98 protein-coding genes and 7 pseudogenes (1 of these 105 running past the window's edge) are annotated in these 115,343 nt (G+C 68.2%); 25 read left to right on the plus strand and 80 right to left on the minus strand.

The features are described from left to right. Positions 1-574, plus strand: a 574-nt coding sequence (locus NC4_RS35535; RefSeq protein ID WP_067547916.1) for an endonuclease V, incomplete at its 5' end; no start/stop codon positions are given. A gap of 1,015 nt (positions 575-1,589) precedes the next feature. On the opposite strand, the pseudogene NC4_RS44955 reads toward NC4_RS35535, so the two are convergent. From NC4_RS44955 to dxr, 3 genes and pseudogenes are all read right to left on the minus strand, one after another. After that, positions 1,590-2,231: pseudogene (locus tag NC4_RS44955) on the minus strand (TerD family protein); the annotation flags it as partial. A gap of 165 nt (positions 2,232-2,396) precedes the next feature. Next, entirely contained in the window at positions 2,397-3,599 is a 1,203-nt protein-coding gene (locus NC4_RS35545) for a M50 family metallopeptidase (RefSeq protein ID WP_067547918.1), read from the minus strand. Positions 3,600-3,623: 24 nt separating this feature from the next. After that, on the minus strand, positions 3,624-4,760 hold the full coding sequence (gene dxr, locus NC4_RS35550; protein ID WP_067547921.1) for a 1-deoxy-D-xylulose-5-phosphate reductoisomerase: 1,137 nt from the start codon (positions 4,758-4,760) through the stop codon (positions 3,624-3,626). Positions 4,761-4,885: 125 nt separating this feature from the next. Between dxr and NC4_RS35555 the strand changes: the two genes are divergently transcribed. Beyond that, positions 4,886-5,170: a DUF2631 domain-containing protein gene (locus tag NC4_RS35555; RefSeq protein ID WP_067547924.1), complete on the plus strand. Its 285-nt coding sequence runs from the start codon at positions 4,886-4,888 to the stop codon at positions 5,168-5,170. A gap of 61 nt (positions 5,171-5,231) precedes the next feature. On the opposite strand, the gene NC4_RS35560 is transcribed toward NC4_RS35555, so the two are convergent. Continuing rightward, complete coding sequence (locus NC4_RS35560; RefSeq protein ID WP_067547926.1) at positions 5,232-5,948, minus strand: DUF8020 domain-containing protein; 717 nt, start codon at positions 5,946-5,948, stop codon at positions 5,232-5,234. A 256-nt stretch (positions 5,949-6,204) separates the two neighbouring features. Next, positions 6,205-6,888, minus strand: coding sequence for a DUF8020 domain-containing protein (locus tag NC4_RS35565; protein ID WP_067547929.1), 684 nt, complete (start codon positions 6,886-6,888; stop codon positions 6,205-6,207). A 351-nt stretch (positions 6,889-7,239) separates the two neighbouring features. On the opposite strand from NC4_RS35565, the gene NC4_RS35570 reads away from it, so the two are divergent. Together NC4_RS35570 and NC4_RS35575 are read left to right on the plus strand one after the other, a co-directional pair. Next, positions 7,240-8,883, plus strand: a complete 1,644-nt coding sequence (locus tag NC4_RS35570) for a DUF4331 domain-containing protein (RefSeq protein ID WP_067547932.1) — start codon at positions 7,240-7,242, stop codon at positions 8,881-8,883. Between the two features lie 148 nt (positions 8,884-9,031). Beyond that, positions 9,032-10,300 (plus strand): tetratricopeptide repeat protein, encoded by a 1,269-nt coding sequence (locus tag NC4_RS35575; protein WP_169814939.1) that lies wholly within the window; start codon positions 9,032-9,034, stop codon positions 10,298-10,300. Here the strand turns inward: NC4_RS35575 and NC4_RS35580 are convergent. From NC4_RS35580 to NC4_RS44960, 3 genes and pseudogenes are all read right to left on the minus strand, one after another. Beyond that, complete coding sequence (locus tag NC4_RS35580) at positions 10,283-10,798, minus strand: hypothetical protein (RefSeq protein WP_067547935.1); 516 nt, start codon at positions 10,796-10,798, stop codon at positions 10,283-10,285. The two genes, NC4_RS35575 and NC4_RS35580, sit on opposite strands and share 18 nt — an antisense overlap. A 90-nt stretch (positions 10,799-10,888) precedes the next feature. Continuing rightward, positions 10,889-13,582, minus strand: coding sequence for a type 1 periplasmic-binding domain-containing protein (locus NC4_RS43675; RefSeq protein ID WP_245722163.1), 2,694 nt, complete (start codon positions 13,580-13,582; stop codon positions 10,889-10,891). Positions 13,583-13,809: 227 nt separating this feature from the next. After that, positions 13,810-14,409, minus strand: a pseudogene (locus tag NC4_RS44960) (Lrp/AsnC family transcriptional regulator); the annotation flags it as partial. On the opposite strand from NC4_RS44960, the gene NC4_RS35595 reads away from it, so the two are divergent. Beyond that, complete coding sequence (locus NC4_RS35595; protein ID WP_245722150.1) at positions 14,303-14,821, plus strand: LysE family translocator; 519 nt, start codon at positions 14,303-14,305, stop codon at positions 14,819-14,821. The pseudogene NC4_RS44960 and the gene NC4_RS35595 overlap by 107 nt on opposite strands. Here NC4_RS35595 and NC4_RS43685 read toward each other — a convergent pair. Beyond that, the gene (locus NC4_RS43685) at positions 14,800-15,282 is read right to left on the minus strand and encodes a helix-turn-helix domain-containing protein (protein ID WP_067547946.1); all 483 of its coding nucleotides are present in this window, start codon (positions 15,280-15,282) and stop codon (positions 14,800-14,802) included. The genes NC4_RS35595 and NC4_RS43685 overlap by 22 nt on opposite strands. Before the next feature lie 45 nt (positions 15,283-15,327). On the opposite strand from NC4_RS43685, the gene NC4_RS35605 reads away from it, so the two are divergent. Both NC4_RS35605 and NC4_RS44320 read left to right on the plus strand, forming a co-directional pair. Further along, positions 15,328-16,263: an NAD(P)/FAD-dependent oxidoreductase gene (locus NC4_RS35605; protein WP_067548173.1), complete on the plus strand. Its 936-nt coding sequence runs from the start codon at positions 15,328-15,330 to the stop codon at positions 16,261-16,263. Between the two features lie 42 nt (positions 16,264-16,305). Beyond that, a pseudogene (locus tag NC4_RS44320) lies at positions 16,306-17,688 on the plus strand (MDR family MFS transporter). Here the strand turns inward: NC4_RS44320 and NC4_RS35620 are convergent. From NC4_RS35620 to NC4_RS35695, 15 genes and pseudogenes are all read right to left on the minus strand, one after another. Then, entirely contained in the window at positions 17,594-25,135 is a 7,542-nt protein-coding gene (locus tag NC4_RS35620; protein ID WP_067547954.1) for a non-ribosomal peptide synthetase, read from the minus strand. The pseudogene NC4_RS44320 and the gene NC4_RS35620 overlap by 95 nt on opposite strands. After that, positions 25,132-33,147 (minus strand): non-ribosomal peptide synthetase, encoded by an 8,016-nt coding sequence (locus NC4_RS35625; protein WP_067547956.1) that lies wholly within the window; start codon positions 33,145-33,147, stop codon positions 25,132-25,134. Before NC4_RS35625 ends, NC4_RS35620 begins: the two co-directional genes overlap by 4 nt. After that, a pseudogene (locus NC4_RS43690) lies at positions 33,148-34,368 on the minus strand (amino acid adenylation domain-containing protein). A 13-nt stretch (positions 34,369-34,381) separates the two neighbouring features. Next, positions 34,382-35,521, minus strand: a complete 1,140-nt coding sequence (locus NC4_RS44965; RefSeq protein ID WP_369690819.1) for a condensation domain-containing protein — start codon at positions 35,519-35,521, stop codon at positions 34,382-34,384. Then, positions 35,487-36,503 (minus strand): 3-hydroxyacyl-CoA dehydrogenase family protein, encoded by a 1,017-nt coding sequence (locus NC4_RS35645; RefSeq protein ID WP_084530099.1) that lies wholly within the window; start codon positions 36,501-36,503, stop codon positions 35,487-35,489. The genes NC4_RS44965 and NC4_RS35645 overlap by 35 nt, the downstream gene beginning before the upstream one ends. Next, the gene (locus tag NC4_RS39715; protein WP_157555426.1) at positions 36,500-41,077 is read right to left on the minus strand and encodes a condensation domain-containing protein; all 4,578 of its coding nucleotides are present in this window, start codon (positions 41,075-41,077) and stop codon (positions 36,500-36,502) included. The genes NC4_RS35645 and NC4_RS39715 overlap by 4 nt, the downstream gene beginning before the upstream one ends. An 8-nt stretch (positions 41,078-41,085) precedes the next feature. Then, the gene (locus tag NC4_RS35655; RefSeq protein WP_067547969.1) at positions 41,086-43,008 is read right to left on the minus strand and encodes a non-ribosomal peptide synthetase; all 1,923 of its coding nucleotides are present in this window, start codon (positions 43,006-43,008) and stop codon (positions 41,086-41,088) included. After that, positions 43,005-44,030: an HAD-IIIC family phosphatase gene (locus NC4_RS35660; protein ID WP_067547972.1), complete on the minus strand. Its 1,026-nt coding sequence runs from the start codon at positions 44,028-44,030 to the stop codon at positions 43,005-43,007. The genes NC4_RS35655 and NC4_RS35660 overlap by 4 nt, the downstream gene beginning before the upstream one ends. 3 nt (positions 44,031-44,033) lie before the next feature. Then, positions 44,034-45,014: a beta-ketoacyl-[acyl-carrier-protein] synthase family protein gene (locus NC4_RS35665; RefSeq protein ID WP_067547975.1), complete on the minus strand. Its 981-nt coding sequence runs from the start codon at positions 45,012-45,014 to the stop codon at positions 44,034-44,036. After that, the gene (locus NC4_RS35670; protein ID WP_067547977.1) at positions 45,011-46,105 is read right to left on the minus strand and encodes an acyl-CoA dehydrogenase family protein; all 1,095 of its coding nucleotides are present in this window, start codon (positions 46,103-46,105) and stop codon (positions 45,011-45,013) included. The genes NC4_RS35665 and NC4_RS35670 overlap by 4 nt, the downstream gene beginning before the upstream one ends. Then, a complete protein-coding gene (locus NC4_RS35675; RefSeq protein ID WP_067547980.1) occupies positions 46,102-46,377 on the minus strand; it encodes an acyl carrier protein in 276 nt (91 codons plus the stop codon). Before NC4_RS35675 ends, NC4_RS35670 begins: the two co-directional genes overlap by 4 nt. 136 nt (positions 46,378-46,513) lie before the next feature. Further along, positions 46,514-46,873 carry a hypothetical protein gene (locus NC4_RS35680; protein WP_067547983.1) on the minus strand — a complete coding sequence of 120 codons (360 nt, stop codon included), beginning with the start codon at positions 46,871-46,873 and terminating at the stop codon, positions 46,514-46,516. 10 nt (positions 46,874-46,883) lie between these two features. Beyond that, the gene (locus NC4_RS35685) at positions 46,884-47,681 is read right to left on the minus strand and encodes an FHA domain-containing protein (protein WP_067547986.1); all 798 of its coding nucleotides are present in this window, start codon (positions 47,679-47,681) and stop codon (positions 46,884-46,886) included. Between the two features lie 229 nt (positions 47,682-47,910). Further along, positions 47,911-49,506, minus strand: coding sequence for an MFS transporter (locus NC4_RS35690; protein WP_067547990.1), 1,596 nt, complete (start codon positions 49,504-49,506; stop codon positions 47,911-47,913). 168 nt (positions 49,507-49,674) lie between these two features. Next, positions 49,675-50,466 carry a helix-turn-helix domain-containing protein gene (locus NC4_RS35695; RefSeq protein WP_084530102.1) on the minus strand — a complete coding sequence of 264 codons (792 nt, stop codon included), beginning with the start codon at positions 50,464-50,466 and terminating at the stop codon, positions 49,675-49,677. Between the two features lie 109 nt (positions 50,467-50,575). Between NC4_RS35695 and NC4_RS41270 the strand changes: the two genes are divergently transcribed. Then, positions 50,576-50,971 (plus strand): nitroreductase family deazaflavin-dependent oxidoreductase, encoded by a 396-nt coding sequence (locus NC4_RS41270; protein ID WP_067547993.1) that lies wholly within the window; start codon positions 50,576-50,578, stop codon positions 50,969-50,971. 62 nt (positions 50,972-51,033) lie between these two features. Here the strand turns inward: NC4_RS41270 and NC4_RS35705 are convergent, their stop codons facing one another. Then, on the minus strand, positions 51,034-52,395 hold the full coding sequence (locus NC4_RS35705; RefSeq protein ID WP_067547996.1) for a hypothetical protein: 1,362 nt from the start codon (positions 52,393-52,395) through the stop codon (positions 51,034-51,036). A 285-nt stretch (positions 52,396-52,680) separates the two neighbouring features. Between NC4_RS35705 and NC4_RS35710 the strand changes: the two genes are divergently transcribed. Next, a complete protein-coding gene (locus NC4_RS35710) occupies positions 52,681-53,298 on the plus strand; it encodes a hypothetical protein (RefSeq protein ID WP_157555428.1) in 618 nt (205 codons plus the stop codon). Between the two features lie 39 nt (positions 53,299-53,337). Here NC4_RS35710 and rlmN read toward each other — a convergent pair whose 3' ends face one another. Beyond that, positions 53,338-54,450, minus strand: a complete 1,113-nt coding sequence (gene rlmN, locus NC4_RS35715; RefSeq protein WP_067548002.1) for a dual-specificity RNA methyltransferase RlmN — start codon at positions 54,448-54,450, stop codon at positions 53,338-53,340. Between the two features lie 152 nt (positions 54,451-54,602). On the opposite strand from rlmN, the gene NC4_RS35720 reads away from it, so the two are divergent. After that, a complete protein-coding gene (locus NC4_RS35720; RefSeq protein ID WP_067548005.1) occupies positions 54,603-54,917 on the plus strand; it encodes a LapA family protein in 315 nt (104 codons plus the stop codon). Between the two features lie 116 nt (positions 54,918-55,033). Here NC4_RS35720 and NC4_RS35725 read toward each other — a convergent pair whose 3' ends face one another. The 4 genes from NC4_RS35725 to NC4_RS35740 all read right to left on the minus strand — a co-directional run bounded on the left by NC4_RS35725 (position 55,034) and on the right by NC4_RS35740 (position 58,376). Then, positions 55,034-55,945, minus strand: coding sequence for a phosphatidate cytidylyltransferase (locus tag NC4_RS35725; protein ID WP_439957586.1), 912 nt, complete (start codon positions 55,943-55,945; stop codon positions 55,034-55,036). Between the two features lie 75 nt (positions 55,946-56,020). Continuing rightward, positions 56,021-56,578 (minus strand): ribosome recycling factor, encoded by a 558-nt coding sequence (gene frr / locus NC4_RS35730; RefSeq protein ID WP_067548008.1) that lies wholly within the window; start codon positions 56,576-56,578, stop codon positions 56,021-56,023. Positions 56,579-56,614: 36 nt separating this feature from the next. Next, positions 56,615-57,349 carry a UMP kinase gene (gene pyrH, locus NC4_RS35735; protein WP_067548011.1) on the minus strand — a complete coding sequence of 245 codons (735 nt, stop codon included), beginning with the start codon at positions 57,347-57,349 and terminating at the stop codon, positions 56,615-56,617. A gap of 88 nt (positions 57,350-57,437) precedes the next feature. Beyond that, positions 57,438-58,376 (minus strand): helix-turn-helix transcriptional regulator, encoded by a 939-nt coding sequence (locus NC4_RS35740; RefSeq protein ID WP_067548013.1) that lies wholly within the window; start codon positions 58,374-58,376, stop codon positions 57,438-57,440. A gap of 126 nt (positions 58,377-58,502) precedes the next feature. On the opposite strand from NC4_RS35740, the gene NC4_RS35745 reads away from it, so the two are divergent. Beyond that, positions 58,503-59,387, plus strand: coding sequence for an NmrA/HSCARG family protein (locus NC4_RS35745; RefSeq protein ID WP_067548017.1), 885 nt, complete (start codon positions 58,503-58,505; stop codon positions 59,385-59,387). Between the two features lie 58 nt (positions 59,388-59,445). Continuing rightward, entirely contained in the window at positions 59,446-59,817 is a 372-nt protein-coding gene (locus NC4_RS35750) for a cupin domain-containing protein (protein ID WP_218021386.1), read from the plus strand. Between the two features lie 160 nt (positions 59,818-59,977). Here NC4_RS35750 and tsf read toward each other — a convergent pair whose 3' ends face one another. The 4 genes from tsf to NC4_RS35770 form a co-directional block, all read right to left on the minus strand. Then, positions 59,978-60,802, minus strand: coding sequence for a translation elongation factor Ts (tsf, locus tag NC4_RS35755; RefSeq protein WP_067548020.1), 825 nt, complete (start codon positions 60,800-60,802; stop codon positions 59,978-59,980). Positions 60,803-60,902: 100 nt separating this feature from the next. After that, on the minus strand, positions 60,903-61,760 hold the full coding sequence (gene rpsB, locus NC4_RS35760; RefSeq protein ID WP_067548023.1) for a 30S ribosomal protein S2: 858 nt from the start codon (positions 61,758-61,760) through the stop codon (positions 60,903-60,905). Positions 61,761-62,006: 246 nt separating this feature from the next. Further along, positions 62,007-62,336 (minus strand): DUF202 domain-containing protein, encoded by a 330-nt coding sequence (locus tag NC4_RS35765; protein ID WP_067548026.1) that lies wholly within the window; start codon positions 62,334-62,336, stop codon positions 62,007-62,009. Beyond that, positions 62,333-62,692, minus strand: coding sequence for a YidH family protein (locus NC4_RS35770; RefSeq protein ID WP_067548029.1), 360 nt, complete (start codon positions 62,690-62,692; stop codon positions 62,333-62,335). Before NC4_RS35770 ends, NC4_RS35765 begins: the two co-directional genes overlap by 4 nt. A gap of 205 nt (positions 62,693-62,897) precedes the next feature. Between NC4_RS35770 and NC4_RS35775 the strand changes: the two genes are divergently transcribed. The 3 genes from NC4_RS35775 (at position 62,898) to NC4_RS35785 (ending at position 64,361) form a co-directional block, all read left to right on the plus strand. After that, entirely contained in the window at positions 62,898-63,344 is a 447-nt protein-coding gene (locus NC4_RS35775) for a M23 family metallopeptidase (RefSeq protein WP_245722152.1), read from the plus strand. Positions 63,345-63,377: 33 nt separating this feature from the next. Continuing rightward, positions 63,378-63,893: a DUF1990 domain-containing protein gene (locus tag NC4_RS35780; RefSeq protein WP_067548187.1), complete on the plus strand. Its 516-nt coding sequence runs from the start codon at positions 63,378-63,380 to the stop codon at positions 63,891-63,893. Between the two features lie 126 nt (positions 63,894-64,019). Further along, entirely contained in the window at positions 64,020-64,361 is a 342-nt protein-coding gene (locus tag NC4_RS35785) for an NIPSNAP family protein (protein ID WP_067548033.1), read from the plus strand. A 116-nt stretch (positions 64,362-64,477) separates the two neighbouring features. On the opposite strand, the gene NC4_RS35790 is transcribed toward NC4_RS35785, so the two are convergent. The 21 genes and pseudogenes from NC4_RS35790 to NC4_RS35890 form a co-directional block, all read right to left on the minus strand. Next, positions 64,478-64,903 carry a hypothetical protein gene (locus NC4_RS35790; protein ID WP_245722153.1) on the minus strand — a complete coding sequence of 142 codons (426 nt, stop codon included), beginning with the start codon at positions 64,901-64,903 and terminating at the stop codon, positions 64,478-64,480. Between the two features lie 122 nt (positions 64,904-65,025). Further along, positions 65,026-65,790, minus strand: a complete 765-nt coding sequence (locus tag NC4_RS35795) for a siderophore-interacting protein (protein ID WP_067548036.1) — start codon at positions 65,788-65,790, stop codon at positions 65,026-65,028. An 88-nt stretch (positions 65,791-65,878) separates the two neighbouring features. Then, on the minus strand, positions 65,879-66,703 hold the full coding sequence (locus NC4_RS35800) for an N-formylglutamate amidohydrolase (RefSeq protein WP_067548039.1): 825 nt from the start codon (positions 66,701-66,703) through the stop codon (positions 65,879-65,881). Then, complete coding sequence (locus NC4_RS35805; RefSeq protein ID WP_067548042.1) at positions 66,678-67,601, minus strand: tyrosine recombinase XerC; 924 nt, start codon at positions 67,599-67,601, stop codon at positions 66,678-66,680. The genes NC4_RS35800 and NC4_RS35805 overlap by 26 nt, the downstream gene beginning before the upstream one ends. A gap of 157 nt (positions 67,602-67,758) precedes the next feature. Beyond that, positions 67,759-68,913 (minus strand): DNA-processing protein DprA, encoded by a 1,155-nt coding sequence (gene dprA / locus NC4_RS35810; protein ID WP_084530103.1) that lies wholly within the window; start codon positions 68,911-68,913, stop codon positions 67,759-67,761. Then, complete coding sequence (locus NC4_RS41980; RefSeq protein WP_067548045.1) at positions 68,910-69,173, minus strand: hypothetical protein; 264 nt, start codon at positions 69,171-69,173, stop codon at positions 68,910-68,912. The genes dprA and NC4_RS41980 overlap by 4 nt, the downstream gene beginning before the upstream one ends. After that, positions 69,170-70,679 (minus strand): annotated as a pseudogene (locus NC4_RS35820) (YifB family Mg chelatase-like AAA ATPase). The gene NC4_RS41980 and the pseudogene NC4_RS35820 overlap by 4 nt, the downstream one beginning before the upstream one ends. Then, positions 70,680-71,036 (minus strand): YraN family protein, encoded by a 357-nt coding sequence (locus tag NC4_RS35825; protein ID WP_067548196.1) that lies wholly within the window; start codon positions 71,034-71,036, stop codon positions 70,680-70,682. Between the two features lie 87 nt (positions 71,037-71,123). Next, the gene (locus tag NC4_RS35830; RefSeq protein WP_011210678.1) at positions 71,124-71,429 is read right to left on the minus strand and encodes a DUF2469 domain-containing protein; all 306 of its coding nucleotides are present in this window, start codon (positions 71,427-71,429) and stop codon (positions 71,124-71,126) included. 43 nt (positions 71,430-71,472) lie between these two features. Then, positions 71,473-72,207 (minus strand): ribonuclease HII, encoded by a 735-nt coding sequence (locus NC4_RS35835; protein WP_084530104.1) that lies wholly within the window; start codon positions 72,205-72,207, stop codon positions 71,473-71,475. 30 nt (positions 72,208-72,237) lie between these two features. Continuing rightward, positions 72,238-73,047, minus strand: a complete 810-nt coding sequence (lepB, locus tag NC4_RS35840; protein ID WP_439957587.1) for a signal peptidase I — start codon at positions 73,045-73,047, stop codon at positions 72,238-72,240. A gap of 74 nt (positions 73,048-73,121) precedes the next feature. Further along, complete coding sequence (rplS, locus tag NC4_RS35845; protein ID WP_067548205.1) at positions 73,122-73,463, minus strand: 50S ribosomal protein L19; 342 nt, start codon at positions 73,461-73,463, stop codon at positions 73,122-73,124. A gap of 168 nt (positions 73,464-73,631) precedes the next feature. Then, the gene (locus tag NC4_RS35850) at positions 73,632-74,564 is read right to left on the minus strand and encodes a hypothetical protein (protein ID WP_245722154.1); all 933 of its coding nucleotides are present in this window, start codon (positions 74,562-74,564) and stop codon (positions 73,632-73,634) included. A gap of 501 nt (positions 74,565-75,065) precedes the next feature. Beyond that, positions 75,066-77,504, minus strand: coding sequence for a Tex family protein (locus tag NC4_RS35855; protein ID WP_067548048.1), 2,439 nt, complete (start codon positions 77,502-77,504; stop codon positions 75,066-75,068). A gap of 49 nt (positions 77,505-77,553) precedes the next feature. Next, positions 77,554-77,820, minus strand: a complete 267-nt coding sequence (locus NC4_RS35860; protein WP_067548051.1) for a hypothetical protein — start codon at positions 77,818-77,820, stop codon at positions 77,554-77,556. A gap of 129 nt (positions 77,821-77,949) precedes the next feature. Then, a complete protein-coding gene (gene trmD / locus NC4_RS35865; protein ID WP_067548208.1) occupies positions 77,950-78,633 on the minus strand; it encodes a tRNA (guanosine(37)-N1)-methyltransferase TrmD in 684 nt (227 codons plus the stop codon). Between the two features lie 5 nt (positions 78,634-78,638). Continuing rightward, complete coding sequence (gene rimM, locus NC4_RS35870; protein WP_067548054.1) at positions 78,639-79,175, minus strand: ribosome maturation factor RimM; 537 nt, start codon at positions 79,173-79,175, stop codon at positions 78,639-78,641. Continuing rightward, complete coding sequence (locus tag NC4_RS35875) at positions 79,176-79,418, minus strand: RNA-binding protein (RefSeq protein ID WP_067548059.1); 243 nt, start codon at positions 79,416-79,418, stop codon at positions 79,176-79,178. After that, the gene (gene rpsP / locus NC4_RS35880; protein ID WP_067548062.1) at positions 79,418-79,858 is read right to left on the minus strand and encodes a 30S ribosomal protein S16; all 441 of its coding nucleotides are present in this window, start codon (positions 79,856-79,858) and stop codon (positions 79,418-79,420) included. Before rpsP ends, NC4_RS35875 begins: the two co-directional genes overlap by 1 nt. Before the next feature lie 219 nt (positions 79,859-80,077). Beyond that, positions 80,078-81,712 (minus strand): LppU/SCO3897 family protein, encoded by a 1,635-nt coding sequence (locus NC4_RS41385; protein ID WP_174566918.1) that lies wholly within the window; start codon positions 81,710-81,712, stop codon positions 80,078-80,080. 127 nt (positions 81,713-81,839) lie between these two features. Continuing rightward, positions 81,840-82,331 (minus strand): dihydrofolate reductase family protein, encoded by a 492-nt coding sequence (locus NC4_RS35890; protein ID WP_369690818.1) that lies wholly within the window; start codon positions 82,329-82,331, stop codon positions 81,840-81,842. A 119-nt stretch (positions 82,332-82,450) separates the two neighbouring features. On the opposite strand from NC4_RS35890, the gene NC4_RS40790 reads away from it, so the two are divergent. Then, the gene (locus tag NC4_RS40790) at positions 82,451-82,624 is read left to right on the plus strand and encodes a hypothetical protein (RefSeq protein ID WP_157555430.1); all 174 of its coding nucleotides are present in this window, start codon (positions 82,451-82,453) and stop codon (positions 82,622-82,624) included. 16 nt (positions 82,625-82,640) lie between these two features. Here NC4_RS40790 and NC4_RS35895 read toward each other — a convergent pair whose 3' ends face one another. From NC4_RS35895 to NC4_RS44975, 7 genes and pseudogenes are all read right to left on the minus strand, one after another. Further along, positions 82,641-83,735, minus strand: coding sequence for an amidohydrolase family protein (locus tag NC4_RS35895; protein WP_067548068.1), 1,095 nt, complete (start codon positions 83,733-83,735; stop codon positions 82,641-82,643). A gap of 44 nt (positions 83,736-83,779) precedes the next feature. After that, a complete protein-coding gene (locus NC4_RS35900; RefSeq protein ID WP_067548074.1) occupies positions 83,780-84,757 on the minus strand; it encodes a BMP family ABC transporter substrate-binding protein in 978 nt (325 codons plus the stop codon). Positions 84,758-84,813: 56 nt separating this feature from the next. Continuing rightward, a complete protein-coding gene (locus NC4_RS35905) occupies positions 84,814-85,785 on the minus strand; it encodes an ornithine cyclodeaminase family protein (RefSeq protein ID WP_067548081.1) in 972 nt (323 codons plus the stop codon). Further along, the gene (locus tag NC4_RS35910) at positions 85,785-86,705 is read right to left on the minus strand and encodes an ABC transporter permease (RefSeq protein ID WP_067548211.1); all 921 of its coding nucleotides are present in this window, start codon (positions 86,703-86,705) and stop codon (positions 85,785-85,787) included. Before NC4_RS35910 ends, NC4_RS35905 begins: the two co-directional genes overlap by 1 nt. Next, on the minus strand, positions 86,702-87,700 hold the full coding sequence (locus NC4_RS35915; protein ID WP_245722155.1) for an ABC transporter permease: 999 nt from the start codon (positions 87,698-87,700) through the stop codon (positions 86,702-86,704). The genes NC4_RS35910 and NC4_RS35915 overlap by 4 nt, the downstream gene beginning before the upstream one ends. Positions 87,701-87,897: 197 nt before the next feature. Further along, positions 87,898-88,788 (minus strand): ATP-binding cassette domain-containing protein, encoded by an 891-nt coding sequence (locus tag NC4_RS44970; RefSeq protein ID WP_369690821.1) that lies wholly within the window; start codon positions 88,786-88,788, stop codon positions 87,898-87,900. Between the two features lie 258 nt (positions 88,789-89,046). After that, positions 89,047-89,479, minus strand: a pseudogene (locus NC4_RS44975) (ATP-binding cassette domain-containing protein); the annotation flags it as partial. 117 nt (positions 89,480-89,596) lie between these two features. On the opposite strand from NC4_RS44975, the gene NC4_RS35925 reads away from it, so the two are divergent. After that, a complete protein-coding gene (locus NC4_RS35925; protein WP_067548216.1) occupies positions 89,597-90,322 on the plus strand; it encodes a GntR family transcriptional regulator in 726 nt (241 codons plus the stop codon). Between the two features lie 69 nt (positions 90,323-90,391). Here the strand turns inward: NC4_RS35925 and NC4_RS35930 are convergent, their stop codons facing one another. Beyond that, positions 90,392-91,318 (minus strand): LysR family transcriptional regulator, encoded by a 927-nt coding sequence (locus NC4_RS35930; RefSeq protein ID WP_067548087.1) that lies wholly within the window; start codon positions 91,316-91,318, stop codon positions 90,392-90,394. 73 nt (positions 91,319-91,391) lie between these two features. Here NC4_RS35930 and NC4_RS35935 point away from each other — a divergent pair, with 73 nt between their 5' ends. Next, a complete protein-coding gene (locus NC4_RS35935) occupies positions 91,392-91,574 on the plus strand; it encodes a hypothetical protein (RefSeq protein WP_067548090.1) in 183 nt (60 codons plus the stop codon). Between the two features lie 57 nt (positions 91,575-91,631). On the opposite strand, the gene ffh is transcribed toward NC4_RS35935, so the two are convergent. From ffh to ftsY, 6 genes and pseudogenes are all read right to left on the minus strand, one after another. Beyond that, complete coding sequence (gene ffh, locus NC4_RS35940; protein ID WP_067548093.1) at positions 91,632-93,218, minus strand: signal recognition particle protein; 1,587 nt, start codon at positions 93,216-93,218, stop codon at positions 91,632-91,634. Between the two features lie 77 nt (positions 93,219-93,295). Continuing rightward, positions 93,296-93,610: a hypothetical protein gene (locus NC4_RS35945; protein WP_245722157.1), complete on the minus strand. Its 315-nt coding sequence runs from the start codon at positions 93,608-93,610 to the stop codon at positions 93,296-93,298. Between the two features lie 156 nt (positions 93,611-93,766). Beyond that, a pseudogene (locus tag NC4_RS35950) lies at positions 93,767-96,261 on the minus strand ([protein-PII] uridylyltransferase). A gap of 125 nt (positions 96,262-96,386) precedes the next feature. Continuing rightward, positions 96,387-96,725, minus strand: coding sequence for a P-II family nitrogen regulator (locus NC4_RS35955; RefSeq protein WP_067548098.1), 339 nt, complete (start codon positions 96,723-96,725; stop codon positions 96,387-96,389). Between the two features lie 4 nt (positions 96,726-96,729). Continuing rightward, positions 96,730-97,347 carry a hypothetical protein gene (locus NC4_RS35960; protein WP_218021388.1) on the minus strand — a complete coding sequence of 206 codons (618 nt, stop codon included), beginning with the start codon at positions 97,345-97,347 and terminating at the stop codon, positions 96,730-96,732. Positions 97,348-97,577: 230 nt separating this feature from the next. Then, positions 97,578-99,161 (minus strand): signal recognition particle-docking protein FtsY, encoded by a 1,584-nt coding sequence (gene ftsY, locus NC4_RS35965; protein WP_067548102.1) that lies wholly within the window; start codon positions 99,159-99,161, stop codon positions 97,578-97,580. A 216-nt stretch (positions 99,162-99,377) separates the two neighbouring features. On the opposite strand from ftsY, the gene NC4_RS35970 reads away from it, so the two are divergent. Both NC4_RS35970 and NC4_RS35975 read left to right on the plus strand, forming a co-directional pair. After that, positions 99,378-99,767 (plus strand): DUF2237 family protein, encoded by a 390-nt coding sequence (locus tag NC4_RS35970; protein ID WP_067548105.1) that lies wholly within the window; start codon positions 99,378-99,380, stop codon positions 99,765-99,767. Positions 99,768-99,872: 105 nt separating this feature from the next. After that, positions 99,873-100,355 carry a pyridoxamine 5'-phosphate oxidase family protein gene (locus NC4_RS35975; protein WP_067548219.1) on the plus strand — a complete coding sequence of 161 codons (483 nt, stop codon included), beginning with the start codon at positions 99,873-99,875 and terminating at the stop codon, positions 100,353-100,355. 57 nt (positions 100,356-100,412) lie between these two features. Here the strand turns inward: NC4_RS35975 and NC4_RS35980 are convergent, their stop codons facing one another. The 4 genes from NC4_RS35980 to NC4_RS35995 form a co-directional block, all read right to left on the minus strand. Beyond that, positions 100,413-100,823 (minus strand): hypothetical protein, encoded by a 411-nt coding sequence (locus NC4_RS35980; RefSeq protein ID WP_084530107.1) that lies wholly within the window; start codon positions 100,821-100,823, stop codon positions 100,413-100,415. Between the two features lie 105 nt (positions 100,824-100,928). Further along, entirely contained in the window at positions 100,929-102,290 is a 1,362-nt protein-coding gene (locus NC4_RS35985; protein WP_067548108.1) for a hypothetical protein, read from the minus strand. An 86-nt stretch (positions 102,291-102,376) separates the two neighbouring features. Beyond that, entirely contained in the window at positions 102,377-102,772 is a 396-nt protein-coding gene (locus tag NC4_RS35990; RefSeq protein ID WP_067548111.1) for a VOC family protein, read from the minus strand. A 9-nt stretch (positions 102,773-102,781) separates the two neighbouring features. Continuing rightward, positions 102,782-103,603: a TetR/AcrR family transcriptional regulator gene (locus NC4_RS35995; protein ID WP_067548114.1), complete on the minus strand. Its 822-nt coding sequence runs from the start codon at positions 103,601-103,603 to the stop codon at positions 102,782-102,784. A 106-nt stretch (positions 103,604-103,709) separates the two neighbouring features. Here NC4_RS35995 and NC4_RS36000 point away from each other — a divergent pair, with 106 nt between their 5' ends. After that, the gene (locus tag NC4_RS36000) at positions 103,710-104,618 is read left to right on the plus strand and encodes an NmrA family NAD(P)-binding protein (RefSeq protein ID WP_084530109.1); all 909 of its coding nucleotides are present in this window, start codon (positions 103,710-103,712) and stop codon (positions 104,616-104,618) included. A gap of 1 nt (position 104,619) precedes the next feature. Here NC4_RS36000 and NC4_RS36005 read toward each other — a convergent pair whose 3' ends face one another. After that, on the minus strand, positions 104,620-105,282 hold the full coding sequence (locus NC4_RS36005) for an HAD family acid phosphatase (protein WP_067548117.1): 663 nt from the start codon (positions 105,280-105,282) through the stop codon (positions 104,620-104,622). Positions 105,283-105,471: 189 nt separating this feature from the next. Here NC4_RS36005 and NC4_RS36010 point away from each other — a divergent pair, with 189 nt between their 5' ends. Continuing rightward, positions 105,472-106,020, plus strand: coding sequence for a DoxX family protein (locus tag NC4_RS36010; protein WP_067548121.1), 549 nt, complete (start codon positions 105,472-105,474; stop codon positions 106,018-106,020). Positions 106,021-106,067: 47 nt separating this feature from the next. Then, positions 106,068-106,733, plus strand: a complete 666-nt coding sequence (locus NC4_RS36015) for a lysophospholipid acyltransferase family protein (RefSeq protein ID WP_245722158.1) — start codon at positions 106,068-106,070, stop codon at positions 106,731-106,733. Positions 106,734-106,823: 90 nt separating this feature from the next. Here NC4_RS36015 and NC4_RS36020 read toward each other — a convergent pair whose 3' ends face one another. Continuing rightward, positions 106,824-110,786, minus strand: a complete 3,963-nt coding sequence (locus tag NC4_RS36020) for an AAA family ATPase (RefSeq protein WP_067548124.1) — start codon at positions 110,784-110,786, stop codon at positions 106,824-106,826. Positions 110,787-111,071: 285 nt separating this feature from the next. Between NC4_RS36020 and NC4_RS36025 the strand changes: the two genes are divergently transcribed. Further along, entirely contained in the window at positions 111,072-111,275 is a 204-nt protein-coding gene (locus tag NC4_RS36025) for a cold-shock protein (protein WP_067548127.1), read from the plus strand. An 84-nt stretch (positions 111,276-111,359) separates the two neighbouring features. Here the strand turns inward: NC4_RS36025 and NC4_RS36030 are convergent, their stop codons facing one another. From NC4_RS36030 to NC4_RS36050, 5 genes are all read right to left on the minus strand, one after another. Next, positions 111,360-111,869: a GNAT family N-acetyltransferase gene (locus NC4_RS36030; RefSeq protein WP_067548130.1), complete on the minus strand. Its 510-nt coding sequence runs from the start codon at positions 111,867-111,869 to the stop codon at positions 111,360-111,362. Between the two features lie 142 nt (positions 111,870-112,011). Next, a complete protein-coding gene (locus NC4_RS36035; RefSeq protein WP_245722159.1) occupies positions 112,012-112,698 on the minus strand; it encodes a class I SAM-dependent methyltransferase in 687 nt (228 codons plus the stop codon). 181 nt (positions 112,699-112,879) lie between these two features. After that, a complete protein-coding gene (locus tag NC4_RS36040) occupies positions 112,880-113,233 on the minus strand; it encodes a hypothetical protein (protein ID WP_067548133.1) in 354 nt (117 codons plus the stop codon). A 68-nt stretch (positions 113,234-113,301) separates the two neighbouring features. Next, positions 113,302-113,781 carry a hypothetical protein gene (locus NC4_RS36045; RefSeq protein WP_067548136.1) on the minus strand — a complete coding sequence of 160 codons (480 nt, stop codon included), beginning with the start codon at positions 113,779-113,781 and terminating at the stop codon, positions 113,302-113,304. Between the two features lie 5 nt (positions 113,782-113,786). Further along, positions 113,787-114,224, minus strand: coding sequence for a DUF1707 SHOCT-like domain-containing protein (locus tag NC4_RS36050; RefSeq protein ID WP_067548140.1), 438 nt, complete (start codon positions 114,222-114,224; stop codon positions 113,787-113,789). Between the two features lie 163 nt (positions 114,225-114,387). Here NC4_RS36050 and NC4_RS36055 point away from each other — a divergent pair, with 163 nt between their 5' ends. Then, positions 114,388-115,343 carry the 5' portion of an acyl-CoA dehydrogenase family protein gene (locus NC4_RS36055; RefSeq protein ID WP_067548143.1) on the plus strand. 280 nt of this gene lie beyond the right edge of the window, so 956 of the gene's 1,236 nt are visible here — the first part of the coding sequence; the start codon lies at positions 114,388-114,390; its stop codon lies beyond the right edge, outside the window.

Below are 115,343 nucleotides of genomic sequence, written 5' to 3' on the forward strand. Positions count from 1 at the left end.
GCATTTCCGCACGGTAGCGGGCCTTGACTCGGCCTACGACGACCACGGCAATGTGGCCGCCGCCATAGTAGTCCTCGACCTCGACACCCTGGAGACGGTGGAAACCGTCACCGCCCGAAGCGCCACGGACTTCCCCTACGTCCCCGGCCTCCTCGCCTTCCGAGAACTCCCCACCACCCTAACCGCCCTCGAATCCCTAACCGTCACAACGGATCTCTTCATCTGCGACAGTCAGGGCCTAGCCCACCCCCGCCGCTTCGGCTTCGCCTGCCACCTCGGCCTCCTGACGGGCATCCCCACCCTCGGCGTAGCCAAGAACGCCTGGGGCGACCACGAGGACCCCGCCCCCGACCGCGGCTCCTGGACCCCCATCACCATCGACGGCGCCGCGGTGGGCCGCGCCCTCCGCACCCGCACCAACATCAAACCGGTCTTCGTCTCCGTAGGCCACCTCATCGACATCGACACGGCCTGCACCCAGGTCCTCGCCCTGACCCCCGAATTCCGCCAGCCCGAAACCACCCGCCGCGCCGACAAGCTGTGCCGACAGCTTCTGCGTGAGCTATCCGCCTGATCTCGGTCAGATCCGGGCGCCCTTCTCCAGATTGCATTTGCGGCAGAGGATCTGGAGATTGTCGACGCTGGTGGCGCCGCCCTGACTCCAGGGGATGACGTGGTCGAATTCGAGGTATTGCCCGTCGCCGCACTGCACGCATCGACCACGGTCGCGTTGCCAGACCTGAGACTTCACATCCTGGGGAATCGCACTGGCCGGGTGCCAGCACCAAGCGCTTCGCCACTCGCAGGGCGCCTCCCAGGACCGCGGCGACATACTCCGGATCGGGGACGCGGTAGGTTCCGCCGCCGCGAGCCGTGGTCGCCTCGATCACCATGTTCTGGTACTCGTGCCGGATCGAGACGATCTTCATCCAGGGGAGCTCCGTGCCAGCGCCCGAGCCGACGAACCGGACCTTCTTGCTGCTGCCGATCAGCCGTCCACCGGTGAGCTTGGGACCGTTGGACAGGTATCTGACCTGGGTCGCGTTGACGTCGACATACAGCAGTTCACCGATCTCGAGGTGCAGACCGGGCCGCTCGATGCGCGGCAGTTCGCCGACCTTCACCTGGGTCAGCGACCGGCCGCGCAGCATGCGCTGGCGCAGTTGGTCGATGTGCTGCCGAGCCATGGACAGGTCGGTCGACGCTTGCAGAGCTGTGATGGTCCGCTCGAAATCGTCCAGCTCCCTCTGCTCGACCTCGCCATCGGCGAACGCGAAGGCCACTATCCGCTCGAGGTGAGCCACCGCCAGCGGGCGGAGTGCTTCGCGCCCCGTCGCTTCGCTGATCACATGGAAGCGGAGCATGACCCACAGCTCATCCCACCGCGGGCCGGAAGGACCATCGGAACCCAGCACCTGCCAGACCTGCGACCGCCACGTTTCCAGCAGCCCATTGACCTCGTTCTCGCACCAGGTGCACGGCGGAGGGGCGCCGAATCGCGGGATTCGCCGAGGTCGGCCACAGCGCGCGCAGGTAGCCGGATCGTTGGCGGGATGGGCCTGGCGGTAGTCCTCGGTCCATGCCGAGCCGCTCCACCACCGCAGACGCGCCGAGTCGGCGGGGGCCGGATACCACCCGGCGGGCATGTCGGAGACCGGGCCCGGATCGGGGGCCGGAAGAGGCTGGGCCGGAGGCGGCGGCTGGTCGCCGTCGTCCACCTCTACCCCGAATTCCTCGGCCAAACCGCGTAACCCGCTCTCCCAGCCCTGACCGACGGCGCGGAACTTCCACTCGCCATTCCGTCGGTAGAACTCGCCCAACACCATCGCGGTCACCGCTTCGGACCGCCGGACCGGATATCGGAGAAGTTCACCGCCCGCGCCACGAACGGTCAGCGTCAGATCGGAGATGTCCTGGAACGAGCCTTGGTCGACCGATCCCGCGATCACGACCCGCGTCACCGCCGATTCGATGGAATCGAGCACCAGACTCAGCGTTGCGCGCCCGGCTGTGGCGTCCTCCAGAATCACCGCCCCGGAGGGATGTTTCGGTGCGTTGAAGAACACGAAGTCATCGTTCGACCGGATTCTTCCGGTCTCCGCCAGCAGTAAAGCCTGTGGATCGACCTCCCGATCCGAACCCCATTCCAGGACGAGGGTTACCGCCGACGCGGCAACCGGCGCGTTGGCCCCACGCGTCAACTCCACGACGCAAACACCGTTCCTTCTCACGCAGCGAAATCGAGATAGTCACCGCGCCAGGAACTTTGGATACACCAATCCCCCACCCGAATCCCGGCAGCAGCCTGAGGCGATACCTTACCGACCGGCGCCCGGACTGTGCGGCCGATCGGAGGAACTGCGACAAAGGTTGCTACTCAACACAATCCGAAGGAATTACGGGAACAGCTTGATCGGGTTGACGATGTCGGCGGCGAGGGTGAGGAGCATGTAGGCGCCGCCGATGACTACGACGACGTAAGTGGCTGGGAGGAGTTTGAGGTAGTCGACGGGGGCGCCTGGGGGGAGGCCCTTGCGGGAGCGGAAGACGTTGCGGATTTTTTCGTAGATGACCACTGCCATGTGGCCGCCGTCCAGCGGGAGCAAGGGGAGGAGGTTGAAGGCGCCGAGGAAGAAGTTGAGGCTGGCCAGGGTGAGGATGAAGATTTCCCAGAGGCCGCGTTCGGCGGTTTCGCCGCCGATTCGGCTGGCGCCGAGGACGGAGACGGGGGTTTCGGGGTCGCGTTCGCCGCCGGTGACGGCTTCCCAGAGGTCGGCCACTTTGGCGGGCATTTGGGCGAGGGACTGGAAGGTGCGGACCGCTATGTCGCCGGTGAAGGCGGCCGAGGCGGGGAGAGCCGCGAGGGCGTTGTATTGGACGGGCTCGTAGAAGTCTTGGCCTACACCGATTTTGGCGACCGTTTTGGGCTGGCCGTCTTTTTCGGGGTAAACGGTGGCGAGTTGGGGGGTGACCGGGATTTTGAGGGTTTGGCCGTCGCGGTCGATGGTGTAGGTGAAGGTGCCGGTCTGCTTCTGGGTCTGTTCGACGAACTCTTTCCAGGTTTCGACCTTGACGCCGTTGACGGCGGTCACGATGTCGCCGCGTTGCAGGCCCGCCTGCTGGGCGGGGCCTTCGCCGGTGCAGGGCAGGGCCTGCTGGGAGGGGCCCTGGCTCTGGACGCAGCTCATATTGCCGAGCTGAGTGGCGGGGGGCTGGTCGAAGCGGGGCAGGCCCCAGCCGATGGCGAGGATGACGATCAGGATGAAGCCGAGCAGGAAGTTCATCAGGATGCCGCCGGACATGACGAGCAGGCGCTTCCAGGTGGCCTGCCGGTACATGGCGCGGTCGAGATCCTCGGGCTCCAGCTCGTCCATGGCGGTCATGCCTGCGATATCGCAGAAACCGCCCAGGGGCAGCGCCTTCAGGCCGTATTCGGTCTCGCCGCGGCGGAAGGAGAACACCTTCGGGCCGAAGCCGATGAAATAGCGGCGCACCTTCATGCCGGTGGCCTGGGCCGTCCACATGTGACCGCATTCGTGCAACGCGACCGACAGGGTGATGCCGAGGGCGAAGAGGATGAAGCCGATCGCGTAGACCATGCGGTTACGAACCCTCCTGGTGAATCAGCCGCGCACGAGCGTACGTGCGGTTTCTCGCGCCCACGCATCCGCCGCGAGCACCTCGTCCAAGGTACTGGGTTCGGCGGTCCAGGTGGCGGCGGACTCCACCACCTCTGCCACGGTGCGCACGATGGCCGGAAAGCGGATGAGGCCGTCGAGGAAGGCTTGGACGGCGATCTCGTTGGCGGCGTTGTAGACGGCGGTCACACAGCCGCCCGCCCTACCGGCCTGGCGGGCCAGTTCGACGGCGGGGAACACCTCGTTGTCGACCGGTTCGAAGGTCCAGGTGGCGGCGGTCGAGAAATCGCAGGCCGCCGCCGCGCCGGGGACACGATCCGGCCAGCCCAACGCCAGCGCGATGGGCAACTTCATATCCGGCGGGCTGGCCTGGGCCAGCGTGGAGCCGTCCTTGAAGGTGACCATGGAATGCACGATGGACTGCGGGTGCACGGTCACATCGATGTCGTCGTAGTCGACGCCGAAGAGCAGGTGCGTCTCGATGAGTTCGAGGCCCTTGTTGACCAGCGACGCCGAATTGAGGGTGTTCATCAACCCCATCGACCAGGTCGGATGCGCCTTGGCCTCGGCCGGATTCACCGATTCGAGCATCTCCGAGGTCCAGCCCCGGAACGGGCCGCCGGAGGCGGTGAGGACCAGTTTGGCGACCTCGTCGGCGCGGCCGCCGCGCAGGCACTGGGCGAGCGCGGAATGCTCGGAGTCCACCGGCACGATCTGCCCCGGCGCCGCGGCGCGCGTCACCAGCGAGCCGCCCGCCACGAGGGATTCCTTATTGGCCAAGGCCAGTCGCCGACCGGACTCGAGGGTGGCGAGCGTCGGCTCCAGCCCGAGCGAACCGACCAGCGCATTGAGCACCACATCGGCGTCGGTGCGCCGCACCAGTTCCGCGGCCGCCGCCGGACCCGCCAGCGGCACACCGAGTTTCGCCGCCGCCTCGTCCGCGACCGCCACGTTCCGCGTGCCCGTGGCCGCGATCTGTTGCGCCAGCAGTTCGGTATTGCCGCCCCGCGCGGCCAGCCCGACCACCTCGAACCGGTCTGGGTTGGCGGCGATCACCTCCAGGGCTTGGGTGCCAATCGAACCCGTGCTGCCCAGCAGCAGAACCTTCACAACGTCGGACACGCGCTCATTCTCTCCTGACCGGTCCAGCTCATGACATGCCGCCCCGTCGCCCCCTGCTGGCTACGACGGACGGTCGTATGCCACCATATTGGCCAAGATTCGATTCGAGCCTATGAGGAGCGAAAGTGGCCACCACGGAACTGGAACCCGCGCACAGCTCTGCTGTTGTCACCAAGGTCGATACGGCCGAGGTTCCGTCCGCCGCCTGGGGCTGGAGCGGTGAGTCGCGTCGCACGTTCCGCGCCGCCGGATGGGTTGTCGTCGTGATCCTGCTGGCCATGCTGTTGGAGGGCCCGCAGGGCAGCTCCTCGGGCACCGGCAATATCGGCTACATCTTCCTGGTCCTCTTCGCCATCGGTATTGCCGCCGTGCTGATTCGCGACTCGCTGTTGCAGCGCAAGCCGCGCTAGGACTTTCACGCGAGTAGGGCCGGGTCGCCTCCGACGACCCGGCACTATTCGTGTGTTCGCCCTACTGGTCCTCGGGGGCGTTGATGCGCTGCACGAAGCCGATGCCGACGATGATGGCGGCGGGGACGCCGGTCAGCACGAGACCGGAGGCGGCGCCGAGCGGGATGCCGATCGCGGCGCCCGCGAGGCAACCGGCGATACCGGTGGCGCCACCCAGATCCAGGATGGGGAGACCCAGGACCAGGCCGCCCACGGCGCCGATGGCGCAGCCGCCGACACCGCCGACAATGGTGCCGACCAGGGTGCCGATCGAGGTGATGATGCCGAACTGGGTGGCCGCGGCGGAGACGGCGTCATCGAAGGCGTCCTGCTTGACCACGTTGTGGCGGAAGTCGGACACGTGCGCGGCGGCCGGGTTGGTGTTCGGCGTGAGGGTGGCGCGCAGGCCGTCGACGGCGGCGTCGATCGGGTACTCGAGGTCGTTCAGCGTGTAGCTGAGGGGGAACCCGGCGACCACATTGCCCTGCTCGTCGTGCACCTGGAACTGACCGTTGTCGGTGGTCAGCGACCCCTTGTCGGTTTCGACCACGACGGAATCGCCCTCGATGCGGGTGTTCCAGTGAATGGACGGCAGGACCTGGCCGATGCCCTGGTCGACCCCGTCGATGAGGGAAGGCAGTACCGGAGCCGGAGCCGGATCGGCATAGGCCGTACCGGCGGTGATGCCCAGAGCCGCGATGACCAGAGCCGAGGTGGCGGCGAACTTCTTGAACTGCATTACTTCTCGTCGCTTTCGTCAGCGGACGCGCCCCCCCTGCAAGGAGCGGGTCCTCGTCGAGCACCCGAATCAAGGGTCGGAGAGAAGTGTTGCCGTAATGTTGCCAACCTGTAGCTAAATCGGGTCGTCAAGCATGCTTTCGTTAAAATTCATAGCAGAGGGGTCTGATAATCCCCTTAGAAGCAAACCTTTGGTTCACAGCAAGGCCCGCCTCAGCACGTGCTGAGGCGGGCCTTGGACAAGCCGGGGCTCGTGACTACTGGTTCTCTGGCGCGTTGATCCGGTTGTGGAAACCGATGCCGATGATGATCGCGGCGGGCACGCCGGTCAGCACCAGACCGGCGGCGGCGCCGAGGCCGATGCCCGCGGCGGCGCCGGGCAGGCAGCCGACGGCGAGACCCAGCACGCCACCGAAGAGGCAGCCGATGACGCCACCGGCGATGGTGCCGATCAGGGTGCCGATCGCGGTGATGATGCCGAACTGGGTGGCCGCGGCGGAGACGGCGTCGTCGAAGGCGTCCTGACGGACCACATCGTGGCGCAGCGCGTCCATGCTCACGGGGCGGGCCGCGGCCGGATCGGTGTTCGGGGTCAGGGTGGCGCGCAGGCCGTCGACGGCCGCGTCGATCGGGTGCTCGAGATCGTTCAGGGTGTAGGCGAGCGGAATGCCCACGACCACATTGCCCTGCTCGTCGCGCACCTGGAACTGACCGTTGTCGGTGGTCAGGGAACCCTTGTCGGTCTCGACGACGACCGAATTGCCCTCGATGCGAGCATTCCAGCCGATGGACGGGAGCACCTGGCCGACGCCCTGGTTGACCCCGTCGACGACCGAGGGAAGAACAGGAGCCGGGGCGGGGTCGGCGTGAACGGTACCGGCGGTGACGCCGAGGGCCGCGATAACGAGAGCCGACGTTGCGGCGACATTGCTGAACTTCATGGCTGTGGTTGCTTTCTTGGGCGAGTACTACCGGGATCGGAATCTGGGCTTTTCAAGCACCGTTGTCGAGTGTCCAGCAAATCGTTGCCTGAAAGTAACCTGAGATGCCGCTGAGAGCCCAAATCGGACAGTGATCTAGATCAAGCGATCCGAAAACCGCAGTGCGAAAAAGACTTTCGGACTGTTATTCACCCAAGATTCTTTATGTGAGTTCAATCATATTCCACTCGAGGGGTGAATCAGTTCGGGATAGGTCGATCGGCCGATGTGGCAGGGTCGGCCCAGGTCGGAATATGGCTGCACCGTCTCGAATCCGAGGCGTGTCTCGACCCCCGGATCGAAGGAACCTCAATGTCCCGAACCCCACGGCGAGGCGGTCGTCGCCGTGCTGCCGGCGCCCTCGCGGCGGTCGGCGCTCTCGTGCTCGGTGGAACGGTGGGCGGCTTCGCGCTGCCCACCACCGCCGGCGCTTCCAGTCACCGGGAGGCCCCGCTCATCGCGGGGGATCCGGCGGTGGACAACACCGACGTGTACGCGTTCGTCAGCCCCGACAACCCGGACACGGTCACGCTCATCGCCAACTGGTGGGGCGTGCAGGCGGCCTATGGCGGCCCGAATTTCTACCCTTGGGCCACCGACGCCAACTACGACATCAATATCGACAACGACGGGAACGGGAAGCCGGATCTGTCCTATCGCATCAACTTCGCCACCGACGACCGGCGCGGGGGAACGACCTTCCTCTACAACAACGGGCCGGTCACCAGCCTCGATGACGAGAATCTGCTGTTCCGGCAGAACTACACGGTGTCGGTCAGCCACGGCGTGAACGACTGGCGGCCGATCGCGCACGGGCAGGCCGCGCCGTCCTATGTGGGCCAGGCGTCGATGCCCGATTACCAGACCCTGCGCGAGCAGGCGACCGAGCAGCTGCCGAGCGGCGGCAGCGTATACGTCGGCGCGGCCGAGGATCCGTTCTTCCTCGATCTGCGCGTCTTCGACCTGCTCTACGGTGGCGATCTGTCCGAGACCGGGACCGATACGCTGGCCGGGTTCAACGTCAATACCGTTGTGCTGCAGGTGCCCATGCGGGATCTGGCATTGAAGAACGATCCCACCCGCAATCCGGTTATCGGCGTGTGGAGCGACACCGAGCGCAAGACCATGCAGCTCAGCCCGGGCGCGGCCAAGCCGGTGGGCGAGGCCGTGCAGGTCTCGCGACTGGGCAATCCGCTCGTCAACGAGGTGGTCATGCCCGCCGAGTTGAAGGACGCGTTCAACGGGATCTCCCCCGCCACCGACGCGACCATTCCCGCGGTGGTCGAGCGGGTCACCGATCCGGAGCTGGCCAAGCTCATCGAAGCCATCTACAAGATTCCGGCCCCGGCCGGGCCCCGCAATGATCTGGTGGAGATCTTCCTCACCGGAATCGCCAAGAACGCACCGACATTGGACGGCACCAAGCCGCCCATCCAGGCGGATCTGAATTCGCAGATCCTCAATGCCGATGCCAATCCCAAGGCGTTCCAGCCCTCGGAGATGTTGCGGCTCAATATGTCCGTGCCGGTGACGGCCCAGCCGGAGCGGCTCGGCGTGCTCGCCAATGACCTGCAGGGCTTCCCGAACGGGCGGCGGCTGACCGACGATGTCGTGGATATCGCCATTCAGGCCATGGAGGGTGCGGCGGCGACGGGTCAGCTGGTCGACGCGCTCGCGACGGGCGACAAGGTCGATACCAATGACGCCAAGTTCTCCGACACCTTCCCGTATCTCGCATTGCCTTCGCGCGGTATGGAATACACCTCCGGAGCCTTGGCGGACGGCACCGTGACCGCCCCCGCCGCCGCGGTGCAGCCCAGCGATGAAGGGTCGTCGTGGATGATGCCCGCCGTGGCCGGTGGCGTCGGCGCGGCCGCGCTGCTCGGCTTCGGCGGCTGGATGTTGTTGCGCCGCAGGCGCGCGGTGAATCCGCTCGATCCACCGCCGAGCGCCTGATATCGCGCCCGGGGCGGGACCGCCCCCGATCCGGTCCCGCCCCGGGCGCCCCCCCTTTTCAACTCATCGCATGTCCCGAGGCCTCGAAATGTCCGAAACCCATTCCCGCGGTGTCCTTTCCCGCATACGCAGACAGCGCACTCTCATCTTGTTCGCCCTCTTCGGCCTGATGGCCGCGGTGGCGGGGACGGCGATCGCCATGTCCGGCACGTCTTCTCCCGCCAGCGCCCCGACCGCGACCTCCGACCCCCTGCTCACCGCGATCACCGCGCAGCGCGAGCAGCTCGAGCGTTTCCCCGAGAATGCCGCGGGCTGGGCCGCCTTGGGCGCGGCGTATGTCGAATTGGCCCGTATCACCGGTGATCCCGAGAACTACGGAGAGGCACAGCGGGCCCTGGACCGGTCGATCGAGATCCAGCCCGAGGGTAATGCCGAGGCCCTGTTCGGGCTGGGTGTGCTCGCCAACGCGCTGCACAACTTCACCGCCGCGCGCAGCTACGGCGAGCAGGCGCTCGCACTGCGGCCGGACAGCGCCGAGGTGTACGGCGTTCTCGCCGACGCCTACACCCAGCTCGGTGAGGCGGACGCCGCGACGGCCGCGGTCCAGCGCATGCTCGATCTGCGGCCCGGCGTCCCGTCCTTCACGCGCGCCGCCTACGACCTGGAACTGCACGGTCGCGTCGACGATGCCCGGCTGGCCCTGGAGATGGCGCTCGGCGCGGCCGGGAGCGCCGATCAGATCGCCTTCACCCGTTACCATCTCGGCGAGCTGGCCTTCGATTCCGGACGCCTCGACGAGGCCGGGAGCCAGTACGACGCGGGCCTGGTCGCGAGCCCGGAGAACGCGGCGCTGTTGCAGGGTCAGGCCAAGATCGCCGCCGCGCGCGGCGATTCCGCCCGCGCCATCGACCTGTACACCCGGGTCACGGCCATCTCACCGCTGCCCCAGTATCGGATCGAGTTCGGTGAACTGCTCGAATCCGCGGGCCGCCCGGACGCGGCCGCGGACGAGTATCGCGAGGTCACCGATCAGCAGACGGCGCTGGCGACCCAGGGGGTCGTCGAATATCTCGACGCAGCCCTGTTCGCCGCCGACCACGGCGATCCGAACGAGGCGGTCCGCCTGGCCAAGCTGGAGTACGACCGCCGCCAGAGCATCCTCACCGCCGACGCCCTCGCCTGGTCCCTGCACAAGGCCGGACGCAATGACGAGGCCATCGGCTACGCCGAGCAGGCGGCGGCCCTGGGCTGGCGCAGCGCCACCCTGACCTACCACCGCGGCATGATCCTCGCGGCGCTGGGACAGACCGATCGGGCCGTGGACACGCTCACCGACGCCTTGCTGATCAACCCGCACTTCTCCCCGCTGTACGCGCCGCGTGCGCAGCAGACCCTCGATTCACTCGCCGGTCGATAGCCGCCGCATCAGCCGCGCTCGGTAGCACCCGAGCGCGGCTACGGTCGCGAAGACCGCGGTCAGCGCGCAGGCCAGAATGCGGAATCCCTGCCTGATCTGGAATTCCGTTGCGGCCCGCTCGATTTCGTCGAGCGTGTGCTGTGCGCGGTCGTCGAACAGCACCGAGGCCCGCGGCCACAGGTACAGGATCGACAGCAGGAACTGCCCGCTGATCAACGACACCAGCGAGGCGGCCATCCATCCCCGGGCAACCCGGTACCACAGCGCCGCGCCCATGGCGGCCAGCGCGCACAGCGTGAGCCCCGCGCCCAGCGGACGCATGAGATCCCCCACCGCCACGGAGCTCATGAACTCCTCGCTCAACTCCAGCGAGGCCGGGACATCACGAAAGATATTGGGATACAACAGCACCGTCTCGGCGACGGTCGCGGAGAAGACGAATCCGGCCACGGCGGCGTACACGCCGACGAGGACGACCGGAACGGTGACGGACTTCATGACGACCTCCTGGCTCGACCGTAGGCCCGAAGTCCGCCCACCGGATCCGGCATTCACCCCCATTTGCCGCTCAGGGGTAACCCCGAGCGCTCAGCGCGGGGACAGCGACCAGCCTTCGACGGCGTTCCCCCGGGTTCCCGCCGGGCACCCGTCGGGGCCGCGGCCGGTATTCGAGCCCACGGTTCTGCCGTACATCAACAGGCATTGCTGTGCGGCCTCGTTATTGCTCACATCGTCGGTGTACAGGATTCCGATCGTCGTGTCGTTGGCGATCCGGGAGGCGCTGAAGGCCATGATCCCGGTCACGCCCTGATAGTCGATCTCGCGCAGTTTCGTCGCGATGGCGGCCCGCGCCGGGACCGTACCCGCGGGGTTCGCTTCGAAGTGCGCTTGATTGCGGCGGACGGCCTCCAGGAATACTCCGGCGACGTCGTACGCCAGGCCGGTGCGATCGCCGGGCCAGGCTGTCTCGTACAGATCGAGCTGGTCGACAAGGGATTTCAGGCGCCTGCACAAACCCAGGTAGTCCGGATTCGCCTGCTCGGTGCCCACCTTGCCGAGTCCTTCCCGCACGCAGTCGGCGCCGCCGAGCAGCACCGGAACCGCCTTCGCCACATAGCGAATCGGCAGGCCGGGCGGGGCGGCGGCGCGAGCGACCGGGTCGGCGATGAAGCGGGTCACCGCGTCATTGCCGAGAATCGCCAGCGTGTCGAGGGTGGGGCAGCCGCGGGTGAGCGAATCCACGAACGCCCCGAAATCGTGATTGCGCCCGGCGAAGTAGTGCAGCCGCTGCCGATCGGGTTGCGGACTCGCGCAGGGCGCGGGCCAGTCCGCCATCTCCTGCTGTCTATTCCAGGACAACTCGTCGAAAGCTATACCGCGCCTGCGTAATTCGTCCCGTACGCCATTGGCCAGCGTTGTCACGTAGATATCGTCGAGATCGTTCCAGTAGCAGACGGTGATGCCGGTGTAGCGCGGTGCGCCCTCCTGTGCGTCCCCCTCCGGATAGCGTGCCCCCTGGAAGTAGTCGGCCACCAGCCGCGCCTGCGTCAGATTGCCCGGGACCGGTTGGAAGTACAGCGGTGACACATCGGTGAGGCCGTCGGCCGACAAGGTCGTGGGCATGACCGGCACGCCCTGAGCGCCGAGCAAGGCGATGGCCCGGCGCGTCTGGGCCGTGCTGCGGTCCAGGCCGACCACGCCGATCAGGCTGGAATCCGCGCGCACGATCCGGCTCACCAGATGTTCGGCCACCCAGGAGGCGTAGCGCATGGTGGATCCGCCATTGGCGATGATCACGCGGAGCAGCGGTTCGGATTCGCTGCTCTCCTCGATGGCCCGTTGCTGACGTATCGCGAATCCGGCCAGTTCCTCGACCTGTGCGTGCGGGTACTTCACATTGTCGTCGATGTAGGTGAGCCCGGCGAAGTACACGATCGAGACCAGTGCCCGATTCGGATTCCGGCGGTGGATGTCCTCGGCGATTCGATTCTGCCGGAACACCTCTCGCTGCATTTCGCGCAGTTCGGCGTCATCGGTGAAGATGAGGCTGGCGCTGTCGCTGTAGCCCACGCACTCGCTGCCTCGCACCGCGACTCCGATGCCGGATTCCCAGGGCCAGCGCCAGCAGCCCTCCCGCACCCGGGGCTCGACGGACGGGGCCGATGCGGCGACCAGCACCGCGACCAGCGCCAGCGCCGTGGTCACGGGTACTCCGCGGCGAGCGGGCCACGGCGGAGCCGGGGGCCGGGCGAGTTTCGGAAAACCGAGTTCGGCGACTCCCGCCAGGGCATCGGTCGATCGCATTGGCAGATAACAGGATTCGGGCGCCCGTCGACGGCGGCGCTCCTCGATGTGCGCGAGCCAGTATTCCAGCGGATCGTAGTTCGGCCGTTCGCCGTCCGCTTCCTGCAGCGTTTCGGTTTCCAGCCGGTCCAGCTCGCCCACCCGCTGCCCGTGCGGCGGCAGCGACAGGGTCGCGACGACGACCAGCGGGTCGAAAATGCCTGTCTCATTGTGGATCTCGTTGATCCGGCGCAGGAGCTCGGCCGCGGGCCCGGAGGGCGCCCCCACCCCCAGCAATGCCACCGGATACGCGGTGCGACGCCAGCTCGACGGCCGCAGGAAGCGGCGCTGGTAGGCGTCGCGCAGATCCTCCAGGAAGGCGTGTACCAGCAGCTTCGACACCTGTTCGGGATCCTCGCTGCCGCGGCTGGGCAGGGTGAGCCGACCGGCGAAATCCAGGAAGCCATCCGATAGTTCGGGGCTCAGATACCGCTGCCCGAGCATCCACCGCACCTCGCGCGACAGCACGGGCACCCGCCCGCTGACCCGTAGCCACAGCCACAGCACGGGCCACAGGACCAGTACCAGATAGACCGTCAGCGGAACGCGCTCGATGACGCGGTCGGTGGTGCCGGACGCCGGGACCCCGCGTCGCGGACGGCGACGCCCCGCCCGCAGCAGCTGCGGCAATTGCTTGCGCAGTTCCTCCGCGGCGTCGTCGCCCGCGCCGTAACTCTGTGCCAGGACCCAGGACAGCATGTTGTAGCGCGGGAAGGTGAGCGCGCCCATTCCCGTGTTACCCGTCGCGAGCCCGCGCCGCAGCTGTTCGAGAATCCATTGGCAGTCGTCGACCAGCGCTTCGTTCGCATCCGAATGATGGGCGTCGCGCCGCAGGTCCGAGGCGGTGAGGTGCACGCGGGGCGCGGCCCGGCGGCGTGATGCCTCCAGCCATCGGTAGGTCGCCGACAGCACTGTGGCGCGTTCGGTATTCGCGCCCACGAGGCACACCATCGGGGGTGGCCGGAGCGGGCCATACGTACTTGTCGATATCGGACTCGGCCACCGTGCGTGCCCCCTCGATCCCATCGCGGTATGCGAGCCAATATCGTTTCGCGAAACGAATGAAAACACAGTGGATTTGGCGGAATCCACGCCCCGGTCGGGATCGGTCGGTCGGTGACGACCTGTTTCATCACCAGGGTCGAGTTCAGCCGTTGCACGCCGGGGAGGGCGGCGAGGATGTCGTCCTCGAGTTCGGCGTAGGCGGCCAGATCGCGGGTGCGGACCCGGACGAGGTAGTCGGGATCGCCGAAGAGCCGTTGTGCCTGAAGCACATTGGGAATGGCGGCGAGAGCGCGTTCGAAGGCGAGCAGGGTCTCGCGATCCTCCTGTTTCATGGTGACGAATACCAGCGCCTCGAAACGCAGCCCCAGGGCCTCGGGGTCGACCAGGGCCCGATATCCGCGAATCACGCCGCCGCGCTCCAGATCACGCAACCGCCGATGGGTCGGTGAAATGCTCAATCCGACCTTGGACGCCAGATCGGTGATGCTCACCCGCCCATCCCGCTGGAGCTCGGCAAGAATTTTTCGATCAATGGCGTCCATCGCAATGATTCTTCCACTGTCGCAATCATTCGGAGCAAAACTCGGCAACCTCTTCGCCACCTTCGGGAATAGCGTTTCCGGCAAGCCGGATTTCCACGGTAGGGCGATATCCATGAATCCGAATCTGCTGCTTGCCTTCTGGGCCACGGCATTTCTGCTCATTCTCGTACCGGGCCCGGATTGGGCATTCGTACTCGCCTCGAGCACCCGCGACCGCATGGTGGTCCCCGCCGTCTGCGGGCTGATGCTCGGCTACCTCGGACTCACCGTACTCGTGGCCGCCGGACTCGGCGCTCCACTCGCCCGGTCTCCGGTCTTCCTGACCACCCTCACCATTGTCGGCGCGTGCTACCTCATCTATCTCGGCGGCTCGATTCTCCGTCAACCGGCTGCGCCACAGACGGACTCACGTCACACCGCGAACTCCGCACCCGCTCCGCTGCGCCGTCTCCGCGACGGCATCGGCGTCAGCGGCCTCAACCCCAAGGGCCTGCTCATCTTCCTGGCCCTGCTCCCCCAGTTCACCGATGCCGACGGCCCCTGGCCCCTCCCCCTGCAACTCGCCGCACTCGCGTCGCCACCTGCGGGGCCTTCTACACCCTCGTCGGTCTATGCGCCCGCCGGATCCTGACAGCCAAACCCACTCTGTCCAAGGCGATCTCCCGAATCTCCGGCGTGGCCATGATCGTGCTGGGCCTCGCCGGTCTCGGCCACCAGGCGACGGAAGGCCGGGCACTGGGTGAAGTCCTCCGCGTGGCAACTCATGGCGTGATCGATCATCGATTTGGAGGCTTCGAGCTCACGTAGCCGCCGCTCCAATTCGGCATGGTGACGGCGCAGCACGTCGTGGCGCTCGTCCAGGCTCGTGGACCGCAGCACCTCGGCCAGCTGGTCGAGGCTCATACCCGCGGCCTTGCCCCGGACGATCATGGCCACGCGCGCAATGTGGCCGCTGTCGTAGCGGCGGCGGCCGTTCACCCGCGTCGCGGGCACCAACAGGCCCATCGTCTCCCAGTGCCGCAGCACATGCGTGGCCAGCCCGAATCGCGCCGCAAGGTCGCCGATGGCCATCTCCCGCTCACTTGACTTCATGTTGACATTAACTTGCAGAATGGCGGCACTGTCAAGGAGGAAAACATGTTCGACGTGATCATCGTGGGCGGCGGACCCGCCGGAATGGCCGCCGCGCTGACCCTGGGACGGGTGCATCGCACCGTGCTGTTGCTGGATGCGGGCCGGGGGCGCAATCATCCGGTCGAGGCGGTGCACAACTTCATCACCCGCGACGGGACGCCACCGCACGAGCTACGCCGCATCGGGCGGGAGGAGCTGAGGGCCTACCCCTCGGTCGATGTGCGCGAATCCGCGACCACCGATATCCGGGCCACGAGTGGCGGATTCGAGGTGACGACGGCCGAGGGTGATCTGGTTTCGTCGCGGCGACTGCTGCTCGCCACCGGTCTCGCCGACGAGCTTCCCGATATCCCGGGGCTCGCCGAGTTGTGGGGGCGGTGGGGTTTTCATTGCCCGTACTGCCATGGCTTCGAGTGCACGGGCAAAACGGTTGCGGTGCTCGGCTCCAGCCCCCCGCGTGTTCGACTGGCCTTGCAGTTGAGCCGTTTCGCCAAGGAGGTCGTGTTGTGCACCGACGGCGGGGCGGTGGCCGAGGATCTCCGGAATGCGCTGGAGCGCAACGGGATCGCGGCCCGCTGTGAACCCGTCACGCGCCTCGACGGCGAAGGCGGCGCACTAGACCGGATCCTCTTCGACTCCGGTCCCCCGCTGGCGTGTGATGCGGTGTTCGTCGAGAACCTGCCGCGCCAGCACAGCGATCCGGCCGCCCGCCTGGGTTGCGCCTTCCTCGCCGATGGGTGCGTCGAGATCGACGAGTTCGGGCGCACCAGCGTGCCCGGCGTCTATGCGGCGGGCGATATGGCCCATCGCGCCACGTTGCCCATGCCCCTCGCCGCCGTCATCGCCGCGGCGGCCGCCGGGACGGTCGCCGCCGCAGCGGCCGATCAGGACCTGCTGAGCGAGGACTTCGCGCTGCCGAACCCGTTGGCGAGAGGCTGATTCCCGATGACTCGGACAATCACCGCGCCACGCGTGAGCACTGTGCCGCTGGCGACCATCGGCCTGATACTGGGCATGCTGCTCTCGGTGCTGGACCAGACGGTCGTGGCCATTGCCCTGCCGCACATCGTCGCCGATGTGGGCGGCGCGGAGTCGATCGGCTGGATCGTGACGGCCTATCTGCTGGCCACCACGGTCACCGGCGCGCTGTACGGCAGGCTCAGCGACAGGATCGGCAGGCGCACCGTATTCCTCACCGCCGTGGGCGTTTTCATACTCGGCTCCGTGCTCGCCTGACTGGCCCAGACCATGCCGCAGCTGGTGGCGGCCCGCACGGTGCAGGGCATCGGCGGCGGGGCGCTGTTCGTGGTGCCCACGATCGCCGTTTCGGAGCTCTATCCGGTCGAGCGCCGCGGCCGCATGCAAGGCCTGGTGGGCGCGATCTTCGCGGTCGCCAGCGTGGGCGGCCCGCTGATCGGCGGCGCCATTACCGATCTCGCGGGCTGGCGCTGGATCTTCTTCGTCAATGTGCCCTTGGGTCTGCTGTCCATCGCGCTGGTGGCCGTGGCGCTGCGGCTGCCCCGCACCGGCGGGGACACCCGGCTCGGCTATCCGGGTGCGGTGCTGTTGACGGGGATGGTGACAGGCGTGCTGCTGATCATCGAATGGGGCGGGCGCACCCACCCCTGGGGTTCATGGCCGATCCTCGGTCTCGGTGCGGTCGTGTTCGTGTCCCTGGCCGGATTCCTGTGGTAGGAGCCGAGAGCCGGAAACCCGCTCGTGCCGCCCCGTCTGTTCGCTGACCGCACGCTGCGCATCGCCCTGCCAGCATCCTTGCTGCTCGGTGCGCTGCTGGCCGGTTCGGTCATGTACATGCCGACCTACCTGCAAGCCGCCTTCGACCTCAGCGCCACCATGGCCGGACTCGCCGCCCTCCCCTACTTCCTGTCCTTCGTGGCGGTGGCCGCCGTCGCGGGCGGCAAAGCCGGTGCCGCACAACGCTTCAAGCCCTACCTGCTGACCGGGGCCCTCTTGGCGTCGGCCGGTGCCTGGCTGCTCAGCCGCCTGGGCCCGGACACGACCTACCCCGTCCTCGCACTGGTTTTCGTGGTGCCTGGCATCGCTTTCGGCCTGCTGGTGCAGAACCTGGTGGTCGTCACGCAGAACGCGGTCGCTCCGGAGGATCTGGCGGTCACGACCGCGGCCGCGCTCTCCCTGCGCGGCATCGGTATGGCGGCCGGAGTCTCCCTGCTGGGCACCGTCATCAGCCGCGAGCTCGCCGGTCGGCCCTTGACCCCCGACGCTCTCGCCACCACCATCCCCGACGCCCTCATCTGGGGTACGCCCCTGGCCGCTGTTCTGGTGCTGCTGATTCTGCTGCTTCCGGAGCCGCCGGTTCGCCGCACACCGAGTCCAGCACCGTAGTCATGGCGGTGACGATGGCCCCGGCGGTGGCGTGGTCGAAAAGTTCTGCCGCGTAGACCAGTTCGCCGCGGATTCCGGCGCACTCGCCGTCTGGGCCGTATTCCTCGCGCAGGTTGAGCAGCAGTTCCCAGGGGGTGCGGCGGACCGGGACCGGGTGATGGCGGATCTCCACTTCGCCCGGGACCGTGCCGATGTCGACGCCGCGCAGATAGGTCACCATGACCTGGAACAGTGGGTGGTGGGTGCGGGAGCGCGGGGGGTTCAGCAGTTCGACGAGGCGGCCGAAGGGGAACTCCTTGTTCTCGTACGCGCCGAGCACGCGTTCGCGGACCTGGTCGACGAGTTCGCCGAAGGTCTTGTCGTCCGACAGATCGACCCGGACTATCGCGGTGTCGACGACGCAGCCGACCAGGTCTTGGAGGCCCTCCGCGTCCCGGCCGCTCAGGGCGACGCCGATGGGCAGGTCGGTGCCTGCGCCGCGCTCGTGCAGGGCGAGGGCGAGGGCGGTGTGCACGAGCATGTAGATGCTCGCGCGGTGGGTGCGGGCGATGCAGGCGAGCCGCCGGTGGGTGTCGGCGTCGATGTGGACGGGGAGTGCCGCCGCGAGGTTTTCGCGGCGTTCGGTGCGCGGGCGGTCGGCGGGCAGGATGGGCTGATCCGGGATGCCGTCGAGCGTGGCGCGCCAGTAGCGGGCCTGTGGTTCGAGTATCGACTCCGGCGCACCGGGCGGGTTCAGGCGCTGCCGCAGCCAGATCGCGTAGTCAGCGAACTGCGTTGCGGGAACTGGCCATTGCGGTGCGCGCCCGGCCGCTCGCGCCCGGTAGGCGGTGAGCAGGTCGTGTTGCAGGATGCCCGGGGATTCACCGTCGCCCGCAATGTGGTGCAGGACGCCGAGCAGGATATGGCGCCGGTCGCTCAGCCGGTAGAGGCGGATGCGCAGCGGCGGTTGCTTGGTCGGATCGAAACCGTGCAGCAGCTCGGAATCCATTGCCCGGTCCACACTCTCACCGCCAGGCACGTCCACGAGGCGGAAGTCCGGGCGCGCCGCATGGCTGGGCAGGATGCGCTGTACCGGACCGTCGACTCCGTACGGCAGTACCGTGCGCAGGATTTCGTGCCGCTCGACGACATCGGTGACCGCCGCCTCGGCCGCGTCCGGGTCGAGCGGTCCGCGGAACTCGAGGGCGGTGGCGATCAGGTAGTCGGGGCGGTGACCGCTGAGATAGTCCACGGTCCACAGCCGCTGCTGGGCGGGTGCGAGCGGAATCGGTTCCACGCGGATGACATTCGCGATGCCGCGCGGAGGATTCACGGGCCCGCGCCGGTCGAGTGCCTGTTCGAGAGCGGCGACCGTCGGGGACTCGAACAGATCGCGCAACGACACCTCCACCCCGAGGGCCGACCGCAGGGCGGCCACGACGCGGATGGCCGAGAGGGAGTTGCCGCCGTGCGCGAAGAAGTCGTCGGTGATGCCGATTTCCACGCGGCCCAGGGCTTCGGCGAAGGCCGCGGCGATGACCTGCTGCCGTGGTGTGCGCACCGGTACCGGAGCACCGGCGGACGGTTCCGGGAGCGCGCCGACATCGATCTTGCCCATGGGGGTCAGCGGCAGTTCGTCGATCGTCACGATCGCCGACGGCACCAGATAGCCGGGCAGGGTCGCGGCCAGCCGGGTCTGCAGGGCCGCCGTGTCGACGCCGGGTCCGACAATGTGCGCGATGAGCGACTGGCCGGTCGCGGACTGCCGCGCGGTGACGATCACTGCGGTGACAGCGGGCTCGCGCCGGATCGCCGCCTCCACCTCACCGGGTTCGACTCGAAAACCATTGACCTTCAGCTGCCGGTCGGCGCGCCCGAGGAAGTGCAGTACGCCGTCTGCATCCCAGCGCCCGAGATCACCCGTGCGGTACATGCGCGCACCGGGCGGACCGTACGGGTCGGCCACGAAACGCTCGGCGGTGCGAGCGGGCATGCGGTGGTAGCCATTGGCGAGACCGGCGCCGGACAGGTAGATCTCCCCGGTGACCGCGGTGGGCGTCGGCCGCAGGGCCGGGTCGAGCACCGTCACGCGCGTATTGTCGGCCGGGCGTCCGATGGGGACGGGACGCTCCGGCGACGCGTCGGCCGGGATCGGGAAGCCGAGGGCGAAACCGGTCGCCTCGACGGGCCCGTACAGGTTCGTCACCACGGGCGGATGCTCGCCGCGCCGCACGGCCGCGGCGGCGTGCGGTAACAGCACATCCCCGGCCGCGGTCAGCTGCCGCAGCCGGGCGAGTTCCTCGGGCATCTGCTCGGCCAGAAGCCGAAACCGGCCCGCGGGCAACAGCATCGAGGTGACGCGCCCGGCGCGCAGGACCGCGGTGTAGTCGTGGACATCGAGGACGCCGGGCGCGGCGATCACCACCGTGCGACCGGTCAGCAGCGGCTGCCACAGCTCCCACACCACCATGTCCCAGTTGTGCGGCAGGTGCATGAGCATGAGCTCGTGCCCTGCACCGCGGCCGATGCGGTCGCGGGCCCGCGTCACGATATTGCGGTGGGTGACCTCCACACCCTTGGACGCACCGGTCGATCCGGAGGTGAACATGAGCGATGCGACGGCATCGGGTGGGACGGCGACACCTAGATCGCTGTCGTCGTAATCGACTGCCGTGCTGTCGATCTCATCCAGCACCAGTTCGGTGCCGGTGAAGTCGAGCAGCCACCGCACGTGCGCGGGCGGATAGCGGTCGCTCAGCGGTACGCACAAGGCCCCCAGTTTGGCGACGGCGAGGAAGGTGATCACGAGATCGACCGAGCGGGGCAGCGCGATGCCGATCGGCACGCCCGGTCCCGCGCCGCGGGTGCGCAGCCAGCGGGTAATCCGATTGGCTCGGGAATTCAACTCGGCGTATGTGATCTCCGCGCCGTCGCACCAGAGCGCCACGGCCTCGGCGTGTTCCCGCACCACCGCCTCGAAATGCCCAGCGATCCCATCATTCTCGATTTCGGCGTCGATTCCGCGCCCGGCGGCGAGGAGTTCGGCCCGGCGCGCGGTCGGCAGCAGGTCTGTCCGGCCGATCATCGACGGTTCCGGGTTCGCGAGCGCCGCAGCGGCGGCGAGGATGCGCGACCACAGCTCGTCCACGTCGGCGAGGCAGTCGATCCGGTCGAGGTGCGCACCGATGCGGAAGGTCAGCTCGCCATCGCCGGGCACGACCACCACCATCAGCGGAAAATGCGTTCCGCCAAGGACATCCACGTCCGTGACGGCGAACTCCGCCGCCGGATCGTCGAGCAGGCGGGTATCGAGGGGGAAGTTCTCGAAGACGAGTGAGGTATCGAACAGATCGGTCGCGCCCGCCGCCGCCATGATGTCGGGCAGCCCGAGATGGTCGTGCGCCATGAGCGCCACCCGGTCGCGCTGGATGCGGGCGGCCACGTCGAGCGGCGTCGCGTCGGGAGCGGTGCGCACCCGCAGGGGCACGGTATTCATGAGCAGTCCGACCGCGCCGCTCGTCTCGCCGCCGTCGCGGCCGGAGACGGTGATGCCGAACACGACGTCGTCGCTGCCGGTCAGGTTGGCCAGCACCAGCGCCCACAGCGTCTGGACCAGCGTATTGAGCGTCAGCCCGTGCGCGGCCGCCCGGTCGCGCAGCGCGGTGACCAGAGGGCCGGGCAGTGTGTAGACGTGTTCGCCCGGCCGTCGCCAGCGCTGCCGGTCGGCGCGCGCCACCTTGCTCGGTTCGGCGCCGGACAGGGCCTCCTCCCAGGCGCGGCGGGCGGCGTCGCGATCCTGTGCCGCGGCCCATTCGAGGAATGCGGTGAACGGTGCGGCGGGCGGCAGTCCGCGGCCGTGATAGCCGATCAGCAACTCGCGCAACAGGATTACCAGCGACCAGCCGTCGAGGAGGGCGTGGTGGTGGGTCACCAGGAGGAGGGCGGGCCGCGCCTCGGCGCGAATCAGGGTGGCCGCGAGCAGCGGAGCCGCGAGCGGATCCAGGCGGGCGTCCTCGGCGCAAATCCGGTCGACGGCGTCGTCCCGCTCCGCGGGCGACACGGAGTCGAGATCCACCACCCGCCAAGGGTGTTCGATGTCGGTGCGAATCTCGTAGTGCAGTGCGTCGTCCTGGTCGACGACGAATCGACCCAGCAGGTGCGGATGCCGGGCGAGCACCGCGCGCAGGGCATGGCCGAGTCGCTCCACGTCGATCGAGCCGTCCAGTGTGAGCGCGGCCTGCACAAGGTAGGGGTCCTCCCCCTCGCCGCCCTCGTACAGGGAGTGGAACAGGAGCCCGGCCTGCAAGGGTGTCGCTGGCAGCAGGGTGCGCTCACGACCGATCGTGGGCGGTGTCGCCGCCGTGGGCGCGGCCACCGATGGGCGTGTCTCGGCCGTCGCCGCCAGCGCGCGAACGGTCTGCTGTTCGAACACATCCCGCGGCGTGAGGTCGAGCCCTGCCGCACGAGCGCGGTCCGCCAGCCGGATGGCCAGAATGCTGTCCCCACCCGTGGCGAAGAAGCCGTCGCCGACACCGAAGCCGTCGTGTCCGAGCACCTCCGCGAACACGGCGTGCAGCCGTATCTCGGTCGCGGTGCGCGGCGGCTCCTCGGCGGTACGGGTGGCTCCGTGCACGTCGAGAGTTCGCAGTCGCCGTTCGTCGACCTTGCCGTTGGGTGTCGTCGGGATGGCGTCGACAATCGTGATCGTGGACGGAACAGCGTGTGCGGGTAGCAGATGGGCGATTCCGGCGCGCACTCCGTCGAGGTCGATGCGCTCGCCCGTGACGAAGGCGGCGAGCCGTCGATCGCCCCGCTCGGATTCCACGATCAGCACCGCCGCCGCACGCACCGCCGCCTGCGCGCACAGGGCGGCTTCGACCTCGCCCGGCTCGATCCGGAACCCGCGAACCTTCACCTGACGATCCGCCCGCCCGAGATAGTCGAGCGTCCCGGTATCGGTCCAACGCGCCAGATCGCCACTGCGATACATCACGCCGCCCGGCCCGCCGAAAGGATCGGCCGTGAAGCGCGCCGAGGTGAGGCCCGGCCGCCGCAGATAGCCAGCGGCGACACCGGGTCCGCCGACATAGAGTTCGCCGGGCAACCCCGGCGGGCAGGGGCGCAGCGCGGCATCGAGTACGTAGACGGCGAGGTCTGCTATCGGCGTGCCGATAGCACCGGCCGTCACCGTGCCCGGCCGCTCGGCGAGGGGCGTTCCCGTGGTGAACACCGTTGTCTCGGTGATGCCGTACATATTGACCAGCCGCGGCGCCCGCGGATCGTGGCGCGACCACCAGTCGGCCAGCCGCCACGGCTCCACCGGCTCACCACCGAAGATCACGTAGCGCAGCGCGAGCCGGGCGGCGTCGGCCGGTCGGCGGGCCTGTGCGTCGACCAGCAGGCCGAAGGCGGACGGCGTCTGGTTCAGCACCGTAACCCGTTGCGCCACCAGCAGATCGAGGAATTCGCCCGGTGCGCGCGCCACCTCGGCGTCGACGATGACGAGCTTGCCGCCGTGGCAGAGTGCACCCCAGATCTCCCACACCGAGAAGTCGAATGCGGTGGAGTGGAACAAGGTCCACACATCGTCGGCGCCGAATTCGAACCACGGCCGGGTCGCGGTGAGCAGCCGCACCACATTGGCGTGGGTGACGACAACGCCTTTGGACACACCGGTCGTACCGGAGGTGTGGATGACATAGGCCGGATGACCCGGCGCGGGACGACGGCCGGGCTCGCGCGGCACGACCGGCTGGGGATCCCCCAGCCGCAGCACGGGCTCCGGTGGGATCTCATCCGGGAGAGGGACGTTCGCATCGGTGATGATCAGCGCCGGGGCGGCGTCGTCGATGATCGCCCGCAGCCGCTGCGGTAGGTAGCCGGGATCCAGCGGAACGTAGGCCGCACCCGCCTTCAGGACGGCGATCACGGCGACCAGCAACTCCGGTGAGCGCGACATCGCGAGACCTACGAAATCGCCCGGGCTCACGCCATATCCGGCAATGACGCGCGCCAGCCGCCGCGCCCGCTCGTCCAGTTCGGCATAGCTGAGCGACCGATCCCCGTGCACCACGGCGGTCGCCTCGCCCCGTGCGGCCGCGATCCGCTCGAACCAGTCGACGAGTGTTTCGGCGGAGGCGGTCGCGGCGGCGGGCCCGGCCGGATCCGGTGCGGGCCGCAGCCTGCCCAGTGGGAGATCCTCGGGGGCGGCGGCCAGGGCGGCAATGGTCTCCGTGAGCCGACGATGATGTGCGGCGAGGTCGTGTTCGGAGTAGCGCAGCGTATTCGATTCGAGCACCAGGGACAGGCCGGGTTCGCCATTGTCGTAGACGCTGATGTTCAGATTGTCGGAGCGCCCGGCCAGGATATGGCGCAGGGTGGCGGATTCCGCGCCGAAGCGCAGATCCTTCTGCATGGGCATCACATTGACGGTGGGCCCCAGGATGCCGCCCGCGAGCCCGCTCGCGCGCAGGTCGGCGAGCATATCGCCGTACTGGTACCGCTGATGGCGCAGGATGATCAGCGATTCGGCGCGCACCGCGCGCAGCAGGTCGCCCACGGTGGCGGCCGGGTCCACGGTCAGGCGCAGCGGGATGATGTTCGCGGTCATGCCGAGCGCAGTGCGGGAGCGTTTGGCGGGGACGGCCACGCCGAGGGTGACCGTGCGCGCGCCAGAATCCGCGTGCAGCAGTAGGGCGATGGCGGCGAATACCCAGGCGGGCCACGCGATGGCGCACGTCTCCGCACGGGCCCGCAGCGCCTTCCACTCGGTTTCCCCGAGCAGGTCGGCATGGCGCAGGAACCGATTGCAGTCCGCGGCGGCCGGAGCCCCGGCGAACTGCGGCGGTTCCTGCGCCGCGCGCGATGCCAGCCGCTGCGCCCAGAACTGCCGGTCGTCGGCGTAACGCGGTGACGCCCGGAACCGCTCGTCCTCCGCGATCAGATCCGCCACCCGGTCGAAGACCGTCTCGGCCACGGGCGTGCCCTCGGTCAGCGCCGTGTAGGCGGCGGCCACGCGGCGGATGAAGGCGGCCGAGGCGGCCCCGTCGATCACCAGGTGGTGGGAGCGGATGAACCACACCGTGCCCGCCGCGCCGAGATCGATGAGATGGTGTTCGAACAGCGGCGCGCGGCCGAGATCGAACGGCCGGTCCAGGGCCGCGCGCATGAATTCCAGGGCCGCGCCGAGCGGATCGGCGGCGGTGCGGAAGCTGCCGCGGTGCAGCGGCCAGTCCGCCGCCTCCTCCACCACCTGCACGACCGAGCCGTCGGGCTCGGTGTCGAAGCGCACCCGCAGCGATTCCGCGCCCGCGATGGCACTGCGCAGCGCCCGCTCGAACAGCGCCTCGTCGATCGCGCCGTGGATGTGCACGTATCCGCCGACGAGCAGCCGGACCCCGGTGTCGTCGAGTTGCTGTGCGACCCACGTGTGTTGCTGCGCGCGCGTCAGCGGTAGGCGTGTGGTCACGGTAGCCCCTCGATGGTCGTCTCCGGATCCCCGGCGATGGCGGTGAGCAGCCGTCGCATCTCCGCACCGATTTCGGCGACCTGTGTTTCGTCGAAAAGCCCGCACAGGTAGCCGATTCGGACGCGCAGCTCCGCGCCCGGGTCGACGGTGAGCGTCAGCGGATAGTGCGCGGCGTCGGTGAGTTCGAGACTCGCGCCCGTCACGCCGTCGAGGGCGGCGGCCGCGGCCGTGAGCTGCTCGGCGTCCACCGGATAGGACTCGAAGGCCAGCACCGTATCGAACAACATGTCCCGCAGCCCCGCGGCGGTGTGGATCTCGGTCAGGCCGAGGTGATGGTGCTCCATGAGCTCCGCCTGTTCTGCCTGGACCGCGCGCAGCAGATCCGCCACCGGCATGCGCGGCCCGAAGCGCACGCGCACCGGCACCGTGTTGATACACAGTCCGACAATGGATTCCACGCCCGGCAGAGTGGCCGGGCGGCCCGAGACGGTCGCGCCGAACACCACGTCGCCGCGTCCGAGCCTGCGTCCCAGCAGGATTGCCCAGACGACCTGGAGCACGGTGTTGAGCGTGACGCCGAGCTCGGCGGCGGTCGCGCCGAGTGCCGTGGTGGTCTGCCGATCGAGAGCCCAGTGGTGATCGGCTGTCGTGACAGTGCTTTCGCGGGCGCGGGACGCCGGGGCGACCAGTGTCGGCGCGCTGATGCCCTCCAGTGCCCGCCGCCAGGCGCTGTTGGACGCGGCCGCGTCCCGGGCGTGGTTCCAGGCCAGGTAGTCGTGGAAGGTTCCGTCCGGTGCGGGCAGCGGGTCACCGGTGGCGTAGAGCGCCAGCAGATCTCGCAGCACGAGCGGCACCGACCAGCCGTCGAGCAGGATGTGGTGATAGGTCGCGATCAGGATGTGCTCGGAGTCCGCGACGCGGGCCAGGGTGAAGCGCAGCAGCGGCGGACGGGCCTGGTCGAAGCGGTGCCCACGCTCCCGCGCGGCCAGCTCGGTCAGGTCGTCGTCGGTGGCCAGATCCACCTCGTGCCATGGGAGTTCGACCGTCTCGGGCACCACTTGGCGGGGTGTGCCGGTGGTGTCGAAGACGAAGGCCGCGCGCAGGTTCGGATAGCGTTCGAGCAGTCCTCGCGCGGCCCGCCGCAGCCGGTCGCGGTCGACCGAACCGCCCAGCCGCACCACCGCCTGCACGTTGTAGACGTCCGGGGCGGACTCGGCCGGGGCGGCGAGGGTGGCGTGGAAGAACAGGCCCGGTTGCAGCGGTGCGAGCGGCCAGACATCGGTCAGGCGACCGTAGTCCCGCTCCCAGCGGGTGATATCCGCTTGGGTCACGCGGACGAGCGGGAGGTCCGACGGGGTGTGACCGCCCGCGTTCGCCGCGCGGGCGTGGGTGGCGATCGCGCCGAGCGCGGTCACCCACAGTTGCGCCAGCTCGGATACCTCGTCGGCATCGAGCAGGGTTGCGGGATAGGCGAATCCGGCGCGCAGGCGGGATCCGGCCACAATGGCGTTCACATCGATCGCGGCCGCCGCGGGCAGGTCCGGATCCGGCTGGGCAGCGGGGGTGGCGAGCACCCCGGTGCCGCGATCGTCCACTCGGCCCAGATAGTTGAAGCCGATATGCCCCGGCATCTCCTCCGGAAGTTGTTCGGCGGTATCGGGATTCAGGTAGCGCAGCAGACCGTAGCCGATGCCGTGGTCGGGAATGGCGCGCAACTGTTCCTTGACCGCCTTGACGACCGACCCGGCCGCCTCCGTACCGGCCAGCGCCGCTTCGGCATCGATATCGCCGAGGTCGAGTCGCACCGGGTACAGGGAGGTGAACCAGCCGACGGTCCGGGACAGGTCTGCGCCCGGCGCGAGCTGTTCCTCCCGGCCGTGCCCCTCCAGCCGCAGCAGGGAAACCGGAGCATCGGCGCCCCGACGCGCGCGCCAGGCCGTCAATGCGAGAGCCATTGCGGCAATGAGGATTTCGTCGACACGCGCGTGGAAGCGACCGGGCACGCCGCGGACCAGTTCCGCGGTGACCGTCTCGTCCACCGTGACCTCCACCGTCTCGACGCACGCGGCGGTATCGAGGGCGGGGTCCAGCGGCCGGGCTCCGAGCAGCGGATCCGGTGTCGCGCCGATGCGCCGCCAGACGGCGAGTTCGGCGCTGCGCCCGGGTGCGTGCGCGGCGTCGACCAGCGCGTGCGCCCGCCGGCGCATGGAGGTTCCGATCGGATCCAGCTGTGGCACATTCCCGTTCGCGGCGGCGGTGAGGGCTGTGAAGAAGTCGGGAATGAGGATCCGCCACGAGACGCCGTCCACGGCGAGGTGGTGTGCGCAGATGATCAGCCGTCCGGGCACATCGTCCCGCTCGGGATCGAGCCGGACGAACTGCACCATCGCCCCGGCGGTGGGGTCGAGGCGATCCAGCGCGGCATCGAGTTCCGCCCCGATGAGCGCTTGCAGCTCGGCGGCGTCCGCATCGGCGTCGAACCGGCGGCGCCGCAGCAGATTCCCCGCATCAACGGTCCCGGGCGCGACCGTCTCCAGCCGCCATTCGCCGAAGTCGTCACGGAACAATCGACTGCGCAGCATATCGTGCCGGTCGACGAGGGCGGTGACGGCCGCGGTCAGCGCGCCCTGCCCCGTTCCCGCGGGAAAATCGACGGTGAGCGTCTGATTGACCCGGCGGAAGCCGCCCCCGCGTTCGGTCAGCCACCGCGCGATCGGGGTGAGCGGCATATCGCCGATACCGCCGCCGGGCAGCTCGGGCAGCAGACTCGGCAGCTCCGCACCGGCATCCAGTGACCGTGCGGCAGCAGCGATTCCGGCCACCGTGCGGTGTTCGAAAACATCGCGCGGCGTGAAATGCAGCCCGTGCTCTAGCGCCCGGGAGGCGAGCTGGATCGAGATGATGCTGTCACCGCCGAGCGTGAAGAACGAATCGTCTACGCCGGGTGACGCGACCCCGAGCACCTCCGCGAACAGCTCCGCCACGGCCCGCTCGGCCGGTGTGCGCGCCGACCGCCCCGAGCGCGAGGCGGCCACCGGCTCGGGCAGCGCAGCCCGATCCAGCTTCCCGTTCGCGGTCAATGGCAACACGTCCACCGCCACAATGGCCGCCGGTCGCATGTACGCCGGAACACGCACTGCGACATGCGTATCCAGCACCGCCGCATCGAACACGCCATCGGACGCGGGCACCACATAGGCGACCAACTGCCGTTGCCCGGTCCGCCCCGCGCGCGCCACGACGGCAGCCCGCGCCACCGCCGGATGCTCGGCCAGCACGGCCTCGATCTCCCCCGGCTCGATCCGGTACCCGCGAATCTTCACCTGATCGTCGCCCCGCCCGAGGTACTCGAGCTGCCCGTCGCCATTCCACCGCGCCAGATCGCCGGTGCGGTACATGCGTTCGCCGCGCGCCCCGAACGGGTCGGCCACATACCGATCCGCGGTCGCTCCCGGACGAGCGTGGTAGCCGCGCGCCAGCTGCACCCCACTCAGATACAGCTCACCGCGAACGCCGATCGGAACCGGTCGCAGCCGCGAATCGAGCACCCGCACCGCCATTCCCGGCAATCCCCGGCCGATCACGCTGGCCCGCCCCGCCACGGTGTACTCCCGGTCCACGAACGAATGCGTCGCATGCACGGTCGCCTCGGTGATTCCGTACAGATTCGAAACCCGCACCGCCCCGGCCAGATACGCGTCATACCAGGCGCGCAGACGACGCGGATCCAACGCCTCGCCGCCGAGAACGATATGCCGCAGCGCAGACAGATCAGCCGACGCGGCCGAGTCGCCACCGGGATCGACCCGCCCCAGCGGGCGCTGCACGACTGGACCGGGACCGACCGCATCGAGCAACGCGTAGAAGGCCGACGGGGTCTGGCTGAGCACCGTCACGCCTTCGCGGTCCAACAAATCGGCGAACTCGTCGGGCGCACGGGTCAGTTCGGGGTCGACGATGACGAGAGTCCCGCCGGTGGTGAGCGCACCCCACATCTCCCAGACCGAGAAGTCGAACGCGTGGGAGTGGAACATCGTCCAGACGTCGGCGGGACCGGTGTCGAGCCGCGCCCGCGTGGCGGTGAGCATGGCGACGACATTGCGATGCGTCACGCACACCCCCTTGGGCCGGCCCGTCGAGCCGGACGTGTACAGCACATAGGCGACCTGATCGGGGCTCGGTGCGAGAGAGATGACGTCGCTGTCTTGACTGTCGAGGCTGTCGAGGACGACGAGGGGCAGGGTGTTCTCGGGTAGCGTGCCGCGGTCGGCGGTTATCGTGACCAGGCAGGCGGGGTTGGTTTCGGTGAGGAGGAATTCGAGGCGCTGGGATGGATGGGTCAGGTCGAGGGGGACATAGCCTGCGCCGGACTTGAGGATGCCCAGTAGGGCGATGATCAGTTCCAGTGAGCGCGAAATGCTTACGGCGATCAGTGATTCCGGGGCGATGCCGCGGGCGGCCAGGGTGGCGGCCAGGGCGTCCGAGGCTCGGTCGAGCGCCTGGTAGGTGAGGGTGCGGTCGCCGGATCGGATTGCCACGGCGTTCCCGCGTGCGCTCGCCTGGGCTCGGAACAGGTCCACGAGTGTCCGGTTCGGAGACGTGTCGGCAGGGTGTTGCCAGTCGCGCAGTACGAGGCGTCGTTCTTCGGGGCCGAGGGGATCGATGTGCGCCACCGCGGTCTCCGGATTCGCGGCGAGTTCGCCGAGCACCCGGGTCAAGCGCTCACCCAGGCGGGTCACGGTGTCCGCGTCGAGCAGGTCGGGGCGCCATCCGGCCGTGATGTGCAGGCGGTCGGTCTGGCGGACGGTCAGGGTCAGCGGGTAGTGCGTCGCCTCCCGGGATGCGAACCCGGTGATCGCCAGACCCGCGCTCACGGCGGCATTGGCGCGCAGCGCGGCCTCGTCCACCGGGTAGGTCTCGACGACCAGCAGCGTGTCGAACAGGGCGCTCGCGCCGGTGTCGGCGTGCGCGCCGATATCGGCGAGACCCAGGTGGTGGTGCGCCGTCAGCTCGAACTGCTCGCGCTGTACGCGGCGCAGCAGTGCTCCGGCGGTCTCGCCCGGGGCCAGGTGGATCCGCACCGGAACGGTGTTGATGAACAGGCCGACCATGGATTCGACGCCCGTGAGGTCGGCGGGCCTGCCCGAGACCGTGGTGCCGAAGACGATGTCGGCGCGATCGGTCATGCGCGACAACAGAATCGCCCAGGCCGCCTGCACGACGGTGTTCATCGTCACCTCGTGTTCGGCCGCCAGGCGGGACAGTGCGAGGGTCCGCGTCTCGTCCAGCGCGAACACCTGCTCCAGCGGCAGCGCCTCGGGCGGGTGCGCGACCGTTTCACCCGCGAGCAAGGTCGGCTCCGCGACACCGGCCAGCGCCCGCGCCCAGGCGCGTTCGGCGGCCGAACTGTCCTGCCGAGCAAGCCATTCCACGTAGCGGCGGTAGGGCCGGGGAGTTTCGACGGCGAAACCGGCGTAATCGGCGATGATCTCGCGTAGCAGCAATGGGATGGACCAGCCGTCCAGCAGCAGATGGTGGCCGGTGACGACCAGCTCGGTGTGCTCCGCGTCGAGGCGGAGCAGCAGAAACCGCAGCAGCGGCGGGTGAGTGAGATCGAATGGGGTCGTACGGTCGGCATCGAGGAGGCGATCACGCTCCGCCGACGCAGCCTCGGTCAGATCCGCCTCGCGCCACGGCAGCTCCGTCTCACCGGTGACGAGCTGAACGGGCACGCCTGCCGCGGTGACCGCGAAGGCGGTGCGCAGGTTGTCGTATCGTGCGAGGACGGCCGCCGCGGCGGACTTCAGACGCGGGGCGTCGACCGGGCCCTCCAGGCTCAGCACCAGCTGCACCGTGTACACATCCAGCGCGCCCGGATCGAACAGGGCGTGGAACATCATTCCGGCCTGCAGCGGCGAGACCGGCCACACCTCGCTGAGCGTGGGATACCGCTGTTCCCAGGTGTCGATATCGCTCTGCGTGGTCGTGACCAGTGGGAAATCGGAGGGCGTATGCCCGCCGCGCGTCAGCGGGCTGCGCGCGTGCCGGGCGAGCGCCGTGAGCGCCTGCTGCCACAGTTCCACCAGCTCGCGGCCCGACTCCTCGGTGAAGAGGGTGCGCGCGAAGCCGAAGCTGGTCGTGAGCCGCTGGCCGACCACAATGGAATCCACTTCGACGGCCCCGAGCGCACCGCGGTGCGCATCGGGCCGGATGGGCAGCATGCCGAATTCGGGTGCGGGCAGCCAGCCGATTCCGGCCAGCTCCTCCGGAATGTCCAGTCCGGTGATGTGCCCGAAGTAGTTGAACGAGATCTCTCCCGGCTCCCGGTGCGGCAGCGCCGTCGCGGTCTCCGCGTTCAGGTACCGGAGCAGGCCGTAGCCGAAACCATTGTGGGGCGCGGCCCGCAACTGCTCCTTGACCGCCTTGATGGCGGCGCCCATGGCGGGTCCGCCCGCATAGGCGTCGTCGAGATCCACCCCGGTCAGATCCAGGCGCGCCGGGACGATGGAGGTGAACCAGCCCACGGTGCGGGACAGTTCGGCGCCGGGCACCGCATCCTGTTCGCGCCCAAGGCCTTCCAGCCGCAGCAGCACCGACCGCTCGTCCTCGCCGCGCCGGGACCGCCAGCGGGTCACCGCGAGGGCGAGGGCGGTCAGCACCGCGTCCGCCACACGGGCCCGATACCGGTCCGGGATGGCGGTGATGATGGCGGCGGTATCGCGTTCGTCGAGTTCGATGGCGGTGTGCGCCACGTCCGGGGCGAGATCGACCTGCGGATCGAAGGGCCGCTCGCCGAACGACGGCTCGGGGCCGTCGACGATCTCGCGCCAGATCGGCAGCTCGGCCACCAGCGCCTCGGTGTGCGCGGTATCGGTGATGGCGTGCGCCCAGCGGCGCATGGAGGTCCCGACGGCCGGGAGTCGCGGCGTCGCCACCGCCGCCACGGCCGCCCAGGCGGCCACGAAGTCGGGCAACAGGATTCGCCACGAGACGCCGTCGACTGCAATGTGATGCGCGGCAATGATGAGCAATCCGGGCGCGGTGCGCGATTCCGGGGTGAGCCATACGAAGCGCAGCACCGCACCCGTGGCCGGATCGATCCGGTCGACGGCCGCATCGAGTTCGGTCGCGGCGAGCGCCAGCAGCTCGGCACGGTCCAGGTCGTCGGCGTGGACGACCCGGTGGATCAACGAGTCGACATCGACGCTGCCGGGCGGGTCCACGCGCGCGAACCACGCGCCGGACTCGTCCCGGCAGAGCCGCGACCGCAGCATATCGTGGTGATCGACCACGGCGGCGATGGTGGAAAACACTGCGGCACGGTCGATCCCGGCGGGCAGCTCCAGCGTCATGGACTGGCAGAACCGGTCGAAACTGCGCCCGCGCTCGACAAGGAACCGGATGACCGGCGTCAGCGGCAGCTCACCGACACCGCCGCCGGGCAGCTCGGCCAGCGGCGGCACTTCTTCCGCCACCGCGGTTTCGGCTATGGCCGCCAGCCGCGCCACCGTGCGATGCTCGTACACCTGCTGCGCCGTCACCGCGATACCGCGCGCCCGCGCCCGCGACACCAGCAGAATCGACATGATGCTGTCGCCGCCGAGCGCGAAGAACGACTCGTCGGCGCCGACCCCGTCCCGCCCCAGCACCTCGGCGAAGACCGCGGCCAGCGCGGATTCCGTCCCGGCCCGCGGCGCGCGGAAGGCGAACTGCTCGAATTCGGGTGCGGGCAATGCCTTCCGGTCCACCTTGCCGGACCGATTCACCGGCAGCTCCGGGAGTACGACGAGCGCGTCGGGCACCAGATGCCGCGGCAGCATCTCCCGCAACCGCTGTTCCAGCGCGTCCCGCTCGATCCGGTGCCCACCGGCGGCCGTGACATAGGCGACCAGTCGCCCACTCGCCGAGCCGTTTCCTCCGTGCACCACCGCGACCGCCTGCGCCACGGATTCCTGTGCGGCGAGCACGGATTCGAGTTCGCCGAGCTCGATGCGGATACCGCGCAACTTCACCTACAAGTCGCCGCGCCCGAGAAATTCCAGCTCGCCGGATCCGTTGGCGCGCACGATATCCCCGGTGCGGTACAACCGCTGACCCGGACCACCGAACGGATCGGCCACGAACCGTGCGGCGGTCGTCCCGGCCTGCCGCACATATCCGCGAGCCACCGCGACGCCACCGAGATAGAGCTCGCCCGGCGCACCCGCCGGGACCGGCTGTAGGCAGGCATACAGTACATAGGCCCGGGTACCCCACGCCGGTGTTCCGATAGGGACTGTCCCGCTTGTATTCTCGTCGATCCGATGCCGGGTGACCGCAACGGTGGCCTCGGTCGGACCATAGAGATTCTCGTACCGGGCCCCCGGCGCGAGCACCGGCAACTGCGCCGCGAGCGCGGAGGTCACCGCCTCGCCCGCCAGCAGGACGCGCCGCACACTCGGAGCGAGCGGTTCACCCACCGCCCGCTAGTGCGCCGCCAGCGTGGACGGCGTGAACTGCACCGTGGTCACCGCATTCTCGGCGATCGCCCGCGCGAGGCCCTCCGGATCAGCGCCTGCGTCCACCACGACGCTCGCTCCGGCGGTGAAGGGCCACAACACCTCCCACGCCGAAATATTGAATGTCAGCGCCGTTTTGCGCACGGCCGTATCGCCCGTACCGAGCCCGTGCACATGCTGCATCCACGCCAGATACGAACACAGCGCGGCATGAGTGGCCCCCACCCCCTTCGGCCGCCCCGTCGACCCCGACGTGAACAGCACGTAGACCGGGTTCCCCGGCCGCAGCGGCGCCACCCGATCCGCATCGGTAACGGTGGCGTCCGACACCTCACCCAGCTCGAGGTCCTCCAGATGGATCACCCGCACACCCGCGGGCGCATCGAGCCCCTCCCGCCGAGTGGTCAGCACACACACCGCCCCCGCACTCTCCAGCACAGCGGCGTGCCGCTCCCGCGGATGCTCCGGATCCAGCGGCAGATAGGCCCCACCGGCCGCCACCACCGCGTGCACCGCCACAACCTGCTCCACCGACGCCCCCAGCGCCAGCCCAACCACCTGCTCCGGCCCCACACCCTTGCGAATCAACCACCGCGCCAGCCGATTCGCCGCCCGATGCAACTCCGCATAGGACATCCGAACACCGGCCCCCGCCAGCGCCACCGCCTCCGGTGACCGCCCGGCCTGCTCGGCCAGCAAGTCAGCCACGGAGGTGGCCTCGAAGCCCGATTCCACGGACGCGAGTGCATCACCCGCGACAGGTGCGACATCCGCACCGCATGCGGCGTCGGGATGGCGGCCTTCGATGTACTGATTCTCGCCGGGCGCGGCAAGGCCGAATCGGGCGATCGGGGTGCGCGGTTCGTGCGCCAGCCGCGTCAGCAGGCGGGCAATGCGGTTGCGGTGAGCGGGGTGCGCCGCAGCGGTGGTGATCTGCCAGCTGCCTGCGGCACGGTCGTCTACACACACCGTGAGAGCTTCGGCTTGTCCGGCCACGATGTGCACCGGCTGTGCGCCGAGGGTGGTCAGTGCCGCACCGGGCAGCATCCGGGCTACAAGAGGCCAGTTGCGCGTCGGCCCATGGGTCGTCGATGTCGGGGATGTACCGGTGTCGGCGCGCCTTGCGTAGTTCCCGGCCCACCTGTTTGGCGATCGCGTCGAAGGTGTCGCGCGGTTGGACCGGGATCCGGAGCGGCACAATGGTTTCCCCGTTGTCGAATGCAATCACGCATTCACGGGTCATGGTCAGGCGGGTGCTGTATACGGCTAGTGCGGCCAAAGCGACAGCGGGTGCGCCGCCGCCACTGGTACGCGCGATCCTATTGAGTGCCTGTGATTCTCCCGCCGGAGCCCAGAGCGGACCGACGGGCTCATCGTGGGTGGCGGGGAGAGGTTCGAGCCGGGGTGCGTCGACCAGGGTTTGTTCCCAGTAGTCGCGGTCGGCTGCCCATGCGCCCGATTCGTGGTAGAGGCGTTCGACTTCCAGGCGGATCGTCGGCGTGCCGAACGGCGGATTCGGATCGAGGTTCCCGGAAATGTCGCCGAGTACGTCGCGCACCCGGGCGAGGATGGCGAGCATGCCGGGCTGGTCGATGATCAGGCGGTGGTAACGCTGGTACCAGCCGATTCGGCCATCGGGGAACCGGAAGACCGCGTGCCTGTACAGCGGGCCCCGCGCGATATCCAGGGGACGGGCGCGTTCTTCATCGATCCAGGCGCTGACGAAATCGGGGGCCTCGGCGGTGACCACGAGGGTTGGAGTGGGGGTGATCTCATAGACCTGAATCGCGCCGGTGTCGTCGCGGAAGGCGCTGTGTAGCGCCGGGCATTCCGTGAGGACGGTGTCGACGGCATTACGCAGGGTGTCCGCATCCAGGGGACCGGTCAGCTCGACATAGAGGTCGAAGTACTGGTCTCCGGTGGTGAGCGCGGCGCGTTGGGCATCGCTCGGGGGGCGCGGGCCCGCCGGGGTGGCGGCGACCGGGTTGCCGGTGGTCGCGGCGGTGGCAGCGATAGTCATGGAATCCTTGTCCGGTCTTGCGGCCGAAATGTCCTGCGGTGACGAGCTTCTCCAGGGCGGGCGGCACCCGGTAGTGGTCCTCGCCGGTTTCGCGGCGCAGCACCTCGATGGTGTCGGCGACGTTGTCGAGACCGATCAGGTCGGCGGTGCGCAGGGGGCCCATTCGGTGGCCGAGGCAGCGTTCGAAGAGGGCGTCGACGGTCTCCGCGTCGACGCCGGTGTCCAGGGTGGCGGCGGCTTCGGCGATGGTGAGCATGAGCAGGCGGTTGATCACGAAGCCGGGGCGGTCGCCGACGACAATGGCTTCCTTGCCCAATGCCGTGAGCAATTCGGTGGCCCGCTTCAGGGTCGCGGGGGAAGTCTGTTCTCCGCGAACGACTTCCACCTCATCGGTGAGCGGCGCGGGGTTCATGAAGTGCAGGCCGAGCACCTGTTCGGGCCGGGCGGTGGCGGCGGCCAGGCGGGCGATCGGGATCGCCGAGTTGATGGAGGCGAAGACGGCTGCGGGCGCGCAGTGCCGGTCCAGCTCGGCGAACAGCTGTTCCTTCAATTCGATGCGTTCGGTGGCGCATTCGATAACGAAGTCGATGCGGCTCGCCTCGCGGGCGGTGCTCAGTTCGTCGATGCGTTCCACCCAGTGCACGCGCCGCGCGGCGTCGAGCGCGGTCCGGCGATCACCGCGCCCCAGCAGCAGCGCCAATCGCACCGCCTCGTTCAAGCCCCGGCGCGCCCGCTCCACGGCCTGGGGATCTGGTTCGACCACGATCACCTCGCGACCGGCCTGGGCCAGGCATTGGGCAATGCCCGCGCCCATGGTGCCTGCGCCGATCACCGCCACGATTCCGGTCATCGGGTCACCTCCGCTTCGGTCATGCAACGCAGCGCGATATCGGCCACCGGTTCGTCCGGTGTCTCCGGGAGGCCGCGCAGCAGCCGGATCAGGTCCGCGAGCATGTGTTCCGCGGTCACCTCGTCGAAAAGGTCTGTGGCATAACTCAGTTCGAGAACCGGTCCGCCCTCGCCGGACCGCCGATCGAGGGTCAGCTCGGCATCGGGCCGGGGATCGCCATAGCGAACCGGTCCCGCACCGGCAGTGCCCGTCCGGGCGGCGAGGGCCGCGGTCGCCCGCGAGATCAGTTCGGCTCCGGTCGGTTCATCGGCGAGGTGAAATCGCGCCACGCCCTCGGCCAGGCCGACTTCCACCTCGTCGGAGCCGGAGTACCAGCTCAGCAGCGCCACCCAGGCCGCGAGCAGCGCCGCGTCCTCGGGTGCGGTGTCGATCGGCGCGCGGACGGTGCCCGGCGTGTACTGCCGTGGCTCGCTCCCGCGCGGCCGATCGGTCGGAATATCCAGCGCCGCGGCCTGTTCGGTCGACGGGGCCGCGGCAGCCGCGACGATCAGCAACTCCTCGATCGACCGGTCGGGCGCGGACCCCACGAGTTCGGTGAGAATCTCGAGGAATCCGGCCGCGAACCCGGCCGCCGTGCGCCGGGTGAACAATTCGGTGCTGTACTCGAAGCAGGCCAGCATGTCGTGGTCGTCGCTGCGGTCGTAGGTGATCAGGCTCAGATCGAATTTCGCCGTACCGGCGGGCAATCCGCCGAACGCGTTCTCGATGGAGTGCTCCAGATCGAAGAACTCCGTCTCACCGCCGCCGAGTGGATTCGCCTTGCCGATGAGATCCTGATGCACGTAGAGCACGTCGAAGATCGGGGTGCGGGAGGTGTCGCGCTGGTCGTCGAGCGCGTGCACGACCCGTTCGAACGGAATCTCCTGATTCTCCAGCGCGCCCAGCACAATGGCGCGCACCCGCTCGAGCAGATCGGCCAGCGTGGCAGGTCCGGACAGATTGGCGCGCAGGGCGACGGTGCTGTTGAAGAACCCGATGAGCCCCTCCAGCTCGCGGCGGGTGCGACCGGTGGTCGGCGTGCCGATGACCAGGTCGCGCTGTCCGCTGCGCCGGGCGAGCAGCAGGTAGAAGGCGCTCAGCAGTACCACGAACAGCGAGACCGATTCCCGTTTCGCGACCGCGCGCGACCGGGCCAGCAGTTCGGCCGAGACCGTGAACGGCTCCAGCTCACCGGCGAAGGTCTTGCGCGGCGGGCGCGGAAAGTCGGTGGGCAGTCGCAGTTTCGGCGCATTCCGCAGCAGGTGCACCCAGTACTCGAGCTCGTGGTCGAGCGCACCGGAATCCAGCAGCTCGCGATGCCAGCGCGCGTAATCGCCGTAGCGCACCGGCAGCGGCTCCAGCTCCGCGGTGCGACCCTCCTGCCGCGCGGCGTACAGCTGCGGGATCTCACGGGCCAGAATTCCGGGCGTCTGCCCGTCGGTGACGCAGTGATGGCAGGTCACCTGCAGCACATGCATATCGGGCGCGAGCGTCACCAGCAGCACCCGCACCATCGGATCCCGCGCCAGATCGAACGGCACCAGCGCGGCCTCCCGGATCAACCCGCGCGCGGCGGCCACCGCATCGGATTCCCCGGAAACATCCACGAGCCGGAAGAATTCGCCCAGCGCGGGCCGCACGCGGACCACCGGCAGACCATCCACCTCGACGAGGTTGTACCGCAGCGGTTCGTGCCGCTGCGCGAAATCCTCGAAGGTGCCCTTGATCGCGGCCGCGTCGATCGCTCCCCGCAGCACATTGACGACCGGATAGTTGTAGAGCGTGGTCTCCGGAACGAGCTGATGGTGGAACCACATCCGCTCCTGCCCGGGTGACATGACCAGCTCGTCGGTCCGTTCGATGGGCGGCAGACTCCGCAACCGCGTCTCCGCCTCGTCCACCGATTCCGCTCCCGCACTGAGCAATTCGGCGAACTCGGCGACCTTGTGCCGCTCGTACACATCGAGCAGCCTGGGCCGGAACCCATAAACCGCCTCCACCCGCTCGACCAGCTGCACGGCAATGATGGAATTGCCCCCGACATCGAAATAGTCGTCGTCCGGCCCGATTTCGTGCTCGGCATGCAGCAGCTCCCGCAGCACCCCGCGCAGCCATTCGATCTCATCCGGCGGCGTGGTCACAGCCCCGGTATCGCCGCTCGCACCCGCCTCATGAGCGGTCGCGACGCGCGCACCCCCGGATTCGACGGGCATTGCGGCGGTATGCAATTCGACCCAGCACCGCGACCGCTGCAATGGATGTCCCGGCAGCCGCACGCGCCGCCCGTCCCCGAGATCGACGCGCGCCCAGTCCAGATCCACACCGCGCTCGTAGAGACGCCCGAGAATCCCCAGGACACCGCCCGATTCGACGGACACGAACAATACCTCCGCGTCGTCCCGCCCCGCGAGATCCTCCGCGAGGAACCGCCCCAGCAGCCCATCGGGACTCGGATCGACGAAAACAACCGCCCCATCCCGCAACAATGTCTCCGCCGCCACCCGCAGCCGCCCCCGCTCCACCCCGGGCTCCGCCGCCGCAGCACTCAACTCCCCCGCATCGACAACAGCCTTCGACCCGAGCAAATACCTCGCCGCATATTTCGAAGCACCCCCGCTGAGTACAGCGGCGAACTGAATCCCACACGCCCGCAGCCGATCATGCGCGGCAATCTGCCCCGCGAGCACGTTCCCCACCTCCCCCACCGCAGGCAAGTGTGCGGGCAGCCCAACCGGCCCCACCCCCGCCGTCGCCCCATCGGCCGACATCGACGCCTCCGCATCCGTTCCGTTCGGCGACCCGAGCCCGTGCCTGGTCAGCATGTCGGTCCCGTCCCCGGCAGGCATCGCCCCGGGCGAGAGCAGCAGCGCCACCCGCGGCGCGACCGGCACTCCGGCATCCGGATCGATCGCCGCCCCGCGCTTCTCCAACGCGTCCGCGAATTCACCCGCACCCGTAGCGCACACCGCGACCCGATGCCCCCGATGCTCCCGCCCCATGTCGAGCGTGAACGCGATATCCGCGAAATCCCCCGCACCCGCCCGCACGTGTCGCACCACGTCACGGCACAGTTCCGCGAGTGCGCCCGGGGTCCGGGCGGACACGCCCACCAGCCGCGGCGAAACCCCGCCCGCCCCGGTCGGCTCGCTCGGCAATTGCCCTGCGACAAGGTCTGCGTGCGGCACGACAGCGCCCAGGTGCGACACGATCTCGGTCGGCTGCGGTATGGGTGCGCCCGATTTCCGCGCGGCGCCGGGCGACTCCGATTCCGGGGGCGCCTGCTGTAGGACGCAGTGCGCGTTGGCGCCGCCGAGGCTGTAGGAGCTCACGCCTGCCAGGCGCGGGGCGCTGCTTTGCCACAGGCGCAGGTGGGTGAGGACCTCGATTCCGGCTGCGTTCAGGTCGAGATCTCCGGTGGGGCGATGGAAGTGCAAGGACGGGAACAGTTGTACGTCGGAAACCGACAGCACGGCTTTCACCAGGCCCGCGACACCGGCCGCGTGGTCGAGGTGGCCGATATTGGTTTTGACCGATCCGATCGGCAGCCGGGTGGGGCGGCCCGCGAAGGCGGTGCGCAGCCCTTCGAGTTCGACGGCATCACCCAGGCGGGTGGCGGAGCCATGCGCTTCGAGATAGCCCGCGGTGCGCGGGTCCGCTCCCGCATTGCGCCAGGCGCGCTCGATGACCTTGGTCTGGGCCGCGGCGCTGGGGGTGCTGATGGTGGCCGACGAATGGCCGTTGTGCAGGACCGCGCTGCCGCGAATGACGGCGTAGATCGGGGCGCGGTCGACGCGGGCTCGCGCGAGGGTGGTCAGCAGCAGGGCCGCGCCGCCCTCGCCGGGAACCGTGCCGTCGGCGTCGGCGTCGAAGGCGCGGACTTTGCCGCCGGTCGAGGCGATTTCGGTCATGGTCCGCGCGGTCCACGCCGGGGATCCGCCGGAGCGCACGCTGACACCGCCCGCGAGGGCGTAATCCGCATCGCCGGACCGCAATTCGCGGCAGGCGTGGTGGACCGCGATGAGGGAGGCGTTGCAGCCGCTGTCGATGGCGTAGGTCGGGCCGGTCAGGCCGAGCAAGTGCGCGATGCGGGCGGGGACGCCGAAGGGCAGGTTGCCCAGCATGGCCAGGGGGCCCGGGTCGACGGCCATGGCGTGGTAGGTGGGCATGGGGGCGCTGAAGACCACGGCGGTCGCGGCGTCGCGCAGGGTGTGCGGTGCGTAGCCGCCGTCCTCGATTGCCTTGTGCGCCAGTTCGAGGGCGATGCGCTGCTGCGGAGCCATCAGGGATGCTTCGCGTTTGGACAATCCGAAGAAGGCGTAGTCGAAGCTGTGGATATCGGTGAGATGCCCCATGGGCAGGTAGGTGACGCGGCGGTCGAGTGCGGTCGCCTCCGCCCGGGATTCGGGCATGGGCCCGATGGAGTCCCGCCCGGCGGTCAGGTTGGCGCGGAACTCGTCGAGGTTCGACGCGTCGGGGAACCGGACGCCGAGACCGACGATGGCGATATCGTCATTGCGCAGTGCTGGTGTGTTCACGGTTTCTCTCAAACCTCGAATGCCATGGGGGCGTTGCCGTCCGGCGCCGATGCCGCGGGCCGCGCCGGATCCGCCGACAGCTCGGCCGCCTGCGCGGCCACGGTGTCGAGATCGAACAGCAGCCCCACCGAGATGACGCCGGGCCAGCGCTCCTCCAGGCGCATGTGCAGCGCCACCACGCGGTGGGAGTTGCCGCCGACATCGAGAAACCGGTCGTCGCGGTCGAATTCGTCGTGCAGCAGTACCTCGGACCAGATGTCGCCGAGGGCCCGCTCGGTCTCGGTCCAGCTTTCCCGCGAGGGCGCGGGCCGCCGTTCGGCGGGCGCGTGCAGCAGCGCGAGCAGGGCCGCTTCGTCGAGCTTGCTGCTGCCCGCCGCGATGGGCAGCGAGTCGACGGCCACGAATCGTCCCGGAACCGACTCGGGCACCAGCCGTTCGGCGCAATGCTCGAACAGGGCGGCGGTGGCGGGCGGCGCGACCGCACCGTCCACGGGGACCCAGAACGCGGCCAGGTACAGGCTGTCATCGGCGTCGGTCGCGGCCAACACGACCGCCTCGCGCACGGCCGGATGGTCTTCCAGCACCGCCTCGACCGCGCCGCGCTCGATCCGCACGCCGCGGACCTTCACCTGACTGTCGGCCCGGCCGTGGAATTCGATGTCGCCATTGGCGTCCACGCGCGCGAGGTCCCCCGTGAGGTACATGCGCGCACCCGGCTCCGCGGCGAACGGATCGGCCACGAAACGGGTCGCGGTCAATCCCGGCCGGGCCGCATAACCATCGGTGATCTGCTGTCCGCCCAGATAGAGATCCCCGCGCGTGCCCCGCCGGACCGGCCGCAGCGCACCGTCCACAATGTGCGCCGTCGTACCCGCGCTCGGGCGGCCGATCGGCACCACATGGTGCGGCTTGTCTGCCACCACATGGCAGATGCAGGTGACCGTTGCCTCGGTGGGCCCGTATTCGTTGTGCAGCCGGGTGGCGGGCAGCACCTCGCGATGCTCCTCGATCAGACGCGGCGGCACCGCCTCCCCGCCCAGGGTGACGATCCGCAGCGTCGACCGCAGTTCGGCCAGCCGGGGCAGCAGCAGCCGGTAGAACGACGGCGTCGCGACGAGATGCGAAACACCGTGACGGCGTGCGAGTTCGGCGACCGCCTCCACATCGCGCAGCATCCCGGCGTCGGGCAGCACACTGGTGCCGCCGACCGTGAGCGCCCACGCCATGCCCATGAAGGAGCCGTCCCAGATCAGCCGCATGGCCGAGAACGTGACGAGCTCGCCGTCGATATGCGGCGGATAGTCCCGCGAACCGATGAGGGCCGCGAGGTTAGCGCGCGAGACGACGACCGCCTTGGGCACACCCGTGGACCCGGAAGTCGTGATGGCGTACGCGGGCGCGTTCATGGGCGGCTGCTCCGGCAACCCGACCTCGAGCGGCTCCACCCCGAGCGGCTCCACCCCGAGCGGCTCCACCCCGAGCGGCTCCACCCCGAGCGGCTCCACCGCGGGCGGCTCGGCCACCACGGCGATATCGATCACCGCCGGTCCGCCCTGCGCCGCCAGTGCTGCCGCCGCATCGCCCGGGGTGAGCGGATCGCGCCCGTCGATGAGCACCGCCGCGCAGTCCACCGCCTCCAGTACCGCGACCAGCGCCGATTCACCGTGCCCGGGTTCGATGACGCACCAGACCGCGGCCGCGCGCAGGGCCGCGATCATGCCGATCAACGAGTCCAGATTCTGCCGCTGGTACACGATGACCGTCTGCCCCGGGCGTACCCCGGCCGCCACCAGGCGGCGGGCGAGAGCCGCTGTCGCGGTATCGAGTTCGCGATAGGTGAGCGAGCGCTCCCCCACTACCAGTGCGGTGCGCTCGGGCACCCGCTCGACCTGGCGCAGGATGCCGCTCAGCAGGTCATGTCCCGTGCTCATCGAACCACCTCGACATGTCCGGTGCCGCCGATACTTTCGACCGGAACGGTGCAGGCGAGCAGCATGCGGTCGCCGTCGGTCTCGACCACCTCGAAGCCCGCGAAGCGCAGCGTCACGAGCATGACCCGATTGAGCTGCGTCGCAAGGAATTCCGCCGCGGGCCGCCGCCCCGCCGCCCGGGCGCGCCGGACCAGTTCGGCAATGAGCGCCGTCCCGACGCCGCGTGACATGACGCGGCAGGACATGAGAAGCAGCAGCAGCACCGAATCGTCGCCGCGCCGCTCGGTGACCGCCAGCCCGATGGTGCCGTAGCCACCGAAGCGGTCGGTCAGCGCGGCGACGAGCACCTCGTGCCGCGGTGACGCGCACAGCTCCCGCAGTTCGTCGATATCGAAGGTGACGCCGGTGGTGTTGAGCTGATGGGTGCGCTCGGTGAGTTCGTGCGCCCGGATCAGATCCGCCTCCGAGGCTTCCCGCACGGTCATGACCAGATCCAGCGAGGCCAGGAAATCGGCGTCCGAACCGCCGTATTCGGCGTGGGACTGCTTCCGCTCTCGCTCCGCGCGATACAGCATCCGGCGCTGCCGCGCCTCGGATGTCGTTGCGCCGGGCCGGAACTCGGGCAGGTCCGGCAGTTCGGCAATGCGCTCGGCCGGATAGCAGCGGACCTCCGGGAACGCGGCGACCACCTCGGCCACCTCGAACGGATCGTTGTCGACGAACGCGATCGCGTCCCGGCCGATATTCAAGCTCTCGGCGATCCGCCGGATGGCTTCCGATTTGGGTCCCCAGCCGATCTCGATGGCCGAGAACATGTCCTCGATGCCGTGCCGCCGCAAATGCGCCGTGGCGGCCTCCGGTTCACCGCGGCTCGCCACGGCGTGCAGGATGCCGCGCTCGTCGAGTGTCCGAAGCGCCCGCAGCGCTTCGGGTTTCGGCGCACCGCCGTCGGATTCCAGGACCACTCCGGGCCCCACCGTATCGTCGAGATCCCAGACCAGGCATTTCACCAGTGCCGTCATTGCTCACACTCTCCGCATCAGACCGGCGCTCCAGGCCGCGACCGGGCTGCTGTTCAGCAGCAGCGCGTACTCCCCCGCCGCACGCGCATGCGCGGCGGCCTCCAGATTGACCAGCATGTCCATCGAACCGAGGTGGCCGTAGGCCGCGAGATTGCTCCGGCAGGCCTTGTCGACCGGGCGATCCAGGGCCTCTTCCCAGAAGGCGAAGGCGCCCGCCGACAGGTTCTGCATGAGGACCGGCCCCACCGTCGCGGCCTCGATTCCATTGCGCTCCAGCAGTTCCGGAATGATGGCGTCGAACCGTTTCTTGCTCTCGACCGCGACCCGGAACGAATACGTGGATTCGTCCGCGCATTCCTCGACCCATTCCTCGGACGGGATATCGCGGTAGTCGATGCGGAACAGATCCGCGTATTTGCCGTCGCTGCGCACGATCTCGTCGACGAACTCCCAGCGCCCGGGACCGGAGGCGGTGACCAGGACGGCGGCCGCGCCGTCGCCGAGCACCGTCATGGGCGGGCGATAACGATTGCGGGTCGGCGTCTTGGCCGCAGTGACCAGCAGGACATTGCGGCATCGGTCATCGCCGCGCACCAGGCTCGCGGCCAGGGTCAGCGCGGCGGAGATGGAGACGCAGCCCAGATCGCCCACGCCCGTGGTGAACGCGCGGGTCGCGCCGATCCGGTGTTGCAGCCGAGTGGCTTCCGATGCGAGCAGATATTGCGGCGCGCGTCCGGTGACGAGCAGCAGTGCGTCGATATCCTCGGCGTCGAGCCCGGCCTCGGCCAGCGCCGACTGCGCCGCCGCGGCCGCGAGATCCACCTCGGACAGCTCCCCGGCGGTCCGCACCGTCTCGACGCCCAGGGCCAGCGCGTGCTCGCGGCGTTGCACCGCAAGGTAATCCAGCTCGTCGAGGGTGGCCACCTCGGCGGTGGCCTCCGGGAACCACGTGGCCACCGGGCCGAGCAGCACCCGCGCGCTCATCGCACACCCCGCAAGACGTGTTCACCCATGGTCACCTCGGCGACCTCCTGTGCTCCCTCGATGATCTGCATGACCTTGGCGTCGCGATAGAAGCGGCCGACGCGGCTGTCCGGCGCGCATCCGGCGGCGCCGAGCACCTGGACGGCGCGCTCGCTCACGGCGGCGGCGGTCCCAGCGGCCGCGTATTTGGCGGCAATGGTGTCGATGAGCGCGCGCGGCGATCCGGCCATCCGGGATGCGGCGGCGCGTTCGCATATCGCTTGCGCGCCTTCCACATCCGCCCAGCTGCGGCCGAGGGTCGCGCGCACCGTCTGATGCTCGGCGAGAGCGGTGCCGCCCTGCACCCGGGTGGCGGCGTGCGCGGCGGCATCGTCGAGGCAGGCGCGGGCGAGCCCGACACAGCCCCAGGCGACGGTGAATCGCCCGTGGTCCAGGGCCGTTCCGATAACATGGGAGAGCCCGAATCCCGGGGGCGCGATGAGGTCGGCGGCAGGTACGCGGACCCGGTCGAACCGGATGTTCGCCAGCCGCGCGCCGTGCAGGCCGAGCCCGCTTTCCACCGGTTCCACGTGCACGCCGGGACGGTCGCGCTCGACGAGCGCGGTGCACAAACCCCCGTCCGTGCGGCCGAGCACCAGGAAGACCCCGGCGGCCTGCCCGAAGGTGACCCACAGTTTGGTCCCGGAGATCAACCGATCTGTGCCGTCGGCATCGAAAGTCATTGGGACACCGGCCAGTTCGGTGCCCGCTCCGGCCTCGGTCGCGGCCAGCGCGGCGACCGTCGCACCGGTGGCGAGGCGGGGCAGCCACGCCTCGCGCTGCGCTCCCGTGCCCCACCGATCCACCGCGGCGGCGACCATTCCGTGCACCGTCAGCAGCGATCTCAGGCCGGTGCAGGCGTATCCGACCGTCGCGGCCATCCGGCCCAGTTCGAGCGCATCGAGCCCGCCGCCCCCGAATGCCGCGGGCCGATCCGCTCCGAGCAGCCCGCTGCGCGCCGCCAGCGCGATCGCCTCTGCGGGCAGTCCCTCCCGATCCCAGTGCGCCGCATCCGATTCCGCCGCAGCCACCAGCTTCTCGACATCGATCACGGGCGCGCAGTCCCCGCCCGCTTGCGCGCGACGAACGCGGCCGCCCGCGCCGCCGTCCGGAAATTGTCGAGTTCGAGATCGTCCACCTCGACCGAGATCCCGTAGGTCTGCTCCACGTGCACGACGATTTCCAGCGCCCGCAGCGAATTGACCAGCCCCAGCGCGAAAATATCGTCGTCGGCGCTCAATTCGACGGTCGCCATGGAGCCGAAGTAGTCCAGAAGTTCCGCCGTCAATTCCGCGCCGCGCTGCTCCACATGTTCCACGGCCACCTCGCCTCTCGCTGTGAGCTCGAAGGCGAACGCGTCACGACCCTCGCCCGGTAGACCACGACACCATCAGCCCCGATCTTGGACAAGCCCCGGGTTCCACTGGCGGCGGCGCGGCTGGCACCACCGGCAGGGGCGCTTACAGGCCGAGCAGGGCCAGTATCGGCGCGCCCGCCGCGCCGAGCCACCGGGCGAGCGCGACAAGCGGTTTGTGCACGGCCGATTCGGCGCCCGCGACCGCGGTGACCGCCTGGGCGATGCGAGTCAGGCGGGCGCCTATGCCCTCGCGGTCCGGCTGCGGCTGGGTCAGCTCGCGCTGGACCGCCTCGGCATCGGCCGCCGCGCGGTCCATGCCCATGCGCCGCAAGACTTCCGCGAGTTCGACGGCGAACTGCACCGGTCCGGTCGACTCGAATGTGCCGCTCTGCCCGCCGTAGATCGTTTGATTGCCCGCGACATTGTTGATGTTGCCCTGTTGCGAGCCGATATTGAATACCACGAGATTCCCCTTATGCAGTAAATGGTGAGTTCCACGCGTGGCGCGGATCCGAATCGACCTTGCGCGCTCGGGCCGCCGCGACGATCCACATGATCAGCCCGATGAAGAACAGGATCTGGCCGACGAACGCAACCATGAAGCAGATCAGCCCGGCCGGGATGCCGAGGCTCGTCTCGGGGCCGAATATCTCGAAATCCGGCAGTTCCGTGCTGTTCTGGAACGATTCATCCCCGAACGCGGTGCTGAAACCGCCGATCGCGGTCACCAGGTAGTAGGCGTAGCCGAGTATTCCGCCGACGGTCAGGAAAAGGCCGACCCAGAACACGAATCGCGCCTTCGTCCGGGAGGCCGCGACCGCACGCAGGAAGCTTTCCCGTTCCTGGATATAGCTGTTGTACTGGTCGCCGCCGACATTGCTGATCTGCCGCCCCGTCTGACGATCGATATCGTAGGTGACACGCTGCGGCCGATACCGCCGAATGTCCTCTCGAGACATGATCGTGGTACGCGGTCCGGTCCCCTGTTCGAAACGCGCGTCGATATTTCCGAAGGTGACGATATCGCCGTCGTGTAGCTCCCTGGCGCCCGTAATGAATTCGCCGTCGATCCGCGTGCCGTTGGACGATCCGAGATCCTCGACGGTGACCCGGCCACCGACATTGCTGATCTCCGCGTGCATGCCGCTGACGTGCTGATCATCGAGGCGAATGGTGGCGCGCGGGCCCCGCCCGACCAGTTGCCGCCCCGGATCCAGACGAAGCACGGTACCCGCCAATTCCTGCGGGTGGAGGATCACCAACCGCTCCACACCCGAATTGTCGCAAGCCCGAACACACGCCGAATGAGTAATCCGCTACCCTATTCGCGATTGCACCTGTAATGGATACTCAGTCGCGCCGGTTCGGTGACCGAACGGACAGAACAGGCCGCCACGCTGAGGTCCTGGTCTGTCCGCCCCCAACCACCCTCGGCTCGAGCCTGCCCCTCCCGGCTCGGCCCGCTGGGCTTGGTCTGTGCCGCGGGCGCGGTGTCACCGGCTACGGGCGTCTTGTGCCGGTTCCGCGCAGTGTCTCCCGATCACGCTGTCGCGCGATCTGATCCAGGGAGCTGTCCGGCGGCGGAGCGGCGGTTGCCAGCGCGGCCTCGTCCAGATCGGCGCGGCGCAGGGTGGCGAAGGCGATGACGCCGGATACCGCGGCGATGACGGCCGCCAGCGCCATGGCATCGTGCAGTCCGCTCACGAAGGCCGATTCGGCGGCCGCCCGCACGGTCTCGGATGCCGTCGCCGCGCGCGGGCCACCGGCGGCGACGACATCGCCGACCTCGGCGGCCTTGTCCCCGAATACCGTTCGCGCGGTCTCGGTCGCGGTGAAGGCACTGCCGACCCGGGCCTGGAAGTACGCGCCGACAGCCGCGATGCCGACGGCGAGACCGGCTTGCTGAAAGGTCTCATTGATGCCCGAGGCCATTCCCGCCTTGGCCGGGGTGGTCACCGCAATGGAGAATCCGGCGCGGGCGGGACCGAACATGCCCATGCCGATACCGATCAGCACCATGGCCGGAATCAATGCGGTCCACTCGGAGCCGACGTCGGTCAGCAGCACCGCGAGCAGGCCCGCCGCGATGAAGAGTTGTGAACCGCCGACTAGCACCGCGGGCCGCATGCGAACGACCGCGCCGCCGGTGACCGCGGCCACGAGGAACAGGACGAACGTCAACGGCAGAAAGCGCAGCCCCGCGTCCAGCGCCGCATAGCCGAGCAGATTCTGGGTGTAGGAGATGAGCACGAACAGCGCGGGCATGACCGACAGCGCGCACAGCGCCGTCACCACCGACAAGCCGTCGAAGGTCCGGTTGCGGAACAGGGCGAGATCGAACATGGCCCGATCCGGCCGCGCCACCTGAAGCGCGGTGAACACCGCGAGCAGCACACCCGCGACCACGAAGCAGCCGATGATCCGCGCACTGCCCCAGCCGTCCTGTTCGCCGCGCAGGAACCCGAGCACCAGGAAGAACAGCGCGGCCGAGAACGCGACCATGCCCGGCAGATCCACGGGAGGCGGAGTGTCGCTACGCGATTCGCGCATCCTCAGATAGCCGACGAGCAGCGCGAGCACGGTGAGCGGAACATTGACGAGAAAGATCAGCCGCCAACTCCACAGCTCGGTGAGCCCACCGCCGATCAACGGACCGAACGCGATCGCGAGCCCGGCGACCGCACCGAACACCCCGAAGGCCAGTCCCCGATCCCGCCCCCGGAACTCGTTTCCGAGCAGCGGGGGCCCGACAGCGAAAAGCACTGCGCCACCCAGCCCTTGGACAAACCTGGCCACAATGAGCGTCACGTCGTCGGGCGCCACTCCACACACGAGGGAGGCGACCACGAAAATCATCAACCCAGCGTCGAACACCCTCTTCCGCCCGACCCGATCCGCGAGCGACCCCGCGGCCAACAGCACCGCGGCCAACCCGAGCGCATAGGAATCCAGAATCCATTGCAGCGCAGTGAAACCGGACCCGAACTCCCCCCGAATATCGGGCAGCGCCACGTTCACCACCGTCAGATCGAGCATCAACATGAACGTGGCAACCGCAACCACAACCAACGTCCACAGGGAACTCCGGGATTTCATGAATTCCCCTCCGGACAGACCCGCACCGGCCCCTTCAGCCGGACCGCCGCAACACCCGCACGTAAACTCATGACATCCCCCATGGCTTGTTCGTCGCACCCACTATCGACGACCCGCCACGAGCCTGTCTTGAACGAATGTTCCCCTGCCGCCGATGATCTCGGCGTCTCAGGGCTTGCCGAGCACTCCCGGCGTCATCCCGGCGAACTCCGACACTTCCCGATGTAGATGCGGCTGATCGGCGTAGCCGCACGCCACGGCTGCTTCGGCCGCGGACGTTCCCCGTATGAGCAGCTCGAACGCGCGCCGGAATCGGACCACCCGGGACGCGTGCTTGGGTGTCACCCCGATCTGCGCGATGAACCTCGACCACAGCCGCTTTCGGCTCCATCCGCAGTCCGCCGCCAGCTCCGTGACCGGTACCAGTCCCCGTCCCGCGACGAGGCGATGCCAGGTCGCGGCCACCTCCGCATCGGCCGCCCGCCGCGCGAACTGGCGCACGAGAAAGTTCGTCACCAAGGTGAAACGCTCATCCCATGCGGCCGTCTCGACAAGCTGGTCGCACAGCCGATCCCCCGCCCGCCCCCACAGGTCGTCCACCCCCACAATGGTGTCGCTCAACTCCTCCGGCGCCACCCCCAGCACCGAGTACGCCACCACCGGCGACAATCGCACCTTGATCCCGTCGATCCGCCCCCGCACGATGTGCGCACTCGGCGACATCCCCACCACATACCCGCCGAGACTCCGCCGCCCGGCCGAATTCTCCAGGCTGAGCCCCGTTTCCCCGCAGGTGAATGCCACAGTGACGGCAGGCAGCGCCACCGGCATCATCTCCACCTCGGCCCCCGCCCGATCCCGGAATCCCCCCATCTCGACCCCCGGCATCCCGACCCCGAACACCGGCCGCACCACTTCCCACCTGCTGGTGAGATCCCCCTCGGACACAATCGGCCGCACCCTATCGAGAGTAGAACCCCCACACCGTCTTTCCCAGTGCCCGCGCCGACCCGGATCCCGCGATTCCAATCCTTGTGCGCCAACCGAATTCCTGGTTTCGTCGAACGATATGGCTATCGACGATCGCGGCCCCCACTTCCTCCCCGAGGGCCTCAAACGCATCCAGAACCGCTATATCAACCCCGTAATCCGCCCCTTGGCCCCCTACCTCCCCGGCTTCGCCCTCCTCGAACACCGCGGCCGCAAATCCGGAGCCCCCTACACCACCCCCGTCAACATCATCCCCGCCCGCGGCCTCTTCATCGTCGTCCTGGGCCACGGCATCACCTACTGGACCCGCAATATCCTCGCCGCGGGCCACACCGAAGCCCGCACCACCTTCCGCCACCTACGGCTTACGAATCCCCGCGTAGTCACCCCAGCCACCCCCGACCGGACCCTCCCCCTCCTGGCCCGCGCCGCAGGCCGCAACCTGAGCCTCTTCGTCGCCGATATCGCCAGTTAGCGCCACGAGAATGGCAGTTGCAATTCGCCGCTACAGGCGACGGCCCCTGTTCCTTCGCGTGTTCACTCACCATCCGGGATGGACTCGAACGCCGCACGCACAGAGATGCCCAATCGGTGGGCGGCAGGAATCAGGCCGCCCCCCTCACCTGGATGCGGGCGGCCCGTGATGACTGCCTGAACAACCTCGGCACTGCGCCGACTCATCCGCGCGGATACATCCTCTGGAATATCTCGTGCGTCGTACACAAGGAACCGTCCATGGGAAAGATGAGTCTTGGGCTGCCACCCCAGGTTTCGTGCGGCCTGTCTCGCGACCTTGCGCAACGCGGCAAGACCATGACGTGCGATGATCGCCTCGGCCAGCGCAACATCCAGGACCAGTTCGCCGCCGAAGCCGCGGTTGTCAGGTTCCAATCCACTACGCATGTCGACTTGAAGGCAGTCCACGAGATGCTCGAACGACGGCGGCCCCCCAATCGAGGATTCGAGTTTCAGGCGCTCGACCAACTGCTGATGCCTGCGATTCGCGAGTTCATCGTCGAACGGATCGATACTTATAGAAGTTGTGGCAGAACGGATATCGACAGCATCCGTCATTCGAGGCTCCTCGCGGTCCGCATTGTCACGAGTTGCAGGCAGCTCGTCGAACACCTCGATGATCCATTCGACCGAGGCCGACCCCATACTTCCGTTTGCATGTGGTCGCTCATGTTTGAGATTTGTCCACACTGGATAGATGCGCGCCAACTTGCCCGCGTCAAATGCGTCCGACGCAATTTGCAGACCTTCATGTATGGGCCTCGCGGTGAAAATGTCGCCTTGGAGCTCGCCGATCACCCAGCTTGTCCACACGATTGACGGCTCCAACCCGTGCGGCGGCGTCCAACCCGATGGATGTGGATCGTCATAGCTGACGTGAGGCCTTTCTGTTCGCGCCTCCGGTTCCCACTCGAGCCGACCGTCGTAGCCTGCGACAATCTCCCAGCGCACCGCAAGATCGTCATTGCCGATGATGAGGTTGAACAACTCGTCGACACCGTTCCAACCAGCTGGAAGCTCATCCAACTCTGCGGGATACCAGTCCACAGGGTAGATGGGCCCTTGTTCGCCGTACTCTCCGAGCCGAGCATCTCCGCATCGGCTCCTGATGAACCGCTCGACCGAATCGGCGACCGCGGTTGGCATGCGGCCCAACGTTTCCCGCAACTGATGGTGGCCGACGTTGGATGGATCCTTACGCTCCGGATCAGCCAGATACATGTTCAGGTCGGTGATCAGGTCGTCAACCAGGGACAGGTGGTCACGTCCTACCGTTGTTTCCAGTTCCAGACCGTCGGCCCGCGCCCAGAATCCGCTTCGGCGGTTGACAGCGTATATATGAGCCTTGGAAGAGGTCCTGTGAGCCATGAATTGCTTAATCATGGTTAGGGTTTCAGCTTTCTCGCATGGCCGAACCGACACTCGCATGCACAGTCTGTGCAGCAACGCGAACTCGACACCGATCAGTAGCTATCGTCACCCGACCCACTGTCCGTATTGGCATGGCGTCCAACCCGGCATCTGCGGCCAGCAACGTGCCGAAGGTACCACGGAGGTACGCCGCACGGTAACGGTTCAGAAATTCACGGAAAGAGCCGAGCCACAGGGTGCCGCGAACCTATCGCCAGATTCACACGAAAAATGTTGCGGTACTGGATAATTGATACCGTGATGGAGATCCTGATACCAGTGATCGGCACTCTCAGTGGCGTGTTCGTCGCCAACATCATGACGCTTGCCGCGGGCAGTCGGCGAGCCCGTACGGACCGGGAAATCGCACACCGGCAGCTTGAAGCCCAATTGCGGCTTGCACAACAGCAGCACACAGCGCAACTGGAGATCGAACGCGAAAAGCAACGCAGGCAGGAGATCGATGAGGCATACGGGCAGCTCATGGTTTGGCTTCACGAGATGCAAGGCAGAATCGATGACATCTGGATCGCGGTCTACAGCGACGAACCGGATCTGATCGAGAGGGTCCGTAATGTTCTGCGAGACTGGCCCTTCGGAACCCTGAGACCCCCTCGTGAAGCAGCACCTACCCAGTACTACTGGAGCAGTAATGTGCGGAAGCTCGTCGCTTCCTTGGGTGGAGCCTCGTTCGACCTCACGTCATCTGCTACGGCAGTGCTGAACCCGCGCGAGTCACCACTGGCGGACGACCACCTCGCGTCACTGCGCGGCAGGGTCGGGAACAGCAGGGACGAACTCACCGCAATGATCATCCGCATCCACGAGGCTGTTGGCCGCGAGATGCGGGCCGAGGGTGGTGATCAGGGGTCATAGCGCACGTTGGGCGAGATCGGCTACAACGACCGGCGCGGCCTAACCTTCGGCGGCGAGCTGGCCGCAGGCGGCGGCGATTTCCTGGCCGCGGGTGTCGCGAACGGTGCAGGGGACGCCCTGTTCGTTGACACGGCGGACGAACTCGCGCTCAACGGGTTTCGGGCTGGCGTCCCACTTGCTGCCCGGAGTCGGGTTGAGGGGGATGAGGTTGACGTGGACTCGGGAACCCAGGGCCTTGTGGAGTTTCTTGCCGAGCATGTCGGCGCGCCAGGGGTGGTCGTTGATGTCGCGGATCAAGGCGTATTCGATGGAGACGCGGCGGCCGGACTTGTCGGCGTAATACCTTGCGGCGTCGAGGACTTCGGCTACCGACCAGCGGTTGTTGACCGGGACCAGGGTGTCGCGCAACTCGTCGTCAGGGGTGTGCAGAGAGACGGCGAGAGTCACCGAGAGGTCTTCGTCGGCGAGTTTGCGGATGGCGGGGGCCAGGCCGACGGTGGAGACGACCACATTGCGCTGGGAGATGCCCAGGCCGTCGGGGGCCGGGGAAGTGATGCGGCGGACGGCGTTCACCACGGGCTTGTAGTTGGCGAGCGGTTCGCCCATGCCCATGAAGACGATATTGGAGAGGCGGCCCGGGCCGCCGGGGACCTCGCCGTCGCGCAGGGCGGCCGCGGCGGCGCGGACCTGGTCGACGATTTCGGCGGTGGAGAGGTTACGGGTCAGGCCCGCTTGGCCGGTGGCGCAGAAGGGGCAGGCCATACCGCAACCCGCCTGGCTGGAGATGCAGAGGGTGGCGCGGTCCGGGTAGCGCATGAGGACCGATTCCAGGAGGGTGCCGTCACCGGCGCGCCACAGGGTTTTGCGGGTGGTGCCCTCGTCGCAGACGACGTGGCGGACCTCGGAGAGCAGGGGCGGGAAGAGGGCATCGCCGACCTTGGCGCGCATGGCCTCGGGCAGGTCGGTCATCTGGGCCGGATCGGCGACCAGGCGGCCGTAGTACTGCCGGGCGATCTGATCGGCGCGGAATTTGGGGAGCCCGAGCTCCTCGACCGCCGCCTTGCGCTCGGCCGCGTCGAGGTCGGCGAAGTGCCGGGGCGGCATGCCACGGCGCGGGGCGTTGAAAACGAGGGGTACGGGGGCGGCAGTCATAGTCCCTCCATGATTCCATCCGGAACCCGCGCGCGGGGCCGCGGGGTGAGATGCGCTGGTCACATTGACGGCAAACACCGGGCGTATGCGACATCACGGAGATAACTCGCAATATGCGTGCACCGGTCATAGCTATCGGCAATGATTCAGCTATGACCACCGCCGACGTACCAGCCTCGGGCGCGGATCCGGCCCCGAGCAAGCCGAAGCACAAGGGCGAAGGCGTTCTCAAAACCCGCGCGGGTTATGCGTGGATCGGCCTCGTCATCGCCGCCCTGCTGGGCATTCTCGTATTGATCTTCATCCTGCAGAACCTCGAACAGGCGCACGTGGAGTTCTTCGCGTGGACGTGGAACCTGCCCATCGGCGTCCTCGTCCTACTGGCGGTCTTCATCGGCGCGCTCTCCACAGCGCTCGTCGGCGGCTACCGCATCCTGCAACTCCGGCGGGCCGCCAAGAAGAACTGAGGGGTTCGAGACTTGACCCCCGCCCTGCCGCAGGGCTAAGGGAGTTTCGGGGGCCTAGCCCCCGTCTCTCCCTACAGCAGGGCTAAGGGGGTTTCGGGGGCTTAGCCCCCGCCTCCTTACAGCAGGGCTGTGAGTACCAACCAGGACACGAAGGCCGACGGCAGCATCGAATCGAGTCGATCCATGATGCCGCCGTGGCCGGGTAGCAACGTGCCCATGTCCTTGATGCCGAGCTCCCGCTTGATCTGGGACTCGATGAGATCACCGGTGGTCGCCACCAGCACGAGACCGACACCGAGCAGCACGCCGATCATGGAATTGGCCTGCAACAGCAGGGTGACGGTCAGCAGACCGCCTATGACGGCGAAGACCAGCGACCCGCCGAAACCCTCCCAGGATTTCTTCGGGCTGATGGCGGGAACCATCGGGTGCTTGCCAAACAGCACGCCCGCCACATACCCGCCGACATCCGAGCAGACCACCAGAATCATGAAGGTCAGCACTCGCAGATTGCCGTCCTCCTCCAGCAGGAGCAGCACGGCGAACGACGCCAGCAATGGCACCCACGCCAGTACGAATACGCTGATGGCGGTGTCGCGCAAGTAGTTTCGCGGCGTGGCCTGCAACCCGTGATCGAACAGCCGCCACACCATGAGCGCCAGCGCCAAGGTACCGAACGCGCCCAGCACGCCCTGCGGTCCCGCTGGCCAGGCCAGCCAGATAATGGCCTGCCCGCCCACCAGCAGCGGAATCCGCGGCACCAGCACATCGGCCTCGCGCAGCCGCTTGGCCACCTCCCAGGTCACCACCGCCATGGCCGCCGCGATGACCCCGATCAGAATCTTGGGCGCCCACAGCAGAATCGCGATGAGGGACAACCCCAGCCCGAAACCGACCCCCAGTGCGGCGGGCAGGTTTCGCCCCGCCTTGGACTTGGGTGCGCCCGGGGGCGCCTCCACGGGTCCCTCATCCGGCGTCACATCGCCGGTGGCGGCAGTCTCTTCGGCCACGATTGTCCCGTCGCTCACTTGTCGTCCGTTCGCCCTACCCCCGGTCGGCTGCCTCGCCGGACAACCGACCGTCCAGATTCGAACCGCCGGTCATCAGACCTCGAGCAGTTCGGCTTCCTTGTGCTTGACCAGCTCGTCGACCTGGCTCACATACTTCGCCGTGGTCTTGTCCAGTTCCTTCTCGGCGCGGCCGACCTCGTCCTCACCGGCCTCGCCGTCCTTCTGGATGCGGCCCAGCTCGTCCATGGTCTTGCGGCGCACGTTCCGGATGGCGATCTTGGCGTCCTCGCCCTTGGACTTGGCCTGCTTCACCATCTCGCGGCGCCGCTCCTCGGTCAGCTGCGGGACGATGACGCGGATGATGTGACCGTCGTTGGTGGGGTTCACCCCCAGATCCGAATTGCGGATCGCGGTCTCGATCTCCTTGAGCTGGGCCTGCTCATAGGGCTTGATGACCAGCATGCGCGGCTCCGGGGAGTTGATGCTGGCCATCTGGGTGATGGGGGTGGGCGACCCGTAGTAGTCCACGACGACCCGGTTGAACATGCCCGGATTCGCGCGACCGGTCCGAATGGAACCCAGGTCGTCCTTCGCCACCGAGACGGCCTTCTCGAACTTTTCCTCGGCGTCGAAGAGCGCTTCTTCAATCACGGCGATTCCTCCACAGCGTCATCGTTCTCTCGTCGGTCACGACCGGACCAGCGTGCCGATCTTCTCACCGGCGACTGCGCGGGCAATATTGCCCTTCGTCAACAAATTGAACACCAGCATGGGCATCTGGTTGTCCATACAGAGGCTGAACGCGGTGGCGTCGGCGACCTTCAGGCCGCGTTCCAGAACCTCTTTGTGGGTGACCTCGGTGAACATGGTGGCGGTCGGGTCGACCCGCGGGTCGTCGCTGAACACGCCGTCCACGGCCTTGGCCATGAGGACGACCTCCGCGCCGATCTCCAGCGCGCGCTGGGCGGCGGTGGTGTCGGTGGAGAAGTAGGGCATGCCCATGCCCGCGCCGAAGATGACGACGCGCCCCTTCTCCAGATGCCGCTTGGCGCGCAGCGGCAGATACGGTTCGGCGACCTGCCCCATGGTGATGGCGGTCTGCACTCGGGTGTCGATGCCCTGCTTCTGCAGGAAGTCCTGCAGCGCAAGGGAATTCATAACCGTGCCGAGCATGCCCATGTAATCCGAGCGGGCGCGGTCCATACCGCGCTCCTCGAGCTCCGCGCCGCGGAAGAAGTTGCCGCCACCGATGACCACGGCGACCTGCACGCCGTCCTCCACGACCTCGGCGATCTGCTCGGCCACGGTCTGCACCACATCGGGATCGAGACCCACGCGGCCGCCGCCGAACATCTCGCCACCCAGCTTGAGGAGCACTCGGCGATAGCCCTTGCGGTCGGGGGCCGTATCCGGGTCCGTCATCGGTCTCCTTTATCTCGGCAGTCGAGCGTGCGCACGCACATGAAAAGACCATCCCGGCGCGAAAATTGCGCGGGACGGCTACAAAGCTTCATCTATCCTGCCTCACGGGCGGTCCAGACGGTGAGCCGACCCTCGATACCGGTTCGGAATTGTCTCCTTCGCGCCTCGATTCGGCATCGGTGAGCAACGCGCCGACCCGCGCGAGCGCGTCCTCGGCGACCGGGACCTGCACCACCAGCAGCAATCCCGGATTCTCCACCGGACGGGTCTGGAACAATTCCAGCTCCACCTCACCGGCGTCGGGATGGCGCACCAGAATATTGGCGGGCCGGAAACGCCGGACCGGGTACTCCGACCACCACTGCCGGAACTCCGGGCTGGCCTCGCGCAATTCGGCGACCAGCGCGGTCAGGCGCGGATCCTCGGGCCTGCGGCCCATGGCGTCGCGTAACTGGCTCAGCACCGCCCGCGCCGCGCCTTCCCAGCGTGGCATGCGGAGGCGATTTCCGGTGTCGGTGAACATCATCCACAGCAGATTGCGGCGACCGGGCGGCAACTCCGCGGGATCGTGGCGCAGCAGCACATAAGCGCGGCTCCAGGCCAGATAGTCGAAGGCGGCGTCGTAGACCACGGCCGGATTGGGCAGGACGGCATCGACCAGGCGCTGCATACGGGCGCGATCGGCGGCGGCGCGCTCGTCGTCCGGTTCGGCGAAACCGGCGAGGAACCGCAGATGGCGATGCTCGTCCGGATCCAGCCGCAGGGTGCGGGCCAGGGCGTCGATGACCTGGCGGCTGGCCGTGACATCGCGGCCCTGTTCGAGCCAGGTGTACCAGGTCAGGCCCGCCCCCGAGAGCTCGGCGACCTCCTCGCGGCGCAGCCCGGGAGTGCGACGGCGGGACGGATCGCCGTAGACGGGTAGACCCACATCGGCCGGTTGCAGCCGGGACCGCTGCGACCGCAGGAACTCGCCGAGCTGGGCCCGCCTGCCCGGCCGCGAACCGTGAGCGTTTCCACCACTTACCATTTCGCGGCCCTCCCGCACGCCGAACCTGGGTAGCAGTATCGCTACCAGGACAGGGATGCGCCCGGCTTCTTACCGTGATTTTCAACGGAAACGAACGAATCATCCGGGAAATCAAGGGAGTACGACATGACCGCCAACAAAGGACCGATTCTGGTCATCGGAGCGACCGGGCGGCAGGGCGGGGCCACCGCCACCGCACTGCTCGAACGCGGCTGGCCCGTACGGGCTTTCGTGCGCGATCCGCAAGCGCCCAATGCGGTGGCGTTGCGGGAGGCGGGCGCGGAGCTCGCGGTGGGCGATCTCGACGACGAGGACTCGCTGCGCAAGGCCATGGACGGCGCGCACGGCGTCTTCCTCATGCTGACCATGATGTCCGGCGCGAATATCAGCCTGGCGGCGGTCGAGGACGAGAAGCGGCGCGGACGCCGGATCGCGGAACTGGCGGCGGAGATCGAGATCGCGCACCTGGTGTACAGCTCGCTCAGCGGCGTCCGCCAGGGCTCGGGCATCGAGTACTACGACGCCAAGGAGTACATCGAGGATCAGATTCTCGCCCTCGGGCTGCCCGCCACCATTCTGCGGCCGGTGCTGTTCATGGACAATTTCGCCACCTACAACCGGCCCGGCCGCGACGGCGACCACCTGGTGCTGTCGCTGGCCGTCGCCCCGGAGGTGCCGATGCCGCTCATCGCCATCGCCGATATCGGGAGGTTCGCGGCGCTGGTCTTCGATCGGCCCGACGAATTCCTCGGCCGCGCCGTGCAATTGGCGGGCGATATCCTGACGCCGCCGCAGATCGCCGCCAAACTGGCGGACGCGGCCGGTTTGACCCCGCGCACGGTGCAGATCCCCCTCGAGGCGATCCGCGCCTTCGACGAGCAGGTGGCGAAGATGTTCGCGTTCTTCAACACCCACCCGCACGCCGAGATCGACCTGGCCGGGCTGCGGGCGGCGCTGCCCGAGCTACAGGACCTCGACGGCTGGGTGCACGGCACCGGCTGGACCCTGTGAGGCGATCATGACCGATGGGCTGCTGCTCCCTCCCGGGGCCGGAACACGTTTACAGGCAATGACTTTGAAGGTCGGCGCGGACCGATCCGATACCTGGTCCGCCTTCGAGGCCGAGGTCCCGCCCGGATTCGACGTCGGCGCACACTGGCACGGCCACGCCGAGGAGCTGTTCTACGTCGTCGACGGCGAACTGGACCTCCTCGCTTTCCACCCCGCCGCCACCGCCATCGGCGACTGGCGAACCTGGGAGGCCGCCGACGGCACGCGGGTATTCCGCGGCGGCCCGGGCAGTTTCATGCACGTCCCGGCGGGCTGCCCGCACGCCTTCCACAATCCGGGCACGGAGACGGCGAAGCTGCTGTTCCTGGTCAGCCCGGCAGGCCACGAACGCTATCTCGCCGAGCTGACCGATCTGACCGTCTCGGGCTAGGCCACCCCGGAGGCGGTGGCCGAACTCCGCGTGAAACACGATATCCACCAATTGACGCCGCTACAGCACCATCCGCACGGGCATTGAACCCCGGCGGACACAAGAAAGACCCCCTGCGCAATCTCGTTGCGCAGGGGGCCTTTTCGACTTCAGCGGGCGATTACGCCTGGCCGACCTCGAAGCGCGCGAAACGGGTCACGGTGACACCGGCCTCGTCCAGCAGCGCCTTGACGGTCTTCTTGGAGTCGGTCACGGAGGACTGCTCCAGCAGGACGACGTCCTTGTAGAAACCGTTGACACGGCCCTCGACGATCTTGGACAGCGCGGCCTCCGGCTTGCCCTCCTCGCGAGCGGTCGCCTCGGCGATGGAGCGCTCCTTCTCGACTAGTTCGGCTGGAACGTCCTCGCGGGTCAGGTACTTGGCCTTGAGGGCCGCGACCTGCATACCGGCGGCGCGGGCCACATCGGCGGCGGCCTCGCCCTCACCGGTGTACTCGACCAGCACGCCGACGGCGGGCGGCAGGTCGGTGGCACGCTTGTGCAGGTAGGTGGCGACCGGGCCCTCGAGGGACACGACGCGACGCAGTTCGAGCTTCTCGCCGATACGGGCGGCCAGCTCCTGCACGGCCTGGTCGGCGGTCTTGCCGCCCAGGTCGACGGCCTTGAGGGCATCCAGATCGGCCGGGCGCACCTTGGCGGCGGCCGCGACGATGCTGTTGGCCAGCTCCTGGAACTCCGCGTTCTTGGCGACGAAGTCGGTCTCGGAGTTGATCTCGATCATGACGCCGTCCTGCGCGGCGACCAGGCCCTCGGCGGTGGCGCGCTCGGCGCGCTTGCCGACATCCTTGGCGCCCTTGATGCGCAGGACCTCGACGGCCTTGTCGAAGTCGCCCGCGGTCTCCTCGAGAGCCCGCTTGCAGTCCATCATTCCGGAGCCGGTGAGCTCGCGAAGCCGCTTCACGTCAGCGGCGGTGTAGTTCGCCATCTGGGGCGAGCCTCCTCAGTGTTGGTCTGTGGTGGTCACACCTTGCCGCCCGCTCCCGAACGGGAGGGGGCGGCAAGGTGAACAAACGCCGGAGCGTGGATCAGAAGTCGGCCGGGGTGGTCGCCGGGGGAACTTCCTTGAGCTCGGCCTCGGCGGCCGTCTCGACGGGGACTTCGGCGGCCGGGGCAGCCTGAGCCAGCAGCTCCTGCTCCCACTCGGCGAGCGGCTCGCCGGCGCCGGCCTCGGACTTGGCATCGCCGGTGGCACGGGCGGCACGCGCCTGCACGCCCTCGGCCACGGCCGAAGCCACGACCTTGGTCAGCAGGGCGGCGGAGCGGATGGCGTCGTCGTTACCCGGGATCGGGTAGTCGACCAGGTCGGGATCGCAGTTGGTGTCCAGGATCGCGATGACCGGGATGTTCAGCTTGCGAGCCTCGCCGACGGCGATGTGCTCCTTGTTGGTGTCGACGACCCAGATGGCCGACGGAACCTTGGCCATGTCCCGGATGCCGCCGAGGGTGCGCTCCAGCTTGGTCTTCTCACGCGTCAGCATGAGAATTTCCTTCTTGGTGCGTCCGTCGAAGCCACCGGTCTGCTCCATGGCCTCAAGCTCCTTGAGGCGCTGCAGACGCTTGTGCACGGTGGAGAAGTTGGTGAGCATGCCACCCAGCCAGCGCTGGTTGACGTAGGGCATCCCGACGCGAGTCGCCTCGGCCGCGATCGACTCCTGGGCCTGCTTCTTGGTGCCGACGAAGAGGACGGTGCCGCCGTGGGCAACGGTCTCCTTGACGAACTCGTAGGCCTTGTCGATGTAGGTCAGCGTCTGCTGCAGGTCGATGATGTAGATGCCGTTGCGGTCGGTGAAGATGAACCGCTTCATCTTCGGGTTCCACCGACGAGTCTGGTGGCCGAAGTGCGCGCCGCTGTCGAGCAGCTGCTTCATTGTTACGACAGCCATAGCTCCCGTAATTCCTTTCGTTGCTGGTTCGCACAGGGATCGGCTATCCCTGCCCTGGCGCCCACGGCCGCCGGACCCTCCGCAACAATTCAGGGGACCAGCCGGCGACCCTTGATCTGGGCGCGCGAAGTCGGTCTGCAATCCGCAAACCGCTGGACCAGTTTACGGGGCCGCAGCGCGGAGATGAAATCGGGGTTCGGGGCGACGATCGTGGCGCGCGAAGCCGGGCCGGGTGCAGCGCGCTGGTCAGGACAGATGCAATGCGTAGGCCAAGGCCATACCGAAGGCGGTCAGGACGACGCCGGTGACCGCGATTGCGACGAAGGTCACCGCGCGGGTGCCGTCACCCCAGTCGCCCTTCTTGTGCGAGTGCAGGACTCGGCTGCGGCGAACACAGACAACCGTCACGACCGCCAGCGCGGCGGTGGCGGCGAAACACAGGACGCTGACCGGCGGCCAGTCGGCGGCGAAACCCGCGTGCACGAAAAGCACCAGGTTGGCCATGGATCCAATGGCCGTTCGCCACCAGGCCAGGGCGGTCCGCTCGGCGGCCAGACCGGCTTCGGGGCTGGTCACGACAGCAGGAGCCCGATACTGGCCAGGACGGCGATGAGGGCGATGCCGAAGGCGAGGATGGGGACCATGACGGTGTGCGGCAGTTTGTCGCCGCGTTCCATGGCGGCCTGCACATGCTTCCAGCGGCCGTAGGCGCCGATGGCGACAATGGTGGCCAATACGATGCAGCCCATGGCGACCGCCGTGCGCGCACCATGATGCCGGAACGGGCGGACCAGTTCGTGCACCGCGACGCCACCGGCGAGCAGGCCGAGGGCGGTGCGCATCCACGCCAGGAAGGTGCGCTCGTTGGCGAGGGTGAAGCGGTAATCGATCGGTGCCGCTTCGGTTTCCGTGTTCGGCTCGGCGGAGCCCATGAACTGTGTCCTCCTGCTGCGGTGGTGCGCTACTGGTGCGGACGTGCTCTGTTCACATGCGCGGACGTTATCCACACTCGCCGATCACGGTATCCCTCGCGGCCGCACACAGGCGCACCCTGTGTCCATGCACCCGATCATGTCGAGGTTTCTCGCCCGATCATCCCCGCTCGCACCGGGGCTATTGCTCGTGTGCTCCCTGCTGATGGCCACCCCCGCCGCAGCAGCGCCCACAGGCGAATTCGACTGGCCGCTGCGCCCACGCCCCGCAGTCCTGCGCCCCTTCGACAAACCGCCCCAGAACTGGCTGCCCGGCCATCGGGGCGTCGACCTGGCGGGCAGCCCCGGACAACAGGTACTGGCCGCGGGCGCGGGAATCGTCGTCTTCGCGGGCAAGGTCGCGACCAAACCGGTTGTCTCGATCGACCACCCCGGCGGCCTACGCACCACCTACGAACCGGTGACAGCCTCGATTCCAGTGGGCCGCAGGGTCTCTCGCAGCACCTCCATCGGCGCCCTGGAACCCGGCCACGACGGCTGCCCGGCGCCCGCCTGCCTCCACTGGGGCCTCCGCCGCCACCACGACTATCTCGACCCACTCGCCTTGCTCCGCCAAGCCCCGATCCGGCTCAAACCGCTGTCCCCGGACTAGAGCCCACAACCGACACGGGACCAGGATGTGTATATGCCGCACGAGCCCACCACCCCGCAGTTCACCTATCCCGAGGTCGGCGCGACCGCGGGCGCTTTCCCGCCCGGCTATCACCAGTTCCGGCTACGCCGCCGCATCGGCTCGGGCCGGGCGCTGTTCGAGGAGGCGGGTTCGCAGATCCTCGCGTACCGAATGCAGAAGGGCACCGGCATCTTCCAACGGGCGAGCACCGCCACCGCAGAGCCGGGCACCGACCTGACCGTCTTCCTGGGCGTTAGGCCACTGGGTATCGCCGCCCCCTGCCGGGTGGTCTACGTCCTCGACGAACCCGACCGCCGCGGCTTCGCCTACGGCACCCTGCCCGGCCATCCGGAGAGCGGCGAGGAGTTGTTCGCCGTCGAATACGACCCGGCCGACGATTCGGTCCACGGCATCGTCGCCGCCTTCTCCCGCCCCGGCACCTGGTACACCCGGCTTGGCGGCCCGATGGTCCGGCTCATCCAACGCTGGTTCGCGGGCCGCTACATCGACACCCTCCTACCGCGCTGATCAGACCGTCTGAGGCCGGACGGCACCTCGTACGGCCGCACCACACCTCCCCGCGGTCGTGACTGCCTGCGGCCGAATACAATTCGGGCCGCTTGCGTGTCACCCACCACGGCTAGGGTCACCGCCATGATCATCGAGATCCGCACGTATCGCCTCGTGCCCGGCACTCGCGACGATTTCGTGGAGGTGATGCGCAACGAGTCGGTTCCGCTGCTGCGTGAGTATGGCATCGACGTGGTCGATTGCGGCGCTTCGCTCGTCGACGAGGACGGCCATGAGGAGGCGTACCTCATCCGGGCATTCGCATCCCGCGAGGAGCATCGGCGGCAGGAGGACAGGTTCTACGCCAGTGCGCAGTGGCGCGACGGGCCACGCGAGGCGATCGTGTCCCGCATCGAGAGCTACCACGCCATCGTCATCGTCATCGAAGCCTCGGACGATGCCGTGGCAGCCCTCCGCAGCCAATAGCCCGGAGACGGCCGGTAGTCCAGAGACGGAGGTAGCCCGGAGGCGGGGATAGCCCGGAGGCGGAGGGCACTTCCGTCACGGGTCGTCGCGATGCACGCTCAGCGCGGCCGGACCGATCACGTTGCGGCGCTGGGCTGATCGCCGTCGATCAGGGTTGTCAGGGCGGCCGCCTCGGCGCGTAGGGTGGCAGCGCGGTCGGATCCGCCGTTGAGGCCGTCGTATTCGGCTGCGACGGTGAGCCGTTCGGCGATTTCGGCGCGCACGATGGAGTCGATTTCCGCCTCGGTCAGGTGTTTGCGTGGGCGCTCGGCCGCGCCGAGGCCCGCCGCGCTGGTTTCGATGGCACCGGCGGTCACATCCGAGGCGTCGACGGCTTCGGCATTGTCGATGGCGGCCAGCGTGGCGCGCACCGCGGCGACGGCGGCACGATCGCGCGCCTTCGTGGCACGAGGCAGTGCGCCGCGCAGGGATTCGCGCAGCGGCACCGCCGCGACGGTGGACGGGTCGTCGACGCTACGGCTGGGCGGGTTGTCGGCGGTCATGATCATCGACGCTACGGCCCGGCCGTACCTGCGTCGAACTCATTTCAGGCGTGCCGCCCGCGTCGATGGCTCGGTTCCCGCGCCCGGTGCGGGCGCGGGGGCACGGCGGCCGTGGCGACGCCTCAGACTCCTGCCGGGGCGGCCTTCTCGCGTTCGGCGAGATCGGACTTCCACTGGCGGAAGCCTTCTTCGGTGCGGCCGCGACGCCAGTAGCCGGAGATGGAGGAGGCCCATTCGGCGGGGATGCCGCGTTCCTTGCGGATGTAGGGGCGGATGCGGTGCATGACGGCATTGGCTTCGCCGTGGACGAAGACCTGCACCTGTCCCTCGCACCACGGCTCCGCGAGTACCGCATCGGCCAGTTTCGCGCCGGGCTCGGCGTCGCCCCGGTACACCCAGGTCAGCTCGACACCCTCGGGATGCTGGAAGGTGAGTTCGTCTGCGGGACCGCCGATTTCGACGAAGACACGACCCACGGAGTCCAGGGGCAACGCGCCGCAGGCGGCGGCGATGGCGGGCAGGGCGGATTCGTCGCCCGCGAGCAAGTGCCAGTCGGCGTCGGAGCGCGGGGCATATGCGCCGCCGGGGCCCAGCACATCGATGGTGTCGCCCGGCTCGGCGCGCGCCGCCCACGGACCCGCAACGCCCTCGTCGCCGTGGTAGACGAAGTCGATGGCGATCTCCTGCGCGGCGGGGTCCACCGACCGCACGGTGTAGGTGCGCATGGTCTCGCCGTCGGGGCCCGGGAAGACCAGCTTCACGTAGGCGTCGGTGAACCCGTTGGGCTGGAAGGTCGCGAAGCCGGGACCGCCCAGGTGGACGCGAATCAGATGGTCGGTCAGCTGGATCGTGTTCTGAACCACGAGGGTCGTACGAGCGCGTGCCAAAAGGAACACCTCCAAAATTAGGGTTACCTAAGTGAAGGTACCACAGCATTTCCGATAGGTCGTCGATACAGTCTCGATATGACGATGGTCACGATATGCGCGCTATGAGCTCGCCGAGTGCCGCGGCGAGCCGCGCATGCCCGGGCCCGGCTGGTCCGCCCGGTTCGGTCATGTAGGTATCGCGGCGGATCTCCAACATCACGGCGGTGACGCGGGGGTCCTTGCCATAGAAGTCCAGCGGGACATATGTACCCGCGAACGGACTATTTATGCCCACAACACCGAACTCGGCGAAAATCTTTCCGACGAGGGCGGTCAGTTCCGGTGCGGTGTGGAATTCGTCGACACCCAGGCAGATGGATGGGCGGGGGCCGTCGCCGTGTAGCTCGTAGGGCAGCCGCCGGGTCGGGTAGGAGTGGACGTCGATGACGACGGCCCGGCCCGTGGCCGCGAGGCGCGCGGCGACCAGGTCGGTCATCGCCCGGGCATAGGGATGGAAATAGCGACCGAGCAGTGCGGCATCGTCGAAATCGCTGGGCCGCAAGGGGATACGCTGCGTCGTCCGCGTGTACACCGCGCCCATGCCGACGGCCGCCATCTCCTCCCGGTCGTCCGGGAAGCGTTCTGGGTCGACGACCAGGCGCGATAAACGATTCACGAACTGCCAGGGCCGACATTCGGCCCGGTCGGCGGCGATCGCGGCGAGCCGCGCGGTGTGCGCGTCGGTGATGTGGTCGAGTTCCGCGTCCAGGGCGGCGTCATCGAGCAGGATCCCGGCCCGTACCGCGGGCGGAATCTCGCGCGCGGAGTGCGGAACATGCAGGATCACCGGCGATTCGGGCGCGCCGGGCGCCAACTCGACATTGTCGGGAACCGGCCTCGCCGGATCAGGCGCGTGGGTGTGCTTGGTCATGAACCTTCTTGAGGCGATCGATGGAGACATGCGTGTACAGCTGTGTCGTCGCCAGACTGGCATGCCCGAGGATCTCCTGCACCACCCGCAGATCAGCGCCCCCTTCCAACAGGTGCGTGGCCGCCGAATGCCGCAACCCGTGCGGCCCCATGTCCGGCGCCCCCGGAATCGCCGAAACCACCTCGTGCACAACGGTCCTCGCCTGCCGCGGATCCAGCCGCCGCCCCCGCCGCCCCAGCAATAGCGCCCGCCCCGACCCGGCATTGGCGAAGGCGGCCCGCCCACCCCCCAGCCAAGCCTCGAGCGCCTGATCCGCGGGCCCCCCGAACGGCACCGCCCGCTCCTTGTTCCCCTTCCCCAGCACCCGCACCACCCGCCGCTCCCGATCCACATCCTCGATATCGAGCCCGCACAACTCGCTCACCCGAATCCCCGTCGCATACAACATCTCCACGATCAACCGATCCCGCACCGCCATCGGATCCCGCTGCGCCGCCCCCGATTCCGCGGCCTCCATGGCCGCCCGCACCTGCTCCTTCCCCAATACCGACGGCAACACCCGATGCGCCCGCGGCGACCCCAACCGCGGCCCCGGATCCACGCTCACCCGCCCCGTATGCGCCAACCACCCGGTAAACGTCCTCGCCGACGACGACCGCCGCGCCACAGTGGTCCGCGCCGCCCCCTCCGCCGCCTGCTCCGCCAGCCATGACCGCAACAACCCCAGATCCACCTCCCCCACCCCGGAGTCCGCCCCCCTCCCCAGCAAATGCTCCAACAACGACCGCGCATCCCCCACATAAGCCCGAACCGTATGCTCCGACCGATTCCGCCCCAACCTCAAGTGCCGCCCGTACTCGACCAGCAACGCCTCCAAATCCTCAGGCAGCTCACTCATCCCACCCACGCTCGTCCCCGCACCGCCCCGAAGCAAGCCCCCGCGCCGTGTACAGCGCCGATGAGGATCCGCAGTCCGCACGGGCGGTTCCTACGGCGGTAGGAAATGAGCGGTCCGCCCGTGCGACTGCTGTGGGGTTCGATGGATTGTCATCGGCTCATATCTGCCCTCCTTTCGGTTGGGCCATTCGGTGCCAACCGTTTTCGTCGCAGCCGATCAGACCTGCCAGTTCCAGGGCCGAGAGGGCCGCCCGGGTAGCGGGAATCGTCAGCCCGGCGGCTTCGGCCAGCGATCGGGGCAAGCGGGAATCGGTAGACGGGAGCGCGGCGTAAACCAGGGATTCGCCGCCGGTCAGGTTGTCCTCGGGACTGGGTGGGACTGCGCCGGGAAGGGAGAGGCGGAGCGGGCCCGCCTCATCGAGGACTTCTTCGGCGGTGGTGACGATGAAGGCTTCGCCCTCCCGGATCATGCGGTGGCAGCCGACGGAGGCAGCCGAAGTAATGGGGCCGGGGACGGCGAGGGCCGGGCGGCCCAGGCGGCGGGACCATTTCACGGTATTGCGCGCGCCGCTGCGGGCGCCCGCCTCGACGACCACGACGGCGTCGGCGAGCGCGGCAATGAGGCGGTTGCGGGCCAGGAAGTGGTGCTTCCTGGCGCTGGTGCCGGGTGGATATTCGGTGATTACCAGACCGGAATCGGCGATTTCAGCCAGGAGATGGTCGTGTTGGACCGGGTAGGGACGGTCGGGACCACAGGCCAGCACGGCGATGGTGAGACCACCGACGGACAGCGCGGCCCGGTGGGCCATACCGTCGATACCGAATGCCGCCCCCGAAACGATCGTCCACCCCCGCATGGCCAACTCCCCCGCAATGTCCCCGGTGGCGTGATTGCCATAACCGGTACTGCAGCGAGCACCCACCACCGCAATGGCCTGCTCGGTGCACTCGACGAGAGAGCGCTGCCCGCGAACCCACAAAACCAGTGGCACCGCCGCCGCCTCATCACGCTCCGGATCGAGCTGTCCGAGGCCGAGCATCCGCCAGGCAGGCCACTCGGCATCATCAGGAGTCACAACCCTCCCGCCCAACCGTGCGATATGGGCCAAATCCCGCTCGGCACGATCGATTCCGCGCCGCAACTCGGTCGGCCCCCGCAGCGATTCCGGCAGCGCACACTCCCGCACCGCCCGCGCCGCCTCCACCACCCCGACCGACTCGACCAGCGCCGACAGCGCCGCACACGGCCCCTCCACCACCCGCGACAGATACACCCACGCCAACCGCCGTTCATCGGCATCGGTTTCGCTCATGCGGCACCTCGTTTCGGGAAGTCGAACGCCTCCAACACATCCACAGCGGCCGTGGACCCGCCGCTGACAGCGGGTGAGCTTCGGCCGTCAACCTGAACGAGCCAGCGCTCGGCCAGCCAGCCGCCCAGATCCCAGACGGTCCAACCGATTCGAATGGCTCGGTCTGCCACGGCCGACAGCAGGACCTGGGGCCCTCGGCCACGGTCGTCGATGTCCGGCTCTATCACGCGCAAGGCGGAGATCCTGGGCAATCCGCTCATGCGACACCTCTTTGGCGGAAGTTCAAGGCTTGCAGAATGTCTTGGGCAGTGGGGGGGGTCGCCGCCGCGTAGGTCGCAGACCGTCCAGGCGACTCGGATGGCTCTGTCGGCGCCGCGGGCTGACATACGGCCGTGTTTGAGGGCGTTTTCTACGGGGGCGAGGGCTTCGCGGGGGAGGCGGAAGCGTTGACGGAGAATGTGGCCCGGGACTTCGGCGTTTGTGGACATGTTCAGTTCGGCCCAGCGTTTGTTCGCTGCTTCGCGGGCTGCTGTGACTCGGGCGCGGACGACTTCGCTGCTTTCCGTCTCTTCGGCGGTGAATGCCCCTGCGGCCTGGGCGTGCATTTGGACTGCCAGGTCGATGCGATCCATGAGGGGGCCGGACAGTTTGCCGAGGTAGCGACGGCGGGCCAGCGGTGCGCAGATGCAATCGATATCGCGGGCGGGGGCGCACGGGCAGGGCTTCGCGGCGAGGACCAGTTGGAATCGAGCGGGGTAGCGCACCACACCGTCGCGGCGAGCTATGCGGACTTCGCCCTCCTCCAGGGGAGTTCGCAGCGCTTCCAGGACCTTCGTGCTGATCTCGGCGCACTCGTCCAGGAACAGGACCCCTCGATGGGCGCAGCTCACGGCGCCGGGGCGGGCCGAGCCGGAGCCGCCGCCGATCATCGACGCGACCGAGGACGAGTGGTGGGGCGCTACGAACGGTGGGGCGGTGATCAGGGGGTAGTCGTCCGACAGCGTGCCCGCCACCGAGTGGATGGCCGTCACTTCCAGGGAGTCTCGTTCCCGCAGTTGTGGGAGCAGGCTGGGAAGGCGTTGTGCCAGCATGGTTTTGCCGATCCCGGGTGGGCCGGTGAGCAGCAGATGGTGGCCGCCCGCGGCGGCGACTTCCAGGGCCCAGCGGGCTTCGTCCTGGCCGACGACCTCGCTGAGGTCGCCATTGGTGCGGATCGGCGTCGCCTCCACGGGTTCGGGGCGGGTGAGCTCTCCCCCGCCACGCAGCCAATCCACCAGTTCGGTGAGGGTCGAAGCGCCGAGAACGCGAACACCATCGACGAGTCCGGCCTCGGGCAGGGCCGCAGTCGGCACGATCACCGTCTTGCGACCAGCATTGCGCGCCGCGATCACCGCGGGCAGGATGCCGCGGACGCGGCGTACCCGGCCGTCCAGCGCGAGTTCGCCCAGCAGCACGGTGTCACCCAGCCGATACGACGGAATCGACCCGGCGGCATCCAGTACGGCGGCCGCGAGAGCCAAGTCGTAGACGCTGCCAACCTTGGGGAGGGTGGCGGGGGACAAGGCGAGGATCACTCGGCCGTCGGGCCACTTCTCCCCGGTGTTCGTGACCGCGGCGCGGACTCGGTCGCGAGATTCCTGCAATACGCTGTCCGGCCGCCCGACCAGGTGGACCGACGGCAGGCCCTGGCCGATATCGGCCTCGATTTCGACCAATTGGCCGTCAACCCCGGTGACCGCGACCGAGAACGCCTTCCCCAAGGGCATTCAGAACACCGCCTCAAGGTGCTCGATCACCGGATCCTGGCCCGGGCGCAGCAGCACCGACACCACGTCGAACCGGACCCGCAGCCACGGCCCGTCCTGTTCGGCCAGCCACAGCAGGGCCAGCCGCCTTATTCGTCGCTGTTTGTCGAAGGTGACGGCTTCGGCGAGTGGGCCGAACCCGAGGCCGCGACGAGTCTTCACCTCGATGAAGCAGGTGATCCCGTGATCGCGGGCGATCAGGTCCAGTTCGCCGTAGCGGCACCGCCAGTTGCGGGCAATGATCTCCATACCGGCCTCGCGCAGGTACTGCGCGGCCAGTTCCTCCCCGTGCGCGCCGAGCGCGAGATTGCTTGCCATGGACGCCAGCATGGCCGGACCCGTGCTCGGGCCCGGCCATACCGACCTGGGAAAACAGAAAACCTGTGGATAACGAGGGGTTGTGGATTACTCCGGAAGCCGCAGGTCGGGCTTCTCCAACTCCTCGATATTCACATCCTTGAACGTGATGACGCGAACGTGCTTCACGAAGCGTGCGGGCCGGTACATGTCCCATACCCATGCATCCGACATGCGCACTTCGAAGTACACCTCGCCATCGGCGTTCTGCGGTCGCAGTTCGACGGAATTGGCGAGGTAGAAGCGGCGCTCGGTCTCCACCACGTACGAGAACTGACCGACGATGTCCTTGTACTCGCGGTACAGCGAGAGTTCCATCTCGGTTTCGTACTTCTCGAGGTCCTCGGCGCTCATCGGGTGGAACGTCCTCCTTATCGCCACACTGGTGGTAGAGCCATCATCCCGCATACGCGGTATCGGTAGCCACTCGGCCGGTCTCCCGCACGTTTCGCCAGGACCGCCGGTGCTCACTGGTGACGCCCAGACGCTGCATCGCCTCGGTGTGCTCCGGCGTGTTGTAGCCCTTGTGCCCGGCGAAACCGTAGCCCGGGAACTGCTCGTCCATCGCCACCATCATCCGGTCCCGGGTCACCTTGGCCAGGACGCTGGCCGCCGCGATACACGCCGCGGACGCATCCCCGCCGATCACCGGCAGTGACGGCACCGGAATGCCGGGCACCCGGAAGCCGTCCGTCAGAACGTACCCGGGCACCGGGTCGAGTCCGGCCACCGCACGCCGCATGCCCTCGATATTGGCCACGTGAATGCCGATGAGGTCGATCTCCCAGGCCGGGATCACCACGACCTCCCAGGCCAGCGCGAGCCGCTTGATGACCGGGAACAGCTCTTCGCGCACGTTCTCGGTGAGCTTCTTGGAATCGTCGAGCCCGGCGAGGGCGGTATGCGCCTTGGGCGCCAGCAAACAGGAAGCAACAACCAGCGGCCCCGCGGACGCGCCGCGACCCGCCTCGTCGACGCCCGCGACGGGCCCCAGCCCGCTGCGGATGAGCGCCGCCTCGAGCGTGCGTAGACCGCCCGCCTGGCGCATGACCACGCGCGGGGGCCAGTCACCACGTTCGATCCGCTGAATCTTCTTGCCGCCCGGCCGCTTCCGGGCCGCACCGTTCGCCATCTTCCCCACCGGTCGATTATCTCGCAGTGCTCAGTTGGTCTGGGGGTCCTGGGAGCGGACCAACCCGATCCGGCTCGGCGGCCAGATCTTCCATATGGCTTTACCACGCACGTCCGACACCGGAACGGTGCCCTGTAGCTCATCACCCATGTGATAGCGGGAATCGGCCGATTCGCGGCGGTTGTCGCCCATGACCCACAGATTGCCCTCCGGCACGGTCACCGGACCGAAGGCCCGGCCGCCCGCATTGAACGGCACATCCGGCCGCGCCGGATCGAAGGGGTTGTTGCGCTTGGGATCGACATACGGCTCGTCGAGCGACTTCCACTCCGCGCCCGGCTTGTCCTCGCGCACCATGATCCGTCCTTCGGCGTCGCAGCATTTGACCTGCTGCCCGCCCACCGCGATCACGCGCTTGACCAGATCGTTCTCGTCCGGCGGCACCAGCCCGAAGAAGGACAGGAAGTTCTGGACGCCGCGCACGGCCGCATTCGAGGAGCGGATGGACCGGTAGTGCTTGTTCCAGTCGTCGGTCGGCCCGACGAACACCACCACGTCACCCGGCTGCGGATCGCCGAAGTAGTAGCTCAGCTTCTGCACGTAGATGCGGTCGCCGGTGCAACCCGCGCACCCGTGCAGGGTGGGTTCCATGGACTGCGACGGAATCACGTAGGGCCGCCCGATGAACGTCACTACCAGGGCCGTGATGACCGCCGCGATACCGATCAGCATCGGCAGTTCCTGCCAGAACGGACGCTGCTTCTTCTTGGGCTTGGCCTGCTCCGCCCGACCGTCGTCATCCGACCCGGACACCGCTACCGCCTCGCTCTCGTCTGCCACCGGAACAGAGTAGCCCGGCACCGCAGAAAACCACGCGGTGCCGGGCTACTCGGCATTCGGAGTGAAAAGCTAGCTCAGCGCTTTTCCTTGATCTTGGCGGCCTTACCGCGCAGATCGCGCAGGTAGTACAGCTTGGCCCGGCGGACGTAACCGCGGGTCACGACCTCGATCTTGTCGATGTTGGGGCTGTGCACCGGGAAGGTGCGCTCCACGCCGACACCGAAGGAGACCTTGCGAACGGTGAAGGTCTCGCGGATGCCACCGTTCTGACGGCGGATCACGACGCCCTTGAAGACCTGGATGCGCTCCTTGTTGCCTTCGATAACCTTCACGTGCACGTTGACCGTGTCACCCGGGCGGAAGTCCGGGATGTCGCTACGCAGCGACGATGCGTCGACGAAGTCGAGGGTGTTCATTTCCATCCTTTGGATGTTTCGCGCGAACAGAGGAACCTGGCGGCAGCGACATGGCGCTCGACCGGTTCGTGCTCCGGATAATTGGGCGGTGCCCGCGAGCTGCGGTCTTCCGGGGAAGAACCGGCTCGAGGCAACCTGAGCATTGTGCCAGATGGCGGGACGCGGCTGTTAATCGGCCCCTGTTGATGCGGTAGAGCGAGTGTCCGCACTCTCCTCCGGCTCCGACATTACGTCGGCAACCTTACGGCTACCCATGAAGTGGAGTGAGGGCGGCGGCGCGGGCGGGGCCGGGACCACGGTGCGCACCAGCTCTTCCTCGGCGGCGCGGCGGACGTGGGCGACATCGGGTTTACCGGCGAGCAGATCCTGGACGAAGATCTTCGCGCGGATCATCGGCCGCCGATAGCGGCGTTCGCGGACGATGGCGCGGCGCATGAGCCGCAGCCGGGTGGAGTACCGCCAGCGCGCCCAGGGCGCACCGGGTCGGCTCAGCCGCAGCGCCCCCACCACCAGCAAGGGCGGGAAGAACATGCCGAACAGACCGGTCCAGATCTTGCCCTTGGCAATCACGATCGCCGCCAGCGCCAGATTCACCGCCGCGAACCCCGCGATGATGCCGCGCTCCCACAGCCCCGGCTCGGTCCGCAGCTCACCGATGTCGAGCAGCCAGAGCGGGTGAAACCCGAGCAGCAGCAAGCCGGTCACGGCAATGGCCACGAACACCGCGTCCACCGAGGTCCGGCCCTGCTCCTCCCAGTATACGTCGCGCAGATAGTAGATGAGCGCGAACTCGTCGAGCACCAGTGCGGCGCCCACCCCGAAGACGGCGGCCAGCAAGCTGATCACACCCATGCTGTCCTGCCACAGCGTGACCAGGCCCACGCCGGAGCCGAGCACCAGGATCACGCCGAACACCATGTGATGAATGTGCACATCCCCCGCCCGCACATTCCCCGGCCACCAGCGCACCTGTTTCCGAATGAGCCGCACACTGATTCGAATCAGCAGAAACCCGATAATGAACCCCAGCAACAGACATGCCAACGGCAGTCGCCCGTCCCCGACGATGACCTCGTTCCACCAGCGCTGAAAACCCGCCATACCCTCTCGTCTCCACGATCGGCCCGCCGTCGCCTGCGTCCACCCGCACGCGCCACCGCCATTCTGCGCCCCGCCCCCATCCCGCAGGTGAACCCCGCCCACCGCCCCGACGACAACCCGCACCGGCAACCGCCCCCCGCCACAGACCAGTTCACACCCAATACCGTCGGTCCACACCCCCAATTGACCACCATTTCGGGTGTGAACCACCAACAACGGGTGTGAACCCGAGCTTGGCTCTGTGGGGTTTGGTCGGTGAACGCAACCACAGCCATCCAGTCAGGCCGGAACGAGAGTTACGGCTCCCGACAGGGGAGCCAAGGCCGGGTACGGCAGGCGAGGTGACCCCACCATTCGTTTCGCTCTGCGAACGCCGGTAGAGACGCATGCGCGGACTCGGATCGAGGTGTATTTCAGACCCCACCGGGGTTCGGGCGTACGCCGCCCAGGCAAAGGAAAACGCCCCGGAATCGGTTGATTCCGGGGCGTTCTCGCGACTGACTACTTGCCGAATCCCGCACGGCGGAGAGCATCCGCCATGGAGCCGCTCGGGGCGGGCTGGTTGCGGCGGTCCTGCTGACGGCCGCCTTGTCCGCCCTGGCGTCCGCCCTGGCCGCCTTGGCGTCCGCCGCCCTGACCGCCCTGGCGGTTGTTCGCACCCTGGCCGCCCTGACGGGGGCGGCCGTCATTGCCGCGTTGGCCCTGGCCGCCACGCGAGCGGCCTTCGCCACGTTCGGGTTTGCCCGGTTCGTCGTCGAGGCGGAGGGAGAGGCCGATGCGCTGGCGCTGGACGTCGACCTCAAGGACCTTGACCTTGACGACGTCGCCGGACTTCACGACCTCACGGGGGTCCTTGACGAAGTTGTGGGACATGGCGGAGACGTGGACCAGGCCGTCCTGGTGGACGCCGACGTCGACGAAGGCGCCGAAGGCGGCGACATTGGTGACGACGCCCTCGAGGACCATGCCCGGCTGGAGGTCGGCGACTTTTTCGATGCCCGCGGCGAATTCGGCGGTCTTGAATTCGGGGCGCGGGTCGCGGCCCGGCTTTTCCAGCTCGGCGATGATGTCGGTGACGGTGGGGACGCCGAAGCGGTCATCGGTGAAGTCGGCCGGGCGCAGGGCGCGCAGGACCGTGGTGTTGCCGATGATCTCCTTCATGCCGCGGCCGCTGGCATCGAGGATGCGGCGGACGACCGGGTAGGCCTCCGGGTGCACCGACGAGCTGTCGAGCGGGTCGTCGCCTTCCGGGATGCGGAGGAAGCCCGCGCACTGTTCGAAAGCCTTGGGGCCCAGGCGGGGGACGTCCATGAGGGCGGTGCGGCTGCGGAAGGGGCCGTTGGCATCGCGGTGGGCGACAATGCTTTCCGCGACCGAGCCGGTGATGCCCGAGACGCGGGACAGCAGCGGCACGGAGGCCGTGTTGACGTCGACGCCGACGGCATTCACCGCGTCTTCGACGACCGCGCCCAGCGAGTGAGCCAGCAGCGTCTCGGAGACGTCGTGCTGGTACTGGCCGACGCCGATGGACTTCGGGTCGATCTTCACCAGTTCGGCCAGCGGGTCCTGCAGGCGGCGGGCGATGGAGACCGCGCCGCGTAGCGAGACGTCCATGTCCGGCAGTTCCTGGGTGGCGTAGGCCGAGGCCGAGTACACCGAGGCCCCCGCTTCGGAGACCACGATCTTGGTGGGCTTGTTCTCCGGGATGCGCGAGATGAGTTCGGCTGCCAGGGCGTCGGTTTCGCGGGAGGCGGTGCCGTTGCCGATGGCGATGAGCTCGGCATTGAATCGCGCCACCAGCGCGCCCAGCACGGCGAGGGATTTCTCGCTCTGGCCCTGCGGCTTGTGCGGGTAGATGACCTCGGTGGCGACCGCCTTGCCGGTGGCGTCGACCACGGCCACCTTCACGCCGGTCCGGTAGCCCGGGTCCAGGCCCATGGTGGTGCGGGTACCGGCGGGCGCGGCCAGCAGCAGATCGCGCAGGTTGGCCGCGAACACGTCGACGGCATCGCGTTCGGCGGACTGCCGCAGCCGCATGCGGATATCGATGCCCAGGCTTACCTGGAGCTTGGTGCGCCAGGCCCAGCGGACGGTGTCGAGCAGCCAGGTGTCGGCGGCGCGCCCCTGGGCGGCAATACCGAACTTGTGCGCGATACGGCCTTCGAAGATGGTGCGCTCACCGTCTTCGGGCTCCTCGGCGTCGGGTTCGAGGTGCAGGGTGAGCACTTCTTCCTTCTCACCGCGCAGCAGCGCCAGAATGCGGTGCGAGGGCAGTTTGTCGAAGGGCTCGTTGAATTCGAAGTAGTCGGCGAACTTGGCGCCCGCTTCTTCCTTGCCCGCGCGCACCGTCGAGGTGATCTGGCCGCGGCTCCACATGAGCTCGCGCAGTTCGCCGACCAGGTCGGCGTCCTCGGCGAAGCGCTCGACCAGGATGGCGCGGGCGCCGTCGAGCTGTTCGGCGTTGTACTGGCCCGGATCGGTGGTCGGATCGTTCAGCAGCGCGTCGGCCACGGGCTCGTGCCCGGCCTCGCGCGCGATCTGCGCCTTGGTGCGCCGCTTGGGCTTGTAGGGCAGGTAGATGTCTTCCAGGCGGGCCTTGGTGTCGGCGAGCATGATCTGCGCGTGCAGCGCCTCATCCAATTTGCCCTGGCCGCGAATGGATTCGATGATCGACGTCCGCCGCTCGTCGAGTTCGCGCAGGTAGTGCAGACGCTCGTCGAGCTGCCGCAGCTGCGCGTCGTCCAGGCCGCCGGTGACCTCCTTGCGGTAGCGGGCGACGAAGGGCACGGTCGAACCGGCGTCGAGTAGTTCGACGGCGGCGCGCACCTGCTCTTCGCGCACCCCCAGTTCGTCGGCGATTCGCTTGCCGACGCTGGCTAGGCGGACGGTCCCCGTGCTCGGGGGATTCTCAGTGCTGACGGTTTCGGAGGCAGTCGTCACGCTCGCAGACACTACCGGCGCGCTCCGGCGACACGACAGGGTGGCGCACTCATGCGGGCAACATGTGTTGCGGGCAATAGGTGAGAATGTCGATTTCGGTGACGGTCATGCCATTGAGCCCGACATTGGTTTCCGGGTGCATGCGATCGAAGGCGATGCGGAATGCCTTGCGGCCCTGGCCATAACGGTCGATCTCGGTGCAGGTCCGGTGTCCGGCGGTGGCCGAGATGCCCTTGAAGGCGTCGGATTCGTGCTGGTGTTTCAGCAGCAGGAAGCGGAGTTCTTCCTGCGGGGTGAATGCGTGCGCCGTGGACATACCGATACCGGCGATTACGACACTTGCGGCGAAAACGACAACTGTACGAAGCACTTCCACGCCTGCCTTTCGTCATCCGAGAAAACGGTGTCGAGCAGATCTTGTGCGGTTGTGCGGAAGACAATAGCGTCAGTCGGGCGGCAAAAGGTCGGGACGCCGCTCCCGGGTGCGTTCCAGGGACTGTTCGTGCCGCCAAGCGTCGATCTTGGCGTGATTTCCCGACAGCAGAATCTCGGGTACGTCCAGCCCGCGCCAGGAGACCGGGCGGGTGTAGGAGGGGCCCTCGAGGAGGCCGTTGGAGAACGAATCCTGTTCGTGGGATTGCTGATTGCCGAGCACGCCCGGAATCAGGCGCACGAACGCCTCGGTCATGACGAGCACCGCGGCCTCGCCGCCGATGAGCACGTAATCGCCGATGCTGACCTCTTCGACGCGCACGCGCTTGGCGGCATCGTCGAAGACCCGCTGGTCGATGCCCTCATAGCGGCCGCAGGCGAACACCACATGCGGTTCGGCAGACCAGCGCTCGGCGGTGGCCTGGGTGAACGGCACGCCCGCGGGTGTGGGCACCACGAGCAGCGCGTCGTCCGGGCACACCTCGTCGAGGGCGTCGCCCCAGACGGTCGGCTTCATGACCATGCCGGGCCCGCCGCCATAGGGCGAGTCGTCCACGGCCTTGTGCACATCGTGCGTCCAGCGGCGCAGATCGTGCACTTCGACCTCGAGCAGTCCTTTGTCGATCGCCTTGCCCAGCAAGGCGGTTCGCAGCGGCTCTAGATATTCGGGAAAGATCGTGACGACGTCGATGCGCATCGCGCTCACTCCGGATCCAGCAGACCTTCGGGCGGATCGATGACGATCAGCCGGTCGGCGATCGACACGGTCGGCACCATGGCGGTCACGAACGGCACCAGGATCTCGCGCCCCGCGGGCGGGAACGCCTCGGACGCCTTGATCGAAAGCAGTTCTCCCGCAGCCGAATGCAGCACTTCCTTGACGGCGCCCACGACGGTCCCGTCCCCGAGCTGCACGGTCAGTCCCTCGAGTTCGTGATCGTAGAACTCGTCCGGATCCTCCGACGGCGGCAGATCCGCGGTGTCGACGACAAAGAGCATGCCGCGCAACGCATCCGCCACATCACGATCGTCCACACCGTCCAGACGCAGCAGAAGTCGGCCCGAGTGCTCCCGGGCCGACTCCACCACGTACTGCTGCGTCTGCTTCGACCGCGGCAGCTTGCCCACCAGGGTGCTGCCGGGTGCGAAACGCAGTTCCGGCTCGTCGGTGCGGACTTCTACGACGAGTTCGCCACGCACACCGTGCGATTTGGCGACCCGCCCGACGACCAGTTCCATCTACTGATCCGTGTCGACCACGTCGACGCGAATGCCCTTACCGCCGATCCCGGCGACGAGGGTGCGCAGGGCGGTGGCCGTACGACCACCGCGACCGATCACCTTGCCCAGATCGTCCGGGTGCACGTGCACCTCGACGGTCCGGCCACGACGGCTGGTGATCAGCTCGACGTGCACATCGTCGGGATTGGCGACGATGCCGCGCACCAGGTGCTCGACGACATCGGCGACAACGGCGCTCATTACTCCGCCGGGGTCTCGGCAGCGGCCTCGGCCTCGGCGGCCTCGTCCTTCTTGGCGGCCTTCTTCTTCGGGGTGACGGCCTCGGCGACCGGCTCGTTGTCGGCGGCGGCCAGCGCGGCGTTGAACAGGTCCAGCTTGGACGGCTTCGGCGCGGCGACATTCAGGGTGCCCTCGGCGCCCGGCAGGCCCTTGAACTTCTGCCAGTCGCCGGTGATCTCCAGCAGGCGCTTCACGGGCTCGGTCGGCTGCACGCCGACACCCAGCCAGTACTGGGCGCGCTCGGAGTCGATCTGGATGAGCGAGGGCTCCTGCTTCGGCTGGTAGATGCCGATGGACTCGATGGCGCGGCCGTCACGACGGGTACGGGCGTCGGCGATGACGACGCGGTACTGCGGGTTGCGGATCTTGCCCATGCGGGTCAGCTTGATACGAACAGCCATTAGCTGCTGCCTTTCAGGTGGTGGCGGCCCCGAGGGGCTGCCGAGTGGTCACGGCCGCAATTCAGCAACCCACACGGGGTGGGTCCGGTTTTGCGTTGAGTGTTGTGACCGCCGCGCGGTACGTAACCGGAGACGGGCTGACACTGTCCTCGAACGAGGACGGTCGTCTATTCTGCCAGACCGGGCGCGCGGGCTGGAAATCGCCCTCGAAGGGGCCGCTCATCGGCGGCTCAGGCAGATGGTCAGACCATTGGTGACGCCCGGCTCGTAGGTGAGCGCAGCGGCCCAGCCGGACGGGCAGTTCCCGTCATCGGGAGTGTGCCGGTCGATGACTTCCATATTGGCGGTGGGGTCGGCGCAGTCGACGCGCTTGGTGTCCGACGCCTTGCCGACGCCGCGGACCGGATCGTAGATGCAGTCGCCGACCTGTGCGTAGAGTGAATCGTTCGGATCGCCGGGGCCCATGCAGACGGCCAGCACGAGGTCGGTTTTGTCATTGCTGCGCATGGTGAAGGCATTCGCGCCGAGGATGTCGAGGCACTGGGGTCTGGTCGGCTTCTGATAGACGACCTGCACGGACAGGACCCGGCAATCGGCGTCGAAATTCGTACAGGGCACCAGTTTCATCGTGATGTCGGAGGCGCAGTCGCCGACCTTGGCATTGTCCATATCGCCGGTATCGGTGGACGCGGCGCACACCACGATCGCCCGGCCGCCCAGCGAGGTCTGCGCGAAGGCCATGCGCGCCTCCGGGCGCGACTGGCAGGCGCGATCGATGACGGGGACCTGCGTGTGCAATTCGGTGGCGATGACCGTGACGGCGCCCGCGACGCAGGAGACCCGGTTGATGGTGTCGCCCGCACCCTTGACCTCGATGCAATCCCCCGCTTGCAGCGCACCCGGATCGGACATGTTGAAGCGGGTCGGCACCAGACACAGCACCGCGCCGGGCTGCGCGTCGCCGGTGACGGGCTCCGCGACGGCCTTGGTCACCTCGGAGTACTTGGTGCACGCCGATTCCACCGGATACCGCACATCCTCGCGAATCTTGATGCGATACGCCGCCGAGTTCTGATCGCAGTCGAACTCGATCAGCGAGGCGCCGTTCAACGCGACACAGTCACCGGCAGCCCACTTCTCCGGCTCGTCCTCCCCCATCACCACGAACCCGACAATGGTTGCGGCACCGGCGATCACGATCGCACCGAGGAACGCGAACAGCACCCACCAGCGCCGCCTGGACACCGGGTGCGCCATGTACCGCGGCAGCGGCTGCGCATCATGCGGCAGTTGCTGCGCCGGGTAGGGCGAGGGCTGCTGCGCCCCGTGCGGCAGCGGGTACGCCCCATACGGCGAAGGCGGCTGTGCCCCATCGAGCAGCGGCTGCGCCCCATACGGCGACGGCTGCTGCGACCCATCGGACAGCGGCTGCACCCCATACGGCGACGGCTGCTGCGACCCATCGGACAGCGGCTGCACCCCATACGGCGACGGCGGCTGCACCCCATCGGACGGCGGGTACGCCCCATACGGCGAGGGTGGCTGCACCCCTTCGGGAAGATGCTGCTCCGCATAGGGCGGCAGCGGCTCCGACCCCGGTGGGAGCGGTGGGAGCGGTGCGTCCGGCGCGAACGGGGGCGTGGGCACCGGCTGGTTCGGGGACGGATGGGCCGCGACGGACCCGGGCGCGGGAATCGCGTCGTGCGCGGCTGCGGGATCGGGTGGGGGTGTGGGGTTGGGCGGGCCGGTCATCGGGTCGGGATGGTCGGTCGGCTGGTCGTGCAAGGTGTCCCCCACCGGCGAAGAAGCAATGCTCCGTGCCGGGTCGGCCACGGAGAAGGCGATCTTATGCACGTGGCCGACAACCGTAGTGGCGGTGACCGATTCGGCTACCTATTCATGCGCCGGAGGGGAACCGCTCAGTGCGTCCGATAGCGCAGTAGCACTACGCCGGAGCGAAAACTCTTGTTCTCCACCAACTTCAGCGGCGGGACCTTCGCGCCTTCTTCGAACAGGGGGCGCCCTGCCCAATGACGACCGGGTAGACGAACAACCGGAATTCGTCGACCAGATCGGCGGCGATGAGGTCGTGCACCAGCCGGATACTGCCGGTGCTGACAATGTCCTTGCCCGGCTGGTCCTTGATCGCGCGCACCTCGTCCAGATTTCGCAGCACCACCGAGTTCTCCCAGCCGGGATCGCCCATCGTCCGCGAGACCGCGTACTTGCGAAGACGATTGAGCGAATCTGTGATCCCCGTCCGGTCATCGGTCTGCTGCGGCCAGTACCCCCGCATTTCCTCGAAGGTGACCCGCCCGAACAGTACGGCGTCACACCGCTCGGTGTGCGCACGCAATTCCGCCAGGATGTCGGACTGATCCACCCCCTCGTCATCTCCCACCGTGAACCACCCGGCGCTGGCGTCGATCACCCCGTCGATGGTGATGTTCTCGGTGACTACGAGATCCCGCATGATCTACCTCCGAATCGGAAACGCCTCTCCGAATAGCGACCGCCCGGGCGTCCCGAATTCATCGGTATCATTTCGGCGCATCGCGAGAACGCCGCACCCGCACCGGCCGATAACTCGATATGCAACCGCACCCGGAAGACCACGCCCGCCGCGACGACCGGCCCGATGTGGTCGACAAGGCCGATGCCGCGCTCACCGTCGGCGCGCTCGCCGTCGAGGCGCCCGCCGTCATCGAATTGCTGCTGGCGGGCGGCCGCGCCGTGCTCCGCGCCGCCGCGAATCTGCTCAACTGAGCGGGCGCCCGCAGCCTCAGCGGTGACCGGTGACGGGATCGCGACGGGTGTGGACGCGGCCCCGGAGCACGACCCACGAGGGAGTGGCGAGGATCTCCGGGCTGATGCGGGGATCTTCGTCGTAGACAACGAAATCAGCGGGCGCGTCGGGTTGCAGGCCGGGGCGGCCGAGCCAGGCGCGGGCATCCCAGGAAGCCGCGCCCAGGGCATCGTGGCGGGACAGGCCCGCGCCCATCAACGCGGCGATCTCGTCGGCTATCCGGCCGTGATGGATGCCGCCGCCCGCGTCCGTTCCGGCGTAGATGGGGATGCCCGCATCGTGCGCCTTGGCGACGGTATCGCGGGAGCGGCGGTGCAGATCGCGCATATGGGCCGCATAGGCGGGGAATTTGGTTGCGCTGTTGGCGATTCCGGGAAACGTGTCGATATTGATGAGCGTGGGGACCAGGGCGGTGCCGTGCGCGGCCATCATAGCGATGGTGTCGTCCGTGAGGCCGGTGCCGTGTTCGATGCAGTCGATACCCGCGCCGAGCAGGCCGGGCAGGGCGTCTTCGCCGAAGACGTGCGCCGTGACCCGCGCGCCTTCTCGATGGGCGGCATCGATGGCGTCTTTGAGGACGGCATCGGACCACAGCGGGCTCAGATCGCCGACGCCGCGGTCGATCCAATCTCCGACGATCTTGACCCAGCCGTCGCCGCGGCGGGCTTGTTCGGCGACGATATCGGGCAGATCGCGCTCATCGTCGAGTTCGAGGCCGAGCTCGCGGACATAGCGCCTGGGGCGGGCGATGTGGCGGCCTGCCCGAATGATCTCGGGGAGGTCCTCGCGCCCGGCGAGGAAGCGGGTGTCGATGGGGGATCCGGCATCGCGCAGCAGCAGCGCTCCAGCGTCGCGTTCGGTCTCGGCCTGGGCGACGGCCCCGTCGCGATCCTCGTCGCCGCCGCCGTAGCGAATACCGACGTGACAGTGGGCGTCGACCAGTCCGGGAACGATCCAGCCTGTGCTGCACAGCGTTTCGGCCCCGGGCACGGGTTCGAAGGTGACCCGGCCTCCGTGGACCCAGAGGTCGCGCACGTGATCATCCGGCAGAACGACGCCCCGCAGATACATACCCGACCTCCTGGTCTCGGACTGCCTCACATTTTAGGTCGCCGTCAGCCGAGGGTGATCGCGCCGCTGGCCAGGTCCTGCTTCACCTTGTCCATGGCGGCGGCGATCCGCGCATCGGCCGAGCAGACGACGATATCGCTGGTCCCCTTGCCGGAGGCGACGCCGAAGGACAGCTGTTCGGCCTTGTAGGTTCCCGACAGCACGGCGTTCACGGCGTATTCGAGTTCCGCTCCGGTGTCCTGTTCGGCGTAGCCGGAGTAACCGGCCTCCGAACCGCACGGCTTGACCAGCGGCCCGCCGACGACGGTGGCATTGCCCTCCTTGGCGGCTTGGGCGACGCCCTGATGGCCGAGGTTGAGCTGCTGGCCGAAAACGTCCGCGCCCGCGCCGATTCCGGCCTGCGCGGCCTGTTTGGCCTTGGCGACGTCATTGAAATCGCCGATGTACTGCGGGGCGAGCACGGTGACCTCCGGCTTCACATGCTTGACACCCTGCTCGAAGGCCTTGGCGGTCTTGACGATCGCGGGCAGCTCCATACCGCCGAGGAAGGCGACCTTGCCGGATTTGGTGGTGAGGGCGGCGTACGCGCCCGCGAGGAAGCCGCCGTCGGCCTGCTTGGGGTCGTAATAGGCGAGATTGGTGAGCGGGACGGCGTCGGCCGGGCCGCCGATCTCGACGAATTTCACATTCGGGAAGGATGGCGCGACCTGGCGCAGCACCGAATCGGTCTGGCCGCCGAAGGAGACCACCAGATTCGAGGTGGAAGCCAGGCGGGTGAGCACCTGCTGGTAGTCGGCGGAGGGCACCTGCTCCACCTTGGTGAGCGAAACCTTGTCCGCCAGGGTGGATTCGATGCGTTGGTAGCCCTCGTAGCCGGATTGCATGAATCCGTCGTCGGACAACGAGCCGGGGAACATGACGCCGACCTTCAGCTTCGAGCCGGAGTCGTCGGAGCCACTGCCACAACCGGCGACGGTCGCGCCCACGGCCAGGGTCAGCAAGGCGACAGCGAGTTTCTTCATGGTGCTTCCTTCAGGGTGTTACTGGGGTGGAGAACGGGGAAATGTTGTGCGGGTGGTTATCCCGCCAAGTCGATCTCGGTGCCGATGCCGCGCCGCCGGGCGATGTCGACGAGCAGGCGCGCGGTGGCGAGATCCTGGAGGCCGACGCCGAGGGAGTTGTAGAGGGTGATCTGATGCGCGTCGACGCGGCCGGGTTTCGCGCCGATGAGGATCTCGCCCAGCTCGTCCTCGACGTGCTCGGGCCCGAAAGCGCCCTCCCGCAACGGGATCAGCACGTCGCCGGATTCGTGCAGCGCCGACAATCGGCTGTCGACGATCACCCGAGCGCGGCGCATACCCTCGCTGTCGATCTCGCGATGGTCCGCGCGCGGTGGCGCGCCGACGGCATTGACGTGCAGGCCCGGCGGGAACCACGCACCGCGCACCACCGGCTCGCGGGCGGGCGTGAGCGTGCACAGCACATCGGCGGCTTGCACGACTTTCTCCGCGGTGTCGGCGATGTCGGCTCCGGTGTCGTCGGCGAAGGCGCGGGCGGTGGCCTCGGTGCGGCTCCAGACCACGATCCGGTCGAAGGGCAGCACCGGGCGCAGGGCTTCGACATGGGCGCGGGCCAAGGCTCCCGCGCCGACCAGGCCCAGGCCCCGGCTGTCCGGGCGCGCCAGCGCCGCCGTGGCCACCGCCGAGGCGGCGGCCGTGCGGAAGCGGGTGACCGCGCCGCCGTCCAGCAACGCCTCGCAGTCGCCGTCGGCGGCGCCCACGGTGAGAATGGCCGAACGCTGCACGGGCAGACCGCGATCCGCATTGCCGGGTATGTCGGCGAGCAGTTTCACCCCGGCCAGGCCCGCCGGTTCGGACGCCGCCGCCATGACCAGGAATGCCGCATCCGAGCCCGGCAGCCGCATGGCCGGGGGTGCGGGCGAAACCGCCGCTCCGCGAGCGAGATCGGCGTGCGCGCCACGCACCGCGGCGAATACTTCCGGCAGGGTGATCATCGCCAGCACATCGGAGCGGGTCAGGATCAAGGTCATCAGGCTTTGGCCTCTCGAAGGAAGGGACGGGTGAGCGCGGCGGGCGAGCGGCTCGCGCCGACCAGGCCGCTCACCGCCAGCACGGCGAGCAGATAGGGGGACATGACCAGGACGGCGGTAGGCAATTCGATGCCCAGTGCGGGCGCGGCGAACTGGAGAGCCTGCGCGATACCGAAGAGCAGGCAGGCCAGCATGGTCGGCCAGGGCCGCCACTTCCCGGCGATGACGGCCACCACGGCGAGATATCCCGCACCGGCGGTGAGGTTGTCGGTGAAGGCGTGTACATCCGCCAGCGCCAGATGCGCCCCCGCCAGACCGGCGGTCAGTCCGGTGAGCAGGACGGCCGAATAGCGAAAAGCGTTGACCGCCAACCCGGATCGATCCGCGGTGACCGCGTCCTCGCCGATTGCGCTGATGGCCAGTCCCCATCCGGTGCGATGCGAGAACAGCACGGCCAGCAGGACCGCCAGCACGATGCCGAGATAGCCGAGCGCGGTCAGCTCGAACAGTGCGGGCCCGAGCAGGGGAATCTCGCTGAGCAGCGGAATCGGAATCCGGTCGAACCCCGGAACCGCCCGCCCCTCGGTGAAATACAGCCGCGCCCCATAGGTGGTCGCGCCGAGGGCGAGCGCATTGGCCGCCACCCCGGTGACGATCTGATCGGCCCGCAGCGTCACGCTCAGCACCGCTTGCAGCAATGCCACGAGCAGGGCCGCGACCAGCGCGCACACCACTCCCGCCAGCGCGCTCCCGGAGGCGTGCGCGCCGACCGCCCCCGCGAACGCACCGGTCAGCATCATCCCCTCGACACTGAGGTTCAGCACCCCGGCCCGTTCACTCACCAGCTCTCCGGCCGAGGCCAGGGCCAGCGGAATCGCCAGCCGCACACCGCCGTCGAGCAGTTCTCCGACCGCGCTCATGGCCGCGCCTCCTTCCGCCACATCACCGCACCGGCGACGAAGATGATCAACACGCTCTGCACCACCTGCACCGACGACGCCGGAACCGACGCGGCCAGTTGCAGATTGATGCCCCCGGACGCGAGCAGCCCGAACGCCAAGGAGATTCCGGCGACCGCGGTGAGCGATCCTCGCGCCAGCAGTCCGACGATCAGCCCGGCGAATCCGTACCCCGACGTGAAATGCTCCGCCAGCACATACGGCACCGTCGCGACCAATGCGGCCCCCGCCACCCCCGCCAGTCCACCGGCGGTCGCCAGCGCCGAGAACCGCAACCGCGGCACCCCCAACCCCATCCGCCCGGCCGCGGCCTCGGAATGCCCCACAGCACGCAACCGCACACCGATAGCCTTGTGCCGCAACACAATCGCCGTGACCACCACGACACCCAGCGCGACAACCACCGCCACCGTGGCAGGTGACCCCTGCATCCCCAGCAGCGGCAGCCGCGCCCCCTCCACCAATGGCTTCGACTGCGGCAATGTCTCGGTCGACGTCACCGGCTGCCGCAACAACCATTCCTCGTGCACCACGAGCGTCACCAGCCCGAGCCCCACGAAATTGAGCAGCAATGTCGTGATCACCTCACTGGTCCCCCGCCACACCCGCAGCCCCGCCGCAATCCCCGCCCACACGGCACCGCCGACAAACCCCGCCCCCACAATCAACGGAACCCCCACCGCCGCAGACACCCCCGCAGGCAGGTTCACCCCCACCGCGGTAGCCGCGATCCCGCCCACCGCGAGCTGCCCCTCCCCACCCACATTCACCAGCCCCGCCCGATGCGCCACCGTGAACCCGGCCGCAATCAACGCCAGCACCGCCGCCGCATTGAGCGCACTCCCGAACGCATACGGCGTCCCGAACATCCCCTCCCACAACGCCTCCCCCGCCACCACCGGATCCGCGCCACCCCCGACCACCAACAACACACCCACGACCACCGCAACCAACACGGCACCGCCGTACACGCCAATGTCCCGCCCCCGCGACACCCCTGCCGCCGCAGCAGTGATCCAGCAAACCCCGACCCACCCCGCGGTCTCGCTCCCGCGCGGCAGCGTTTCCGCCGCAAACAACGCAGCGCGGCCCCTACCGGATGGATCTCTGTCGTTCTGGTCTTGGTGGTGGAGTCGGGATTTCGCGGGTTTGGTCATGAGGTGGTTCCGAGCATCAGGTGGGCGATTCGTTCTTTGGCGTTGGGGGTGGATGGGTCTACGGGGCCGAGGAGGCGGCCTCGGTAGGCGACGAGGATGCGGTCGCAGAGGGTGAGTAGTTCGGGGAGTTCGTGGGAGATGAGCAGGACGGCGGCGCCGGAGGCGGCGGCCTCGCGGAGGCGGGTGAGGACGGCGTCGACCGCGCCGAGATCGAGGCCGCGGGTGGGCTGGGCGGCGATCAGGCAGCGGAGTGGGTCCAGGGCCAATTCCCTGGCGACGACCACCTTTTGCTGATTGACGCCGGACAGGGTGCTCATGGCGGCGCGCGGGGAGGAAGCTTTGATCGCGTGGTCGGTGATCACTCGGGCTGCGGCGGATTCCATTGCGCGGCGGTTGAGGAGGCCGTGGCGGCGGAATTCGCGCAGGCGGCCCAGGGAGAGGTTCTCGGCGACCGACATGGCGGGGATGCAGCCTTCGTGATGGCGATCCTCGGGGATGACGCCGAGGCCGTGCGCGGTGCGCAGCCCCGGCCCGGCATGCGTCAGATCGACCTCGCCGAGCCGAAAAGTGCCCGCCTGCGGAGGTTTCGCGCCGCTGAGAACGGCGACGAGCTCGCTCTGCCCATTACCTTCGACACCCGCGATCCCCGTGATCTCACCGGGCCGCAATTCGAAATCCACGCCGTCCAGAGCCGGAACACCATCCGCCCGAACGAACCGCAGTCCGCGAACCCGAACCACCGGTTCCCGGAGCGCGCCCGGAAGCGGTGCGGCGGTGGGGGTTGCGACGCTGCGAGCGGACGCGGGCTCGGCATCACGGCCGGATCGAATCGGCGCATCGCCGGTCACCAAGGCCTGGTCGAGGTCGGCCAGTTGGCGGCCGACCATGAGGTGGACGAGTTCGTCGCGGCTGAAGGTGTGCAAGGGCCCGGATCCGGTGACGGCGCCGCCTCTGAGGACGGTGGCGGTGTCACCGGCTTGTTCGATCTCGCCGAGTTTGTGGGTGACCAGGACGACGGCGCGGCCGGAGTCGGCTATACGGCGGCAGGTGGTCAGGAGGGCGTCGATTTCGGTGGGGCCGAGGACTGCGGTGGGTTCGTCGAGGAGGATCAGGCGGGGGTTGTGGAGCAGGGCTTTCACGATTTCCACGGTTTGGCGTTCACCGACGGAGAGGTCACCGGCCCGGGCCGAGAGGTCGGTGTGCAGGCCGAAGTCGTTCTCGACCGCGGCGACGCGGGCGGCCAATTCGCGGCGCGGCAGGCGGATTCGCGCACCGTCGCCGAGCAACAGGTTCTCCCCCACGGTGAGGGTGGGGATGAGGCTGAAATGCTGGTGGACCATGGCGATGCCGTGGCGCAGGGCGTCGGCGGGGGCGGTAGGGGTCACCGAAGAGGCGCATATCGCCGTCGTCGAGCGTGGCGCCGCCGTAGATGAGGTTGCAGAGGGTGGATTTGCCCGCGCCGTTCTCGCCGAGGATGCAGTGCACCTCGCCGCGGCGGACGGTGAGGTCGATATCCGAAAGCGCCCGCACCGCACCGTAACTCTTGCCGACGCCGGTCAGCTCCAAGGCCGTGTCCACGAATCGAACCTCCAGTTAGTGGTATACCGTTAACTGTCGGGTCCGGATGTGGCGCGCGAGTTCCGCACATGTTTCGGTGCGGAAAACCCATTGCAGGGACCGATACTGTGGAATGTCGTGACGGAACCAGGATCTCTACGCCACCGCGCCTACGAGTCGATCAAGCAGCGGATCGTCGGCGTGGAGCTGCGCCCCGGGCAGCGCTTGGTGGAGCGCGATCTGGCGACGGAGCTGGAGGTTTCCCGGATTCCGCTGCGCGAGGCGCTGCGCATGCTGGCCGCCGAGGGGCTGGTGCTGCTGGTCCCGGGCAAGCGCGCACTGGTCGCGCCGTTCACTCCCGCCGATGTGAACAACCTTTTCGATGTGCGCGAGGTCCTGGAATCACTGGCCGCCCGCTTGGCCGCCGCCCACGCCACCCCCGAATCCGTCGCACCGCTGCGTGCGCGCATGGCCGAGGCGCACGCGGCCACCGCCTCGGGCGACCTGCAACGCATTGCCGCCGCCAATGCCGCCTTCCACATGGAAATCATCGAACTGGCAGGAAATCCCCTGCTCAGCTCACAAATGCGCCCCCTGGCCGCCCGCACCGAATGGCTGTTCCGCCTGACCTCCGACCGCGACCCGGCCGAGCAATGCTCCGAACACGCCCAACTCTTCGCCCACATCGAAGCCGGTGACACCGAAGCCGCCGCGGCCACCGCCTTCGCCCACGCCGCCGCGGGCCGCGCCCACAGCCTGGTCGCCGCCGAATCCTGGTCCACCCCCGCCGATTTCGACCCCCACCTGGCCGTCCACACCCGTCGCCGCCGCCGCAAATCCGAAACGACGACGACCGGGAACTGATGGCGGCATCGCCCGAGTAGCCCCCGCCACCAGTTCCCGGTCGTCGATGTTTCTCATTGCGGGGCCGAATCAGGGCGCGAGCACGGTGATATCGCTGCGTTCGCGGCATACCTCACGAATCGATGCGAGCCCGGCGGCAATGACCGGATGGTGCGCGGCCCCGCGGCGCACCACGGTCAGGTGGCGGCGGAGCGGGACCGGATCACCGTGCAATGGGACCCGCACCACACCGAATTCCGCGGGCAGGAAAGCCAATCGGGAGACGAGGCTGACGCCGAACCCGCGCCCGACCATGGCGGCTACGCCGATGAAGTCGACCGCGCGGCCGGTGATGCGCGGTGTGAATCCGGCGGCGGCGCACGCGGCGGTCACCACCTGATGGTGCGTGATCCGCTCCGGCCCGCTGATCCACGCCTCCGCCGCGGCCTCGACCAGCGCCACGCTCGCCCGTCCCGCCAGCGGGTGTCCCTCCGGAACCAGCAGATCCTGCGGCTCATCGAGCAACGGATGCTGTTCGTATCGTTGATCATCGGGCGACGGACTGCCCGGCGCGGGTAGTACGACCCCGATATCGCTGTCCCCCGCCAGCAGCAGATCGAAGCAGTGCTTGCTCTCGTCCTCCACCAGTTCGACCGTCACCCGGGGATGCGCGTCCCGCAGCCGCGCCGCCGCCTCGACCACCAGACTGGCCAATGCCGTCGGCATGGCACTGATGCGCAGCACCCCCGCCATCCCCTCCCGATGCGCCGCCAGTTCGGCTCGCGCCCTTTCCGATTCGGCGACCATGAGATCCGCGTGCTTCAGCAAGGCATGCGCCGCGGCGGTCAGCCGCACCCGCCGCCCGACCTGCTCGAGCAACTCCACATCCAATTCCCGCGCCAGCCCGCGCAATTGCTGCGACACCGTCGACGGTGTGAGATGCAGCGCAGTCGCCGTGGCGGTCACCGTCCCGTGTTCGGCCAGCACCCGCAGGGTCAGCAATCGCGGATCAATCATGTGGCATTTCCAAACGATTCGCTGCGGAAATATTCGATGGACCGATACTACGCCGCCACGAAAAACTGAACCCATGGCAGCGAGAACCGGACATTGCGAACACTGCGGCTGGCCCGACAGCCAGCCCTTCGAAACCCTGTCGCGCCACCGCACCTCCGAAGGCGTGGTCACCTACACCCGCTGCGCCTGCGGCTCGGTCCGAATGCGCCTGTCCCCCATCACTTTCGCACCCGCCCGGCCGGTGAACCACGCCTGACCCGACAGGAATCGGCCCCCACCGCCGCTGCGGTGGGGGCCGATCGTGTGCTCGGCGCTACTTCTTCGGGAACTTGAACTGCGACAGGTCGAAACCTTCGAGGCCCGGCGGCAGTTCGTTCAGGCCCGGGGGCATATTCGACAGGTCCGGCATTCCGGCGGGCATGCCGCCGGGGAGGCCGGGCATGCCGCCCGGGAAGCCGCCGCGCACCTTGGGCGGGGTCGGACCGCGTCCGCCCTTCTTGCCCTTCTTGCCCTTCTTGCCTTTGCCCTTGCCCTTGCTGCCGCCGCGGCCCGCGCCGGGGAGGCCGAATTGGCGGCTCATGGCGCCCATCATCTTCTTGGCTTCGAAGAAGCGGTCGACGAGCTGGTTGACGTCGGTGACGGTGACGCCGGAGCCATTGGCGATGCGCAGGCGGCGGGAAGCGTTGATGATCTTGGGGTTTGCGCGCTCGGCGGGGGTCATGCCGCGGATGATGGCTTGGACGCGGTCGAGCTGCTTGTCGTCGACCTGGGCGAGGACGTCCTTCATCTGGCCCGCGCCGGGCAGCATGCCCAGGAGATTGCCGATGGGGCCCATCTTGCGGATGGCCAGCATCTGCTCGAGGAAGTCCTCCAGGGTCAGCTCGCCCGAGCCGATCTTGCGGGCGGCCTCCTCGGCCTGCTGCTGGTCGTAGACCTGTTCGGCCTGCTCGATCAGGGAGAGCAGGTCGCCCATGCCGAGGATGCGGCTGGCCATGCGGTCGGGGTGGAAGACGTCGAAGTCCTCGAGCTTCTCGCCGGTGGAGGCGAAAAGGATGGGCTGGCCGGTGATCTCACGCACCGACAGGGCCGCGCCACCGCGGGCGTCGCCGTCGAGCTTGGTGAGCACGACGCCGGTGAAGCCGACGCCGTCGCGGAAGGCCTCGGCGGTGCTGACGGCGTCCTGGCCGATCATGGAGTCGAGGACGAACAGGATCTCGTCGGGCTGCACGGCATCGCGAATGCCCGCGGCCTGCGCCATGAGTTCGGCGTCGATGCCGAGGCGACCGGCCGTGTCGACGATCACGATGTCGTACTGCTTGGACTTGGCTTCCTCGATGCCCGCGCGCGCCACGTTCACCGGATCGGCGGCCGAAATGCCGAGCGGGTTCTCGCCGCCGCCGACGGAGGTGCCCGGATGCGGTGCGAACACCGGCACTCCGGCCCGCTCGCCGACCACCTGGAGCTGGGTGACGGCGCCGGGGCGCTGGAGGTCACAGGCCACGAGCAGCGGCTGATGCCCCTGCCCCTTCAGCCATTTGGCGAGCTTGCCCGCCAGGGTGGTCTTACCGGCGCCCTGCAGACCGGCCAGCATGATGACCGTGGGCGGGTTCTTGGCGTACTGGAGCCGCCGGGTCTCGCCGCCGAGAATCCCGATGAGTTCCTCGTTGACGATCTTGACGACCTGCTGCGCCGGATTCAGCGCGGCGGAGACCTCCGCGCCCTTGGCGCGTTCCTTGACCTTGGTGATGAAGGTGCGGACCACCGGCAGCGCGACGTCGGCCTCGAGCAGCGCCAACCGGATCTCGCGCGCAGTCGCGTCGATATCGGCCGGTGAGAGGCGCCCCTTGCCGCGCAAGTCCTTGAGGGCACCGGTCAACCGGTCGGAAAGGGATTCGAACACCGATCGCGCTCCTGATCTCGAGGGTGGTCACTCGAGATACCAGGGTAGTGGGATCGGGCGAGAGCTGTTATTCCAGGCTATACCAGACTGCGTGGACGCCGTCCCGTGGGCGGCCGCCGAAGATCGTGATTCTCGCTGAGGACCATGCCGACCGCCTCACGGGCGGTGAGTCCTAGGCCGAGGGCGAGCCCGTCGAGCATGGCCCATTCGGCTTCGGTGGGCTGATGGTCGGCCACGGTGGAGGCGATGGTCATGGCGGTCACCGCCTGCTGCCCGGTGAGCGTGCGGCCCGGTAACCAGGAAACGACCCAGCGGTCGCCGCCGACGCATCGGGCTATATGCGAGGTCATGTCGCTCGTCATCATGGACGCGGAAACAACTTCTATTGCCACCGACTGCTCCCCTCATGCTCGCGACAAGCTTGTGATCGATGCGATCGTAGGGCGCGGCGAGGAGTACTAGATCGTAATTGCAGCAAATTCCGTGCAACGATCAGATTAACTGGCAAACGTGGGGTTTGCCAGTTAATCCTGCTTCATGGCGAATGGTCAGAAAACCGAGGTTGATCCGTTTTCAGTGTCCGATTCGGGGGCTTTCTTGGGTTGTTGCGGCGGCACCACCGCTAGCACCGCGGCCTCGATTCTCGCGCGCCGCTCCGGCGTGTCGTCGGACCCCAGATCCAGGCAGAACGAGTCCACGACGGCGGCGCCCATGGTCACCACCTTGGCCCAGCAGACATTCGCACCGGAATCGGAGAGGGCGGCGGCCAGCCGACTCAGCAAACCGATGCGATCCTCGGCGCGCAATTCCAGCAACACCCGCCCGGGTTCGGCGGTTTCCGACCACAGCACCCGCGGCTGCGCCCGCGCATAAGGACTCGGCTGGGTGCCCCCCGCTTCGCGTTCCTTGCGCGCCAGCACGGAAACCAAATCCAAATCCCCGTTGATGGCCCGGATCAATTCCTGGCGCAGCAGGCCGGGATCCGGCGGATCACCGAATCGCGGCGCGACCACGAAGGTATCGATGGCGGATTTCCCGACCCCCGCCAGATCGGCGGAAAGCACGCGCAGGGAATGCAATGCCAGCACACCGGCCGCATCGGAGAGCAATCCGGGATTGTCCGGCGCGACCACGGTGACGATATGGGTGTAGCGGCCTTCGCCCGGTTTCAATTCCACGTGCACGCCGCCGGATTCGGCGCGTTCGAGCAAATCGTCGGGAATGGGCTCGGGTTTGGGCAGTTCCTCCCCCGCCATGGCGAGGCGGCAGCGCCGCACCAGATCGCCGATGAGCGAGGCCTTCCAGTCGTTCCACACCCCGGGCCCGGTGGCCAGCGAATCCGCTTCGGCCAGCGCGTGCAGCAATTCGAGCAATTGCGGATCGCCGTCGAGCGCGTCGACCACCTTTTGCACGGTATCGGGATCGGCGAGATCGCGGCGCGTGGCCGTATCGGGCAGCAGCAGATGGTGGCGCACCATGGCCGAGAGCATCCGCACATCCGAGGGCCACAAGCCCAGTCGCCGCCCGATGGAGGTGGCCAGCTCGGCGCCCACCACACTGTGATCCTCGGCGCGCCCCTTGCCGATATCGTGCAGCAGCGCGCCGAGCAGCAGCAGATCCGGGCGCGCCACCCGGGTGGACAGCGCGCTGGCCTGGGCGACGGCCTCCATGAGATGGCGGTCCACGGTCCAGGTGTGCATGGCATCGCGCGGCGGCAGACCGCGCACCACGCCCCACTCCGGGAAAAGCCTGCCCCACAACCCGGTCCGGTCCAGCGCCTCGATGGCGTCGATGGTCCCGGGCCCCGCGCCCAGCAGCACGAGCAGATCGTTGAGGGCGTCCTTGGGCCACGGCTCGCGCAGCTCGGGCGCGTCCTCGGAGAGCCGGTTGAGCGTGGTCGCCGACATGGGCAGCCCGGTCTGCGCCGAGGCCGCGGCCACACGCAGGATCAGGCCGGGATCGCGCTGCGGGCGGGCATCGCGCGCCAGCACCACCTCACCGGAATGCTCGACCACCCCCTCATCGAGTGGTCGGCGCGCCGGCATGCGGCGCAGGCAGGCGAGGCCGCGCCGGGGCAGCGCGTTGGCGGCGGTCCGCAGTCCGACATCCACCGAATAGCTGACGGTGCGGGCCGCATCGCTGAGCGTGCGGGCGAGATCGAAACGGTCGCCGATGCGCAGGGCCGCGCCGATTTCATCCGCGTCCTGGGCGCGCAGCTGATCCCGGCCGCGCCCGGCGACCCGGTGCAGCTCGGTCCGGACATCCAGCAGCCGCCGATGCGCTTGCGCCAGACCGCCGCCCGGCACATCCGGACCGAGCCCCGGCATGGCGTCGGTCAGCTGTGCGATGGCGAGCGCGTCGAGCAGCTGGATATCGCGTAGCCCGCCGCGTCCGTGCTTGAGATCGGGTTCGGCGCGGTGCGCGATCTCACCGCTACGCCGCCACCGGGTTTCGGCCTGGGCGATCAGCGCGTCGAAGCGGGAGCGGATCCCGCCGCGCCAATCCCGCCGCGCCAATCCCGCCGCACCCCGCTGATCAGCAGATTGCTCAGCCCGTCGTCCCCGACGATATGCCGGGCCTCGAGCATGCCGAGCGCGGCGGTGAGATCGTCGGAGGCCACACGCAGCGCCTGCGGCACCGTGCGCACGCTGTGGTCGAGCTTGATGTGGGCGTCCCACAACGGATACCAGAGCTGATCGGCGACCTCGGCCACCTTCTGCGGGTCGACGTCGTCGTAGAGCAGCACCAGATCGAGATCGGAGTACGGCAGCATCTCCCGGCGGCCCAAACCGCCCACGGCGACAATGGCCAAGCCGCTGTCGGCGGTGATGCCGACTTCGGAAGCCTTGGTGGTCAGCCACAATTCGAATAAATCGACCAGCGCCTGCCGCAGCGCCTCCGAATCCAGTTTGGATGTCCGGCCATTGGCGTGGTGCTCCCCCAGCAGTTGATCACGAGCCCGGACCAGGTCCGAGGCCCCGTTGGAGACTTTCTCGTTGGGAACCTTCTCGTCGCGTTGCTGCTGGAATCCCACAACCACCACCCAATCTCATTCAGTTCGTCGTCCCCGGCTGCGTCCGGGGATCAAGCCCTGCCCGAGCACGGGGGCGGCCCCGCCCCATCCGGTTCACACCGACGGGAGCGGGGCCGCCGCTACTTCCATCCCCCTCAGAGGGCGTCGGACCCACGTTCGCCGGTGCGAACCCGGATGACCGCCTCGACGGGGGTCACCCAGACCTTGCCGTCACCGATCTTGCCGGTGCGGGCGGCGTCGACGATGGTCTCGACGACCTTTTCGACGGAGGCGTCGTCCACGACCACCTCGACCCGGACCTTCGGGACGAAGTCGACCGAGTACTCGGCGCCGCGATAGACCTCGGTGTGGCCCTTCTGGCGTCCGTATCCCTGCACCTCGCTCACGGTCATGCCGAGTACGCCCGCCTGCTCCAGCCCGCTCTTGACGTCCTCGAGCGTGAACGGTTTGACGATTGCAGTGATCAGTTTCATTGCGTCATGCCTCCTTGACGGTCGCGGCGGTGGTACGGGCCGTTCCACCCACAGCAGCGAAATCGTATGCCGATTCCGCGTGCTCGGACTCGTCCAAGCCCTGGAACTCGGCTTCTTCGTCCGCTCGCAGGCCGATGGTGAACTTGATGGCGAAGGCGATGACGGCGGTCAGGACCGCGGAGAACACCAGCACGGAGAGCGCGCCGACGGTCTGCAGCTTCAGCTGCTCGATGCCGCCGCCGTAGAACAGACCGGTCACACCGGCGGGCGTTTCGGGCGCGGCGACCAGGCCGATGAGCAGGGTGCCGACCAGACCGCCGACCAGGTGCACGCCGACCACGTCGAGCGAGTCGTCGAAGCCGAGCTTGAACTTCAGGCCGAAGTATTGGGCCGGATCGCCGAACAGGTTACCGCGGTCGTCGCCGAAGGCGATCGAGAAACCGTACAGCGACCACAGGATCGTCACCACGCCCATGGCGCTGATGCTCATCATGATCATGTTCAGCACGTTCTTCGAGCGGACCATGCCGCCGTAGAAGAATGCGAGTCCGGGGGTCATCAAAAGCACGAGTGCTGACGCCGCCAGCATCCATGCGGTGTCTCCGGCGTCAGGCGCGCCCATTGCTGGGAAATCCACCTTCTTGTCCTCCTCATCTCGAGCTCGGTCGATAACTACAACGAGCCTGCAATGAAGGTTCCTCAGTTGGTGTTTCCTCCGTGATCCTGCGGCGTTTCACCTAAGTGAACGGATGAGAGTGCACTGTTGCAGTCACGTTTCCGAATCCGCACTCCTGTTACGGGGAGATTGTGAGGATGATCTCAGTACACGTCATCCGCGCACGTCAGCGGCGGTTATCCGAGGAGGGCGTCGACGAAGGCGCCGGGCTCGAACGGAGCGAGATCATCCGCGCCCTCGCCCAAACCAACCAGTTTCACGGGCACGCCGAGCTCGTGCTGCACCTGGAACACGATGCCGCCCTTGGCGGTTCCGTCCAGCTTCGTCAGGGCAACCCCGGTGATATCGACGACATCGGCGAAGACGCGGGCCTGCATGAGACCGTTCTGGCCGACCGTGGCATCGAGCACCAGGATGACCTCGTCCACCGGAGCCTTCTTCTCCACCACGCGCTTGACCTTGCCCAGCTCGTCCATGAGGCCGGTCTTGGTGTGCAGGCGGCCCGCGGTGTCGACGAGAACCACATCCACGCCCCGGTCGATACCGGCGCTGACGGCGTCGAACGCGACGGCCGCCGGATCGGCGCCCTCCTTGCCGCGCACGGTTTCCGCGCCCACGCGCTCGCCCCAGGTTTGCAGCTGATCCGCGGCGGCGGCGCGGAAGGTGTCGGCCGCGCCGAGCAGCACCCGCCGCCCGTCGGCGACCAGCACGCGCGCCAATTTGCCCGTGGTGGTGGTCTTTCCGGTGCCGTTCACGCCCACGACCAGGGTGACCGAGGGCCGGTCGGCATGCGGCAGCACCTGAATGGAGCGATCCAGCTCCGGGCGCAGCGCCTCGATCAGCACATCCCGCAGCACGTCGCGCGCCTGATCGGCGGTGCGCACGCTGCGCGAGGCCATCTCCTGGCGCAGCCGTTCGACCACGGCCGCGGTCGAGGCGGTGCCGAGATCGGCCATGACCAGGGTGTCCTCGATCTCCTCCCAGGAGTCCTCGTCCAGATCGCCGCCGCCGAGCAGGCCGAGCAGCGATTTGCCGACGGCGTTCTGGGAGCGGGACAGGCGACCGCGCAGGCGGGTGAGGCGGCCCGAGGTGGGCTCGATCTCGGGGACGACCGCCGCCTCGGGCTCGGCCGGAGCGGGAGCGGTTTCGGCGGGAGCGGTTTCGGCCGGTGTCACCGTCTCGGCCCGGTCGACCGCGACGGTGTCCTCGACCGCGGCCGGAGCAGCGGATTCGACCGGCGCAGCTGCTTCAGCGGGCGCAGCAGTTTCGGCGGGCGCAGCAGTTTCGGCGGGCGCAGCGGCTTCGGCCGGAGCGGTGGTCGATTCGACCGGCGCGACGATATCGGCAGGTGTGACTGCTTCAGTGGCTGCGGCCTCGGCCAGCGCGGCGGTGTCGGTGGCGGGTTCGGGCCCCTGCACCGGCTCGGGCAGGCGGACATCGGTAATGCTGCGCTTGCCCGAATCGCGCGGGATGGCCGCATCGTCACCGATATGCGGTTGCCCCTCGGTATCGGTGCGCTCGACGGGCGCCGGTTCGGGCTTGGGTTTCGGGAGTGTGGCGGTCCCGTCGCCTTGACTGAAGTTGAATCCGCCCGCCGACTTGTACCCACCTGACCGGTCGGTCTTTTCCGTCAGCTCCTTCTCCGGAGCGGGCGGCGTCAGCGAGATGCGGCGGCGTTTGTACAGGACGAATCCCGATACGAAGGCCACCAGCAGCACCGCGGCGATCGCGGCAATGAGGATCCAGGCTTGAGCAGTCATGTCCCCCATCCTTTCAGAGCCGCATCCATCTCCCGATTCGTGCACCTACCGTCGGGTCGCGGAGCAGTGTTCAGTAGCACACATCAGTGCGCATCGGCTATGGACACGCCGAACCGCGGGCCCCGAATCGGGACAACAAACGACCGGTCTGCACAACATCGCGTCACAGTGCGGAAGGAGCGGCGAATGCGACACCGAGACAATAGGATCGGCGACGTGACCGATCGAAATGTGCTTGGGGGACCGCTGGAGGAGTGTGGCACCGATCCTCTCACCGGCTTCTACCGGGACGGCTGCTTTAGCACCGGCCCCGAAGATCTTGGCAGCCACACCGTGTGCACCGTGGTGACCGCGGAGTTCCTGGAGCATCAGAAGTCGATCGGCAACGACCTCATCACCCCGCGCCCGGAGAACAACTTCCCGGGCCTGCAACCCGGCGACCGCTGGTGCGTGGTGGCCGTGCGCTGGCTGCACGCCCACGAGGACGGCGTGGCCGCCCCGGTGGTGCTGGCCGCCACCCACGAGAACGCCCTCGAGGTGGTCCCCATGGACACGCTGCGTAAATACGCCGTCGACGTCCCCGACGACGTGAGCGACCTGCGCTAGCGCGCCAAGGCAATTCGCCCGATTCCAGCCCGCGGACCGATTTCTTGTCGGTGGGTCGTGCGACCATGCACTGCATCCGTGCCGCGCGATTCCGGGGAGGCCACAATGCCAACGCCATTCGACGCCATCAAGGCCGATTTCTTCCGCTTAACCAGCGATATCGTCTGGTGCACCATCACCACCGTCGCCCCCGGCGGCCGTCCGCGCTCCCGCATCCTGCACCCCATCTGGGAAATGGACGGCGATCGCCCGGTCGGCTGGATCTTCACCAACCCCTCACCGGTCAAGTCCCGGCACCTGTCCGCCAACCCCCTCGTGGCGTTCTCCTATTGGAGCCCGGCCCAGAACGTCGTCCAGGGCGAGGCCCGCACGAGCTGGGTGGACGACGCCGCGACCAAGAAGCACGTGTGGGACATGTTCACCACCACCCCGCCCCCCATGGGCTACGACCTGACCGCCTTCGGCGTGACGAGCTCGGAGGATCCCGGTTTCACCGTGCTACGCCTGGACCCGGACCGCATCCAACTCCTGCACGGCGAGCAACTGACCACCGGCGATTTCACACCCGCCGTAGTCAAATTCGACTGAGCGCGCACAGCACAGTGCCGCCCGGCTGATGCCGGGCGGCGGGTGTTGCGCTGTGCTTCAGCGGTCAGTGCGCAGGGTGTAGAACTGGGCGGCGGCCATGAGGGCGGTGAAGGCGGCGATGAAGATGACGCCCGCGGCGCCCAGGGTGGTGGGCTCGATCCATCCGGCGGCCAGGGTGATGAGGCTGTCCACCGTCCAGAAGGCGTTGATGGCGGCGATGGCGTAGGCGGGCTTGCGGGGAATCTCCTTGCGGGTGGCGACGATCAGGACGCCGATGGCGTAGGCGATGAAGAAGGCGCCGACGCCCAGCAGCAGCGGGGTGGACAGGCCCAGCGGGGAATCCAGGATCCCGGCGAGGGCCACCAGGCCGACGCCCGAGGCGAGGGTCATGATGCCGTCGGCTTCGAAGGCCAGGCGCAGGGGGGACATTCCCGCGATGGTGCGGGGGGCGGTGGCGGAGTACGTCATGGGGATCAGTCCTTCGGTGCTGGTGTTCGCTTCGACACCAGAACCGTCGCCCCGAGCGCACTGCCAACACCACGCCAAGTCCTGCTAACTACTGCCAACCCCAGTTCAGGCATTGTTTTTCGGTTCGGCGGACACGCTGCCGAGGCCCGCGCGCAGTTGTGCCGCAATGAGCTTCGCTGCCGAGTTCTGCCAGTTGTGCAGGGTGCGTTCGGGCACCTGATCGACGAACCAGGCAAGCGCGCGGCGCGAAACCGGATCCAGATCGGTGCGTTTGGTGCGCACGCTGTAGGGGCGGATGCCCGCGACGTAGTAGAAGTAGACCGAGTTGTAGTGCCGCCACTCCTCGCTGGTGCCGAATTCCTCACCGGTGCGCGGTTTCAGGCGGGTGATGGATTCGGTGAGCAGGGCTTTGAGTTCGGTGGCGCGATCCAGCGGGCCGGGGGTGTCGCGGCCGGAGAGCCGGTCGTCGATGGCGGGCAGATCGATGAGCGGGCTCGACACCAGCTTCCCGAGATCGGCGTAATGGCTGAGCGCGCGACGGGTGAGCCGAGCGAATTCGTCGTCCTCCAGGGCGGCCAGACCGGTGTCGGCGACCTTGCGCGGCAATGCTTCCGCGGCGGTGCGCAGTTCGCTGCGCGCCTCCCGCAACCGCGGCGCGGAGGCGAAGGCGAGCCGATCCACGCCCGCTTGCAGCGGCGCGTTCAGCACCTGCAAGGCGATGGCCGCCGCGATCGCGCCGAACAGCAGGGCCAGCAGCCCGGTCCGCTCCCCCACCAGCACGATGGCCACCGCCGCCTGCCCGCCGAACACCACCGCCGACACCACCGACACCAGCAGCGAGCGAATCATGTCCGCGCGCAGCGCTTCCCCTTCGTCGAAGGCATCCAGCACCGCGATGCCCAGCCCGAGCAGCAGCAGATCGACCGCCACGCCGGACAGCATGGCCGTGCGCGGCACCACATTGAAGCCCAGCAGGATGAGCGCCGCGCTGAGCCCGAACATGAGCGCGCCGACCGACAGCAGTCCGGCCACCGACCGCCGCGAGTCATCTGCCCAATCGGCTTGCTGATTCAGCATTCCCAGCATGGCGACCAGCAGCACGAGAATGACGAGGGCGCCCAGCAGATAGGCCACCGGCATCAATCCGGCGGCGGCGGGCATGGCCAGTAGCGCGCACACCGGCACCAGCCCGAACCGCCAGAGCCGGTCCGCCCGTTCGGCGAACCGCTCCGGCCACAATCGCACGAACACCCCGGTCCAAGCGATGGCGGGCAGGCAGACCAGTACGATCCGCAACCCGTCGAACCACTCGTCGCCCGTCGCCAGCGCATCGGCGACCACCGCCACCGAATAGGCGAGCATTCCGATCCCCGCCCGGCGCAAGACCGATTTCCGCGAATCCCGCGCCAGCAGATACAACCCCAGCCACCAGGCCACCCCGAACGCAACAGCCGATACCCACACCACGCGGCGAGCCTATCCCGGCACCCCACCCTCCCGTCCCGTCCAAACGGATCACGAATCCGTATACCCGCCAGCGGCTCTCGTGAAGGTCAGGCGTGTTTGTGGCACACCGCTTCGAGCATGAGACCGTCGTACCCGGTCCAGAAGGTCGCATAGTAGGGCGGCGGATACTCGGGGAATTCCCGTGGCGCGTGCAGGATCTCCGCATCGCGCTCGACCGCCCACGCATGCACGCGGTCGACGGCGGCGCGGGTGCGCATCATGAAGGCCAGGTGCTGCAATCCCGCCCGGCCGCGCGAGTATCCGGGTTCGGCGGCCGGATAGAAGAACAGGTACGTCCCGACCTTCCCGTCCGCGGGACAGTACGCGAACTGGGTGTCGTCGCCGAGCAACGGCGCGTATCCGACGAGCGGCATCAGCTCGTCGTAATAGGCCCGCGCCGCAACGAGATCGGACACATTGATGCCCAGGTGGCCGAGAGGCATGCCCGGAATCTACTGCCCGGCGGGCCCTGCCGCGACCGCGGATGTCGCGTGACGGCGGCGGTGCGCCTTCTGGCGGCAGGCCGGTGAGCAGTAGCGGGCGGGGCGGCCCGCGCCGGTGTGACGCAGCGGGGTGGCGCAGATCGGGCAGTGTGCGGCGGCGGTTTCGTTACGCGGACGGGTTTCGTTATGGCGCGATGCACGAGTTCCGGGTTTCGTCACCGCGGGATCCGGAGCGCCGGAACGCAATGCGTCCAGGATCAGGGCGGCGGGGCGGGCGAGCCCCGGCGGGGTGTTCGGGAGTCGCTGGATGGCAACGCATCCGGTGAAGATGGCCAGCACGTCGCCGAGGGTGAGGTCGGCGCGGACCGCGCCCTGGCGCTGCGCGGCGGTGAGCAGGCGGGTGAGCGCCCGGTGGAAGCGTTCACCGGCCTCGCGCAGCAGGTCGCGCGGCCAGCCGTCATTGTCGAACACCTCGCACAGCGCCTGGTTGCCGGGCGTCGAGGTCACCACTTCGGTGCAGAAGGCGAAGAAGGCGACTCCGGCGTCCGGGGCATCGCGATAGCCGACGGCCAGGGCGGTCAGGCGGTCGATGCGCTGTTGCAGAACCGCTTCCAGCAGATGGTCCTTACTGGGGAAATGCCGATGCACGGTACCCGCGCCGACACCGGCGCGCCGGGCGATCTCCGAGAGCGATACGGAGGTGCCGACCTCGGCGAAGGCGCGCTGCGCGGCGGCCAGGACCAGGGCGCGATTACGGCGGGCGTCCGCGCGCGAATTGGGGGCGGCGGCACGGATCTCGGGTGCGATGCGGGACAGCGGTGGCGCTGTCATTTCGTTACGGCGTTCCTTCTGCGGTGCTGGCCAACCGGATTCGACTGCTCGTAGCGTCTCGATCCGGGTCATACGACCCGAATACTACCGAACAGACAAGGCGAACATGTCTTCTCACAGCGACCTCGTCCTGGTGACCGGTGCGACCGGCAACCAGGGCGGCGCGACGGCACGGCACCTGCTGCACCTCGGCCGCCCGGTCCGTGCGCTCGTGCATGATCCGGAATCGGCGGCGGCCCAGGAGCTGGCCGCCGCGGGGGCGGAACTGGCTGTCGGCGATTTCGACGATCCCGACAGCATTGCGGCGGCGCTCAGCGGCGCGGGCGCGGTCTTCCTCGTCCCGCCCGCCCTCTACCAGGACGGCGGCTGGGACGTCGAGCGGGAAGCGCGCCGCGGCGAAGACCTCGTGGCGGCCGCGCGGGCCGCGGGCGTCGGCCAGCTCGTCTTCACCGGCATCGCATCGTTCCGCAAGGAACAGAACTGGGGCTCGGTCGGCAAGCGCCGCATCGAGGAGGCCGTTCGCGCCAGCGACCTGCACTGGACCATCCTGCGGCCGGTCCGGTTCATGGAGAACTACCTCCTGAAAGGCTCGATCGTGGACGGCATCGTCGACGGCGTGCACCGCCACCTGTTCGCGGCCGACAAGCCGCTGCAGATGATCGCCGTCGCCGATGTCGCCGCCTTCGCGGTGCTGGCCTTCACCGATCCGGCCCGCTTCCACGGGCAGACCCTGGAACTGGCCGGTGACTCCCCCACCGCCGTGGCCGCGGCCGCGGCCGCGGCCGCGAGGATCAGCGAAATCACCGGCCACCCCGTCCGTTACGAGGAGGTCGGCGAGGCGGAGGCCACCGCCACGGGCTCGGAGATCGCCGCCGTCTGGCGGCAGACCCGCGCCGGGGAGGGCTGGCATGCCGATATCCCCGCCCTGCGCGAAATCCTGCCGACCCTGCGTACTTTGGACGCCTGGCTCACCGAATCCGGTGGCGCACAGCTGAAGGCGCTGCTGGAGCGTTAGCTCAGGACAGCGCCCCGTCGTAATCTGGCAGCTTGAAAGTGCGTTCGGCGTGCCCGCCCGCGAGATCGGAGGCGCTGTTGCCGATATTCGCGACGATGGTGTACCCGTCGCTCTCGATATCGATCCGGCTGGCCGTCTTGTACTCCTCCAGTCCGGCCGAGCCCGCTGACAGCGTGGTCAGCGGGCTGCCGTACAGCTTCTCCACCGGATACCCGACCGCCGAGAGATTCAGCTGCGTATACAGATTCATGAGCGCGGGCCGCCCCGTCACGAAAATGATGGCCGCGCCCTGCCCGTCGGCCCACTTCGCCAGTTGCAGCATGACCGGAATCGCGGGTGTGATCGGGCTCGGGTTGTACTGCGTCTCCAATGTCGTGTTGTCGATATCGAACACGATGGCCGGGTTCCCGCCCGAGGGCAGCCGCGTCTCGAGATAGGCCCGAGCCTGCTCGGCGACCACCGTGACATCGGCGATCCACTGCGCATAACTCGGCAGCTCACCCCCGCCCGACAGCGACGACGAGCCCGAGCCGCCACCCGAGAGCGAGGACGACCCGGTCCCTCCCGACAGCGAGGAGGATCCGGTGTCGGCCAGCGCCATCGGGAGCGGCGCGGCGAGCGTGACGGAGATACCTGCGGCAACAGCGGCAATAGAACGTCTCATGAGCACCGGACGCTAGCACCCCATCCATCCGACGCGCAGACGTTTCACATTGTCTCGTATCGGATTTCCACTCAGCGAGACACCGCATTGCCGATCACGCCGGTGCGGTCGGCCGACCGGAGTATCGTCTAGCGCGGGTGGGCCATAAGTGCCAATTGTCCGTTTGGCTCTTGCCGAAGGAGAACGCGAATGACCACCACAAGCGCTCCCAATTCTTCTCTATCCACCGGCCACACAACCAGTGTTCACGCCTATGACGTGGGACTTCTGGCTATCCGGCTCGGTATTGGACTGACCATGGCCGCCCACGGCGGTCAGAAACTCTTCAGCTGGTTCGACGGCTACGGCATCGAAGGCACGGGAAAGGGCTTCGAGCAGAGCGGCTATCCGGTCGGCGAGTTCATGGCCGTGCTCGCCGGGCTCAGCGAGTTCGTCGGCGGGCTCGGTGTCGCGCTCGGCGCGCTCACGCCGCTCTCGGCCGCCGCCCTGGTCGGCGTCATGATCAATGCCATCTCGGTCCGATGGGGCGCCGGATGGCTCGGCTCACAGTCCGGACCGGGTCTCGAGTACGAGATCGTCCTGCTGGTCACCGCGGGGGGTCTGGCCCTCACGGGGCCCGGTCGCTATTCCGTGGACGCCTTCCTGCCCGGCGTCCGCTCGCACCGCCTGACCTACGGTGTGGCCGCCTTGATACTGGCGGTCGTGCTGGCCTTCATCCTGTTGTTGTTGCGCGACTGAGTAATTCCCCGGTGCCGCGCCCGCCGCCGATCGGCCAGGATGTGGGCGTGGCATCGAACAACACCGCGCGGCGTCCCAAGGGTCTGGGCAAACGCGCTTGGCTGACAACCCAATTCGTGCGCCGCATCCTGCGCGTGCTGGCCTGGTCGAACATCGTCCGTGTCACCGTGCTCGGCCGCGAGCGGGTGCCGAAGACCGGTCCCGTGATCATTGCGAGCAATCACATCTCGATGCTCGACGCCGTGTTCCTGTGGGGTGCGTTGCGCCGCCGGGCAATTACCATCGCCATGGCCGAGCTGTGGTCCTGGCCCGTCGTCGGCTGGCTGGTACGCCGCCTCGGCCATATCCCGGTGGTGCACCGCGACAGCGAATCCGGCACCTCTGCGCTGTCGCAGGCCCAGCAGATCCTGCGCCACGGCGGCGTGCTGCTCATCTACCCGGAGGGCCGCCTGGTCGCTCCGGGCGAGACCGAGCCCTACAAGCCCGGTGTGGCGAAACTGGCTCTCGCGACCGGCATCCCCATCATTCCCGTGGGCACCACCGGCACGAACCTGATGCTCCCCATGCGCCGCACCCGCGGCGACGCCCCCGCCTTCGACCGCCGCCAGCAGGTGACCATCCACTTCGGCACACCGATAGATCCCGCCGATTTCGACCACCCCGACAAACTCCTCGACCACCTACGCCAGCGCATCGAGGACCTCCGGGCGTGAGCCGAGTCGCCTCCTCGCACCAACTGTCGGGCAGCCGAGACCCGGCGGCTGCGGTCGGCTGGGCGGTCCCGACGCGCGGCGCTACGCGGGTCAGGTGGATGCGCCGACCAGGTTCTCCCCTCGCAACCGCTGGGAGATCACCTGGGTGATGCCGTCACCGCGCATGCTGACGCCGTAGAGGGCATCGGCGATTTCCATGGTCGGCTTCTGGTGGGTGATGACGATGAGCTGGCTCTTCTCGCGCAGCTGCTCGAAGAGGCCGATGAGGCGGCGCAGGTTGGTGTCGTCCAGGGCCGCCTCGACCTCGTCCATGACGTAGAAGGGTGAAGGCCGGGCACGGAAGATGGCGACCAGCAAGGCGACCGCCGTCAGGGACTTCTCGCCGCCGGAGAGCAGCGACAGCCGCTTGACCTTCTTGCCGGGCGGGCGAGCCTCGACTTCGACGCCGGTGGTGAGCATGTCGCTCGGGTCGGTGAGGAGCAGGCGACCTTCGCCGCCGGGGAACAGGCGGCTGAAGACGCCGACGAATTCGCGTTCCACGTCCTCGTAGGCCTCGGTGAAGACCTGGAGGATGCGGGCGTCGACCTCGGCGACCACGTCGAGGAGATCCTGGCGGGCCTTCCTGACGTCCTCGAGCTGGGTGGCGAGGAAGTTGTAGCGCTCCTCGAGGGCCGCGAACTCTTCCAGGGCAAGGGGATTCACCTTGCCGAGGGTGGTGAGGTCCTTCTCGGCGCGTTTGGCGCGGCGCTCCTGGGTGGTGCGGCCGTAGGGCATGGGCTGGGGTTCGGAGACCTGGTCGCCGCGCTCCCTGGCCTGTTCGTACTCCATCATCTCCAGGGCCGTCGGCGGCATGGGGACGTCCGGGCCGTATTCGGCAATGAGGTCTTCCAGGGCGACGCCGAAGGATTCGGAGATGGTGGCCTCCAGCTGCTCGATGCGCAGCGCCGCCTGGGCGCGGGCCACCTCGTCGCGGTGCACGGCATCGGTGAGCTGGGAGAGCTGGGTATTGAGAGCGCGGGCGCGCTCCTTGGTCTGCTCCACCTGGGCGGCGAATTCGGTGCGGCGGCGCACCAATTCGTCGCGGCGGGCGGCGGCCTCGGCCACGACCAACTCGAGTTCACCGGCCACGCGTTCGGCCGAATCGGCGACCACGGCCGCGACGGCCGCGGCCTGCTTGCGCGCGGCCAGGGCGCGTTCGGCGCGGGCCCGGTTCTCACGTTCGGCGCGAGCCGCGCGGCGCAGCGAATCCGCCTTGCCGCGAACAGATTCCGCGCGCTCCTCTGCGGTGCGCACGGCCAAGCGGGCCTCGACCTCCATGGTGCGCGCCTCGGCGAGCGCGGCCGCCGCCTCCTCCCGGGCGTACCCGGCGGCCTCGGTACCCGCGGATTCCGCGCCCATCTCGGACTGTTCGAGTTCGGCGTGCCGCAGCCGATCCTCGAGCTCGGCGAGCTTGCTCAGCGTCTCCTCACGACCGGCCTCGGCTTCGGCGCGCTGGGCGAGCAGCCGATCGCATTCGGTCTGGGCGGTGCGGGCTGCCTGCCCGAGACGGCCCAGACGGTCGTAGATGGAGACCAGCGCCTGATCGGATTCGTGCAGCGCCAGCAGCGCGTGGTCGACGGCTTCCTTACGGTCGGTCTGCTCGGCCAGCGCACCCGCCAGAGCGGCCTCGAGCTCCTCGGCCTGCCGCTGCCAGGAGGTGAGTTCGGCCTTGGCGGAATCGATATCGGCCTGCACCTCAAGCTGACTGGGCGCCCGATCGGAACCGCCGAGCACCCACCCGGTTCCGGTGAGATCGCCCTCGCGGGTGACGACGCGCAGTTCGGGCCGGGCGGCGAGCACCCGGGTGGCCGTGGCCAGATCCTCGGCGACGGCAATGCCGGTGGTCAGGGCGGTAATGGCGACGCGCATGTGCGAGGGGCAGTCGATGACCTCCGCGAGCCAGCGCGCACCACCGGGCAGCACACCGCCCGAACACGCCTCGCCGAGCATGCCGCCACCCGACCGCCCATCACCGGACGCTCCGCCACTCCATCGCGCCTCACCGGGCCCTTCGGCCCGACGCAGATCACCGGGCTCTCCGCCGGGGCGCGTATTCGATTGGGCGGCATCGGCATACACGGGCGCGCCGTGCCCACCATCGGAATTCGGCGAGCCCTGAGAGGCGGTATGCGAAGCCGAGCCATGGCCCGACCCCGGCGAACCATGCGGAGCGGAGCCGTCACCGGCGTGCATCGACGAGCCCTGCGCGGCCGCGTGCGGAGTGGACCCCTTGTCGGCATCCGACTGCGCGATGCGGTCGCTGTCGGTTGGCCGCACGGCCGGGAGGGCGGTGTGGCGGCTCGAGCCGTCCGCGTAGACCAGGGCGGCACGACCGCCGTCGGCTTCTTTCAAGGCTCGGACGGCCGCGTGGGCGGTGGGGGCGGTGTCGGCGGCGACGGCGTCGGCGAGGGGGCCGAGGGCGGCGGCGACGGCGGATTCGAAGCCGCCGTGCACCTTGATCAGGCCGGAGAGGGGGCCGAGGAGGCCGTCGGTGCGGTGTTCGAGCAGCCAGGCCGCGCCGTCTTTGCGGGCCAGGCCCATGGTGAGGGCCTCGATGCGGGCGGTCAGGGAGGCTACGCGTTTTCCGGCCTCGCGGTCCTTTTCCCGCAGTTCGGTGACACGCTGGTCGGCGTTCTCCAGGGCTTGGGCGGCGTGCCCGTACTGGGCGTCGAGACCGGCCTCGCCCGCGTCGAGTTCGCTCAGTTCGCCTTGGACAGCTTCGAATTCGGCGTCGGCGGCCGCGCCGCGCTGGCGGGCCTCGGCAATGCCGGTGGACATGCGGGCGACTTCGCCGTCGACGGATTGGGCGCGGGAACGCAGGGTGTCGACCTGGCCGGACAGGCGCGCCAGGCCCTCGCGGCGGTCGGCGATGGCGCGGACGGCGGCCAGATGCGCCTGCTCGGCGGCCTTGGCGGCCTGTTCGCGCTCGTGCAGGGCGTCGCGGGCGGCCTCGAGGGTCTCGGTCGCGATCTCCACTGCCTCGAAGAGTTCGGCCTCTTCGGCCTCGACGCGCTCGGCCTCGCGCTCCAACTGTTCGGGATCGCGCCCGCTGCCGGTCGGTTGCTCGATGGTCAGGTTGCGCGCACGATCTCGCGCAATGCGGATAGTGGCATTGACGCGTTCGGTCAAAGCGGACAGCTGGAACCAGGTTTGCGCGGCGGCTTCCGCGCTCGGCGTCAGGCGGGACAGTTCGAATTCCTGCTGTGCCAGTGCGGCATTCGCGGCATCGAGTTCTGCGTGCACGGTGACGTGCTGCTCGCGCGCGTACGCCTCCTTGCTCTGCTGGCTTTCCAGTTCGCGCCGCCGGGTCACGAGGTCGTCGGCGGCCAGCCGCAAACGCGCGTCGCGCAATTCGGACTGGACGGTTGCTGCACGACGCGCCACCTCGGCCTGCCGCCCGAGGGGCTTGAGCTGCCTGCGCAGTTCCGTGGTCAAGTCGGTGAGGCGGGCCAGGTTGGCCTGCATGGCGTCCAGCTTGCGGACGGCCTTCTCCTTGCGCCGCCGATGCTTGAGCACACCCGCCGCTTCCTCGATGAACGCGCGCCGGTCCTCCGGGCGGGATTCGAGAATGGCCGATAGCTGACCCTGCCCGACAATGACGTGCATCTCACGGCCGATGCCGGAGTCGCTGAGCAATTCCTGCACGTCCATGAGGCGGCAGGAGTTGCCGTTGATCTCGTACTCGCCCGCGCCGTCGCGGAACATGCGCCGCGTGATGGACACCTCGGAGTACTCGATGGGCAGCACACCGTCGGAGTTGTCGATGGTCAGCGTGACCTCGGCGCGGCCCAGCGGGGCGCGGCCCGCGGTACCGGCGAAGATCACATCCTGCATCTTCCCGCCACGCAGTGCTTTCGCGCCCTGCTCGCCCATGACCCAGGTGAGCGCGTCGACGACATTCGACTTGCCCGACCCATTGGGCCCCACCACACAGGTGATCCCCGGTTCGAACCGCAGGGTCGTCGCGGACGCGAAGGACTTGAACCCCTTCAGCGTCAGACTCTTCAGGTGCACAGCCGTCGAGGTTACCCCGTCGGGCGCGATTGCCCCGAGTATGCCGACGACGAGTCCGGTTCCGGGCCGCGGCGCGCCGTCTGACAGGGCGATTCGTCGGATGACTGCTAGATCGGGTATTGTCTCTCTCGTTGCAATTCTTGGCTCTCACAGACTTCTGTACGCGCCTGCACACAATCAAGCAGGCGCGTTTTTGTGTTTCCCAGTGACTCCCCCCGGGATTCACCCCAGAGCGACATCGGGTCCGCAAGGTGCGGACCTTCCAACAGTAAAAGGAGAGCCGCAATGGCTACCGGCACCGTGAAGTGGTTCAACTCGGAAAAGGGCTTCGGCTTCATCGAGCAGGACGGCGGCGGCCCCGACGTCTTCGCCCACTACTCCAACATTGCCGCTTCGGGTTTCCGCGAGCTGCAGGAGGGCCAGAAGGTCTCCTTCGACATCGCGCAGGGCCAGAAGGGCCCGCAGGCGGAGAACATCACCCCCGCCTGAGCTGACACAGCTCACAACGAACGACCCCGGAACCTCGCGATCCGGGGTCGTTCGGCATTCAGCGCCATGGGTGAGCGCGATCGGTCAGGTGAGATCCTTGGCGTACCAGATCTCCGCGTACTCCCGGTCCTCGTAGGGCGGGATCTCGACGTAGCCGTGGCTGACGTACAGGGCGCGCGCTTCGATCAGATCCAGCCGCGTATCGAGCCTGATCCGTGTGGCCCCCAACCCCATCGCCGCCTCCTCGACGGCCGCCAGCAGCCGCTTCGCCCCACCGGTCCCGCGCCGCGCCGGGCGAACGAAGACCCTGGTCAACTCCACCGTATCGCCGTCCGCCCGACGCAGTCCGGCACAGGCGGCAGGTTCACCGCCATAGCGCCCGACGAGAAACACCCCGTTCGGCGGAACCAGGTCGCCCACACCGAATCCGGCCCAATCCTGTTCGAGCTCAGCCACCGTCGACACCCTGCCCAGCCGATTCAGCCGGTAGCTGTTCGCGACATCGACGAGGTAATCCCGCAGCAGCGCAGTGGATTCGGGAGCGCGCACCGCGATCGGTGCAACCGTCCACGCCCGATCGGACCCTCCGGTCACCTCGACCCCGCCGCGGTTTGCCCGGTGAAATGTGAAACCCCGACGACCGGGAACTGGTGGCGCGGCCTACTCGGCCGATGCCGCCACAGTTTCCCGGTGATCGACCGACCAAGTCGCGTGGGGGCTGTGGCACGCGCGGCGATCACGGCGTCGGCCCGTCGGGCCGGGCCGGGCGGAGGGTGGCGCGAACGACCGTGGTGCGCAGTGGGAGGTCGAATTCACCGGTGGCGGTTTCCGGGCGACCGTGCAGGAAGGCGGCGATGCGGCCGAGGACCTCGGCGCGCTCCTCCGGCGTGACGATCAGCGTGTGCGAGTGGGTGCCGATGGTGGCGGTGAGACCGTCGGCGGTGCGCCGATGGGAGTGCGGAAACACGTTCTGCTCGAAGGGCCGGAACAGCGGATGGTCCGGCACTCCGGTGCGGGCGCGGCCGGACAGCGACAAGGTCGAACGCGATACGCGGCCCAGTTCGGCGACCCACTCGACCGAGTCGTCATGGTCGTTCCACAACGCCGCGACGACCCCGCCCGGCCGCAGCACCCGCGCGATCTCCGGAAAGGCGCGAGCCTGGTCGAAGAAGTGGAACGCCATCCCGACGCCCACCGCGTCGACCGAGTCATCCGGCAGCGGAATGGATTCCGCGGTGCCCGCCAGTGCGGAGACCTCCGGGAATCGTTCCCGCAGCGCGGCACGCATTGCCGCATCGGGCTCCACGGCCCGCACCGGCACTCCGGTTTCGAGTACCACCCCGGTCAGCTTGCCGGTTCCCGCACCGAGGTCCAGCACCTCGACCCTGCTGCGATCACGCACCGGCTCCAGCGCCCACTGCACGCCCGCGACCGGATAATCGGGCGATGCTCGGCATATGCCTGCGCGGCGACGCCGAACGACTTCGCCCGGCGCGCCCGCAGTTCCGTGTCCTCGATCTCCCAGTGCCCACCCGCGGTCATCCCGCCATGCTAATAAAGCCCGGCGAGTGCGGCGGGAACCGTTGCGGCCCAAACGTCGAGGATCAGACGATGGTGACGGTCAGGTCGAATTCGCCGCGTTGGGCCGCTGGAATGATGATCGTCCAGGTTCCCGGCGTCACCTCGGTCGTGAACGGCGAGGGCATGTACATCGCCCACTTCGTACCGGCGGGGTTGTAGATCGCGAAGCTCACCGGTCCGTCGACGTTCACTGTCATCCGCTGGGTGCCTGCGACATCGACGCTGTAGTGGATGGCGCGGTCGTCGTCGGCAACGCCGTGCACGGTCGTGGTGCTCGTGCCCGGTGCGAAGTGCAGCGGGACCTTCTCGACGTGGATGTCGGCGGACGAGACTCCAGCCGCGACGACACCGATTGCGGCGAGCGCGACGACGAGCACAGCCACGATGCGGTATCCGGAACGGCGACAGCGAGAAACGATCATGGTCCGACCTTGGCCGGGCCCGCTTACAGAGTTCTTGTCGAAAGATTGGGGCGGGCGAGAAGGCGACGCCACACCTCGAGCAGCGGGGTGATGAGAGCGGTGGGGGCGAGCCAGGCGATGAGCTGGGCCGCGCCGTAGAGGGGGCCGTCGATGGCGAAGCTGACGACGATGGTCGCGGTGAGAAGGGCGATATAGGAGCCGCTCATGCCGTGGACGTAGGCGTGGGTCCAGGCCGCGGGGCGGCCGACGGCGTGGCGGCCGAGGGCGGCGAGGGCGACGGTGAGGGCGGAGACGGGGATCAGCCACCAGAGGTCGGCGCGACGCCAGACGACCATGGCGCAGGCGGTGATCCACACGGCGACAACGAGTCCCAGGTACCACGCGCCTAGTTCGGCGGAGCGCTTGGCGGAGTGGGCATCGGCCCAGGCGACCGCCGGGCCGAGGGCCAGCCCGGCGGCGCCGACGAGAATATGGGAGGCGAGCAGGGTTGCGTAGGCGGACATGACAACTACCTCATGGCGATGCTTCCGCAGCGCTTCCCGGCACTGGCTTCCCAACCGGTCAGGACCCGGAAGACCAGGACCGCGCCCCACGGGACGATGACCCACACGGGCCAGAAGTAGGTGAATTCGCCCGCGGCCACGGAGATGGCGGCCCAGATGCCGAGCACCAGGAGGCTGACGCCGAGCCAGGCGCTGCCTTCGATGCGCTGCCAGATGGGGAAGCGGGTGCGCGAAACCGGCTTCACCACGGCGGGTTTGGCGAGATCCGGGAGATCGGTGAGGACCTGCTGGAGTTCTTCGCGGTAGACGGTGGCGTAGACGCGGGCCACCCGTTCGTTGTATTCGGCGAGGTCGAGGCGGCCGTCGGACATGTGACGGCCGAGCAGGTCCGCGATCTGGGCGCGCTCGGCGTCCGAGGCGCGAGTGCCGGTGGTGATGTCCATGTCGGATCCTTCCGGATATGTTCCACTGTGGAACGTTGTAATTCGATGATAACCACCCATTGTGGAATGTCAAGGACCGTCAAGTGAGGGCGGGTGCTAGCACATTTGCCAGCCGGGGTTTGCGGTGAGATGGTTAAGGCCAGTTCTCGTACAAGGAGTCACCGTGGATCTGGACTGGTCGCCCGACGATCTGGCATTTCGAGACGAGGTGCGTCGCTTCCTCAACGAAAAGTTAACCGACGATCTTCGCCGAGCCGGACGTTTGGCGACGAGCGTCTACCCGGATCACGAAGCCAGCATGCGGTGGCAGGAGATCCTGCACGCGCAGGGATGGGCCGCGCCCGCCTGGCCGGTGAAATACGGCGGCTGCCGCTGGAGCCTGACCCAGCACTACATCTTCGGCCGTGAGTGCACCCTGGCCGGTGCGCCGAACCTGTCCCCCATGGGCATTCGCATGGTGTCGCACGCGATCATGGCCTTCGGCACCGACGAGCAGCGGGATTACTTCCTGCCGCGCATCCTGACCGGCGAGGTCTTCTTCTGCCAGGGCTATTCGGAGCCCGAGGCCGGTTCCGACCTGGCCTCGCTGAATATGCAGGCCGTGGACGACGGCGCGGATCTGGTGGTGACCGGATCCAAGATCTGGACCACGCACGCCACCGAGGCCAATTGGATCTTCGCGCTGGTGCGCACCTCGCGGCAGGCCAAGAAGCAGCAGGGCATCACCTTCGTGCTCATCGATATGCGCACCCCGGGCATCGAAATCCGCCCGCTGGTCATGACTTCCGGCGAGCAGGTGCAGAACCAGGTCTTCTTCGATCAGGTGCGGGTGCCCAAGACCAATGTGCTCGGCGCCGTCGACGACGGCTGGACCGTGGCCAAGTACCTGCTCAACTTCGAGCGCGGCGGCGGCGCGGCGGCCCCGGCGCTCCAGGTGATGGCCGAGGAGCTCGCGCAGGCCGCGCTGAGCCAGACCGATCCGAACGGCGAGGGCGCGCTCATCGACGATCCGGCCTTCGCCGCCAAGCTGGCCGACGCCCGCATTCGCGCCGATGTGCTGGAGATCCTCGAATACCGCACGCTCGCACTGGTTTCCAGCGGCAAGGATCCGGGCCCGGC

It is taken from the genome of Nocardia crassostreae (assembly GCF_001613405.1).
In the GTDB taxonomy this organism is placed as follows: Bacteria; Actinomycetota; Actinomycetes; order Mycobacteriales; family Mycobacteriaceae; genus Nocardia; species Nocardia crassostreae.

Coding starts and splice junctions, on each gene's coding strand:
- NC4_RS35545 (WP_067547918.1), bottom strand. CDS start 3,599: ATGGTCTACGCGATCGGCTTCATCCTCTTCGCCCTCGGCATCACCCTG.
- NC4_RS35560 (WP_067547926.1), bottom strand. CDS start 5,948: ATGCAGTTCAAGAAGTTCGCCGCCACCTCGGCTCTGGTCATCGCGGCT.
- NC4_RS35565 (WP_067547929.1), bottom strand. CDS start 6,888: ATGAAGTTCAGCAATGTCGCCGCAACGTCGGCTCTCGTTATCGCGGCC.
- NC4_RS35570 (WP_067547932.1), top strand. CDS start 7,240: ATGTCCCGAACCCCACGGCGAGGCGGTCGTCGCCGTGCTGCCGGCGCC.
- NC4_RS35580 (WP_067547935.1), bottom strand. CDS start 10,798: ATGAAGTCCGTCACCGTTCCGGTCGTCCTCGTCGGCGTGTACGCCGCC.
- NC4_RS35595 (WP_245722150.1), top strand. CDS start 14,303: ATGAATCCGAATCTGCTGCTTGCCTTCTGGGCCACGGCATTTCTGCTC.
- NC4_RS43685 (WP_067547946.1), bottom strand. CDS start 15,282: ATGAAGTCAAGTGAGCGGGAGATGGCCATCGGCGACCTTGCGGCGCGA.
- NC4_RS35605 (WP_067548173.1), top strand. CDS start 15,328: ATGTTCGACGTGATCATCGTGGGCGGCGGACCCGCCGGAATGGCCGCC.
- NC4_RS35645 (WP_084530099.1), bottom strand. CDS start 36,503: ATGACCGGAATCGTGGCGGTGATCGGCGCAGGCACCATGGGCGCGGGC.
- NC4_RS35655 (WP_067547969.1), bottom strand. CDS start 43,008: ATGAGCACGGGACATGACCTGCTGAGCGGCATCCTGCGCCAGGTCGAG.
- NC4_RS35660 (WP_067547972.1), bottom strand. CDS start 44,030: ATGACGGCACTGGTGAAATGCCTGGTCTGGGATCTCGACGATACGGTG.
- NC4_RS35665 (WP_067547975.1), bottom strand. CDS start 45,014: ATGAGCGCGCGGGTGCTGCTCGGCCCGGTGGCCACGTGGTTCCCGGAG.
- NC4_RS35690 (WP_067547990.1), bottom strand. CDS start 49,506: ATGAAATCCCGGAGTTCCCTGTGGACGTTGGTTGTGGTTGCGGTTGCC.
- NC4_RS41270 (WP_067547993.1), top strand. CDS start 50,576: ATGGCTATCGACGATCGCGGCCCCCACTTCCTCCCCGAGGGCCTCAAA.
- NC4_RS35705 (WP_067547996.1), bottom strand. CDS start 52,395: ATGATTAAGCAATTCATGGCTCACAGGACCTCTTCCAAGGCTCATATA.
- rlmN (WP_067548002.1), bottom strand. CDS start 54,450: ATGACTGCCGCCCCCGTACCCCTCGTTTTCAACGCCCCGCGCCGTGGC.
- NC4_RS35720 (WP_067548005.1), top strand. CDS start 54,603: ATGACCACCGCCGACGTACCAGCCTCGGGCGCGGATCCGGCCCCGAGC.
- pyrH (WP_067548011.1), bottom strand. CDS start 57,349: ATGACGGACCCGGATACGGCCCCCGACCGCAAGGGCTATCGCCGAGTG.
- NC4_RS35740 (WP_067548013.1), bottom strand. CDS start 58,376: ATGGTAAGTGGTGGAAACGCTCACGGTTCGCGGCCGGGCAGGCGGGCC.
- NC4_RS35745 (WP_067548017.1), top strand. CDS start 58,503: ATGACCGCCAACAAAGGACCGATTCTGGTCATCGGAGCGACCGGGCGG.
- NC4_RS35750 (WP_218021386.1), top strand. CDS start 59,446: ATGACTTTGAAGGTCGGCGCGGACCGATCCGATACCTGGTCCGCCTTC.
- tsf (WP_067548020.1), bottom strand. CDS start 60,802: ATGGCGAACTACACCGCCGCTGACGTGAAGCGGCTTCGCGAGCTCACC.
- rpsB (WP_067548023.1), bottom strand. CDS start 61,760: ATGGCTGTCGTAACAATGAAGCAGCTGCTCGACAGCGGCGCGCACTTC.
- NC4_RS35770 (WP_067548029.1), bottom strand. CDS start 62,692: ATGGGCTCCGCCGAGCCGAACACGGAAACCGAAGCGGCACCGATCGAT.
- NC4_RS35775 (WP_245722152.1), top strand. CDS start 62,898: ATGGCCACCCCCGCCGCAGCAGCGCCCACAGGCGAATTCGACTGGCCG.
- NC4_RS35780 (WP_067548187.1), top strand. CDS start 63,378: ATGCCGCACGAGCCCACCACCCCGCAGTTCACCTATCCCGAGGTCGGC.
- NC4_RS35785 (WP_067548033.1), top strand. CDS start 64,020: ATGATCATCGAGATCCGCACGTATCGCCTCGTGCCCGGCACTCGCGAC.
- NC4_RS35790 (WP_245722153.1), bottom strand. CDS start 64,903: ATGACCGCCGACAACCCGCCCAGCCGTAGCGTCGACGACCCGTCCACC.
- NC4_RS35800 (WP_067548039.1), bottom strand. CDS start 66,703: ATGACCAAGCACACCCACGCGCCTGATCCGGCGAGGCCGGTTCCCGAC.
- NC4_RS35805 (WP_067548042.1), bottom strand. CDS start 67,601: ATGAGTGAGCTGCCTGAGGATTTGGAGGCGTTGCTGGTCGAGTACGGG.
- dprA (WP_084530103.1), bottom strand. CDS start 68,913: ATGAGCGAAACCGATGCCGATGAACGGCGGTTGGCGTGGGTGTATCTG.
- NC4_RS41980 (WP_067548045.1), bottom strand. CDS start 69,173: ATGAGCGGATTGCCCAGGATCTCCGCCTTGCGCGTGATAGAGCCGGAC.
- NC4_RS35825 (WP_067548196.1), bottom strand. CDS start 71,036: ATGGCAAGCAATCTCGCGCTCGGCGCGCACGGGGAGGAACTGGCCGCG.
- NC4_RS35830 (WP_011210678.1), bottom strand. CDS start 71,429: ATGAGCGCCGAGGACCTCGAGAAGTACGAAACCGAGATGGAACTCTCG.
- NC4_RS35835 (WP_084530104.1), bottom strand. CDS start 72,207: ATGGCGAACGGTGCGGCCCGGAAGCGGCCGGGCGGCAAGAAGATTCAG.
- rplS (WP_067548205.1), bottom strand. CDS start 73,463: ATGAACACCCTCGACTTCGTCGACGCATCGTCGCTGCGTAGCGACATC.
- NC4_RS35850 (WP_245722154.1), bottom strand. CDS start 74,564: ATGGCGGGTTTTCAGCGCTGGTGGAACGAGGTCATCGTCGGGGACGGG.
- NC4_RS35860 (WP_067548051.1), bottom strand. CDS start 77,820: ATGTCCACGGCGCACGCATTCACCCCGCAGGAAGAACTCCGCTTCCTG.
- trmD (WP_067548208.1), bottom strand. CDS start 78,633: ATGCGCATCGACGTCGTCACGATCTTTCCCGAATATCTAGAGCCGCTG.
- rimM (WP_067548054.1), bottom strand. CDS start 79,175: ATGGAACTGGTCGTCGGGCGGGTCGCCAAATCGCACGGTGTGCGTGGC.
- NC4_RS35875 (WP_067548059.1), bottom strand. CDS start 79,418: ATGAGCGCCGTTGTCGCCGATGTCGTCGAGCACCTGGTGCGCGGCATC.
- rpsP (WP_067548062.1), bottom strand. CDS start 79,858: ATGGCTGTTCGTATCAAGCTGACCCGCATGGGCAAGATCCGCAACCCG.
- NC4_RS35890 (WP_369690818.1), bottom strand. CDS start 82,331: ATGCGGGATCTCGTAGTCACCGAGAACATCACCATCGACGGGGTGATC.
- NC4_RS40790 (WP_157555430.1), top strand. CDS start 82,451: ATGCAACCGCACCCGGAAGACCACGCCCGCCGCGACGACCGGCCCGAT.
- NC4_RS35895 (WP_067548068.1), bottom strand. CDS start 83,735: ATGTATCTGCGGGGCGTCGTTCTGCCGGATGATCACGTGCGCGACCTC.
- NC4_RS35900 (WP_067548074.1), bottom strand. CDS start 84,757: ATGAAGAAACTCGCTGTCGCCTTGCTGACCCTGGCCGTGGGCGCGACC.
- NC4_RS35905 (WP_067548081.1), bottom strand. CDS start 85,785: ATGACCTTGATCCTGACCCGCTCCGATGTGCTGGCGATGATCACCCTG.
- NC4_RS35910 (WP_067548211.1), bottom strand. CDS start 86,705: ATGAGCGCGGTCGGAGAACTGCTCGACGGCGGTGTGCGGCTGGCGATT.
- NC4_RS44970 (WP_369690821.1), bottom strand. CDS start 88,788: ATGGTCGGCCGCCAACTGGCCGACCTCGACCAGGCCTTGGTGACCGGC.
- NC4_RS35930 (WP_067548087.1), bottom strand. CDS start 91,318: ATGATTGATCCGCGATTGCTGACCCTGCGGGTGCTGGCCGAACACGGG.
- NC4_RS35935 (WP_067548090.1), top strand. CDS start 91,392: ATGGCAGCGAGAACCGGACATTGCGAACACTGCGGCTGGCCCGACAGC.
- NC4_RS35955 (WP_067548098.1), bottom strand. CDS start 96,725: ATGAAACTGATCACTGCAATCGTCAAACCGTTCACGCTCGAGGACGTC.
- NC4_RS35960 (WP_218021388.1), bottom strand. CDS start 97,347: ATGGGCGCGCCTGACGCCGGAGACACCGCATGGATGCTGGCGGCGTCA.
- ftsY (WP_067548102.1), bottom strand. CDS start 99,161: ATGACTGCTCAAGCCTGGATCCTCATTGCCGCGATCGCCGCGGTGCTG.
- NC4_RS35975 (WP_067548219.1), top strand. CDS start 99,873: ATGCCAACGCCATTCGACGCCATCAAGGCCGATTTCTTCCGCTTAACC.
- NC4_RS35980 (WP_084530107.1), bottom strand. CDS start 100,823: ATGACGTACTCCGCCACCGCCCCCCGCACCATCGCGGGAATGTCCCCC.
- NC4_RS35990 (WP_067548111.1), bottom strand. CDS start 102,772: ATGCCTCTCGGCCACCTGGGCATCAATGTGTCCGATCTCGTTGCGGCG.
- NC4_RS35995 (WP_067548114.1), bottom strand. CDS start 103,603: ATGACAGCGCCACCGCTGTCCCGCATCGCACCCGAGATCCGTGCCGCC.
- NC4_RS36000 (WP_084530109.1), top strand. CDS start 103,710: ATGTCTTCTCACAGCGACCTCGTCCTGGTGACCGGTGCGACCGGCAAC.
- NC4_RS36005 (WP_067548117.1), bottom strand. CDS start 105,282: ATGAGACGTTCTATTGCCGCTGTTGCCGCAGGTATCTCCGTCACGCTC.
- NC4_RS36010 (WP_067548121.1), top strand. CDS start 105,472: ATGACCACCACAAGCGCTCCCAATTCTTCTCTATCCACCGGCCACACA.
- NC4_RS36025 (WP_067548127.1), top strand. CDS start 111,072: ATGGCTACCGGCACCGTGAAGTGGTTCAACTCGGAAAAGGGCTTCGGC.
- NC4_RS36045 (WP_067548136.1), bottom strand. CDS start 113,781: ATGTCCGCCTACGCAACCCTGCTCGCCTCCCATATTCTCGTCGGCGCC.
- NC4_RS36050 (WP_067548140.1), bottom strand. CDS start 114,224: ATGGACATCACCACCGGCACTCGCGCCTCGGACGCCGAGCGCGCCCAG.